Source organism: Martinezella rhizogenes (genome assembly GCF_027460065.1).
GTDB lineage: Bacteria > Pseudomonadota > Alphaproteobacteria > Rhizobiales > Rhizobiaceae > Agrobacterium > Agrobacterium rhizogenes_C.
Genome location: NZ_JAPYZZ010000011.1, coordinates 1 through 114,995, shown reverse-complemented (window position 1 = coordinate 114,995; position 114,995 = coordinate 1). Strand labels below are relative to the sequence as shown.

The window sequence follows — 114,995 nt, the reverse complement described above, 5'->3', positions numbered from 1 at the left end:
GGGCTGAGAGAAGGCAGAGGCAAGGCCGAATGAGGGACACCTGGGCGCGTCCCTCACGATTGGCGGAAATTATCAGGTGATAACGCTCGGTTCGCTGCGGCCGGTATGGGCCTTGATGCCGGCGATCGTGTCGGCAACGGAAATCAGGTCGGCGAGGGCCGTCTGTGTTTCGATGCCGTGACGGGCCGCATCGGGCTCGTAACGTTCGACATAAAGGCGAAGCGTCGCGCCCGCCGTACCGGTGCCGGAAAGGCGCAGCACGATGCGAGAGCCGCCCTCGAACAGGATGCGGATGCCCTGGTTCTTGCTGACGGACTGGTCGACCGGGTCGTTATAGGCAAAATCATCCGCCGCTGCGACCTTCAGATTGCCGTAGCTGGTGCCCGGCAGCGTCGCGAGCTTTTCGCGCAGGGCAGCGACCAGCGTGTTGGCGGCGTCCGAATCCACTTCCTCATAGTCATGACGCGAATAATAGTTGCGGCCATATTCGGCCCAGTGCCTGGTGACGATGTCCTTCACGCTTTCCTTGCGCGCGGCAACAATGTTCAGCCAATAAAGCACGGCCCACAGGCCATCCTTTTCGCGCACATGGTTCGAGCCGGTGCCGAAGCTTTCCTCGCCGCAGATGGTAACCTTGCCGGCGTCCATGAGATTGCCGAAGAATTTCCAGCCGGTCGGCGTCTCATACATGCCAAGGCCGAGCTTTTCGGCGACACGATCCGCTGCCGCACTTGTCGGCATGGAGCGGGCAATACCGGAAATGCCCGCGGCATAACCCGGCGCCAGTTTGGCATTGGCGGCGATGATCGCGAGACTGTCGGACGGGGTGACGAACATGCCCTTGCCGACGACCATGTTGCGGTCGCCGTCACCGTCGGAAGCTGCGCCGAAATCCGGGCCTTCCGGGCTCATGACATCGTCATAAAGCTCCTTGGCATGGACAAGGTTCGGGTCGGGATGGTGGCCGCCGAAATCCGGGAGCGGCGTTGCGTTGCGGACAGAGCCCTTCGGCGCGCCGAGGCGCTTTTCGATGATCTCAACGGCATAGGGGCCGGTGACGGCACTCATGGAATCGACCACGACCTTGAAGCCGCCGGCGATCAGGGCGCGAATGGCGCCAAAATCGAACAGCTCTTCCATCAAGGCAGCGTAATCGGTAACCGGATCGATCACATCGACCGTCAGCTCATCCACCTTGAAGCTGCCGATCTTGTCGAGATCGATATCGGCTGCATCAGAGATTTTGTAGCTGTCGATGACCTTCGAACGGGCATAGATCGCGTCGGTGATCTTTTCCGGTGCGGGGCCGCCATTGCCGATATTGTATTTGATGCCGAAATCTTCGTTCGGGCCGCCGGGATTGTGGCTGGCGGAAAGTACGATGCCGCCGAAGGCCTTGTATTTGCGGATAACATTGGAGGCGGCGGGCGTGGAGAGAATGCCGCCCTGACCGACCAGCACCTTGCCGAAACCGGCAGCGGCGGCCATCTTGATCGCCTTCTGGATGACTTCGCGGTTGTAATAACGGCCGTCGCCGCCGATCACCAGCGTCTGGCCCTGAAAGCCCTCAAGCGCGTCGAAGATCGACTGGATGAAATTCTCGGCGTAATTTTCCTGGGCGAAGACTGGCACCTTCTTGCGCAGGCCTGAAGTGCCCGGCTTCTGGTCCTGATAGGGCGTCGTCTTGATAGTCTTGATCATTGGTTCAATGGCCTTTCGAAATAAGCTGGCTGTAAAGCGCGGCGTAGAGACCGGCGCTTTTTTCCCAGGAAACATCGGATTTCATTCCGAGTTTCTGCATTTGTGTCCACAGTTTCGGGTCGTGATAATAACGGACGGTCCGGCGGATCGCCTGTTTCAAACCGTCGAGTGTGACGGGGGAAAATTGCACGCCGGTCGCCGCCTTGCTGGCGATGGCGGCGTGGTTGGCGTCGATCACGGTGTCGGCAAGGCCGCCGGTGCGGGCAACCACCGGAATGCAGCCGTAACGCAACGCGTAAAGCTGGGTCAGGCCGCAGGGCTCGAAACGCGAGGGAATGATGATCGCGTCGCAACCCGCCTGCATCAGATGCGAGAGCGGTTCGTTGTAACCGATGGCAACACCGACGCGACCATGGTGGCGCGATGCCGCCGCGAGAAGTGCTCCTTCCAGCGCCACTTCGCCCGCACCCAGCACGACGAGACGGCCACCGAGTGCAACAATCTCGTCCACGGCTTCGGCCATGAGGTCGATGCCCTTCTGCCAGGTGAGGCGGGAGATGACGCAGAACAGCGGGCTGTCATCATCATCGATGCGGAAATGTTCGGCGACCGCCTTCTTGTTCAGGCCACGGTTCTTGAGATTGGCGGCGGAATAATTGTCGTGGATCAGATGGTCGGTTGCCGGGTTCCAGACATCGGCGTCGATGCCGTTGACGATGCCGTGCAGCACATGCGCGCGGCTGCCGATCACCCCTTCCAGCCCCATGCCGAATTCCGGGGTCAGGATTTCCTCCGCATAGGAGGGGCTGACGGTGCTGAGCGCGGTCGCCGTCTGCAGGCCGCCCTTGAGGAAGCTGACATCGTTATAATATTCGATGCCTTCCATGCCGAAGGAATGCGGGGGCAGCGCCAGTTTGCTGAAGATATTCGCGCCGAACTGACCCTGAAAGGCGATGTTGTGGATGGTGAGAAGGCTCGGAATTTCAGGCGTTTCGGCATAACGCATATAGACAGGCGTCATGGCTGCCTGCCAGTCATGCGCATGCACCATATCCGGCCGCCAGCCGGGGAGCACACCGGCGCCGATGCGCGCCGCCGCCAGCGACAGCGCCGCAAAACGCTTCCAGTTATCAGGATAATCCTTGCCGGCCTGGTTGAGATAAGGGCCGCCGGACCGCTCGTAATAGACGGGCGCGTCGAGGATCAAAAGGTCGAGCCCCTCATGCCGGACTTCGAGCAACTCGGCTTTCTCGCCGAGCAGATCGGTGAACTCGAAACATTTGACGGGGTCCGTCACGGCGGCTTTCACCGCCGGATAGCCGGGTATCAATGTCCGCGTCCTGACGCCGTGGGCTTCGAGCGCGATGGGGAGCGCGCCGACAACGTCGGCGAGCCCTCCGGTCTTGATCAGGGGATAGATTTCGGATGAAACCGAAAGGACATTCATGGGCTCTACAGGTCCAGCTTGTCGATCATCGATTGGGTGATAAGGCAGATGCCGTTATCCGTGCGGCGGAAACGTTTGGCATCCAGTTCTGGGTCTTCTCCTACAATCAGTCCTTCCGGAATGACCACGCCATGGTCGATGACGACATTGCTGAGCTGGGCATGACGCCCGATCTTCACACTCGGCAGTACTACGGCATTCTCAAGGCGGGAGTATGAATTGGCGCGCACACCGGTGAACAGCAGGCTGCGATTGAGCGCCGCACCGGAAATGATGCAGTCACCGGAGACGACCGACGAGACGGCCGAACCACGGCGATCCTCATCGTCATGCACGAATTTCGCCGGCGGGGTGATTTCGGCATAGGTCCAGATCGGCCAGGATTTGTCGTAGATATCGAGGTCCGGCACCACATCCGTCAGGTCGATATTGGCCTGCCAATAGGCATCGATGGTGCCGACGTCGCGCCAGTAGGGTTCGTGCTCGAAATCCGAACGCACGCAGGAATCGGCGAAGCGGTGTGCAACGGCTTTGCCGTGTTCGACGATATAGGGAATGATGTCCTTGCCGAAGTCGCGGCTGGAGGTCGGGTCGGCGGCATCGCGGCGCAGCGCTTCCATCAGGAACTTCGTATGGAAGACGTAGATACCCATCGAGGCGAGCGCGAAATTCTCATTACCGGGAATTCCGGGCGGATCGGCCGGCTTTTCGATGAAGTCGATGATCTCGTCTTTTTCGTTCACATGCATCACGCCGAAGCCGGTCGCTTCCATGCGCGGCACTTCAAGGCAGCCGATCGTGACGTCGGCACCGGAATCGACATGCTGTTGCAGCATGTATTCGTAGTCCATTTTGTAAATATGGTCGCCGGCCAGAATGACCATATATTCCGGGGCATAGGGCTCGATGATGTCGATGTTCTGGTAAACCGCGTCGGCGGTGCCTTCGTACCATTGCGTTTCGGAAACACGCTGGGAGGCCGGCAGAATATCGAAGCTCTCGTTACGTTCAGGGCGGAAGAAGTCCCAGCCGCGTTGCAGGTGTCGGATGAGGGAATGCGCCTTGTATTGCGTGGCGACGCCGATACGGCGAATGCCGGAATTGAGCGCGTTGGAAAGCGCAAAATCGATGATGCGCGCCTTGCCGCCAAAATAAACCGCGGGTTTTGCCCGGCGGTCCGTCAGTTCCTTCAGGCGGCTTCCTCTTCCGCCTGCGAGGACATAGGCCATTGCATCACGCGCCAAAGGCTGAACTCTTTTTTCCGACATGGTGTCCTCCCTCTCTGTCTGTCAGTTTTCCGGTTCGAGCATAATCGTGGCAAGCGGCGGCAGGACGAGCATCGCCCCAATATCGCCGCCTGCATCGACCGCCTGAACGCGTCCGCCATTTCCCTTGCCGCTGCCGCCATAAATTTCGGCATCGGTGTTGAGAATCTCCCGCCACCGCCCGGCAAGGGGAAGCGGCACATAATAGTTTTCCCGATAGACCGGGGTCAGATTGCAGATGACCGCCACAGGCTTCTCGCCGGGCGCCGTGCGCAGCCAGGCGAAGACGGAATTCTCGTGATCATCGACGACAAGCCAGCGGAAGCCGTCGGGTTCGCAGTCACGGGCGTGCAGGGCGGCTTTCGACCGATAGGTGAGGTTGAGATCGCGCACGAGGCGGCGCATGCCCTCATGCATCGGATATTGGCGCAGGTTCCAGTCGAGCGCTCCCTTTTCGCTCCATTCGCTCCACTGGGCGAACTCCTGCCCCATGAACAGCAGCTTCTTGCCGGGATAACCCCACATGAAGCCGTAATAGGACCGCAGATTGGCGAATTTCTGCCAGTCGTCGCCGGACATCTTGGCGATCAGCGATCCCTTGCCGTGCACCACCTCGTCATGGGAAAGCGGCAGCACGAAATTTTCGGTGAAGGCATAAAGCAGCCCGAAGGTCAGTTCCTGATGGTGGAACTTGCGATGCACCGGCTCACGCGAGAAATAACTCAGCGTGTCGTGCATGAAGCCCATGTTCCATTTGAAGCCGAAACCGAGCCCGCCCTCGTGAACCGGCTGGGAGACTTTCGGCCATGAGGTGGATTCCTCGGCAATCGTCATGACGCCCGGATGGGTGCCGTAAACGAGCGAATTCATCTTCTGCAGGAAACGGACGGTTTCCAGGTTTTCGCGCCCGCCATATTCGTTGGGAATCCACTCGCCTTCCTTGCGGGAATAATCGAGATAGAGCATCGAGGCGACAGCATCCACACGCAGGCCGTCGAGATGGAATTTCTCGGCCCAATAAAGCGCATTGTTGATGAGGTAGGACATCACCTCGATGCGGCCGAAATTATAGATCGCCGTGTTCCAGTCGGGATGGAAACCCTGGCGCGGATCGGCATGTTCGTAAAGCGCCGTGCCGTCGAACCAGCGCAGCCCGTGCTCGTCGGTGGGGAAATGCGCGGGAACCCAGTCCAGCAGAACACCGATGCCAACCTTGTGGGCGCCGTTGACGAAACGGGCGAAACCTTCCGGATCACCGAAACGAGCGGTCGGGGCGTAAAGGCCGGTCGTCTGGTAACCCCAGGAGGGGTCATAGGGATGTTCGGTAATCGGCAGGAACTCGATATGGGTGAAGCCCATATCGGTACAATAGGGAATGAGCTGGGCGGCCAGTTCATCCCAGCTGAGGAAGGTGCCGTCCTCGCGGCGTTGCCAGGAACCGGCATGCACCTCATAGATGCTGATCGGCTGGCGGCGCTGGTCCACCTGTGCCCAATGTTCCCGGTGGGCCTGATCTTCCCATTTCTGCGTCAGTTCCGGCGCAGTGACGGAAGCATTCTTCGGCCGCAATTCACCGCGCCGCGCATAGGGATCGGCCTTCAGCGGCAGAAGCTCGCCGTTCGCACCGAGGATTTCGAATTTGTAGGCGCAGCCGGCATAGACGTCAGGCGCGAAGATTTCCCAGATGCCGGTATCCTTGCGAAACCGCATCACATGCCGGCGTCCATCCCAATTGTTGAAATCGCCGACGACGGAAACGCGCCGTGCATTGGGAGCCCAGACGGCGAAGTGGAAACCTTCGACGCCCTCAAGCTTCAGCGGATGCGCGCCCATCTTGTCGAACAGCCGCAGATGCGAACCCTCGCGGACGAAATAATCGTCCATCGGTCCGAGAACGGGGCCGAAGCTGTAGGGGTCGGTTACCGCCCATTCGGCGTCATCGCGGCAGGCGCGATAACGCACCGGTTGGCGCTTTGAAAGATCGATCCGACCCTCGAAAAAGCCGTCGGGGTCCAGCCGCTTCAACTCGCCCAGGAAATTTCCATCCAGCGTCAGGACGGAAACCTCTTCGGCGCCGGGAATGAAACAGCGGGCGGAAAACCCTTCCGGCGTTTCGTGAACGCCGAGAAGGGCAAAGGGATTGGAATGCAAACCGCTCTTGATCGCCTCGATTTCAGCCTTCGTGATATCGCCAGTCTTTTTCTCTTCGGCCGAATTGAGCGGTTTTTTCATCAGGCTCTCCAGATTTCGGTGGCATATTGGCGGATCGTCCTGTCGGACGAGAACCAGCCCATACGCGCCGTGTTGCGCACTGCTTTCGTGTTCCAGCTGCCCTGATCGCTCCAGATCGCGTCCACCTTGCGCTGTGCATCGGCATAGGCGTCGAAATCGGCAGCCACCATGAACCAGTCACTGTTGTAGATGCCGTCGATGAGGGCGGAAAACCGCGAACGGTCATCCGGTGAAAACACACCCGACGCGATTGATGACAGCGCCTGCGACAATTCCGTGGACTGTTCGATGATCGCACGGGGATTGTGACCTTCGGCACGCGCCTTTGCGACTTCTTCCGCCGTCATGCCGAAGATGACGATGTTGTCAGCGCCGACATGTTCGAGCATTTCGACATTTGCGCCATCGAGCGTGCCGATGGTGAGCGCGCCGTTCAGCGCGAATTTCATGTTGCCGGTACCGGAGGCTTCCATACCGGCGGTCGAAATCTGTTCCGAAAGATCGGCGGCGGGAACCATGATTTCCGCAAGCGAGACATTATAGTTCGGAATAAACACCACTTTCAGAAGCCCGCGCACGGCCGGGTCGTTGTTGATGACCCGGGCAATATCGTTGGCAAGCTTGATGATCAGCTTCGCATTGTGATAACTCGGCGCCGCCTTGCCTGCGAAGAACTTAACGCGCGGCACCCAATCCAGTTCCGGGTGGGAACGGATCTGGTCGTAAAGCGCCACCGTTTCGATAAGGTTCAGAAGCTGGCGTTTGTATTCGTGGATACGCTTGATCTGAATATCGAACATGGCCGAGGGATCGACGCGGATGCCCATGCGCTGCGCCACCGTGTTGGCAAGCCGCACCTTGTTCAGGCGCTTCACTTCGGCGAATTTCTCGCGGAAACCGGCATCGTCGGCGAAGCGGTCGAGCGCGACGAGCTTTTCCGCATCGTCGAGGAAATCGTCGCCGATCGCTTCCCGGATCAACCCCGTCAGGCCGGGGTTGCACTGCATCAGCCAGCGGCGCGGTGTAATGCCGTTGGTCTTGTTGTTGATACGTTCAGGATAGAGGCTGTGCAGGTCGGCAAAGACCGTTTCCTTCATCAACTCGGTATGAAGCGCCGAAACGCCGTTGATGGAATGCGAGCCGATGAAGGCGAGATTGCCCATGCGCACGCGCCGTTCGCCGCCTTCATCGATGAGAGAGATCGAACGGATCTGCTGATCCGCCATCTTCTTTTCCTTGCGGGCATAAACCAGCGTATTGGCGTTGATCGCGTAGACGATCTGCATATGTCTTGGAAGAAGACGCTCGAGCAGCGGCACCGGCCAACTTTCCAGCGCTTCGGGCAGAAGCGTGTGGTTGGTGTAGGAGAAAGTCCCCTGCGTGATCTTCCAGGCTTCGTCGAATTCAAGGCCATGCACATCGCAGAGAAGACGCATCATTTCGCAGATGGAAATGGCCGGATGTGTGTCGTTGAGCTGGATCGAGACCTTGTCCGGCAGCGAGGTGAAGTCAGGATATTGCTGCAGGTGACGGCGCAGAATGTCCTGGAGCGAGGCAGAGGAGAAGAAGAATTCCTGCCGCAGGCGCAGTTCCTGCCCGGCCGGGGTCGCGTCCGCAGGGTAGAGAACCCGCGTCAGGCTTTCCGCCTTGTTGCTCTCGCGCAGTGCGCCGATATGGTCGCCGGCATTGAAGGCGGCGAGCAGAATGGGGTCGATCGGCTGCGCAGACCATAAACGCAACGTGTTGACGCGGGTGCCGCGCCAGCCGACGACCGGTGTGTCATAGGCCATGGCGATGACGCGTTCGGCCGGTTTCCAGACGAAACGCTGCGGGTCTTCATAACCGCCGATCGTCTCCACCGATCCGCCGAAGCCGATTTCATAGGAGCTTTCGCGACGCTCGAATTCCCAGGGGTTGCCATGCGCCAGCCAGGTCTCCGGCAGTTCCACCTGCCAGCCATCCGCCATCTGCTGGCGGAAGAGGCCGTGCACGTAACGGATGCCATAGCCATAGGCGGGAATGTCGACGGTCGCCATGGATTCCATGAAGCAGGCGGCGAGACGGCCGAGGCCGCCATTGCCAAGTGCCGCATCCGGCTCCAGCCCGGCAATGACGTCGAGATCGACGCCGAGCGAGGACAACGCATCGCGGATTTCATGCATCAGGCCGATATTGGAGATGGCGTCGCGCATCAGGCGGCCGATCAGGAATTCCAGCGACAGGTAATAAACGCGCTTGGAATTGTTGGCATAGGCCTTGCGGGTGGATTCCATCCATTTGTCGATGATGCGGTCGCGAACGACGAGAATGGTTGCGGTCAGCCAGTCATGCGGCTTGGCAACCTTGACGTCCTTGCCGATGCGGTAGGTCAGTCGCTCGATGATTTCCGCGGCCATGATTTCCGGGTTGGAACTGCGCGGGGCGGGGCGGGGAAGATCGGCGGCGGTAAGATTATTGATCATTGGTCGGTCAGCACCTTGGTGGGAGGAGAGGGTCTGAGAGGTCGATCCGTGTTGCCTTTGCTGATGCCAGTTTATGCATCGATATGGAGGCGTGGCAACAGCAATTTTTACGGAAAGTTGAACGGCTTAGGATTATGAAAAATAAGACTTTTTCTTCCGCGTTCCAAGGATCGCCGAAGGCATTGCCGGCCCTTTATCCGCCGTTACCGAAAAGGTTTGCGTGGTCGTTGCGATGCCGGGCATCGTTCAAAAAAGGGAAAGAGGCTGCAACACTTTTAAATGGTTCACCGGTCCTGAAATCTGTTTCGCTCAATTATCATGTTTAAACACCGGGCCGAAAACCGCTTGTCGGTTTCGGTCTGATGCTCTGGATCACACACTAGCCTTCGCGGCTGCAAAAATTCAATGAAAATAAATGGGCTTTCGCCGCAGCCGCACCGGTCCTGGGTAGCGGCTGCGTGAAACCGGGCGATATCGCCGTGTTCACCCCAGGCAAAAAGGCCGCGCCACCATTTCACCTGCGCGGATCGTCACGCTGGTGTTCGGTGGAACGGCGCACCAGGGAGTGCAGTCGAAGGAAAAGGGCTCGGAACTCAACGCAATGCCCTCTTCCAACCCGCGCCAGTAGAGGGTCGGCGGTTTGTCGTCGCTTGACCAGCGGAAGGCATGCACGCAATCGCCGTCCATCAGCACCGCGCTGAAGCGCAGAGCCGAGGATACGCCCGCCGCAACCATCTTTTCCTGGCAGAGGCGCAGTGCGGTGGAAATGGCCTGAACCGGATCGGCATCGAGACCAAGCCCGACGGCAATCAGGAAAATGGCTTCGCTGTCGCCGGTACCGCGCCGGGATGCATAGATATCATCAGGAATAAGGGAATCGATGTCGCGCCGGATCTGCTCGTAACCGCCGATCTGGCCGTTATGCATGAACAGATATTGACCATGCGCAAAGGGATGGCAATTGGCGCGGGATACCTCGCCTGACGTGGCGGAGCGGACATGGGCCATGAACATGCCGGAGCGCAATTGCTGGCAAAGCGCGGCCAGATTGGCGTCGGACCAGGCGGGCCTGGTGTCGCGAAAGACGCCGGGCGTTCCCCGTTCGCCATACCAGCCAAGGCCACAGCCATCGCCGTTGACGACGGTTTTTGCTTCCCTTGCGGCCATGGACTGGCTGACCAACGATGCTTCCGGCTCGATCAGCAGGCTGTCGAGCCAGACCGGTTTACCGGAATAGGCAAAGAGGCGGCACATTCATGCGGCTCTGTCGAATGCCTTGTCTCCGAGCGCGAAGCCGACGGCGGCCTTCGCGTGAATGGCGGTCGAATCGTAACCCGGCAGCGGCAGCGCATCGGGATCGATCAGCAGGGAAATCTCGGTGCAGCCGAGAATGACGGAATCGACGCCCAGTGCACGGGCCTTTTCGATGACCACAAGGTAGCGTTCACGCGAGCAGGACTTGATTTCGCCCTGGCACAGTTCGCCGAATATGATGTCATGGATCGCAGCTCTGTCTTCCGCATCAGGCACAACCACGTCGACGCCGTGGTGGCGCATGCGGTCGGTGTAGAAGCCATGTTCCATTGTGTAGCGGGTGGCGAGCAGCAGCGGCTTGCGGCGTCCGTCCGCCTTCAGGGCGGCGGCCGTTTCGTCGATGATGTCGATGAGCGCGACGCCCGACATTTTCTCAACCGTGTCCGCAACGAGATGCATGGTGTTGGTGCAGATCAGCACACAATCGGCGCCGGCATTGGCAAGGCGTGCGCCGGCAGCGCCCAGAAGCGCGCCGGCCTCATCCCAGCGGTCAGCCTTCTGAAGGGCAACAACCTCGGAAAAATCGAGCGAATGCATGACGATATCGGCCGAGACCAGACCGCCACGGCTGTCGCGCACGGCCTCGTTGATCATACGGTAATAGGTTGCGGTGGATTCCCAGCTCATGCCGCCGATCAGGCCGATGCGTTTCATAAGTTTCCCCTTATCAAGTTTGATTGACGACAAGGATGCCATCGCCGCCACGAAAACGGCGTGCGTTTTTTCGGGGATTTCACGGACGGTATGCAAGTATGGAGCGCCGTATATGAATAATACGCAAATTTCTTGCGTCATTGCGTTAACCGGTGCATTCTTTACGGATGATTGATGACCGTGACCGCCGAATCCTTGCGATTCTCCAGGAGAATGCCGAAACACCGCTCGCCGATATTGCGGAGCAGGTTTCCCTGTCGCTATCCGCCTGTTCGCGCCGCATCACGCGGCTGCGCACGGAGGGCTATGTGACGGGCACGATGGCGCTGCTCGACCGGCGGAAGATCAACCTTCCGACCACGGTTTTCCTGCTGGTGAGGACGGGCCTGCATGCGGAAGACTGGCTGGACAGGTTCCATGCCGCCGTCAGCACCATACCTGAGATCGTCGAGGTTCACCGGCTGACCGGCAATTTCGACTATATTCTGAAGCTCGTGCTGCCGAATGTCGAATATTACGACACGGTCTACAAACAGATACTGCGCCGTGTTCAGCTTTACGACATGTCCGCCTATATCTCCATGGAGACGGTGAAGCTGTCATCGTCGCTGCCGACGACGCATATCTGAGGGATCATCGAGCCCTTGTTAGCGCCCGTGTCCGCGGCCCGCCTCAAAACGGACGCCGAAGCGGAAGCTGCGCGTTTCGCCCGGTTGCAAGGTAATTGCAGCTGCGAGTTCCCCGTGGTTGAAGGCATTGGTGGGCGTTTCCACCGGTTCGAGCGCGATGGATCGCCGCCTGTCGCGGGCGAGCGTATCGCCGGTGAAAACATGCATGTGGCCACGCTCCTGCCATATGCTGAGGCTTGATCCGTCATGCGGGTTTTCGAGCCGCGTCTCGTAAAGTCCGTTTTCGGATGCGATCAGGTCGGTGAAGCAGACATCCGCCACATGGCCGGATAGCGGCGCATAAAGAAAGCGGGTGTCGTCGCGTGTGACGATGCTGCCCTGCGGATCCCGCAGGGGAATGAGATTGTCGTCCGTTTCGATCGCGGTTCGCGAGGGCAGCGTGAGAAGAAGCTCGTCGATGGACGTCGTGCCGGGTAGACGGAAATAGGGATGCCAGCCGGCGGCGAAGGGCAAAGGCCGGTCGCCGCGATTGGTGCCGCGTATGTCGATGGTGACGCCGTGGCCGGCAAAGCGATACTCCACCTCGATGGTGAGCCGATAGGGGTAACCCTTGAAATCGCCAGGCGCGATTTCCGTCCGGAAGACGAGAATTTTCGCGCCATTTTCCTCGAAAGACCGGTCGAGAACAAAGGGCAGGGCGCGGGCGAAGCCGTGGAAAACAAGGTCCTCATGGTCAAGCACCGGCTCGATGTGGTGCGTTTCTCCGCCGAAATCATATCGGCCTTGCGCAATGCGGTTGGTGAAGGGCGCAAGAATGCCGTTTCTCACGCCGTTCTGTGACTGCAACTCCGCGGTTGTCCGATATCCGTCAACCAGATCCTCGCCCATTTCGCCATCGGCAGAGAGCGGTCGCCAGCTGAGAAGTGTTGCGCCCTCATAGGCGATCTCGGCGCAAAAGCCGTTTCCGGAAACGGTCAGACCGGCAATCCCCGTGCCTGTTGCGGAAGTGGTCATCGGGAATTGTCCTTTGCATGCACGCAACTGCGACGGCCGGGCCGATTGCCTCGCCGATTCGCCCGATCATCTTCGCTGCAGCGACATTTCGCAATGGCTATGATGCGCCGCACACATCCGTGGCGCTCGCGATGAAAATCAGTCAGGGAAGGTTCGTTTTGCGCCGCTGAAAAATTCCATCAGCGCCGCCTGGTCTTCTCCGCCGAGCCCCGCCGCCGTCAGCATGCGGTGCACCTCGGCGCAAACCGCGGTCAGCGGCATGGCTGTGTTGGTGCGCCGGGCGAGATCCTGCGCGCCATTCAAATCCTTGACCATATTGTCGATGCGGCCGGTGCGGCGGTAATCCTTCGCCACATAGCGCGGCATATATTCCTGCAGGATGGCGCTGTCGGCGCGGCCGCCCTTCAGCGCCTGCGGAATTTTGGCGGCATCGACGCCGGCATCCAGCGCAAGCTGTGTCGCTTCCGCCACCGCAAGGAAGTTCAGCCCGCACAGAACCTGGTTGATGAGCTTGGTCGTCTGCCCGGCGCCACAGGGGCCCATATGGGTGTAGTTGCTGGCCACATGCTGCAGCACGCGGTGGGCATCGGCCACATCCTTCTCGTTGCCGCCGGCCATCAGCGTCAATTGCCCGATGAGAGCCTTGGGCGCGCCGCCTGAAAGCGGGCTGTCCACCCAGCGCAGCCCCTTTTCAGCGGCATCGGCCGCCAGTTCCTTGGTCGCTTCCGGGTCGATGGAGGACATGTCGATGATCAGCGTGCCGGGCTTTGCGCCTGCCGCCACGCCATCTTTGCCGAAGACGGCGATGCGGACGATTTTCGGCGAATTCAGGCTGAGGATGACCACGTCTGAAACGGCGGCCGCCTCCGCCGCGGTTGGGGCGCTCGCGGCGCCGAGGCTGGTCAGCGCCGCCACTTTTTCCGCATCCAGATCGAAAACCGTCAGGTGATTGCCGGTCTCCACCAGCCGCGTGCCAATCGCGCCGCCCATGGCGCCGGCACCGATCAGGGCGACTTTGTTCTTCTCGGTCATGGTATTCACGGCCTCCTCCCAAGGTGTCGTGCTATCGTCAGGTCACATCCGGATGGCGACCGTGGCCCACCATCCGGAAATGGCATTTTCAAAGCGAAGCGGTGATGCCGCCGTCGACGTAGAGAATATGGCCGTTCACGAAGGACGAGGCGTCGGATGACAGGAAAATGCAGGCGCCGACAAGCTCTTCCACCTTGCCCCAGCGGCCGGCCGGCGTACGCTTTTCAAGCCAGGCCGAAAAGGTCTCGTCTGCGACAAGGGCGGCGTTGAGCGGGGTATCGAAATAACCGGGCGCAATGGCATTGCATTGCAGGCCATATTTGGCCCAGTCCGTCGCCATGCCCTTCGTCAGATTGCCGACTGCACCCTTGGTGGCGGTGTAGGGTGCGATGCCGGGGCGGGCAAGTGCTGTCTGAACGCTGGCGATATTGATGATCTTGCCACGCCCGCGCGAGATCATGTGGCGCGCGGCGGCCTGTCCGGCATGGAATACCGAGGCGATGTTGGTCTGCAGCAGGCGCTCGAAGGCATCGGCCGGAAAATCCTCGAGCGGCGTGCGGTGCTGCATGCCGGCATTGTTGACGAGAATGTCGATCGCGCCAACCTCCGCCTCGAAGCGGTCGATGGCCTCGCGCACCGCGCCGTGATCGGTGGCGTCGAAGGCAAGTGTCCTCGCGCCCTTGATACCGGCGGCGGCGGCTTTCAGCTTCGCTTCGTCCCGCCCGTTCAGCACCACTTCCGCCCCGGCTTCCGAAAGCCCTTGCGCCAGCGCGAAACCAATACCCTGGGACGAACCCGTTATCAGGGCGCGGCGGCCGGAAAGATCGAACAAATTAAGGCCCACTGTTTCCTCCAGTCTCTCGACATTGCATTCATGAAGATGTATGTTACCGATAACATTCATCCGTTTGAGGGCGGATGTCAAGGCTGACGCGCGCGTTTTCGGTACGTATCGGGCGGGCGGTGAACTGGCGAGGCGGATGAAGACGCGCCTTGCGGCAGCAATTTGGATGCGGAATTTTTATGCGCCGCAGTGGCGCACGCTTGAACGGGAGTTGTCATGAAAGCGATTGTCGCCCACGGGGCAAAGGATGTGCGCATCGAAGACCGGCCGGAGGAAAAGCCGGGGCGGGGTGAGGTTCGGCTTCGTCTGGCCAGGGGCGGAATCTGCGGCAGCGATCTGCATTATTACAATCATGGCGGTTTCGGCGCCGTGAGGCTTCGTGAACCCATGGTGCTGGGCCATGAGGTCTCCGCCGTCATCGAGGAACTCGGCGAAGGTGTTGAAGGGCTGAAGATCGGCGGTCTGGTGGCGGTTTCGCCCTCCCGCCCTTGCCGGACCTGCCGCTTCTGCCAGGAGGGTCTGCACAATCAGTGCCTCAACATGCGGTTTTACGGTAGCGCCATGCCCTTCCCGCATATTCAGGGCGCGTTCCGCGAAGTTCTGGTGGCGGACGCCCTGCAATGCGTGCCGGCTGATGGTCTCAGTGCCGGTGAAGCCGCCATGGCGGAACCGCTGGCGGTGACGCTGCATGCCACGCGGCGCGCTGGCGATTTGCTGGGAAAACGCGTTCTCGTCACGGGTTGCGGCCCCATTGGCATCCTCTCCATTCTGGCTGCGCGCCGGGCGGGTGCGGCTGAAATCGTTGCCACCGACCTTTCCGATTTCACGCTCGCCAAGGCGCGCGAAGCGGGGGCGGACCGTGTCATCAACAGCAAGGATGAGCCCGATGCGCTCGCCGCTTATGGCGCGAACAAGGGAACCTTCGATGTTCTCTACGAATGCTCCGGTGCGGCCGTGGCGCTTGCCGGCGGTATCACGGCGCTGCGGCCGCGTGGCATCATCGTCCAGCTCGGGCTCAGCGGCGATATGAGCCTGCCGATGATGGCGATTACCGCGAAGGAACTCGACCTGCGCGGTTCCTTCCGCTTCCACGAGGAATTCGCCACCGGCGTCGAGCTGATGCGCAAGGGCCTGATCGACGTCAAACCTTTCATCACCCAGACCGTCGACCTTGCCGACGCCATCTCGGCCTTCGAATTCGCCTCGGATCGCAGCCGCGCCATGAAGGTGCAGATCGCCTTTTCCTAAGCGCATTTGCTGCGGACAGGGATGAGCTATTTTCAATCGGCGGCGGATAATTCCGCCGCCGATTTTTTATGCATCGTTTTGGGTGTGGCGCGATCTAGCGGCGCTGTTACCGATATCATGGACTTGCGATGAGGCCGCGGCCTCAAGCAGCGCAATCCGCTCTGATGCCGAAGATTCCAGTCTCATATTTTGCGGCCCCTAACCGCCCTTTGCCGATCTGCGCCACCGGTTTGCACATTTTGACGCAGGTCAAAAAGGTGATTTGCCGCCTGCGGTTTTTTGCGTTATCGAAATTTCAGAAATTACTGAAAATTCAGGAAGTGAAGAAATGCCAACCAGCCTGTCACCGCTCGTCCAGTCCTTCGTGCTGCATTTTGGCGAGATGGGCAGCCGCTGGGGAATCAACCGTACCGTCGGCCAAGTCTATGCTTTGCTTTACATTTCACCGCAGCCTCTCTGTGCGGACGAGATCGTCGAGGCGCTCGGCATTTCCCGTTCCAACGTGTCGATGAGCCTCAAGGAACTTCAGGCGTGGAACCTTGCAATTCTCAAGCACTTCCCCGGCGACAGGCGCGATTTTTTCACGACGCCTGACGATGTCTGGCAGATTCTGCGCACGCTCGCCGAAGAGCGGAAGAAGCGCGAGATCGATCCCACCCTCAGCGTGCTGCGCGAAATCCTGATGGAGACGCCGGAAAACGAGGATGAGCGGCACGCGCAAAAGCGCATCGACGAGATGAAGACGCTGATCGAGCAGCTGACCGGCTGGTATGACGATGTGAAGCGGCTGGAGACCGAAAGGCTGGCCTCGCTGCTGGCGCTCGGCTCCAAGGTCACGAAGCTTCTGGAGGCGAAAGACAGGATCGTCTCGCTTGCAAGACCCCGCGGCACGAAGAAGAAAGGGTGATCAGTCGTGACCATGTCCGCACAAATCCCCCGGTCGGCCGATGGTGAGGCCAGAGACTGTCCCGTGCCCGGTGCCGGGCAACGGCGATCCTTTGGCAGAACCCGGCGCAATGCTGCCCACGACAAGGCCGCGGTGAAAACGCAACATGCGCCCGCGGTTGGCAGATCCGTCGCCCTGCTGCATGTGCTGCCGGCGCTGCTCTGGCTGCCGCAGGCGGGCCTGCTGGCCTTTTCAGTCGGAAAAATTGCCGATGGCGAGCCGATGATGGCGATCGTGCCGGCGGCCGTTGCGGTCCTTATCCTCGGTCTTCTCAAGGCGTGGCTGGAAAAAGTCGCGGCGCGGCTGTCCTTCCGGGCCGCACGCGCAGCACTTTCGCAGCGGCGGTTCGAGGCGCTGCAGGCGGTGGCCAAGGTTTCCCCGCTCGATCTGTCGCGCACGGCCTCGGGTGAGGCGGCGGGCATTGTGGCGGAGGCGGCGGAAGCGCTGGTGCCCTATCTCTCCCGGTTCCAGCCGGCGCGCATGAAAGCCACCATCGTTCCCCTGGTTTTTGTGCTCGCCATCCTGCCCTTTAGCTGGATTGCGGCGGTGGTGCTCCTGCTCGCCATGCCCACCATCCCGCTTTTCATGGCGCTCATCGGCTGGCAGGCCAAGGCCGCCAGTGAAAAGCAGCTTGCCGAGACGGGCAACATGAATGCCTTCCTGCTCGATCGCCTGCGCGGGCTGGAAACGATCCGCACGCTCAAGGCCGTTGACCTGACGGCGGCGCGCCTCGGGGCCGATGCGCAGAACCTCAAGAAGCGGACGATGGCCGTTCTGAGGATCGCCTTTCTCTCCTCTGCGGTACTGGAGCTTTTTGCGGCGATCGGCGTTGCCATGACCGCCGTCTATATCGGTTTTCACCTGCTCGGTTTTCTCGATTTCGGCGCCTGGGGTGAAAAGCTGACGCTGGCCGAAGGCCTCTTCATCCTGCTGCTCGCACCGGCCTTTTTCGAGCCATTGCGGGAACTCTCCGCCGTCTGGCACGACCGCGCGGCCGGCGAGGCGTCACTTAATGCGCTCGCCACATTGACAGCCGGTGGTGCGGCCATCGTGGGTGAGGGCACGGATGTGGTGCGCGCGCCATCTTCGATGCCCGGTCTGCTGGAGATGGCCAACCTTTCCTTCGCTTACCCGAATGCTCCCCCTGTCATCCGCAATTTCAACCTGACGGTTCAGCAGGGCGAGAGAGTTGCGATTCTCGGGCCTTCCGGTTGTGGCAAATCCACTGTACTCTCCTTGATTGCCGGGTTGGCCGAGGCGGGTGAGGGCGTAATCAGAATCGGCGGTATCACGCTCGATGATGCAACGGCGGATGGGTTGCGCGGAACGATCGGTTGGGTCAGTCAGAAACCGTTCTTTTTTGCCGGGTCCCTGAAGGCGAATATTCGTTTTGGCCGCCCTGATGTCAGCGACGCCATGGTGGAAGAGGCCCTGCACCGCACCGGGCTGGATGGATTGATGCAGGCCCGCCGGCATTTGCAGATCGGTGACGGCGGATATGGCATTTCGGGCGGGGAGGCGGTGCGGCTCGCCATAGCGCGCGCTTTCGCAGACCCGGCAACGCAGCTTGTTCTGGCCGATGAGCCGACCGCGCATCTCGACCGGGAAATGGCGGCTCTTGTCACGGATAACCTGCTGCAACTGGCAAAGGGCAGGACATTGATCGTCGCGACCCATGATCCGGTACTTGCGGCACGCATGGACAGGATCGTGGATATGACGGCGATCCATTCGAGGGGGCAGCCATGATCGCGCGTTTTGCCATATTGAGACCTGTCATCGCCCTGTTCTGGTCGACGCGGCGCGGCATGCTGCTTGCGGGCGCGGTTCTGGCGGTCACGACGGTTCTGGCGGGCATCGGTCTTCTCGGCGTGTCCGGCTGGTTCATTACCGCGACGGCCATTGCCGGCCTGCTGCCGGCGACGGCGTTTGCCTTCGATGTCTTTGCCCCTTCGGCTGCCATTCGGCTTCTTGCGCTAGCGCGCACCGCCGCCCGGTATGGCGAGCGCATGACGACCCACGAAGCCACGCTTTCCGTGCTCGCGGCACTTCGGGAGAGATTGTTTCGCGGTTTTGCCGCACCGCAGGCGGCGAAATCTCTGGAGGCGCGGCCCGCGCGCCTGCTGAACCGGCTGACTGCGGATATCGATGCGCTGGATTCGCTCTATTTGCGCGTCCTCGTTCCCGCTGCCGTCGCCATCCTCGCCGCGCTCGTGACCGGCGTCGGGCTTGCTTTCCTGCACCCGCTTGCCGGTGTGCTGGCGGCAACCTTCCTCATTGCGGCGGGGCTGGGCATTTCCGCGCGCTCTGCCTTGAGAGCGGAAAAATTCTCGCGCCGGCGGGCCATCGGGCTCGAGGCGTTGCGCGCCCGCACGGCCGATCTCGTGGGCGGACAGACGGAGCTGCTGACCACGGGCCGGCTTTCCGCGCAGGTTGCCGCGGTCAAGCGGGCGGATGACTATCTCGCCGCCTGTGATGACAGTCTTAACCGCATCGAGACCAATGCCGGATTTTCCTTTGGCGTTTCAGCGGCCATTCTCCTGAGCTCCGCCCTTCTCGGCATGGCCTGGCTGGCGGAGCACGGGGCGGTGAGCGCACCCGCCGCCGCACTTGGCCTGCTGGTCTGTTTCGCCGCGCTGGAGCCTTTCACGGCGCTTCGTCGTGGGGCGATGGAACTGGGCCGCACGCTGTTTTCCGCAAGGCGCATTGCGCCGCGCCTTTCTGCGACGGCCGAAGCGCACTGTCCTGCATTGCCCGTGAGTGGCATCGCGGCGGAGCTTAGAGGCGTGCGTCTGGAGCGGGAGGGGAACGAGAATCCGGTCCTGACGAATATCAACCTTGCAATCGCCTGCGGGGAGCGGGTCGCGATCGTCGGCGCAAGCGGTGCGGGCAAGACGAGCCTCATCCAGCTGGTGGCGGGCGAGTTGCGGCCGGCTGCGGGTTCGGTCCGTGCTTTGCCGTCCACCCTGATGACGCAGCGCAGCCAGCTTTTCCGTGACAGCATCGCCGACAATCTGCGGCTGGCAAAACCTGCGGCAACGGGGAGTGAGTTATGGGACGCGCTCGAGGCGGCGGGTCTAGCCGAACACGTCAGAACCTTGCCAAAAGGGCTGGAAACGAGGCTCGGCGAGGCCGGGCAGGGTCTTTCCGGTGGTCAGTCGCGCCGGCTGGCGCTTGCCCGTTTCCTTCTTGCTGACCGGCCGCTCTGGCTTCTCGACGAGGTGACGGAAGGGCTGGACGGCGAGACCGCCCGGGACGTGCTCGGCCGGCTCTTCGCGAGGGCAGAAGGAAAGACTGTCTTGATGATCACCCATAATCGCCGCGAGGCGGAATTTGCCGATCGTATCATCGTGCTGAGAGAGGGACGCCAATTTGATGAATGTCAAAGCGGCACCCCGGAATACGGCGTAGTGCTTGAGACACTGCGCCCGGACTGAGATTTTTTGAGAGCCGGCGTCGTCTTGAAAATGGAAGGCCGGCCTTCCGGAAAAGGTGGGTAAGACTATGGAACTCGACATAGTGGCGCTGTCGCGCCTGCAATTTGCAGTGACGGCTTTATATCACTTCTTGTTCGTTCCCCTGACGATCGGGCTGTCGGTGGTGATCGCCATCATGGAAACGGTATATGTTATGACCGGCCGGGCGATCTGGCGGCAGATGACGAAATTCTGGGGCACCCTGTTCGGCATCAATTTCGTGCTGGGTGTTTCCACCGGCATCGTCATGGAATTCCAGTTCGGCATGAACTGGAGTTATTACAGCCACTATGTCGGCGATATCTTCGGCGCGCCGCTGGCGATCGAGGGCATGATGGCCTTCTTTCTGGAAGCCACCTTCGTCGGCCTGTTCTTTTTCGGCTGGGACAAGCTGTCGAAACTCGGTCATCTCGTCGCGACATGGTGCGTGGCGATCGGCTCGAATTTTTCGGCGCTGTGGATATTGATCGCCAATGGCTGGATGCAGAACCCGACGGGTTCCGCCTTCAACCCACAGACCATGCGCATGGAAGTCACTGACTTTTTCGCGGTCCTGTTCAACCCGGTGGCGCAGGCGAAATTCGTGCACACCGTTTCCGCCGGCTACGTGACGGCCTCCATCTTCGTACTCGGCGTTTCCGCCTGGTATGTGTTGAAAGGCCGCCACGTCGATCTCGCCAAGCGGTCGATGACGGTAGCCGCCTCCTTCGGCCTTGCGTCTGCCCTGTCCGTTGTCGTGCTGGGTGATGAAAGCGGATATCTCTCCACCGAACACCAGAAGATGAAGCTCGCCTCCATCGAGGCCATGTGGGAAACCGAGCCGGCGCCCGCCCCCTTCACGGCCATCGGTTTTCCAGACCAGGAAGCGCGCGAGACGCATTTTGCGGTGAAGATTCCGTGGGTGATGGGCCTCATTGGCACCCGTTCGCTCGATACGCAAATCCCAGGCATCAACGATCTTGTCGAGCAGGCCAAGACCCGCATCCGCGACGGCATCAAGGCCTATGATGCGCTGATGCAGATTCGCGCGACCGGCAAGGGCGCACAGCTGCCCGAAGAGGTGAGCGGCACCTTTGCCGAACTCGGCCACGAGCTTGGTTATGCCCTGCTGCTCAAGCGTTATGTCGACGATCCGCGTCAGGCGAGCGAAGAGCAGATCGCGAAAGCTGCTGCCGACACCATCCCGCATGTGCCGACCCTGTTCTGGGCGTTCCGCATCATGGTCGGTCTCGGCATCTTCTTCATCCTTTTGACGGCAACCTTCTTCTATCTCTCGGCCCGCCGTCGGCTGGATCACTATCCGCTGTTGCTGAAAGTGGCGGTCTTTGCCATTCCGCTGCCTTGGATCGCCGCCGAAATGGGCTGGGTGGTCGCCGAATTCGGCCGCCAGCCATGGATCATCGAGGGTGTGTTGCCCACGGCGGCGGCCGTCTCCAGCCTCAGCGCTTCGACGGTGCTGATTACGCTTCTGTGTTTTATCGCCATCTACACGGTGCTGTTCATCGTCGAAATGGGGCTGATGCTGAAGGCGATCCGCAAGGGGCCAGACCCGGACCATGAGCCGGAGGCACCGCTCGTTCCTGAAAAACTCGTCGCTGCGGAGTAAGATATCATGATCCTGCATCAACTCATCGACTATGAAATCCTTCGCGTCATCTGGTGGCTGCTGCTCGGCGTTTTGCTCACCGGCTTTGCCGTGACCGGTGGCTTCGATCTTGGCACGGGTGCGCTGCTGCCCTTCGTGGCGAAGACGGATATCGAGCGCCGTGTCGTCATCAATTCCATCGGCCCGGTCTGGGAAGGCAACCAGGTCTGGCTCATCCTCGGTGCCGGTGCGATTTTTGCCGCCTGGCCACCGCTCTATGCGGTGTCGTTTTCAGGGTTTTATCTGGCGATGGCCGCCATCATGTTCGCGCTGATCCTGCGGCCGGTCGGTTTCAAATATCGCTCCAAGCGGGAGAGCACGGCATGGCGCAGCGCCTGGGACTGGGCCCTGTTCGTCGGCGGCTTCGTGCCGGCGCTGATCTTTGGCGTTGCCATCGGCAATGTGCTGCAGGGTGTTCCCTTCCATTTTAACGACGACCTGAGGATTTTCTACGACGGCACGACGCTGTTCGAGCTTCTGAACCCCTATGCCCTTCTCTGCGGCCTCGTTTCCGTTTCCATGCTTGTAATGCATGGCGCGGCCTGGCTGGTGCTGAAGACCGAAGGTCCGGTGGCTGCGCGTGCGCGCAGCTTTGGCAGCATTGCGGCCCTTGCCTCCACAGTTCTTTTCGCGCTTGGCGGTATCTTTCTCTGGCTCGGGGTTGATGGTTATCGCTTCACCTCGGAAGTCGTGACCGACGGCCCCTCAAATCCGCTGTCCAAGACGGTCGAGGTTGCGGGTGGTGTTTGGTTTGCCAATTATGCGGCACATCCGTGGATGATGCTGGCACCGGCGCTCGGTCTTGTCTTTCCCCTTGTCGCCTTCATCTTGTTCAGGGCCCGCAGGGAAGTCCTGGCTCTGCTGTCCAGCTCGGTCGCGATTTTCGGCATCATCGCCACCGTCGGGCTGACGATGTTTCCCTTCATCCTGCCGTCTTCGGTTGATCCGAAGTCGAGCCTGACGGTGTGGGACGCTTCGTCCAGCCACATGACGCTGTTCAACATGCTGGTCGTCACGCTCATCTTCGTTCCGATGATCGTCGCCTACACATCTTGGGTCTATCGCGTGCTGTGGGGCAAGGTAGATGAAAAAGCGATCCGCGACGATAGCGGCCACGCTTATTGATCAAGAAAGAAGGAGATCGAACATGTGGTATTTCGCCTGGCTGCTCGGCCTGCCTCTCGCCGCCATCTTCGCCGTCATGAATGCCATGTGGTATGAGCTGATGGAAGAAAATGCGAAAAAGGCCGAAGCGAAGCCGGAAAAATGACGCTTGATACAGAAAGGGCGGCATCCCGTCTCGATGCCGCCCTTCGCGTAGAACAACCGCGATTGTCGCGTGTCTTCAGTGGATCGCGATACCGCGCTTGTCCGCTTCTTCCTTGATGATGTCTTCGACGATGGCTCGCTTGAGATTTGGATCTCCCAGCAGATAGTCATCGGCGATTTCGAAAATCGACTTCGGGTTCTCGGTCCTGTGCAGGGTGTCGAGATCCTGGCCGATCTGCTCTCTCAGGCTGGAATAGTCGTCCATCGCGGTTCTCCCGTTTATCGGTTCAATCCAGAAGGTCGGCCGGAACCTTGCCGCCGTTTTCGGAGAGCTTCTTGATGACCGCCTTGTGCAGCCAGATATTCATGGTCGCCGAATCCGAGGTGTCGCCGGTGTAGCCCAGTTCGCTCGCCAGTTCCTTTCGGGCGGTGAGGCTGCTGTCCAGATCGAGCGCCTTCAGAAGATCGACGATCGAGTGTTTCCAGTCGAGCTTCTGTCCATTTTTCTTGACTGCCGCATCCAGAATGGAGGCGACGTCGACGCTGCCGGTGGACGCGGGGGCCGCGGTCGTCGGTGCCGGTGAAGCAGGCTGGGCCGGTGCTGCCGGGCTTGCAGTGGTTGTTGGTGTTCCGGCCGGGGCCGAAGTCTGCGGCGCGGCCTCGGCCTTGCCGAAAATCGCGTCCTTGATCTTGTTGAAAAAGCTCATTCTGTCTTCCCCTTATCTGCGAAATGCACGCCCGACGGCGATGAGAATGCAGGCACCGATGAAACCGGCGATGAGATAGCCAATCCAGCCTCCGAGCGAGACGCCGATGAGCCCCAGAAGGAAATTGGCGACGATGGCGCCGACAATGCCGAGGATGATGTTCATGAAAACACCCATATTGCTTTTCATGAACTGTTCGGCGAGCCAACCGGCTACGCCGCCGATGATGATTGCTGCAATCCAGCCAACTTGTGCGTCTTCCATAACAAGCCTTTCCTTTCTAGAGAGAGGTCATAGGCATATGGACCCGCATTTTTTGCGCACGTCCCCCCGCCTTGAATTGACCCCAGGCGATTATTAACGAAGACGCGGAACTTTTGTTCCGTAAGGCGTGCACGTTAGAGCAAACTCAACCCTGGCTCTCAAAATCCAGCCCGATATCGAGGACCGGCGCGCTATGGGTAATCCAGCCGATGGAGATGAGATCGACGCCGGTGGCGGCGATGGCAGGCGCCGTCTGCGGATTGATGCGGCCGGAGGCTTCGGTGATGGCGCGCCCGGCAACGATCTCCACCGCTTGGCGCAGCTGTTCCGGCGTCATGTTATCGAGAAGAACCGCGTCCACACCCTCTTCCATGGCCTCCTGCAACTGCACGAGCGTATCGACTTCCACCTCGATCTTGACGAGATGTCCGACGCCCTGCCTCGCACGGCGGATGGCCTCACGCACGCTGCCGGCAACGGCGATATGGTTGTCCTTGATCAGAACAGCATCATAAAGCGCAAAACGGTGGTTCATGCCGCCGCCGGCACGCACGGCATATTTTTCCAACGCCCGCAGCCCCGGCGTCGTCTTGCGAGTGCAGGCGACCGACGCTTTGGTGCCGGCAATGGCGGTGACGATTTCTGCGGTGACTGAGGCGATGCCCGAGAGATGGCCGAGGAAATTCAGCGCCGTGCGTTCCCCGGTCAAAAGCCCGCGTGACGGCCCTTCGATGGTTGCGATGATATCGCCGGATGCCACGGCCGCCCCATCCGCAATGTGCCTGCTCATCCTGATCGCCGGGTCCACAAGCTGGAAGGCGAGTTCCGCCGCATCGAGCCCGGCGATGACGCCCGGCTCCCGCGAAGCCATGACCACGACCGAGCGATGATCGGCGGGAATGACGGCGGTGGAGGTGATGTCGCCTGCAAGGCCGAGGTCTTCGAGAAGGGCGTTGCGAACGAGCGGTTCGACGATGAGGCGTGGCAGGGGGGAAAGGATCATGTCAGGCGCTCCGCGCGAAACCGGCTGTTGAAAGGCTGGAAGAAGAAAGCTCATGGGCGACGGTGACGACGTCGTTCAGGCTCAGTCGGCGTCTCATGGCCTTGGCGTCTTTCTGGGGAAAATCGTCACGGAAATGCGCGCCGCGCGATTCCCTCCGCAGGGCCGCGAAGACGGCGATGGAGAGTGCGACCACCGCCGGGTCGGATGCCGGGCCGTTCCGCTCGGCAAGCGGCAGCAAGTCCCTGATGGCTTCGGCCAATCCCGCGGCATGTCTGACAATGCCGAGATGACGGGAAACGATGGGCCTGACAGCGGTGAGATCGGCGGGCGAAAAATCAGCGGTCGCGTTGGGCGAGACGGCAGTCGCCGGTCTTGCCGCGGGTGCGGGCCGGCCGGCAATATCCTGCGCCGCGCGCATGCCCATCGCGGCGGCCTCCAGCAGCGAGTTGCTGGCAAGCCGGTTTGCGCCGTGAAGGCCGGTGCAGGCGGTTTCGCCCGCAACCCAGAGGCCCGGCACCGAGCTTCGGCCTTTATCATCAGTGGCGACGCCGCCCATGTGGTAATGCACGGCCGGACGGACCGGCACGAGTTCGCGGGCGGGGTCTATGCCCGCCTCGCGGCAAAGCAGGTCGATGGACGGGAAACGGCTGGAAAAACCGGAGCCGAGCGCCTGGCGGGCATCAAGAAAGACCCTGCCGCCGCGCAGGATTTCACGGTGAATGGCGCGGGCGACAATATCGCGCGACGCCAGTTCCGCGCCGGGCACTGCCGCCATGAACCTTTCGCCGTTTTCATTGAGAAGCAGTGCGCCTTCACCCCGCACCGCTTCGCTCACCAGCGCCAGTGGTCGCCGGGGAGAGGAAAGTGCTGTCGGGTGAAACTGCACGAATTCCATGTCGGCAAGGATGGCGCCGGCGCGGGCGGCGAGCATGATGCCCTGCCCGAAATTGCCGGAGGGATTGGTCGTGGCGTCATAAAGCCCTCCGAGACCGCCGGTGGCGAGAACGACCCGGCTTGCCGGCAGAAGGAAGCTGCCGTTCGGGCCGGCACAGGCGAGACCGGCGATGACGCCGTCTTCCGTCAACAGGCGGCGCACTTCCGTGCCTTCCAGAACCGTGATCGAAGGCGTACGGCGAACGGCATCCGCAAGAGCCCTGACGATCGCCGCACCCGACCCGTCGCCTTCGGCATGCAGAATGCGCCGCCGGCTATGGGCGGCTTCCAGCCCGAAGACATAGTTGCCGCCGGCGTCCCGGTCGAAGCGAACGCCTGCCCGCTCCAGCGCATCGATGACGGCGGGGGCGGCGGAAACGATACCAACCGCCAGATCTTCATCACAAAGGCCATCGCCCGCGGCGAGTGTATCGGCAAGATGAAGGGCCGCGCGGTCGTCAGGGCCGAGGCTGGCCGCGATGCCACCCTGCGCCCAGGCGCTGGAGGTTTCGCCGCCGAGCGCGCCGCGCGTCACAAGCAGCACCGGCTGCGGCGCCAGCGTCATCGCCGCCATCAGCCCGGCAATGCCGCTGCCGACGATGACCGTCCAGTCCCGCTGCAGCAAAAACTCGCTCATATCTGCAGCATCCTTTCCACGGCGCGACGGGCGGCACCGGCAATGGCTGGATCGACCGTCACTTCATGGCGATTTTCCTCCAGTGCCGTGCGGATATTGCCAAGCGTGATGCGCTTCATATGCGGGCAGAGATTGCAGGGGCGGATGAATTCGACATCGGGGTGATGCACGGCGACATTGTCGCTCATCGAGCATTCCGTCAGAAGCACCACGCGGGCAGGGCGCTCGCGGCCGACATAGTCCGACATGACGGCGGTGGAGCCGGAGAAATCCGCAGCGTCTACGACCTCGGGCGGACATTCGGGATGCGCCAGCACGATAACGCCGGGATGGCTTTCGCGCAGCTCCCTGATGTCATCGGCGGTGAAAAGCTCATGTACCTCGCAATGGCCACGCCAGGCGATCAGTTCGACATTGGTTTCCTTGGCGACGTTTTTCGCCAGATATTCATCCGGCAGCATCAGCACGCGCGGCACGCCGAGCGATTCCACCACCTGGCGGGCATTGCCTGACGTGCAGCAGATATCGGACGCCGCCTTCACCGCCGCTGACGTGTTCACATAGGTGACAACGGGCACGCCGGGATAGGCCTTGCGCAGAAGCGCGATGTCTTCGGGCGTGATGGAATCGGCGAGCGAGCAGCCAGCTGCCATATCCGGAATAAGCACGGTTTTTTCCGGATTGAGCAGCTTTGCCGTCTCGGCCATGAAATGCACGCCGGCCAGAACGATCACATCCGCTTCCACCTCCATTGCCTTGCGGGCAAGGGCGAGACTGTCCCCGACAATATCGGCGACGCCGTGGAAGATTTCCGGTGTCTGGTAATTATGGGCGAGGATGACGGCGTTGCGCTTGCGCTTCAATTCAAGGATTGCCTCCACATCATCCTGAAAGCCCATCCATTCGGCCTTGGGAATGACACGGGCGACGCGGTCATAAAGGCTGGCGGCGGAAATCTGCTCGTTCACGGTGCTCTCCCATTTATACTCTTTTTGAGTATATCTAGTGCGAACACATATTCTCATTGTGAGCATATGTCAATTGCGGGAGAGGGGCAGTTTCGTTCCGGAAAGGGCGCGTTCATCGAGAACGGTCTGGCGGAAGCGGAAAAGCTTTGCCGGGCGGCCGCCGGTTTCGGTCGCCATGTCACCGGTTTCTTCCACCAGCTGCTGCTGTTCGATCAGCCGGCGGAAATTCTGCTTGTGCAGCGTCAGCCCAGCCAGCGCCTCGATGGCGCGCTGCAATTGCAGCAGGGTGAAGCTGTCGGCCATCAACTCGAACACCACCGGCCGGTATTTGATCTTGGCACGCAGACGGGCGATGCCGGTGGCAAGGATGCGGCGGTGGTCGGCAAACATCGGCCTGCCGAAATTGATCCGCGGTTCGCCCTGCGCTTCCTCGACCAGTCCCGCCTCATACAGCAGCTCGTAACGCTGCAGGGTCAGTTCCTCGTTCCAGCCGCCGCCATCCAGCCCGAAGGTGAAATCGGCGCGCAGGTGACGCTGCACCCTGCTGGCGGGATCGGAATCGGCCCAGGCGCGCAGCCTGTCGATGACGCTGTCGAGAACATCAGGACGTCCTTGCCGATGGTCTTCCCACGGGAAATATTCGTACCAGCCGTGCCAGAAGGCGCTTTTGCCGCCATAAGCCTCCTGCTCGCGCACCAGACCGAGATAACCGATGGAGATCGTTCTGCCGCCCAGAATCTCGTTGTTGCGGTCGCGATCGGCGAAAGTATAGAGCTGTTCGAGATAACCGACGGGGTGATGGGTCTGTTCGTGAATCCATTCCCGCAGCCCGCTCTGGAGCGTCCTGTGGCCGAATTCGAACGGGCCCGAGGGAAGGGCCGCCCCTTCGCGAACGGTCATGACGCGTGGTTCATCCGTGGTGATGGCGGTGACGACGGCGATGAGTTCGGCATGGGCAAGCCCGATGGTCACGGCGGCTCCTCTGGTCGCTGGCTGCGGTATCAGCCTTCTTGGCACAGGAAGGTTGCTTCGCCAACATGGCGGCCGAAAAGGCCTGTCGATAAATGGCGGCGCGAAACGGGATTTCATCAGACAAAAGGATGAATTCTTGTGGTTAGCCGTCTGCCGTCATGTATGTTACAGACCCGACACAAGCATTTCAGACTGTAGAAGGCCGATGCTGGAAAACATATCTCTCGAAGAGACACTTGTGGGTTACTACACTTGGAACGTCGGGCAAAATCTGGTCTATCTGGATGCCGTGTCCGCCCGCCTGCGTGAGTTTTCCCCGGAAGAAGCCGCCCGCGGCATTCCGGTCGAGGATTTCATCGCGCAGATCGAGAGCGGCTCGCGGGCCCGCGTTGCCAAGGCGGTTTATAATTCGCTGACGAATGGCGTGTTCTACGATCAGGAATACCGCATTCGGCTCAAATCCGGCGGTTTTCGCTGGTTGCGGACGACGGGAAGAGTGATCCTGGATGGCGACCGTATCCCGATCATGGCCATGGGCACGGTGCGGGATGTCAGCGCGGGCAAGGTTTTATTGATGTGACACGCAGCCGGCCGCGGCTTTATGAGGCGGCCCATCTATTTTATGTCGTTCATTGTTTGATGTTGCGGTGACATGGTCCGGCAGATCGCAATTTTGCTGTTTCAGATCGTCCTGGCCGTTGGCCTTGGCATATCAGGCATCCGCATCGCCTCGCTTGTCAATGGTGAGGCGGCCTCTGCCCCGACGGGTCTGGCCGCCAATACGGAACTGCTGTGGACGACCGCGCCGGTGCGGGTGGATCCTCGCAGCCAGACTTACGAGCGTATTGCGACGCCGCCTGATCTCTATCCGCTGAAAATGCACGCCGATCAGCGCCTGCGGGTGATCTCCAGCAGCCGCTTCACCTTCAAGGGCGAGGAATTCCACCTCGCCGGCGTGGAGGAGATCGAACGCAACCGCGTCTGCACCGGCCCCGACGGCCGCCGTTACGCCTGCGGCCTTAACGCCTTCAAGGCGCTGCAGAACCGTCTGCGCGGCCGATATCTGGAATGTCGCGAGATGGGGGCGGAGGGCAGTACGCCCCGGTCTTTGGAGTGCCGGATCAACGGGCAGGATGTGCGGGCATTGTTGCAATAATAATTGCTTCAAGCCGCGTTGCGCAACGTGATAAACCGGTTGGTCTAATCGGGTATATTTTTGTCTGGGAAGATTTGGTGGAGCTAAGCGGGATCGAACCGCTGACCTCTTGCATGCCATGCAAGCGCTCTCCCAGCTGAGCTATAGCCCCATAAGGGTTCCGGCATTTCTTCCGGTTCCGGGAACCGAAGCGGTTGTTGTTCCGTTCGGTGGCGGCTTACTACTGCGGCTTTCCGGCGAGTGCAAGCATAAAAAACGGCCCGGCGTCATTTTTTTGTCGTCGGGCCGAATTATCAAGTAAAATCAAGCTTCTTCGTCGTCACCCGGTACGCCGATGATGCCGGACATGTCGTCATCATCATCTTCGTCATCGGTTTCGAGGAAGGTGTCGTCGTCGTCGTCGATTTCGACATCATCGTCGTCGTCGCCCAGATCAGGGATATCGTCGCCGCTGTTGTCGCCATCGGCATCTTCCAGCGACACGAGTTCGACTTCCGTGTTTTCGGCGTCGACTTCCGCCACTTCCTCTTCCTCAGCCTGCTCCATCTTGGCCTGAGCCGTGCTTTCCTCGAAGAAGGAGAGCGGCCAGGACTTGCCGGTGTAGGGAGAAACGACCGGATCGCGGTTCAGATCGTAGAACTTCTTGCCGGTATCGGGGTCTGTGCGCTTGGTACCAAGTTCCGCTTTTGCCACTGTCTAAGCCTCAAATTGTCGAATGAGTTTCGGTGTGTACGCCGTAAAACCGGCATAGACGGTAAAATTTATAGCCGGTCCCCTTAATCGTTGCGCTCTTTCGTGTCAAAGACAAACTTCGGGTGCCGCCTCCCCTGGCGCAAGCCCTATGCGTGAATGCTGATATAAAAAGGGGAGGCAGTGCACACTTTATTATATTGATAACGGATGCACGGGCGGAACGCTTCATGACCTTTACCATCGCCATAGACGGGCCGGCTGCGGCGGGCAAAGGAACTCTTTCGCGGAAGATCGCGGAGACCTATGGTTTTCATCATCTCGATACAGGGCTGACCTACAGGGCAACCGCCAAGGCGCTTCTGGATGCCGGCCTGCCGCTCGATAACGAGGCGGTTGCGGAAAAAATGGCGCTGGAACTGGACCTTGCGGGGCTCGACCGCGCCGTTTTATCCCGGCACGAGATTGGCGAGGCGGCCTCGAAAATTGCTGTCATGACGCCGGTGAGGCGCGCGCTCGTCAAGGCCCAGCAGCTTTTTGCCTTGAGGGAGCCGGGCACGGTGCTTGACGGACGTGATATCGGCACGGTGGTCTGCCCTGACGCGCCTGTGAAGCTTTACGTCACGGCCTCCGCCGATGTGCGGGCGCGGCGCCGTTACGATGAAATTTTGGCCAATGGTGGTAATGACGATTATGATGCCATTTTCGCCGAGGTGAAAAAGCGCGACGAGCGCGACATGGGCCGCGCCGACAGCCCGTTGAGGCCGGCGGAAGACGCGCACTTGCTAGATACGTCGGAAATGAGTATAGAGGCGGCGTTTCAGGCCGCGCGCACGATTATCGACGCCGCCCTGAAGAGATAGGTTTTTCGCGGAACGGCTTGCCGCCGCCCGCGTTTAGTCCGGAATTGCCTGAAGACATGTCCTTGCGCCGGAAAGCCTCTTGAAGAGGCGGGCATGGGTTCGGGTATCAACAACACTAGCCCACCGGCGCTTTGTATTCGCCCCCGTGCGGATGCATTCAGGAGATTTCATGTCAGTATCTACCCCCACGCGCGACGATTTCGCAGCTCTTCTCGAAGAATCCTTTGCCTCCAACGATCTTGCCGAAGGCTATGTTGCCAAGGGTATCGTCACGGCAATCGAGAAGGACGTCGCGATCGTTGACGTCGGTCTGAAGGTCGAAGGTCGTGTTCCGCTCAAGGAATTCGGCGCGAAGTCCAAGGACGGCACGCTGAAGGTCGGCGACGAAGTCGAAGTTTACGTCGAGCGCATCGAAAACGCTCTCGGCGAAGCTGTTCTGTCGCGCGAGAAGGCTCGCCGCGAAGAAAGCTGGGTCAAGCTCGAAGCCAAGTTCGAAGCTGGCGAGCGCGTCGAAGGCGTCATCTTCAACCAGGTCAAGGGTGGTTTCACCGTCGATCTGGACGGCGCTGTTGCCTTCCTTCCGCGTTCGCAGGTCGACATCCGTCCGATCCGCGACGTTACCCCGCTGATGCACAACCCGCAGCCCTTCGAAATCCTCAAGATGGACAAGCGCCGCGGCAACATCGTCGTTTCGCGCCGCACGGTTCTCGAAGAGTCCCGCGCCGAGCAGCGTTCTGAAATCGTTCAGAACCTCGAAGAAGGCCAGGTTGTTGACGGCGTCGTCAAGAACATCACTGATTACGGTGCGTTCGTTGACCTCGGCGGCATCGACGGCCTGCTGCACGTTACCGACATGGCATGGCGCCGCGTCAACCATCCTTCGGAAATCCTCAACATTGGCCAGCAGGTCAAGGTTCAGATCATCCGCATCAACCAGGAAACCCACCGTATCTCGCTCGGCATGAAGCAGCTCGAGTCCGATCCGTGGGATGGCATCTCCGCCAAGTACCCGGTTGGCAAGAAGATCTCCGGTACGGTCACGAACATCACCGACTACGGTGCATTCGTTGAGCTGGAGCCGGGCATCGAAGGCCTGATCCACATCTCCGAAATGTCCTGGACCAAGAAGAACGTACATCCCGGCAAGATCCTGTCCACGAGCCAGGAAGTCGACGTTGTCGTTCTCGAAGTCGATCCGTCCAAGCGCCGTATCTCGCTCGGTCTCAAGCAGACGCTTGAAAACCCGTGGCAGGCATTCGCTTACAGCCATCCGGCTGGCACGGAAGTTGAAGGTGAAGTCAAGAACAAGACCGAATTCGGCCTGTTCATTGGCCTCGAAGGCGATGTTGACGGCATGGTTCACCTGTCGGATCTCGACTGGAACCGTCCGGGCGAACAGGTCATCGAAGAGTTCAACAAGGGTGACGTCGTTAAGGCTGTCGTTCTCGATGTTGACGTCGAGAAGGAACGCATCTCGCTCGGCATCAAGCAGCTCGGCAAGGATGCTGTCGGTGAAGCCGCAACCTCCGGCGACCTGCGCAAGAACGCAGTCGTTTCGTGCGAAGTCATCGCCGTTAACGACGGTGGCGTGGAAGTGAAGCTCGTCAACCACGAGGACATCACCTCCTTCATCCGCCGCAACGACCTCGCACGCGATCGTGACGATCAGCGTCCGGAGCGTTTCTCGGTCGGTCAGGTTTTCGACGCCCGCGTCGTCAACTTCTCCAAGAAGGATCGCAAGGTCATGCTTTCGATCAAGGCTCTGGAAATCGCTGAAGAGAAGGAAGCCGTCGCACAGTTCGGTTCGTCCGACTCGGGCGCTTCGCTCGGCGACATCCTCGGCGCGGCTCTGAAGAACCGCGGCGAATAATCGCTTCGATCTTTTGACATGAAGAACCCGCCGGAATTTCCGGCGGGTTTTTTATTGGTCTCACGTTAAGCGGATGGGCGGGCGCAGCGATGCTCTTCTCAGAGCATGCCGCTCATCTTGAGATAATAATTCTCCGCGCTGTCGTCGGAAGCCGCTGCGGGCGTGCTTTCCTGCTCGTCGATCGCGTCATTGGCGGCGATACGTTCTTCCGTTCCTCCCTGATCATCGGAATTTTCAGCGTCAGCCTCGCCTTCCGCTTCCTCTTCGGAAAATGGGCCGCCGCCACGGGGTGGCGTTTCCGATTCATGATCCTCGTCCGCCGGGGGATAAGCGACGAGCGGCAGCGGCGTGCCGTCTTTTATGAGAGCAGCGGCGATCAGGGATTGCGAGGCCGATTGCTCCAGCATGGCCATTCTCGCTTCCGGATCCAATGTGCCACGGGGCAGCGGTTGGGCATCGGAGCGATGGGCCGTAGTCTCAGTTTCGTCGCCTGAAGGGCGGACTGCGGCCGTGGCGAGGGCGGCTTTTTCGGCGGGTTGGTTTTCGAGAGGCTGCGCCGGAACGCCTTCAGGCACCACGGGAAGCTGCTGTGTCGTGTTCTCTCTTGCGGGGAGTTTGCCGGTTGCGGCGGCCAGCAGGAGATTGGCGACGGTTTCGCCGTCGCGCTCCGCTTGGCCGGCGATGGACGGCGAGACTAAGCGGGCTTCCTTCTGCTCGATCTTCATCATCTCGCGATGCGGAAGGGCAGGGCGTGTCTCGCTCGCTTCCGCGCGTCCCAGATTGGCCGGGCGCGGCTCTGCCGGGATTTCTTTGGGCAGCGCGCTGTCCGGCTGTGGTGGAAGCGGACGCAGCGTGTTTTCTGTTCTCGCACCGGGTTTCGTCGCATCGCTGGGCGGTTCGGCTGTGTCGGCAGGCGGGGCGGCAAGAGGGGCGCGCGCATCCGGCTGTGCGGTCAGCGCCGCCACCGTGGCCTTCACTGCTGCGCCGCTGAAGGCGAGCGGGCCGATGAGCAGGGGCAGCAGCCGGCTCGCTATCACGGAACTCGCCGGCTGTGCCGTCGCCGCCGGGTTCTGTCGGCTTTCCGCATTCTGGCTCGGAGCGTTCGGCTGTTTCGGCTGGACGGGCTGTGCAGGAGCGGGATTGTTCTGCTGATAGGAAGACACGACCGCCTTGGTCGCAAGATCCATTCCCCTGTAGCGAGAAAGCTCGATCAGCAATGCCAGCCGGGCGGCATCCGGCCCTGTCGGCTGTTTCAGGATTTCTGCGAGCATCGCAAGCGTCAGGCCCTGCAGGGCTTTTCCGACCTGCTGTTCCAGCGCCTGGCGCTGGGCTGCAGGCAGGGTGCGAAGGGCCTCCGTCAGCCGCGTCACATAGGTCTCTATGGCTTCGCCATCCCGCCTGGGCAGGTTCATCAGCTTGCCCAGCGCTTCCGCCAGAACTGCCGTGCTGCGGGAAAGCTGGAATTCGCTGGTAAGGGAGGCGATTGCGGCGCGGGCGAAAAGGTTGCTGCTATTTTCAGGGGTGGGATCGCTCGTCTGCGGCGGTACGGCTTCCTTCACCTGCGCACGCGGTGTCAGCGGTAAGTGAGTGCCATAGGCGGCATCGGCTGCCGCGATTTTCGGTACAGGCGGTAACATGCTGCGCTCCGTTCCTATCGGTGACCGCGGCTGGCTGCGAAAGAACCAATCCCCATTGGCTCTCTGATCCGCATCTGGCTTGAATATAGAAAAATCGCCGCGCCGGTGATGTACAGGTGTCATCTCGCCCGCTCATGCGGGAGCGCCATATGCGCCACGGCCGTTATGCCGGTTTCTGCGCATACAGAATCATCTGGCTCAATCTTGGCTTGCACATATTAAGATTTGGCTAACCAACGCATTGCGCACGACGGCGCGCTCAGGGTGAGATGCCGATGAACATGCGGTAAAGGCCGTTGTCGTCGGAGTTGACAGAGGAAATATGGTCGGGATCGCTGGTTGCGGCCTCGAAAGCCTCGGGCGGCATGGCGTCGAGCCAGCTCGCTTTGGGAAGGCGTCGTTCCGGTTGCATCTCCACGGGCGCGATGGGCTGGTCCTCGTCGCCGGCTGCGGCAAAGGCCGCGTCATCGGGAACGAGTGGCGGGGCGGCCATGGACAGCAGTGCCTGCGCCGCATCGGGCTCGTTGTCGTAAACGAAGCTGCCGGATAGGCCGGAAATATCGGTCATGTCTGAACTCACATCATGTTTCGCTCAAGTGACGTCGCAAGCGGCAATCATGCCGCCTTTTTCTTCAGCAGTTCGTAAAGGCCATTGTCGTCGATCGAGATCGGCAGAATGGCGGTGCGGGCGTCTTTGACGAGCCCCTGCGCATCGAGCAGTTTTTTGGCGTCATTTTCCGCATCTGCGGGATTGGCAGCCGCTTCTGTGTTTGCGGGGTCATTTTCGTTTTCAGCCGGGGCGGCGTCTTCCTTCGGTGTCGCCGCAAGCACCGAGATCAGTGCGGTTTCCGATGAAATATCGACCGGCTTCTGCGTGTCGGCACCTTCTGTTTCGTCGTCCTTGGACGCATCGATATGCTCCTTCACGACGTCCTGAAGTTCCTGCACGTCTTCAAGCTTGCCCTGCACATCGAGGGCCCTGATATCCTTTTCGCGCTCGGCCTTCACCTCGGCATCGTTGATTTCGCCGATGCGTTCTTCACCACGCTTGGCCTGCAACTCTTCCTTGGTCTTCGGGTCCGCGACATCTTCGAGGCGCTGGATGATCTTCAGGGTTTCCCGCGTCATGAAGCGGGTGCCCTGCGCCTGATCGTTCAGGGCATCTTTTACGGCGCGCGCCTCGTCGCCATAGGGGTTGGTGATGGCGGCGATCATCTGCCGGGCGGAGATGCCGAGTTGTTTGAGGCCGGTGGATTCTTCGAGATCGCTGACATTTTTCGGCAAGGTCGCGCGCATCGCCATGATGGCTTTCGACATCTGCTCGCCAAAATCCTCTTCCTTGCCCGTCAGGCCGGCGCTCTTTGCGATACGGGCGGCGAGGGCGGCCATGGGATCGGTCTTGGCGGTGACGCCGTTGTTCAGCACATCCGTGACCTGCGTTTCCGAAACGCCGAAGGAGGTCAGGGAAATCGTCGTGGCTTTTCCCTGCGCATCGGTCTTTTCGAAATTGTCGGTGAGGGTCAGCGCATCCTGAAGCCGCCGGGCGAAGGAGAAACTCGACTCGTCGGCTTCCTGCGTGACGCCGAGGGCGGAGGAAAAGCGCGAGACGAGGGATGCGAAAGCATCGGCGTTCGGCTTCATGATGCCGAACAGGTAGGAACTTATCTTTTCATTGGCGACGCGATGGCTTTCGTCCGGTTGCGGCTGGGTTTTGACCGCATCGTCCTTTTTGGTGCCGTTCGCCTTTTCACGCTCTTCGCGCTGACGGTCCTCGATGGCTTCCACCATCGATCGCATGAGGTCGCTGACTGCAATGCCCGCCGTCTGCTGTAGCGGAGTGATCATCCTTCAAAGTCCCCGGCCGCCCAAAGTTGCGGCCGAGAATAGGCAATTTCGGTAAATCAGTGCTTAAGCGAAGTGCAGCTGCACTCAGCTATGGGCGAAAATATCCGTTTCGTCCCAGCCGAGAAGATCAAGCTTCGCACGGGTCGGCAGAAAGGCGAAACAGGCGTCGGCATGCTCGATGCGGCCATCACGAATAAGGCGCGCCGTCAGCTTGTCGCGCAGGGCATGCAGATAGAGCACGTCGGAGGCGGCATATTCGAGCTGTGCGGGCGACAGCGTCTCGGCCGCCCAGTCTGAGGATTGCTGCGCCTTGGAAATATCGACTTCCAGCATTTCCTTGAGATTGTCCTTCAGCCCATGCCGATCTGTGTAGGTGCGGCAGAGGCGCGAGGCGATCTTGGTGCAGAAAACCGGCGTGGTCGTCACACCGAAGGTGTGGAAGAGAACGGCGATATCGAAACGGCCATAGTGAAAAATCTTCTGGCGGGCGGGATCGGCCAGCATATGGACGAGGTTTGGGGCCTGCCTCTGGCCGGCGGCGATGCGGATGACATCCGCCGTGCCGTCGCCGGACGAAAGCTGCACGACGCAGAGACGGTCGCGGCGCGGCACCAGCCCCAGCGTTTCCGTATCGATGGCGATGGCGCCCTTGTAGCGCGCGGCATCTTCGGCGGAAATATCGCCTTCGTGATAACGGATGGTGGCTGCCATGTCTTGCTCCGGAAATTTCCTGTCTGTGGCACCGGCTATAAAGGAAAGAGCGTCTGGGCGATACCGCTTTATGGACCGTTTCCGTGCTGCTGCGGCTTGCCTTTGCGAAACACCCCGGGTTAGTTTCGGATCATCCTTTCCTGACAGATCGCATGAATTCCCGATGACAAAGAAAATCTATCTCGCCGGCCCGGAAGTCTTTCTCCCGAATGCGCGTGAAATGCTCGACCTCAAGGCGTCGCTGGCGCGGGAGGCAGGATTTATCCCGCTTTCCCCGGGTGACCTGCAGATTCCGCCGGCGGATACACGGATCGGCCATGGCTGCAATATCAATGAAGTCGACGAGCGGATGATGCTGGAAGCCGATGCGGTGATTGCCAATCTCACCCCGTTCCGCGGCATCGCCGCCGATACCGGGACGAGCTACGAACTGGGCTTCATGTGTGCGCTGGGCAAGCCGGTTTTCGCTTATACCAACGTCGCCGCCAATCATTTCACCCGCATCAAGGCGCATTATAGCGACGTTGTGGCGCTGGATGAAACGGGCCGGTATCGCGGCCCGGACGGGCTGTCGATCGAGAATTTCGACATGGTCGACAATCTCATGCTGCATGGCGGAATTTTGCGGCGCGGCGGCGTGATCATCGTTGGCGATGCGCCGGAAGAGGCGCTTTATACGGATCTCACCGCCTACAGACGCGGTCTCGCGGCGGCGGCTGAAAAATTACTGACACAGACTGACCCTGAAAAAACTGATATAGTGGAGGCATCATCATGAGCGGCACCATCCTCATCACCGGCGCGACGTCCGGTTTCGGGCAGGCCACGGCGCGGCGTTTCGTCAAGGAAGGCTGGAAGGTCATCGGCACGGGTCGGCGGGCGGAACGGCTGGCGGCCCTTTCGGCCGAACTCGGCTCGGCCTTTCATGGTGTCGCTTTCGACATTACCGACGAGGATGCGACCGAAAAGGCGCTGGCGGCTTTGCCTGATGGTTTCAGGGATATCGACATTCTCGTCAACAATGCCGGTCTTGCGTTGGGCACCGCGCCCGCACCGCAGGTGGCGCTGAAGGACTGGCAGACCATGGTGGACACCAACATCACCGGTCTTCTGAACATCACCCATCATCTTCTGCCGACGCTGATCCAACAGAAGGGCATTGTCGTCAATCTCTCGTCGGTGGCCGCGCATTACCCCTATTTGGGTGGCAATGTGTATGGCGGCACCAAAGCCTTCCTGCGGCAGTTCTCGCTCGGTCTTCGCTCCGACCTGCACGGCAAGGGTGTCAGGGTAACCTCGATCGAACCCGGCATGTGCGAAACGGAATTCACGCTGGTGCGCACCGGCGGCAATCAGGAAGCCTCGGATAATCTCTACAAGGGCGTCAATCCGATTACGGCCGACGATGTCGCCAACACGATCTATTGGGTCGCCTCGCAGCCGAAGCATATCAACATCAACAGCCTTGAACTGATGCCCGTCAATCAGTCCTTCGCCGGTTTCCAGGTCTATCGGGAAAGCTGATTTCTCAACGATTTCTGTAGGAGTGCCAAAAAACAAAGCAGGAATTTTCGAGCTATGCAGAAATGCAATGCTGCATTGCGAGACTTGCTCTGGAAAAAATCGCTGAGACCGCTATATTCAAATCATCGAAGCGACGCACTCCTCCTCCCAGTGTCGCTCGATGTGGATCGGTGGTACTCCTCCTCCCAATCACCGATCAAGTTTGAAGCCTGCCGCACCTCCTCCCGCGGCAGGCTTTTTCCTTTTCTGGGCATTTTTTTCTTCTGGTGTTTTTGCGGCGTCCCGGCTCTGTTCGGGACGTGGGGCATATTACCCTTGGATTTCCGGGGGAATTTCATATTTCGGCGTCAAGGCAAGCTGCGCGGGAATCCGGCGTGCGTCGATCACGATTTCGTTATGTCTAGATGAATATGCACAGTTTTGTGGCGCTGCACCCTGCCAGCCCATTGCTTAGGCCCATGCCTGTGTTTAAGCATGTGGAAAAGAACGCTTGGGAGGCTGCCGGCACGCTTGTGTCCGTGAGCCCGAAAGCGGCGGGGAGAGAATGGCAGAGTTTCAAGAGGCGCTGAAGCGATTTCAGCCGATCGCGGTTCCATCGATCGCTGAAGACGAGTTCAGGTTGCGGCTACGCGGCCTTCAGGCGCGGATGATCCAGCAAAATGTGAAGGCGGTCTGGCTCGATGCATCATCGTCGCTGACTTATTATACCGGTCTGTCGCTTGGCCTTTCCGAGCGTATTCACGGTGCCGTCATTCCTGCCGAGGGTGCGCCGCTTTATATCAGCCCGACCTTTGAAGAGCCAAAACTGCAGACACTCATCCGCATTGCGGGTGAAGTTGCCGTCTGGGAAGAGGATGAAAGTCCCTTTGACCTGATGGTAAACCGCATTGGCGCATTTTCCTGTCCCGGTCATTTCGTCGCCATCGATCCCGCAACGCCCTTTGTCTTTGCATCGGCCCTGATGCAGCACCTGGAAGGCCGGATCATTTCCGCCCAGCCGATGATCGTAGCCCAGCGGCAGGTCAAGTCCGCGGCCGAGATCGCCCTCATCCAGACGGCGATGGATGCAAGCTATGGCGTGCAGAAGGCTGTCTTCGACGGGCTGCGTCCGGGTATCTCCACCACCGAAGTCGCCGATTTCGTTAATGCCGCCCATATTGCGCTCGGTCTGAAGCCGCTTTTCGTGGCGGTGCAGTTCGGCGAGGCGACAGCCTATCCGCATGGCGTGCCCTATGCACAGACGCTCGTGGAAGGCGATATGGTGCTGGTCGATCTCGGTGGCATTCTTCACGGCTATCGTTCCGATATCACCCGCACCTATGTCTACGGCAAGCCGACCGAGCGCCAGCGTTTTCTCTGGAACGCCGAACGTGACGCACAGGCTGCGGCCTTTGCGGCTGCCCGCCTCGGTGCTGCCTGCCAGGATGTTGATAGGGCTGCGCGCGAAAGCCTGAGAGCGGCCGGTTTCGGGCCGGATTATCAGGTTCCGGGCCTGCCGCACCGCACCGGTCACGGGCTTGGGCTGGATATTCACGAAGAACCCTATATCGTTGCAGCAAATGCCACGGTTCTCGAACCGGGCATGTGTTTTTCCATCGAGCCGATGCTGTGCGTTTATGGCGAATGCGGGGTCCGTCTCGAGGATATAGCTTATATGACGGAGGCAGGACCGCGTTGGTTCTGCCCACCGGAGAAGAACCTCGATCGGCTGTTTCAGCCGGTCGCCGGGTAATTGGTCGGGGGGCAAAAGACCGAACGGCGAGACGGATATCCGTGTTGCTACTGACCAGAAGAGGTAGGCTCCCGAAGGGAGCCGCAGGAACTTAGAAAAAGAGGGAAAGGACCATCAGATGAAAATGCTGACCCGCAGTTTGCTAATCGCTTCTGCACTTGCGATGACTTCCGCCGTGCCTGCCATGGCGAAGACATTCGTTTATTGCTCCGAAGCATCCCCGGAAGGCTTCGATCCGTCGCCTTACACCGCAGGCGGCACCTTCGATGCCTCCGCGCATCCGGTCTATAACCGTCTGACCGAGTTCAAGAAGGGCACGACCGAAGTAGAGCCCGGCCTTGCGGAAAAATGGGACGTTTCCAAGGATGGTCTCGAATATACTTTCCACCTGCGCAAGGGCGTGAAGTGGCACTCCAACGAGAAGTTCACACCAAGCCGCGACTTCAACGCCGATGACGTGATCTTCAGCTACAACCGCCAGGGTGACGCGAAGAACCCATGGAACCAGTATATCGCAGGCATCACCTACGAATATTACAACTCCATGGAAATGCCGTCGCTGATCAAGGAAATCGTCAAGGTTGACGATTACACCGTCAAGTTCGTGCTGACGCGTCCGGAAGCACCGTTCCTCGCCAACATCGCCATGCCTTTCGCTTCGATCGTGTCGAAGGAATATGCCGATACGCTTGAGAAGGCCGGCACCAAGGAAGACTTTAACAACCTGCCGATCGGCACCGGTCCGTTCAAGTTCGTCGCCTATCAGAAGGACGCGGTCATCCGCTACCAGAAGAACGCCGACTACTGGGGTGAAGCACCGAAGATCGACGACCTGATCTTCGCGATCACGCCTGATGCCGCCGTTCGTCTTCAGAAGCTGAAGGCCGGCGAATGCCACCTGATGCCTTACCCGGCTCCGGCTGACCTTGCTGCCATCCGCGCCGACAAGACCCTCAAGCTCGACGAGCAGCCGGGTCTTAACGTCGCCTATTTCGCCTACAACACCACCGTTGCACCTTTCGACAAGCCGGAAGTGCGCAAGGCGTTGAACATGGCGATGAACAAGCAGGCGATCATCGACGCCGTGTTCCAGGGCGCTGGCCAGGTTGCCAAGAACCCGATCCCGCCGACCATGTGGTCCTATAACGACAGCATCAAGGACGATGCTTACGATCCGGACGCTGCCAAGAAGGCTCTTGAAGCCGCCGGTGTCAAGGATTTGTCGATGAAGATTTGGGCAATGCCGGTGCAGCGTCCCTACATGCCGAATGCGCGCCGTACGGCCGAACTGATCCAGTCGGATTTCGCGAAGGTTGGCGTCAAGGCTGAGATCGTTTCCTTCGAATGGGGCGAATATCTCAAGAAGTCCACGGAAGTGAACCGCGACGGTGCCGTCATCCTCGGCTGGACCGGTGATAACGGTGACCCGGACAACTTCCTCAGCGTTCTCCTGTCCTGCGCCGCAACCGGTGAAGGCGGTGCAAACCGTGCACAGTGGTGCAACAAGGAGTTCTCGGACCTCTTGGCCAAGGCAAAGCAGACCACCGACGTTGCCGAGCGCACCAAGCTCTACGAGCAGGCGCAGGTAATCTTCAAGGAACAGGCTCCGTGGGCGACGCTTGCGCACTCCACCCAGTTCGTTCCGATGTCCGCCAAGGTTTCCGGCTTCACCATGAGCCCGCTTGGCGACTTCACCTTCGAAAACGTCGATATCGCTGAGTAATCCCAAACAACTGGACGCGCGGAAGAACCCTGTTCTTCCGCGCGTCTTTTCAGGAAAAAACCATGATCCGGTTCATTTTCGGCAAACTTCTCTATCTGGTTCCGACATTCCTCGGGATCACCATCGTTGCCTTCGCCTTCGTGCGCGTTCTGCCGGGAGATCCCGTGCTGCTGATGGCAGGTGAGCGCGGCATTTCGCCCGAGCGGCATGCACAACTTGCCGAACAGCTCGGCTTCGCCCAGCCCATCTGGCAGCAATATCTTCATTTTCTCGGACGGCTGCTTCAGGGCGACCTCGGCAATTCGCTGGTCACCAAGAAACCCGTTCTGACCGAGTTCCTGGCGCTCTTCCCCGCGACGGTTGAGCTTGGCCTTGTCGCCATCATCATTGCAACCGTGATCGGCGTGCCGGTCGGCGTCATCGCCGCCATTCGTCGCGGCTCCTGGTTAGACCAGATCGCCATGACGACCGCGCTGGTTGGCTTTTCAATGCCGATCTTCTGGTGGGGCCTACAGCTCATCGTACTTTTTTCCGGTGTTCTGCAGTGGACGCCTGTTACCGGACGGATCGCGATACAGTATTTCTTCCCCTCGGTCACCGGTTTGATGCTGATCGACAGTTTGATTTCCGGGCAGAAGGGTGCGTTTACCTCTGCCTTGTCGCATCTCATCCTACCCTCGGTGGTGCTTGCCACCATTCCATTGGCTGTCATTGCGCGCCAGACACGCTCGGCCATGCTGGAGGTTCTGGGTGAGGACTATGTGCGCACGGCCCGCGCCAAGGGCATGTCGCCTTTGCGCGTCGTTGGCATCCATGCGCTGCGCAATGCTATGATCCCTGTTATCACCACCATCGGTCTGCAAACGGGTGTTTTGATGGCGGGCGCTATTCTGACCGAAACCATCTTTTCCTGGCCGGGCATCGGCAAGTGGATGATCGATTCCATAATGCGCCGCGACTATCCATCGGTTCAGAGCGGTCTGCTCCTGATCACAGGTCTGGTGGTTATCATCAACCTGCTAGTCGATCTGACCTATGGCCTCATCAATCCAAGGATCCGTCACAAATGACCGACGCGACCGTCACCTCTGGCGTCCGCCTTTCGGACGCCGCCATCCGCCGCCGGATGTTCGCTGATTTCTGGTTTTATTTCCGTCAGAACCGCGGCGCTGTCATCGGCCTTGCCGTGTTCATTCTTCTCGTGTTGGTCGCGGTCTTTGCGCCGCTGATCGCACCGCATGATCCGACGCAGCAATATCGCGATGCGCTGCTCGTGCCGCCGGTCTGGCAGGACGGCGGCCGGGCCGGTTTCTTCTTCGGTACGGATGCTGTGGGTCGAGACATATTGTCACGACTGATCTATGGCGCGCAATATTCGCTATTCATTGGCATTGTCGTGGTCTCTATCGCCCTTGTCGGCGGTATCGTTATCGGTCTCGTCGCCGGTTTTTTCGGCGGCTGGGTCGATACCGTCATCATGCGCGTCATGGACGTCGTTCTTGCTGTTCCGTCATTGCTTCTGGCGCTGGTGCTGGTTGCAATCCTCGGGCCTGGCCTCACCAATGCCATGATCGCCATCGCCATCGTCTATCAGCCGCACTTTGCGCGTCTCACACGCGCCGCGGTCATGAGCGAGTTGCGACGCGAATATGTCTCCGCCGCGCGCGTCGCAGGGGCGAGTAATCTCCGGCTGATGTTCAAGACGATTTTGCCGAACTGCCTCGCACCCCTCATCGTGCAGGCGACGCTGTCCTTTTCGTCGGCGGTTCTCGATGCGGCCGCTCTCGGCTTCCTCGGCATGGGGGCTCAGCCGCCTGCCTCCGAATGGGGCACGATGCTCGCGGACGCGCGTGAATTCATGCTGCGCGCCTGGTGGGTGGTCACTCTTCCCGGCCTGACGATCCTGATCTCGGTGCTCGCTATTAATCTTGTGGGCGACGGCCTGCGTGATGCGCTCGATCCCAAATTGAAGCGGAGCTGAGACATGAGCCTGCTGAAAATCAAGAACCTCACCGTCAAATTCGCCACCGCCACCGGTGCCTTCACGGCTGTTGACGGCATCGACGTTTCCGTCGACAAGCATGAGGTGCTGGCCATCGTCGGTGAGTCCGGTTCCGGCAAGTCGGTATCGATGCTCGCCGTCATGGGGCTTCTGCCCGATACGGCGACGATTACCGCCGATGAGATGACCTTCGACGGCAAGAGCCTTTTGAACATGTCGTCGCAGGAGCGCCGCAGGGTGATCGGCCGGGAGATCACCATGATCTTCCAGGAGCCAGTCGCCTCGCTCAACCCGTCCTTTACGGTCGGGTTCCAGATCGAGGAAGTTCTACGCCTCAATCTCGGCATGAGCGGTGCCGCCGCGCGTGCCCGCGCTCTGGAACTGTTCCGGGCTGTCGGGATTCCCGAGCCGGAAACCAAGCTCAAGGCCTACCCGCACCAGATGTCGGGCGGCCAGTGCCAGCGCGTGATGATCGCGATTGCTATTGCCTCCAAGCCGCGGCTTTTGATCGCCGACGAGCCGACGACCGCGCTCGACGTGACGATCCAGAAGCAGATCCTCGATCTGCTGATGAAGCTACAGGAAGAATATGGCATGGCGCTCATCCTCATCACCCATGACATGGGTGTGGTGGCGGAAACCGCCGACCGCGTCGTCGTGCAATATAAGGGCCGCAAGATGGAGGAGGCGGATGTCTTGAGCCTCTTCGAAGCCCCGCAGCATCCCTATACCAAGGCGTTGCTTTCGGCCCTGCCGGAAAATGCCACCGGCGACCGTTTGCCCACGGTTTCCGATTTCTTCGGCAAGGAGGGCGTTCGATGAGTATCGTTGTCGAAGGCAAGGGTATCACCCGCCATTATCACGTTCCCGGCGGCCTGTTTGGCGGCGCGAAGACGGTTCAGGCCCTGAAGGGCATCGATTTTGCCGTCGAGCGTGGCAAGACGCTGGCCATCGTCGGCGAATCCGGTTCAGGCAAGTCGACGCTTGCCCGTATCATCGCGCTGATCGACCCGGCATCGGGCGGCGAGCTCAAGATCGAAGGCAAGCCGGTCGATATCGCCAGGCGTCGCCCGGACACGCAGATGCGCTCCAAGGTGCAGATGGTGTTCCAGAACCCCTATGGCAGCCTCAACCCGCGCCAGAAGGTGGGCGACGTGCTGATGGAACCGCTCGTCATCAACACGAAGATACCGGCTGGCGAGCGCCGCGAGCGGGCTGAGGCCATGCTGGTCAAAGTCGGACTTGGCCCAGAGCATTTCAACCGTTATCCGCACATGTTCTCGGGTGGCCAACGCCAGCGCATCGCCATTGCGCGTGCGCTGATGCTGAACCCGGCGCTGCTGGTTCTGGATGAGCCGGTCTCGGCACTCGATCTTTCGGTGCAGGCGCAGGTCTTGAACCTGCTCCGCGATCTGCAGGAAGAGTTCGAGCTGACCTATGTTTTTGTCAGCCACGATCTTTCCGTGGTGCGCTATATCGCCGACGACGTGCTGGTCATCTCCAAGGGCGAGGCCGTGGAGCAGGGCTCGCGCGAGGAACTTTTCGCCGATCCGAAGCATCCCTATACGCGTCAGCTTTTTGCCGCGACACCGATCACGGATGTCGACGCCATCCGCGCCCGCGTGGAGCGCCGCAAGGCGGCACGGCAGGCCGCGACGGCCTGAGATCGATGGGTCGAACGATAAAGAGTGGAAAGGGCCGGATTTCCGGCCCTTTCTTTTTCTGCTCAGCCCCCGGCCTCTTTCAGCAGACGCACTTGCCGTAACGTGTTCTGCCGGCTGCGCTCCAGATGCCGCCATAGTGCATCGACGATCTGGACCTTGCTGCCGGCGGCGATGGCGTCGGCGATATTCTGGTGTTCTTCGACGGAGCGGGCGTAATCGCCGAGGATCGACACGAACACTGTGTGGGTCTGGTCGAGAATACGCTCATGCGTACCGGAAATGACCGGAATGCGAGCGGCGGAAACGAGCGCGGCGTGGAAGCTGCGATCGAAAAAAAGCGCTTTCGACAATTCATCGAGCGTTGAGCCCTTGGCGAATGCGCGGTGTTGCGCAAGGCTTTCAGCGAGTTGTGCATGCAGGGCGTCGTTTAATTGCCCGGCATCGAAAGCCACTTCCACCGCACCTTTTTCGAGCAGCATTCTGGCGGCGTAAAGCTCCTCCACATCCTCCACGGTAAAATCACGCACCACCATGCCGCGCCTTGAGGAATTGACCACCAGCCCATCGGCCTCGAGCTTCAGGCAGGCTTCCTTGACGGGCGTCGGGCTGATGCCGAGATCGGCGGCAAGGTCATTGGGCAGCAGGCGTTCGCCGCCGCGCAATCTGCCGCTGACGATACGGGCGCGGAGTTCCCGATGCGCCTGATCGGCGAGTGTGACTTTGATCAGCGTGTTCATGAGGACATCATCACCCAGCTTCGCGGGACAGGCAATGGCTGAATATTAAAAATAAAAAATTTTTTATTTTACAAAGATCGTTTTTCCGTTAGCTCTATCTCCATTGGATACCAACCGCCGGAGGAGGGCGGGAGGTCGCTTCCCCAATACCGTCGCCGCGTCCGTGGATCGCGGTTCTGTTTCTCCTCGCAGGCCGTTCAAGCAACGAGGAATGACCGATCATGAAAATAGCTGCTGTCGAACCCTTCATCCTGCATCTGCCGCTGACATCGGAGTCGATTTCCGATTCCACCCACAGCATCACTCATTGGGGCGTTGTCGGTGCGAAGATCACGACGAGCGACGGGATCGAGGGTTATGGTTTCACTGGCACCCACGCGCATCTGCCGTCCGACAGGCTGATCACATCCTGCATCAGTGATTGTTATGCGCCTCTGCTGTTGGGCGAGGATGCATCCGACCATTCAAGGCTGTGGACGAAACTTGCCCGTTATCCATCGCTGCAATGGGTCGGCCGGGCGGGCATCACCCATCTGGCGTTGGCCGCAGTCGATGTAGCGCTCTGGGATATCAAGGCGAAGAAGGCCGGCGTGCCGCTCTGGCAATATCTCGGTGGCGCCCGCACGGCAGGGGTGGAGGCTTATAATACCGATATTGGCTGGCTGTCCTTCACGCTGGAAGACTTGCTGGCGGGCAGCGCCAGGGCGGTGGAGGAAGACGGTTTCACGCGGCTGAAGATCAAGGTCGGACATGACGATCCGAACATCGATATTGCCCGGCTTGCCGCCGTTCGCAAACGTGTCGGTTCCGCTGTTCGTATTGCCATTGATGGCAATGGCAAGTGGGACCTGCCGACATGCCAGCGTTTCTGCGCGGCGGCGAAAGATCTGGATATCTACTGGTTTGAGGAACCGCTCTGGTATGACGATGTCACCAGCCATGCGCGGCTGGCGCGCAATACCTCCATTCCGATTGCGCTTGGTGAGCAGCTTTATACGGTGGATGCGTTCCGTTCCTTCATCGATGCCGGCGCGGTTGCCTATGTGCAGCCTGACGTGACGCGGCTTGGCGGCATCACCGAATATATCCAGGTTGCTGACCTCGCTCTTGCACACCGCTTGCCTGTTGTGCCGCATGCTGGCGAGATGAGCCAGGTGCATGTGCATCTGAGCTACTGGCACCCGGCATCGACCATTCTCGAATACATTCCGTGGATCAAGGACCATTTCGAAGAGCCGATCCATGTGCGTGATGGGGTTTACAAACGGCCCGAGCAGCCGGGGGCGAGCACCACGCCGCTGGCTGCAAGCTTCGCCCGTTATGGCAAGGCGGTGAAATAAAAAAGGCGGCGCAGGGAATGCGCCGCCTTGCTCATTTTCGGGAACAGCCGTTATCGCCAGCCGAGAGCCGGTGCCACCTGCTTCAGGATAGTCTCGATCACATGGGCGTTGTAATCGACGCCCAGCTGGTTCGGCACGGTCAGAAGCAACGTATCGGCTTCGGCGATGGCTTCGTCGGCCTTCAGCTGTTCGATCAGCTTTTCTGGCTCGGCGGCATAGCTGCGCCCGAAGATCGCCCGCGTCTTGTCGTCGATATAGCCGATCTTGTCGTCGCCTTCGTTGCCGTAACCGAAATAAGACCTGTCGCGATCATTAACGAGCGCGAAGATGCTGCGGCTGACCGATACACGCGGCTCACGCGTATGACCGGCTTCCTTCCAGGCTTCCCTGAAGGTGCGGATCTGCTGCGCCTGCTGGACATGGAAAGGCTCACCCGTTTCGTCCGTCTTCAGGGTGGAGCTTTGCAGGTTCATGCCAAGCTTTGCCGCCCATACCGCCGTCGCATTGGAACTCGAGCCCCACCAGATGCGCTCCCGCAGCCCCTCGGAATGCGGCTCCAGGCGCAGAAGACCGGGCGGGTTGGGGAACATCGGCCGCGGGTTCGGCTCAGCGAAACCTTCGCCCTTCAGAAGTTCGAGGAAGACCTCGGTATGCTGCCGTGCCATGTCTTCTTCGCTCTCACCTTCGGCCGGGCGATAACCGAAATAACGCCAACCATCGATCACCTGCTCCGGCGAACCGCGGCTGATGCCGAGCTGCAGGCGCCCACCGGCGATGAGGTCTGCCGAGCCGGCATCCTCCACCATGTAGAACGGATTTTCATAACGCATGTCGATGACACCGGTGCCGATTTCGATGTTTTTCGTGCGGGCGCCGACGGCGGCCAGAAGCGGAAAGGGCGAGGCCAGCTGGCGGGCAAAATGATGCACGCGGAAATAGGCGCCATCGGCCCCCAGTTCTTCCGCAGCCACGGCGAGGTCGATCGATTGCAGCAGCGTGTCGGCCGCCGAGCGGGTCTGGGACTGGGGCGAGGGCGTCCAGTGGCCGAAGGATAAAAATCCGATCTTTTTCATAATGACCTTCCAGATTTTGGAGGATGTCGGCTATTGCAGCGACATCGTTGTTGTCACTCATATAAGCAACGGCCCGCATCCTCCAACCTGCCAGGCATAGACAGGGTGTTGCCGAAATGTGAACGATCGGTATTTCAGACCATCATTCCGCGCTTGAGAATGAAGAGATTTTCATGCGCACGCGCGGTGGTGAGAATGAAATCCATCAGCGAGCGCACACGCGGCACGTTGGCAAAATCTTGATGGCTGGTCAGCCAGTAACCGCGCCGCAGCTCGACATCGCCTGGTAGCACCATCTGCAAATCCGGAAAGCGCGCGGCGATGAAGTTCGGCAGGATGCAGAGGCCACGGCCACTCAGCGTGGCGGTCAGCTGCGCGAAAATGCTTGACGACTGGAAGTTGGGTCTGAGACCCGGCAGCACGTCGCGCATATAATCGAGACCCGGCGAGAAGATCAGGTCCTGCACGTAACCGATGAAGAAATGATCGAGCAAATCCTCGCGCCGGGTGATTTTCGGATGGCCGGCAAGATAAGAACGCGAGGCGTAGATATGCAGCGTGTAGTCGATGATCTGTTCGTTGATATAGGGACCGGCTTTCGGCGGATCGAGCGTTACCGCCACATCTGCCTCTTTCCGCGACAGTGCCATGATCTGCTGGATCGTCACCATCTCCAACATGATGTGAGGATGAGTGATTGCGAAGTCTTTAAGCCTTTCCACGAAGAAAAAATTGGAAAAACCTTCAGGGGCGCTCAAGCGCACCACGCCGCGCAGCAGGCTACCGCTTTCGGAAATATCCGATTGCAGCCGTTCAGCCTCCGCCTCGATGCGCTCGACGGTATCCACCAGCCGCCGCCCGACCGTCGTCAGCTCGTAACCGCGTGGGTTTCGCTCGAACAGCTTGGTTTTAAGGGAAAATTCCAGCCGGTCTATGTGGCGGGAGACCGTGGCGTGGCTGGTGCGCAGGCTGCGGGCGGCCGATGAGAGCTGTCCGGTGCGGGCCACAGCCAGGAAATATTGCAGGTCGTCCCAGGTGAAAGGGGTCGCCATATTTGTCTCCCATCAAGAGTTCTGTTCAAAAATGAACAGTTCCTGTTCGCAATTTGATGATGCCCGGCTCTTGTGTCAACGGTCGAATTCGAGAAGTCTAGGCTCAGGATGCATCGCTTTGAGGAGGGCGGTGCGGCCATTCGGGTGCAACGGTTTCGTTCACCGCTGCCAGACAATCTGAGGCTCGCAATCATCTCTGGGAGGAGAAGTCATGCGCAAGAGTATCGTTTTATCCACGGCCATGGCACTGGCCGCCGGCACCGCCGCTTATGCCGCCGAGATTTCGGACGGCAAGGTCAAGATCGGTATCCTGAACGACCAGTCCGGCGTTTACGCCAACTTTGGCGGTAAGTACTCTTACGAGGCCGCGAAGATGGCGGTTGAGGATTTCGGCGGCAAGGTGCTCAATGCGCCGGTTGAGGTCGTGACCGCCGACCACCAGAACAAGGCGGACGTGGCCTCCAACATTGCCCGGCAATGGTACGACACCGAACAGGTGGATTCGATCATGGAGCTGACATCGTCGTCAGTGGGCCTGGCCGTGCAGGCGCTCTCCAAGGACAAGAAGAAGATCACCGTCAACACCGGTGCGGCAACCACCGAACTGACCGGCAAGCAGTGCAGCCCCTATGGTTTCCACTGGGCTTATGACACCTATTCACTGGCGGTTGGCACCGGCGGCGCGCTCGTCAAGCAGGGCGGCGACAGCTGGTTCTTCCTGACTGCGGACTACGCTTTCGGTTATTCGCTGGAAGAAAACACCAGCAATTTCGTCAAGGCCAATGGCGGCAAGGTTCTGGGCTCCGTGCGCCATCCGCTGGCGACGACGGATTATTCCTCCTTCCTGCTGCAGGCGCAGTCATCAGGCGCGAAGGTCATCGGTCTTGCCAATGCCGGCCTCGACACCTCCAACGCCATCAAACAGGCGGCTGAATTCGGCATCGTTGCCGGCGGCCAGCGGCTTGCCGCTCTTCTCTTCACGCTCGCCGAAGTCCATGGCCTCGGTCTTGAGGCGGCGCAAGGGCTGACGCTGACGGAAGGTTTTTATTGGGACCGCGACGATGAATCGCGCAAATTCGGCGAGCGTTTCAAGGAACGCACCGGCGCCATGCCGAACATGGTGCATGCCGGCACCTATTCCGCCGTGCTGCACTACCTGAAGGCCATCGAGAAGGCCGGCACTGACGATGCCGATGCTGTCGCCAAGGCCATGAAGGAAATGCCCGTCAACGACGTCTTCTCCAAGGACGGCCATGTGGCCGCCAATGGCCGCATGATCCACGACATGTATCTCATGGAAGTGAAAAAGCCTGACGAGAGCAAGCAGCCGTGGGATTATTACAAGGTGCTCGCCACCATCCCCGGCAAGGAAGCCTTCATGGACCCCGCAAAAAGCGGTTGCCCGCTGGTGACGCAATAAAAGACTGACACAATAAAGGGGAAAGTTCCATGACGATCGCTCCCGCCCCCGCCGGGCAGGCCGAACCTCGCGTCGTTCTTTCGGCGCGTGGTCTCAGCAAAACCTTCGGCGCATTCGCAGCCGTGAAAAACGTCGATCTCGACGTCCACCATGCCCGCGTTCATGCGCTGATCGGCCCAAACGGCGCCGGCAAGACTACGGTCTTTAATCTGTTGACCAAGTTTCTCCAGCCGACGGGCGGGGCGATCACCTTCATGGGAACGGATATAACAAGAACGCCACCGGACAAGGTGGCGCGTCTCGGCCTCGTCAGGTCTTTCCAGATATCGGCGGTGTTTCCGCATCTGACGGTTCTGGAAAATGTGCGGGTTGCGTTGCAGCGGCCGAATGGCCTTGCAACGCAGTTCTGGCTGCCACTCTCCTCGCTCGACAGGCTGAATGCCCGCGCCGAGGAGCTGATCGCAACGGTCGGCCTGGTCAGGGAAAAACATGCGCTTGCGGCCGATCTTTCTTATGGCCGCAAGCGGGTTCTCGAAATCGCCACCACGCTGGCGCTCGATCCCAAGGTTCTGCTGCTGGACGAGCCGATGGCCGGCATGGGTGGGGAAGATGTCTCCCACGTCGCCGAACTTATCCGCGAGGTGGCAAAGACACGTGCGGTGCTGATGGTCGAACACAATCTGAAAGTCGTTGCCGATATCTGCCACCACGTCACGGTGCTGCAGCGCGGTGAAATTCTGGCGGAGGGTGATTATGCCGCCGTTTCCGCCGATCCGCGTGTGCGCACGGCCTATATGGGCACGGAGGAGGCTTGATATGGCGGCAATGCTCGAAGTCTCCAACCTGAAATCCTGGTATGGCGAAAGCCAGGCCCTGCACGGCGTCGATCTGACGGTCGGTGAAGGCGAAACCATCACCATTCTCGGCCGCAACGGCGTGGGTAAAACCACGACGCTGCGCACCATCATGGGCATCATCCGCAACCGCAAGGGCGTCATCAAGCTCGGCGGCAAGGATATGATGCCGGTGCCGCTGCATCGCACGGCAAAATACGGCATCGGTTTCGTGCCGGAAGAACGCGGCATCTTCGCGACGCTGAGTGTCGAGGAAAACCTGAAGCTGCCGCCCGTCGTCGCATCCGGCGGCATGACGCTCGATGAAATCTATGAACTGTTTCCCAATCTCCATGAGCGCCGGATGAGCCCCGGCACCAAGCTTTCCGGTGGCGAGCAGCAGATGCTCGCCATGGCGCGCATCCTGCGCACCGGGGTGAAGGTGCTGCTGCTCGATGAGCCGACGGAGGGGCTTGCACCCGTCATCGTCCAACGCATCGGTGAAGTGCTGCAAAAGCTGAAGAGCCGCGGCATGACGGTGGTTCTAGTCGAGCAGAACTTTCGTTTTGCCAGCCGTATCGCTGATCGCTTCTACCTGATGGATCACGGCCAGATGGTCAGCAATTTTCCGGTGGGCGAGCTTTCCGGCCGCATGGGCGAACTCAATAAAGTGCTGGGGGTTTAACGATGACGATGATCTTCGGCATTCCAATTCAGGCCCTGCTCGGGCAATTGCTGATCGGCCTTATCAACGGCTCGTTTTATGCCCTGCTGTCGCTCGGCCTGGCCGTCATTTTCGGCCTGCTGCGCGTCATCAATTTTGCGCATGGGGCGCAATATATGCTCGGCGCTTTCGTCGCCTTTCTCGGCCTGCAATATTTCGGCATCAATTTCTGGGCAGCGCTGGTGGTGACACCGCTCGTTGTTGCGCTTTTCGGTGCGATCATCGAACGCTTCCTGCTGTCGCGGCTTTATGATCTTGATCCGCTTTACGGGCTGCTTTTCACCTTCGGCCTAGCGCTTGTGGTGGAAGGCACGTTCCGCTGGCTTTACGGCGCTGCTGGCCAGCCCTATTCGGTGCCGCGTGAGCTTGCCGGCGGCACCAATCTCGGCTTCATGTTCCTGCCGAATTATCGCGCCTTCGTTGTCGTCATTTCGCTGGTTGCCTGCCTTGCAACCTGGGCGTTGATTGAAAAAACCCGGCTTGGTTCCTATCTGCGGGCGGCGACGGAAAACCCGACGCTGGTGCAGGCTTTCGGCATCAACGTGCCGGTGCTCCTGACGCTGACCTACGCATTGGGTGCCGGCCTTGCAGGCTTCACCGGCGTGCTGGCGGCGCCCATCTATCAGGTCTCGCCGCTGATGGGCACCAACCTCATCATCGTCGTCTTCGCCGTGGTCGTCGTCGGCGGCATGGGGTCGATCATGGGGGCCATCGTCACCGGTTACATGCTCGGCATCGCCGAAGGGCTGACCAAGGTGTTTTACCCGGAGGCCTCCAACATCGTCATCTTCGTCATCATGGCCTTTGTGCTGCTCATCCGCCCCGCCGGACTTTTCGGAAAGGACGCCTGATATGTCCAAAGCCACCCATACCACCGCCGGTACGATGCCGCAGACGGAAGTTTCGACGACTGCCGGCACCATCAAGACCGTGCTCATTCTGGCGGGGCTTGCCGTGCTCATCGCCGCGCCGATGTTCGTTTACCCGATCTTTCTGATGAAGCTTCTGTGCTTTGCGCTGTTTGCCTGCGCCTTTAATCTGCTGATCGGTTACACGGGACTGCTGTCCTTCGGCCATGCGGCGTTTTTCGGCGGTGCGGCCTATTTCACGGCCTATTCGGTGAAGGAATGGGGCGTGACGCCGGAGATCGGTCTTGTGATCGGCATGGCGGGTGCCGCCCTTCTCGGCCTCGTCATCGGCTTTTTCGCCATCCGTCGTCAGGGCATCTATTTCGCCATGATCACGCTGGCGCTATCGCAGATGTTTTATTTCTTCTGCCTTCAGGTGCCGTTTACCCATGGTGAGGACGGGTTGCAGGGCGTGCCGCGCGGCCATCTCTTCGGCCTTCTCGATCTCAACGCGCCACTCAACATCTATTACACGGTGCTGGCGGCCTTTGTGCTTGCGCTTCTGCTCATCTGGCGTTTCGTCAACTCGCCCTTCGGCATGATCCTGAAATCCATTCGTGAAAACGAGCAGCGCGCCATTTCGCTCGGCTACAGCGTGCAGCGCTACAAGCTCGGTGCTTTCGTCATGTCGGCGGCGCTTGCCGGTCTTGCGGGCGGCCTGAAGGCGCTGGTCTTCCAGTTCGCCACGCTGACCGATGTGACCTGGCAGATGTCCGGTGAGGTCATTCTGATGACGCTGCTCGGCGGCATCGGCACCATGATCGGCCCGATTTTTGGCGCGGGCCTGGTGGTCACCTTGCAGAACTATCTCGCGACATCGGATTTCCCGGTCACCATCATTACCGGCCTTGTGTTCATGGCCTGCGTTCTGGTGTTCCGGCGCGGTTTGATCGGTGAATTTTACGCGTCGCGGCTCGGGAGAAAACTCGGCTTCCAGCACCGCGGCTAGATATTTTTTCAAACACTGGAAAGGCCTCCCCCGCGTCCGGGACGACGCGGCAAGGGCGGCGTATGGAGAAGAGCATGGGCGAATATGACTATATCGTCATCGGAGCGGGGAGTGCCGGATGCGTTCTCGCCAACCGCCTTTCGAAAGACCCGAACAACCGCGTGCTGCTTCTGGAAGCGGGAGGCAACGACAATTACCATTGGATCCATATTCCGGTCGGTTATCTCTATTGCATCAACAATCCGCGCACCGACTGGTGTTTCAAGACGGCGGAAGAGCCGGGGCTGAACGGCCGCGCGCTGATCTATCCGCGCGGCAAGGTGCTTGGCGGCTGCTCCTCCATCAACGGCATGATTTATATGCGCGGCCAGGCACGGGACTATGACGTCTGGCGTCAGCTCGGCTGCGAGGGCTGGGGATGGAACGACATCCTGCCCTATTTCCTGAAGTCGGAGGATTTTTATCGCGGCAAGAGCGATCTGCATTCCGCCGGCGGCGAATGGCGGGTGGAAAAAGCCCGGGTGCGCTGGGATGTGCTGGATGCCTTCCAGAAGGCGGCCGGCGAAGCCGGTATTCCCGCGACTGACGACTTCAACCGGGGCGACAATGAGGGTGCGGGTTATTTCGATGTGAATCAGCGCTCTGGCTGGCGCTGGAACACGGCGAAAGCCTTCCTGAAACCGGCGCTTGGCCGCAAGAACCTGACGGTTCTCACCAAGGCTCACGTCAAGCGGCTTGTCATCGAAGAAGGTCGGGTTACGGGTGTCGAGTTCCACCATGACGGCGTTCTGAAAAAGATGCGGGCGCGGCGCGAGACGGTGCTTTCCGCCGGGGCAATCGGCTCGCCGCATGTTCTGGAGCTTTCCGGTATCGGCCGTGGCGATGTGCTTCAGGCCGCCGGTATCGACACCGTGGCCGAGGTTCAGGGCGTGGGAGAAAACCTGCAGGACCATCTGCAACTGCGCATGGTCTATAAGGTTTCCGGTGTTCTGACGCTGAATGAAAGGGCCTCCACCCTGTTCGGCAAGGCGCGGATCGGGCTGGAATATGCGCTGACCCGCTCCGGGCCGATGTCGATGGCGCCGAGCCAGCTCGGCGTCTTCACCCGTTCTTCGCCTGAAAAGGAAACCGCCGATCTGGAATATCATGTCCAGCCGGTTTCACTCGACAAGTTCGGTGATCCGGTTCACACTTTTCCGGCCATTACCGCAAGTGTCTGCAATCTGCGGCCGGAAAGCCGCGGTTCCGTGCATGTGAAAGGACCGGATTTCGCCATGCAGCCGGAAATCCGCCCGAACTATCTTTCCACGGAAGGCGACCGCCAGGTGGCCATCGATTCCATGCGGCTGACGCGCCGCATCGTCGCCCAGCCGGCCTTTGCCCGGTTCAAGCCACAGGAATACCGGCCCGGCCCTTCCTTTGAAAACGATAATGATCTCGCCAAGGCGGCGGGCGATATCGGCACCACCATTTTTCATCCCGTTGGCACGTTACGCATGGGGTCGGATGTCGAAAGCGTTGTCGATAACAGGCTGAAATTCCGCAGGCTTGCGGGGCTGCGCGTCGCGGATGCCTCCATCATGCCGCGGATCACATCCGGAAATACCAATTCGCCAACGATCATGATTGCCGAAAAGGCTGCCGACATGATCCTTGCGGATAATCGTTGAGAGGAACGCTCCCATGAAGACCGTCGCTTTTATCGGACTTGGGCATATGGGCCTGCCGATGGCCGCCAATCTCGTCAAGGCGGGTTATACCGTGAAGGGTTTCGACCTTTCCGAAACCTGCCGTGCGGCGGCGAGGGAAGCCGGCGTTCCCATTGCTGCGGGTTCCGCCGAGGCGACGGCAGCGGCTGATGTGATCATCACCATGCTGCCGAAGGGCGAGCACGTGGTTTCGGTCTATGGTGATCTGGTACAGAAAGTCTCCGCCGGGACGCTCCTTATCGATTGCTCGACGGTGGATATGGAAAGCGCGCTGAAGGCGCATGAATTGGCCGCTTCTGCCGGTTGCCCCTCCGTCGATGCGCCTGTCTCCGGCGGCACGGGTGGGGCTTCCGCCGGCACATTGACCTTCATGTGCGGCGGCGAGGCCGATGCCTTTTCGGCGGCAAAGCCGGTGCTGGAGGCAATGGGCAAAAAGATCGTCCATTGCGGCAAGGGTGGCAATGGCCAGGCGGCGAAGATCTGCAACAACATGATCCTCGGCATTTCCATGATCGCGGTCTCGGAAGCCTTCGTGCTTGGCGAAAAACTCGGCCTTTCGCATCAGGCGCTGTTCGATGTCGCCTCCACCTCTTCGGGGCAGTGCTGGTCGCTCACCACCTATTGCCCGGTGCCGGGGCCGGTGCCGACATCGCCCGCCAACAAGGATTACCAGCCCGGATTTGCGGCGGCCCTGATGCTCAAGGATCTGAAGCTCTCGCAAGAGGCCGCCAATGGAGCCGGGGCCTCCACCCCCCTTGGTGCAGCGGCATCGGCGCTTTACGAGAACTTCGTCGGCGAGGGCGGCGGCGGGCGCGATTTTTCCGCCATCGTCGAGATGCTGCGCGGGAGCGAAGCATGACGGACGCCGCGCCTTCCGATATTTTGTGGGTGCCGACGAGGGAAAGGCTCGAGCGCTCGGCGCTTTTTTCCTTCGCAGAGAAAACGGCAAAACCGCACGGGGTGGCCGCCGATGATTATGCCGGCCTGCTGCGCTGGTCCATTGATGCACCGGACGCCTTTTACGATGCGCTGTGGGATGAACTCGGGATTATCGGTACGCGCGGCGAAACAGCGTTCAAGGCTGGCGCGACGATGCGTGAGGCCGAATTTTATCCGGGTGCGCGGCTCAACTATGCCGAAAACCTGCTGCGCGATGCCGACGAGCGGCTGGCGATCATCGCCCATCGGGATGACGGAACGCGGCGCGAAATAAGCCGAAGAGACCTTTACGACGATGTTTCCCGTCTGGTGCAGGCGCTCGCCCATGCGGGCGTGAGTGAAGGCGATCGCGTCGGAGCGATCGTTACCCATGATATCGAGGCGATCGTCAGCTATCTCGCAGTCAGCGCCATCGGCGCGATCTGGTCGTCCTGCTCGCCGGATTTCGGCCCGGCCGGCGCTTCAGATCGTCTGTCGCAGATCGACCCGAAAATCCTCATCGCCGTGCCGGAATATGGCTATGCCGGCAAACGCATCGATGTTGGCCCGACCATCCGTGCCGTAGCGGAAAGTGCGAGGCCCGAAAAGATCGTGCTGATCGGTGATGCGGTTCCTTCCGGCCTTGCCGATCTCGGCTGCGTGACGCTCTCGGATTTCGTCGCGCCATATAAGGCGGGGGAGATTTCCTTCAACCGTCTGCCGATCAAGGCGCCGCTGGCGATCCTTTATTCCTCCGGCACGACAGGCAAGCCGAAATGCATCACCCATTCCGGCGGCGGGCTGCTTCTTCAGCACATGAAGGAGCAGAAGCTGCAATGCGATATCCAAGAAGGGGAGCGCTTCTTCTATTTCACCACCTGCGGCTGGATGATGTGGAACTGGCAGGTCTCCGGTCTGGCGCTGGGCGCAACGCTCGTCACCTATGACGGCAATCCCGGTTATCCCAAGCCTGCGCGGCTGATCGACCTCATCGACGCGGAGCGGATCGCCACCTTCGGCACCTCGGCCAAGTTCATCGATGCCTGCCTGAAGGCCGGACTGAAACCGCGTGAAAGCCACGACCTGTCCTCGCTGAGAACGATCCTTTCCACCGGCTCGCCGCTCATCCCGCAATCCTTCGATTATATCTATCGCGACTGGAAGGCGGATGTGCATCTCGCCTCCATTTCCGGCGGCACGGACATCTGCGCCTGTTTCCTTGGCGGCAATCCGCTGCAGCCGGTTCATCGCGGTGAATTGCAGGGCGCGATGCTCGGCATGGATATCGATACGCTTGACGATGAAGGCCGTTCCGTTCGCGGCGTTGCCGGTGAGCTGGTCTGCCGCAATGCTCATCTCTCCATGCCGGTCAAATTCTGGGGCGATGAGGATGGTTCGCGGTATCAGGCCGCCTATTTCGACCGTTTCCCCGGCATCTGGGCGCATGGCGATTTCGCCGAACTGCGCCCATCCGGCGGATATGTCATCCATGGCCGTTCGGACACGACGCTTAATCCCGGCGGGGTCCGCATCGGTACGGCCGAAATCTACCGGCAGGTGGAAACCGTGCCTGAAGTCGAGGAAGCCATTGCCGTCGGGCAGGATATAGACGGCGACCAGCGGGTCATCCTCTTCCTGCGCATGAAGGGTGGTGCGGCCTTGACGGAAGAGCTGGAAAAGACCATCCGCAGCCGCATTCGCTCGGGCGCCACGCCTCGTCATGTGCCGGCAAGGATCATTGCCGTCAGCGCCATTCCCCGCACCCGTTCCGGCAAGATTTCCGAAATCGCGGTGCGCGACACCATTCATGGCCGGCCGGTGAAGAATGTCGATGCGCTCGCCAACCCGGAATCGCTCGAGCTTTTTCGCAACCTGCCGCAGCTGAAGGACTAGGCCGATGGAGGACCAACCGAAAACCGTGCTCGTCACCGGTTCCACCAGCGGCATCGGGCTCGCCATCGCCAAACGTTTTGCCGAGGCGGGCTATCTGGTCGCGGTGCATGGCATAGAGACGACGGAAGAGGCGACGCAGGCCCTGGAGATGGTTGCGAAGGTGGCACGGCACAGGCCGGTCTATTTTTCGGCCAACCTCGCAAACTACGACGAAAGCGCCCATCTGCCGGAAACCGTCATCGCCGAATTCGGCCATATCGATGTGCTGGTCAACAATGCCGGCATCCAGAAGGTCGCGCCAATCGACGAGTTCGATTTCGCCGATTTTTCCCGCATCGTCGCCATTTCGCTCGACAGTGCCTTTCACACCATCCACGCAGCCCTGCCGGGCATGAAGGAAAGGGGCTGGGGCCGCATCGTCAACATCGCGTCTGCGCATGGATTACGCGCCTCGCCCTTCAAGGGGCCTTATGTGGCGACCAAACACGCCGTAGTGGGCCTGACGAAAAGCGTCGCGCTGGAAGTGGCCGAACTCGGCATCACCTGTAACGCCATCTGCCCCGGTTATGTCTGGACGCCGCTTGTGGCTGCGCAGGTCGCGGATCAGGCCCGCGTGCATGGCATGAGCGAGGAGGATGTGGTGAAGAAGGTAATGCTTGCCCCGCAGCCGACAAGACGGTTCGTGCAGCCGGAGGAAGTGGCGGAAATGGCGCTTTATCTTGCAGGCGATATGGCGCGCTCCATCACCGGCACGACGATTTCCATCGATGGCGGATGGACGGCGAAATAATTTTTATGCGGCTGCCCTTTGCGAACCGTCTCGCCGCCTTCCGGCATTGTTAGGCGATTTCAATCCTGTATAGTTTTCGTGGACGGCGAGGTCAGCGCCGTGTTCACGGAAAAGCGGTATTGATGAACACAGGGTCTCTTGAAGCGCCGCTGGCGCGATCGCGCTTCGATACGCGCCATGTGCCGAAGCGCGATGCGATGGGGTTGTGGCGGGATTCGATCAACGTACTGTTCGATGCCCGGCTGCGCAGCTCGCAGGATGACGGTTTCTTCGCCAGCGTCGATGCCGCGTTCATCGGCAATGTCGCGCTCGGCCGCACGCAATCCTCCGCGCAGGATTTCGATCGATCGCGCAACAAGCTTGCCCGCGACGGCATGGATGGTTTTCTCCTGCAATTTTATGCCAGCGGCCAGAGCATGTCACGGCGAGGCGCTGGCGAAACGGCAGGCCCGGGAGACCTCTATATCATCGACATGGCGCAACCGCTCGCCACCGCGACGACCGATCACGATCATCTGAGCCTCGTAGTGCCGCGGCGCCTGCTGGAAGGCAGGCTTATCGGCTCCGGCAATCATCATGAACGTGTCCTGCCGGCCGGTCTGCCGTTGGTATCGCTCCTGCGGGAAACGATGACGAGCATCTACCGCCATTTCGATGTCATGAACGCAAATGACGGCGCCGCCACGGTCTCGCCGCTTCTGGAACTCGCCACGGCTGCTATCAATAATCATATCCGGGAAGACAATGCACAGGGTGTGCAGCGGGCACTGCGCGCCTCCATCAGACGTTATATCGACAATCACCTTCTCGATCCCGCCCTGTCGGTGGACAAGGTGATGGGGGAATTCGGTGTATCCAGGCGCACGGTCTACCGGCTCTTCGAGCCTCTTGGCGGTTTTTCGGCCTGCATCACCCATCGGCGCCTCGAGCGCGCCATGGATTTTCTGCGGGCACCGCAATCGGGCCATATGACGATTGCCGATGTGGCGGCGGCTTACGGTTTCACCAATCCGGAAAATTTCAGCCGCGTTTTCAAAAAGACCTTCGGTCTCTCACCGCGCCAGATGCGGCATTTCGCGTCGGAAAACCGTGATGTCACCTCGGATATTCTGAAGCCTGACAGTGCGGAGTGGACGCGCTGGATCGTACAGCTGGGTCGCTGATACAGATCGGTCGCATTTTAGCTGGCACTTTATGACGGTTCACTGGCACAATTTAACCATTCGTCCCGGTTGCGCTGCAACAGGGGTGCAAATGCGCGTCCAACATGTCAAAATCTGCGGGTTATTTTTCATAGAAATATTGCCTGATGATCATGATGTTGCGAATGCCTGCTTTTCTGGACCTGTTGACCCTCTGGCGCGGATGGCGCCGTGCGGCGAGAAAATACCTTTCCTTTGCCCCTTTCGGCTCCGACTTTCGAAGTGTGGCGCCGCCCTTGCCGTTGGCGGATTGCGGCGGTTCCGCAGATTGTCCGTGGGAAGCGGATGAGGACGAAGCCCGGCCGCCGGTATCCTGGCTCGGCCTCGGGCAAAGCTTCAGCGCGGTGGAGGTGGCGGACTGTGACGGTTCAAAGCGTTCCCGTCTGCCGGTCGAGTGCGGTTAAGATCGTTCTTCTGCCGTCTGGAACAAAACCCTATCCCGGGGGATTAGGTCCCAAAGGGTTACAGGGAGTGAAAGACATGGCCAGGGAAACTACCGAATATCTCGACAGTCGGGATGCGCCGAAAAGCGAGACGGCAACGCGCGCACGGCAGGGATCCCGCGGACGTCCCGTTCTCGTCATCCTGATCGTCAGCGTGTTGCTTGCGCTGGTTGTGTGGGCCGTCGTCGAATATTCGGTTTTCGAACCGGATGAGAACCTGCCGCAGAACCCGCAGACCGAGACTGCACCGGTGCCGCAGCAGCCGTCAGGATCAGGCACCTTCGACAACAATCCGGCCAATGGCCGTGCGGTACCGCCGGCATCTACCGAGACCAATCCTGCGCCGCAGGATTCGACTGGAGCGCCGCGGAATCCATGACCACGGCGTGAAATCCTCATGATGATAATTTGTATGGAACCAGATTGCGCCCGATTCCATTTCACACAAAGTGACAGGAATCGGGGGTTTCATTCATGGCAGTCACCGTCACTGCGGTCATTCTTACGCTGATCGGCCTTGCGCTGTTCGGTTTCGGCTCTCAGCTCGTCATGTTGGGCGGGAGCTTCTATTATCTGCTTTCCGGATTGGCTTTCCTTGCCACTGCGGTTCTGCTGTTCAAGCGCAATCGCGCCGCCCTTCACGTCTATGCTGTTTTTATTGTCGCGACGCTTGCCTGGGCGGTCTGGGAAGTTGGCTTTGACTGGTGGCAGCTTGGACCGCGCGGCGGCGTCATTATTCTCATTGGCCTTTGGCTGCTGGTGCCGTGGGTCAGGAAACCGCTCGGCTTTTCAAGCCCGACCGGTCTGAGTTACGGTCCGAACGCCTGGCCGCTGGTGCTTTCCGTTCTCGCCTCCTTCGCAGTTGCCGGCTATTCCATGGCGCAGGACCCGCATGATCAGGCGGGTTCGCTGCCGCAGGAGATTGCATCTGCGGCACCGGTCTATGGCGGCGATGTGCCTGATGGTGAATGGCATCAATATGGCCGCACGCCCTATGGACAGCGTTATTCGCCGCTGACCCAGGTTAACGTTGACAATGTCTCGCAGCTGAAGGAAGCCTGGCGTTATCAGACGGGGGATGTGAAGCTGCCTGACGATGTCGGCGAGACCACCTATCAGGTGACGCCGCTCAAGATCGGCAACACGCTTTACATCTGCACGCCGCATAATTGGGCGATCGCCATCGATGCCGCCACCGGCAAGGAAAAGTGGAAATACGATCCCAATGTCGGTCTCAATCCTGATCGCCAGCACCAGACGTGCCGCGGCGTTTCCTATTATGCCGAACCGAATGCCGCTGCTGCCACGGCCTGTGCCCAGCGCGTTTACCTGCCGACCTCGGATGCGCGGCTGATCGCGCTCGATGCGGCCACCGGTCAGGTCTGCACCTCCTTTGCCGATCAGGGCGTGCTGCATCTGGAACAGGGCATGAAATACAACCCCGCCGGTTATTATTATTCCACCTCGCCGCCGGTCATCGCGGCGGGCAAGATCATCATCGGCGGCGCGGTGAACGACAATTATTCCACGCAGGAACAGTCGGGCGTCATCCGCGCTTTCGACGTGAACAGCGGGGCTCTCATCTGGAACTGGGATTCCGGCAATCCGCAGAAGACCGAACCGATCGCGGCGGGTGAGACATACACGACCAACTCGCCCAACAGCTGGTCGGTGCTGAGTTATGACGAAGGTCTCGGCCTCGTCTACGTACCGCTCGGCAATCAGGTTCCCGACCAGCTCGGCATGGGCCGCAGCGAGAATGTGGAGAAATATTCCTCCTCGATTGTCGCTCTCGACATCAATACAGGCAAGGACCGCTGGGTGCGCCAGACGGTCCATCATGATCTCTGGGACATGGATGTGCCGGCGCAGCCCGTGCTGCTCGACATCACCAAGGATGGCCAGACTGTTCCGGCCCTCGTCGGTCCTACCAAGCAGGGCGACATCTACGTGCTGGACCGGCGCACCGGCGAGCCGCTTTTGCCGATCACGGAAGAACCGGCACCAGGCGGCGCGATCCCAGAGGACTTCAGCTCACCGACGCAGCCGACGACGGCACTGTCTTTCAAGCCGGAACCGCTGCAGGAAAAGAACATGTGGGGCGTCTCCATGTTCGACCAGCTCGCCTGCCGCATCCGTTTCCATCAGCTGAATTACAAGGGCCGCTATACGCCGCCTTCGCTCAACGGCTCGATCATCTATCCCGGAAATTTCGGCACCTTCAACTGGGGCAGCGTGGCCGTCGATCCTGAGCGTCAGGTGATGTTCGGTATGCCGACCTATCTCGCTTTCACCTCGCAGCTCGTACCGCGCGCCGATATTCCGCCGAAGGGACAGGATGAAAAGGGCAGCGAACAGGGTCTTAACCGCAATGATGGTGCACCCTATGGCGTCTTCATGGGACCATTCCTCGGTCCGCTCAAAATCCCCTGCCAGGCGCCGCCATGGGGTTATGTCGCGGGTGCCGATCTGCGGACCGGCGATATCGCCTACAAGCACAAGAACGGCACGGTCTATGACATGACGCCGCTGCCGCTACCCTTCAAGGTGGGTGTGCCGGGCATCGGCGGACCGATGATCACCAAGGGCGGCGTCGCCTTCCTCGGTGCTGCCGTCGACAACTATCTGCGCGCCTATGATCTCACCACGGGCAAGCAGCTCTGGGAAGCGCGTCTGCCGGCCGGCGGTCAGGCAACGCCCATGACCTACTCGCTCGAAAACGGAAAGCAATATGTGGTGATGGTTGCAGGCGGTCACGGTTCGGTTGGAACCAAGCCTGGCGACTACGTCATCGCTTATACGCTGCCGTAGAGGCTAAGGGCTTTCAGGCATAAAAAAAACCGGAATGGGTTGACCATTCCGGTTTTTGTTTTGGCTATGCACCTTACGCCGCCTTTTTCTCAGCGGCAGCGTTAACGGAGGTCTTGGCGAGTGCCGTCAGCGCCTCGTCGGTCTTGGATTCTTCCTTGAGCGTGGCATCCAGCAGGGAGACCGCCTTTGTGTGTCCCAGCTTTTCCGCCCAGGCTTTCAGCGTTCCATAGCGGGCGATCTCATAGTGCTCGACCGCCTGTGCCGAGGAAACGAGACCGGCATCGAGGGCGGGTGTGCCCTTGAAGTCCTCGATGATCTCTTCCCCTTCGGCGATGATGCCCTGAATGGCTTCGCAGGTCTTGCCCTGTGCCCGTTTGCCAATGATCTCGAACACCTCCTGCAGGCGTTCGACGTGGCCCTGGGTTTCTTCCTTGTGCTTTTCAAAAGCCTGTTTCAACTTCGGATCGGTCGCTGCCCGCGCCATTTTTGGCAGGGCTTTCAGGATCTGCCTTTCGGCGTAATAGATATCCTTCAGCGTGTCGTAAAACAGGTCGTCGAGTTTCTTCTCGGCCATTGTTCCTTCTCCCATGAAGTGAAAGCGTGTGACGTGCGCCCATGCGCACGGGAAACAAACCTTTCGCTGCCGCGATGGTTCCGGCTCCGTTGTGTGCAACCTTTATATTGTCGCGCGGACATCAGCCGAAGCGGAAGAGATCAGCATCGGGGTCCTTGCCGCCATTGACGGCGGCTGCCACGATTTCGGCAGCGATCTGGCTGAACGTGATGCCGTTGCCGCCGAAACCCATCACGGCGTACACGTTTTTCATGCCCGGCACGGCGCCGATCAGCGGCAGGCCGGTCGTGGTGGTGCCGAAGGCTGCCGCCCAGCGATAGTCCGGCTCACCCATATCGATGCCGAGAAGCTTTTCGACCTTGCGACGGATCGCCTGCGCCTTGGCGTCCAGTTTGCGCTCCGACTGGTAGGCGGTGGGGTTTTCCTCATCCTCGCCTCCGGCAATCATCCGCCCCTCGCGGTCGGTGCGCAGGTAGAGATAGGGATCGGACGCCTCCCAGACGATATGGCTCTCCAGCCAGTCGGGCAGATCGAGCCCCTTTTTGCTCGCCAGCGCCCAGGTGGAAATGATCTGGTGTTTCGGGCTCTCAAGCATTTTCAGGAATTCATAGCCGGTGCAAAAGATGACATTGCGCGCGGACAGGATTTTGCCGTCGGCTGTGGCGAGAACCACCTCGTCGCCGAGGTTTCTGAGATCGGTAATCTCGAGTTTCGAGACGATTTCGGCGCCTGCGGCCGCCGTATGGCGCAGCAACCCGGCCGTCAGCTGCGCCGGATTGGCCGAGGCAGAGATGTCGCTGAGAATGGCGGCGGTCCGATCCAGCCCATATTGCTCCCGCAATTCCCCGGTGGAGAGGAAGCGGGCTTCGATGCCGGCCTCTTCGCGCGCAGCCGCTTCGGCTTTCAGTGCGCGCGATCCCATTTCGTCTCCGGCAAGATAAAGCGCCTGTTTGCGTTTCATGCTGCAGGAAATTCCGAGCGAAGAAACGATTTCCTCCAGACGCAGGACGGCGCGGGCGGAGCGTTGCCACGCCCTGTCGGCCGCGTCCCTGCCGATCATCTTTCTGAGTTCCGTCAGCGGCGTGTCGATCTCGTGCTGTATCATCGCCGTGCTGGCCACGCTGCTGCCCATAACAGGTTCGCGCCGGTCGATGATGAGCGTCGTCTGTCCCGGCCTGTGCAGGGCATGGGATACCAGCGCACCGCTGATGCCGGCGCCGACGACGATCGTGTCGTAATGGTTGGCAGCCGGTGTGTGTCTGCTGCGGAGGCCGATGCGTGGGCTATCGGCCCAGATCGGCTTTGAATCTCTGAGATCGCGTTCTTTCGTCAGTTCCGATGTCGGCATGAAAATGTCCTGAAAGGTGTCATTACTCGGTCGCCGGCGACATTGAACGGGGCATCGACAGCGCGAACGACAATGCGGGCACGGCGCCGCGCGCGAGACCTGCCAGGAGTTGCCTGATCCCGTCATCATTCCCATATTTTCGATTGACCGCTGCCGCCATGCCGCCCCCTCATGTGGAAGGATAACGCAATGGTGTTTTTCCGGTTCCGTCGCGTTTGTTTCACATGAGCCTGCCCCTGGGCCGTTGGGGTCAGAACGGGTTTAGTCACTGAAGGCCACGAGCCCCCCGCCTCGCTCAACCGCCCCCTCAAGAAGGCCGCACATCATATTGAATGCAGCAAGCACCTGCGGATTTCCTCCCAACTCGCGCAGGTTTGCGGTGAAGGTCTCCAGCAATATCTTTACCTGCTCGGGCTTCAGCATCGAGTCCTCGAAATAGCCGAGATCGGCACCCGCCGCGCGGCCCTTGTCGAACAGAGCGGCAAGCGAACGGTGTGCGTCGAGATCAATGGAGCCGGCGAACTCCAGGGTGTCGGGGCTGAAGGGAATGGCCGAGATAGAACGGTCCGCATAGTAGATATCCAGCATATTCAATCGGCTCCGGTGCCCATACGGCCAAGATCGAAAGCATCATCTCCGATGGCGACTACTGTGGAAGATCGCGGCTCGACCAAGGTGAGAGCCGCTACTTTGTCGGTTATTTCAAGCAGTTGCAAAACCCTTACAACCGGGCCATGAAATAAATTATCTGAAGATCGCCTGTCATTAAACCGTTTCAAGGAATCCTCCATGCCCACTGTCGATAGCCTGCCTCCCTTGTCGCTGGATGGGCCGTTGTGGATTCGCCTGCGGCACCAGGAGGAATTGCGCAAGGCGATGCTTGAGCGGCGTTTCGAAGAGGTCGAGCGTCTTTTCATGAAACTGGAAGAGGCATGGTGGCAAGCTGCTGCCGTTGCGGACGACCGCTACACCTTCCTTGCAACCAGTTCCGCCCTGTTCGACAATGCGGGTGTCGATGCGGCCCTGAGGCTCGAGCTGTTGAATGAGTGGGTTCGATCCCACCCTTCCTCCTACCATGCGCATATGGTTTCCGGTGACTATTACTTCCGCCGGGCCTGCGATATCCGCACGGCGTCCTGGGCATCGCAGGTGGGGGAAGATCAGTGGATCGCCGCCCATATGGCCTGCATCAACGCAGCCGAATATCTGTTGAAGGCAATGGCGCTTTCGCAGAGGCCGGCGGTCGCCTGCGAAACCATGATGCAGATATGCCAGTATCTCGGTCAGCCGGATTTCGTCGATGCGCTGTTTGACGGCGGGCCGGTTGAAAACACCATGCAGCGGGATGAATTCGAGCCGGATATTTACGAGGCGGCTTGCGCCCAGCTTACAAGGCACGGGCTGAAACCGCCCGGCATCGCCACCGCAACGCTTCCCGCTTCCGCCCCGCCCGTACAGGAGGGAGATCTTCAAAATCCCGGCTATTACTGGCTGCGTTATTGCCTGTCGATCAAGCCCGGCTGGGTGGATGTGCTGGCGGATTACGCGCAATATCTGAGCGCGCGATGGGGCGGCTCCGAAGGTGAGGTCGAAAAATTCGCTTCCGGCCCCCTGTGCTCGCAACTGAGCGAAAAGGACCGCAACGCTGTCCGTTGGCCGGGCGTTCACGATACGCTGACAATCCCTGATTATCCCGAGCCGGGTGACGTTCGAGGCGCTGCCGCACGGCAGAAAAAATTCGAACAGTGGCTGTCGCGGGACCTTCCCGAACGGCTGCGGTTCATTGCTCTCGGCAAATATGCCAATTTCACCCATTATTCCCTGCAGGAGACAGAACTGGCGCATCAGCGCCATGTCGAATCTGTCCGTTACCTGAAGGAACCGGGAACATATCCCGGTGTGGACGGGCCGTTCCGGGACTTCACCAATCTGATGTTGATCCACCATGTCGAGGATGTGGAAGCTGCCTATGCGCGGGTGCTGCAAACCGCCGTGCGCCGTTTCGATGAACCGACGATGCTGACCATGGCGGCCTTTGCCTGGCAGTTCGGCATGTGGGGCATAGAGGCAGACCCCGTGATCGCCACACGGTTGATCGACCGGGCGGCGGCACTTGCGCCGCTTTACGAACCGGACGAATTCACGCCGATGCACGCCTGCCGGATGATATGGGACGGTGGCTTCCAGGACGAGTCCGCTTATCTCACGCGCGCCTTTGCGGAGAGACGTGTCTATGGGGCTGCGGCCAGCATGTATGATATCGTCAGGGGCACCCGGGACGATGCCAAACCGCATCTGCTTGACGAGAGCCAAGCGGACCGCTGGCTTCAGCAAGCCGTCGAGGAAGGGGAGCCGGTCGCGTTCTACAACTACGCCTGGCAACTTGAAAATGTTCAAAACACCGATCTGACAATCCGCGAGAACTTCGAACGGGTTCGCAATCTTTATATCGGGGCAATGCATGGCGGTCTGGAGCTATCCGCGATCAAAGTGGCCAGTGTCAGCCGTCGGCATGGAACGCCGGAGGAAAAGCAGCAGGCCGTCGCCGACATGAAATCCCTTGTTGGCCATGATGACGATCATCTCGCCGGCGAAGCCTATGGGCAGGTCGTCCTCGCCTATAAATACGGCGACGGTGTTCCCAAGAGCGAGTTTATCGCCATGCAGTGGTTTGATCGATACAAGGAGCTTTTCCCCGATCATTCATCGCTCGATTGGATGGAAACGCAGGTTTACGGTTCGGGCGGCTGGCAAATGGCCGGGCGGGCGATCCGCGCTTTCTTCGGCAAGAAGCTTTCCAGCGACCATCTGCCGCCGAAGTAACGATTAACGCGATTGTGTTTTTCCGGTTCTGCGGCTTTTATTTTGCAGGGTCGATGAGAGCAATGCCGAATTCCCTGTTATAACTGCGCCGCAGTTCTGCGGGCGTTTCGCGAATGACCACCTCCAGGGTAGGACGCACCACGCCCTTCAAAAAATGTCCGCCTTTTGTGGACCCGTCGGCAAAACCAAGAACCACATGCAGATGCAGATTGGGCACGCCGTTCTCGTCCAGGGTAATGTCCCCCAGCAGGCTCAGAACTTCGCTTTGATCGGTGACCGGAATTTCACTGTAGTCCTGCGTGGACAGATCAAAAAAGGCCAGTGTTGCCGTAGCGAAGGCGCCAATCGCGGTGACCGAGGCGGCGTTGATGTTTTCGGCCTTCGCAAACCGCCTGATGGCCTCGAAGGCTTCTTCCCCGGGATCGATGACGAGGATGAAGGTGCGCTCCGCGCCGCTTGCCAGCAATCTGCTTTTCATATCTTCCTCCCAAATAGAAATGCCGCCGGGAAACCGGCGGCACGGGGATGTGGTGTGTGCCTTAAGCGGCGCGACGTTCGTGACGCCCTTCCTCGACCTCTTCGACGATCTTTGCGACGAAGGCGTCGAGATCGTCAGGACTACGGGAGGTAATGATTCCCTTGTCGGTCACTACCTTTTCATCCTTCCAGTTGGCCCCGGCATTCTTGAGGTCGGTCTTGATCGACCAGTAAGAGGTGGCATCGCGGCCCCGCAGAGCGTCCGCTTCGATGAGCAGCCACGGCGCATGGCAGATGGCCGCAACCACCTTGCCGGATTTGACGAAATCTCGGACCACCCGCATCGCATCTTCGTCATGGCGCAGAATATCCGGGTTTATCTGGCCGCCGGGGAGAACCAGCGCGTCAAAATCTTCCATTTTTACGGCCTTGGCGGAAAGATCGACGGTGATGCTGTCACCCCAGTCCTTTTTGTCCCAGCTCTTGATCTCGCCCTCCTTGATGGAAGCGATCTTGACATCTGCACCCTTGGCCTTCAGCTGATCGTAGGGCACGCGCAATTCGGAACGCTCATAGCCGTCTGTTGCGAGAATGAGGATTTTTGCAGCGTTGATGGCAGTCATGTCTGTCTCCTTTGGGTTCAGTCATCCTTGTCGGAATTGATGGAGGGCAGGAAAAACTCCACGTCCTTGCGGCGCTCCGCATCGAGATTTTCGATATGCGTTTGCCAGAATCGCTCGGCTTCCGCCGGTTCATGCTCCCATTGGCGCACGAAAGTCTTGTTGTCGTCGATCATCACCTGACGCGTGCCGCCAAGCCGCAGATATTCTTCCGCAAGTATGCGCGTTTCGGTCTTTTCCATGTCGCGGCTCCTTATGGAGGAAAAGCGGGACGGAGGGACGCCGGATGGGTGAGAAGCTCGGCTGCCATTTCGTTGGCCACGGGGAGAAAACGGAAAAATCCCGGTGTTCTTCGGCACCATCGCGTCCGTTTGACACGGCGGCCCTCCTGCAGGAACAACGTGAGCTTTCCGGTATGGTTCCGCAGTTTTCCGAACGACTTTATCGGCTCGCGCAAATGAATAGTGCGCAATTTTAACCGGAACAAACCGGCGTCTGCCACTGTTTTACACCCCATGCAGGGAGGCAGCATGTCAGCCAGAAACGACGACAAATATCGCGGCGACACTGAAAACAAAGGTTTCTGGTCGATCGATTTCGGGCAGTCGCCGGTTGTCGGCACGGCCATTCACGACGGTCATTTCATCCGTTCGGATATAGCCGGCCTGATGGCTCTTTCCCCGGAACAAAGGCTGCGCGAGGAAGACCCATTCACTGGTGAGATGATCGCGGGACTGACAAACCGTCTCGTCGTGCACCATTCGCGTTTCGAAATCGATCTCAACCGTGCGGCCGATCAGGCGATCTATCTGAAGCCCGAGCAATCCTGGGGGCTGGAGGTCTGGAGCGAGGAGCCATCGCAAGAGGCGACCCGGCAATCGCTCGATTTCCATGCGGATTATTACGCGATGCTCGAGACCGTTCTCTCCGCCGTCGAACGGCATCATGGCGCTTTCGTGGTGCTGGATGTGCACAGCTATAATCATCGCCGGCAGGGCGCCAGCGAGCCGCCGACTGCCCAGGCGGAAGCGCCCGATATCAATATCGGCACGTTTTCCATGGATCGCAGCCGTTGGAACGATGTCGTCAGTGCGGTGGGGCAGCATTTCGCATCCGCGAGCATCGGCGGTCGACACCTCGATGTTCGCGAGAATGTGGCCTTTCAGGGCAAGGGGGAGCAGACCCGCTTCATTCACGAACACTTTGCGGAAAACGGCTGCGCCATCGCGATCGAATTCAAGAAATTCTTCATGGACGAATGGACGGGAGAGCCGGACCGGCGTGTGGTGTCGGATATCAGAGAGACGATCGCCGCCCTTCAGCCCGTTCTCGAAGAGTGTCTGAGGTCGCGGCGATGAGTGTTTCCTCCGCTCGCCGCGCACCTTCCCCCGTCGCCGATCTGGTGGACGATGTTGTCTCCTGCCTTGAGGCTGGCAAGGCGATCCGCCGTGATGTCGGAAAGGATGGCCGGCTGCATATCGACCGGCCGCTGCCGTTCCTGTGCCTGCACCTGACCGGTGGTACGAAAGATCTCGCTGCGCGCGATATCGCTGCCGCCCATGCATCCTATCTCATCGCTTCCACCATGCAGGAAGCCGCGCCGCTGATCGAGGCTGTGGGCGCCGCCATGCGGCAGCGCTTCGGCGCTTTCATCGTTCTCGATATCGGCGAACTCGAACACGATATCCTGCTCGCCGACGATTCCCCCTTCCTGCCGCATTACGAGGTTTCCGTTTCGGCGACTTCAGAACCGGAAACCCAGAAAGCCCGCCGTGTCTTCATCAAAGCCGTCTGTGATGCCGAAGTGCGTTTTCGCACGCCGCGTATCACCCGGCCGGAGCCGGAGGCCGACCCGGTCCTGCGGTTTCAGAATGCCGGATTGGATTTTCCCTGCATCAGCGTGCGCTTTGCGCCGATCTACCGCCAGCCGGAATCGGGTGCGGACTATCCCGGCCTGCGTGAGACGATGATCGCCGATCTTTTCGACGCGGGTTTACAGGCCTTCTCGTCATTTTCGTCCGGTATGGATGCGTTGAAGGTCACCAGCCACCGGGCGCTTGGCCGCAAGGCCTTTGTCGATGCCGTCCGGCGCGCCGACCGCTCGGTCGACGAGATCGTGTCATCCTTCGATTTTCTTCTGTCCGTCACGCCGATCAATGCCCGCCGGGCATTCGAGGAGTTTCGTGATGGCAGCTTCCAGTTTGCGCCGCGTCTGCTTTACCGCCCGCTGGGCGTCGATGTCGAGGAGCAGAAACGCAAGCTCTATTCCGTTGTTTTCGATCATCTGGAAGACCCGGTCCTCTATCATCTCTACCGGGAGAAACAGCAGGAGATCGACCTCCAGCTGACGATGCTTGCCAGTCTACACCACCGTACCTTCACCGATTTTTCGCGCGCCCTTTACGGCGCGGTCGAGCCTGCACTCCTGACGCTTGCGCTTCGGGTGCTCGAGGATTGCCCGCGCAGGCAGGAGAGCGACGAAATCGCCATGGTGGATTGTTACGCGGTCGCCAAGAAATCACGGGAGATGGTCGAGACCTATCTGGCGGAAGAACCGGAATTCAAGGCCCGCGTCGAAATCCGCGACGACCTGCCGCCCGGTCTGATGGTGACGGGCGAGAAGCTCTTGATTTCGCGCCACACGGTCATGGAGCAGCGTCGTGTAGAGGCGCTGCTCTCGCATGAAATCGGCGTGCATCTGCTCACCTATTTCAATGGCTCATCCCAGGGTCTCAGGCTCTTCCGCACTGGCCTTTCCGGTTACGAGGGCGTGCAGGAGGGGCTGGCGGTGCTGGCGGAACATCTGGCGGGTGGCATGACGCGCGAGCGCCTGCGGCTGATCGCCGGCCGCGTCGTTGGCTGCGCCGCCATGCTGGATGGTGCAACTTTCGTGGAGACCTTCCGCATCATGACCCGCGACCACGGTTTCGATGAGGCCGGCGCCTTCAACATTGTGCTGCGCATCTATCGCGGCGGTGGTCTTTCCAAGGATGCGATTTATCTGCGCGGGCTTTCCGAAGTGATGGAGCACTTACGCAGGGGCGGTGCTCTTGATCCGTTCTGGATGGGCAAGATCGCCGCTGTTCATTTCCCGGTGATGCAGGAACTGGCCCTGCGCGGCCTGCTTCGCCCGCCGGGTGTCCGACCCGCATTTCTTTTGCCCGCCAGAGCCAACGAGCGGCTCGAAAAAATACGGGCGGGATTATCCATTGCCGAACTGGCGACATTATAGGAGGGGCTTCATGCGTATCGCATTTTTCGTCAATTCCATTGAAACCGAGGGGCCGAACTACGCGACCGGCCTGCTTGCCATGGCTGCGCTCAATCGCGGCCACGAGGTGGTCTATCTGACACCCGGCGATTTCACATTGCGCTCGGATGACAGCCTGACCATTCACGCCACCGTACTGCCGAAGGGTAAAATCAAGAAAGGCGAGACGTTCCATTCCACGCTTCAGGACAAGGCGCTTGAGCGGCGGACGATGGATGTCGAGGAAATCGATGCGTTGATGCTGCGCAACGACCCCTCGCTCGACCAGACGACGCGGCCATGGGCGGTGCATGCCGGCATTCTGTTCGGGCGGCTTGCCGAACAGCGCGGCGTCGTGGTGCTGAACGATCCGGAAGGTCTGGCGCTCGCGCAGAACAAGCTCTATTTCCAGAACTTCCCCGAAATCGTCCGCCCGACCACGATCATTTCCCGCAATGTCGAGGAAATCCGTGCCTTTGCCGATGCGCATCCCAAGGGCGTCATCGTCAAGCCGCTGCAGGGCTCCGGCGGCAAGAATGTCTTCAAGATCGGCTCCAGCAAGGAGGCCAATCTTAACCAGATTTTCGAGGCGGTCAGTCTTGAGGGCTATCTGATCGCGCAGGCCTATCTGCCGGCCGCCAAAGACGGCGATATCCGCTTCTTCATGATGAATGGCCGGCCACTGACGCGTGACGGCAAATATGCCGCCCTTCGCCGCGTGCCCGCCAAGGGCGACCTGCGCTCCAATATCCATGCCCATGGCACGGCGGAAGCCGTGAAGGTGACGGATGAGATCGTGGCGCTTGCCGAAATGGTGCGGCCGAAGCTGGTGGAGGACGGCATGTTCCTCGTCGGGCTCGACATCGTTGGCGACAAGATACTGGAGGTGAACGTGTTTTCGCCGGGTGGCCTTTCCAATATCCGCGATCTCACGGAGGTGGATTTCAGCGATACGATCATCGAGGCCGTGGAAACCAAGATCGCCATGCAGAGCGCTTCCGCTGGCACGATCTCCAATCGCCTGCTGGCGACACTGTAATTATTCCCGCAGCTCGGCCGATTGCATCCCGCGATACCAGGCGACGAGGGCCTTGATGCCCTCTTCGACCGGGGTTTGCGGCACGTAACCGGTCAATGCCCTCAAAAGATCGGGCGAGGCGAAAGTGCGGGGAACATCGCCCTGCTGCATCGGCAACATGTTGCGGATCGCAAGTTTCCCGACCGCCTTTTCGATCGTTTCGACGAAGTGCATCAGCTCCACCGGCTGGCCGCCGCCGATATTGACGACACGGAACGGCGCATGGTGTGAGAGCGTGTCGGTCACGCCTTCTTGCGTCACGCGGTTTTCCTCGGAGGGGACGATGGCGCTCAGGCGAACGATGCCTTCGACCAGATCGTCGATATAGGTGAAGTCCCGGCTCATATTGCCTTGCCCGTAAATATCGATCGGCTGGCCGTTGGAGACGGCATCGACGAATTTGATCGGCGCCATGTCCGGCCGTCCCCAGGGGCCATAGACCGTGAAGAACCGGAAAGCGGTGGTGGGCAATTTGTGCAAATGCGCATAGCTGTGCGCCATCAGCTCCATCGATTTTTTGGTGGCGGCATAAAGCGTCATCGGCTCGTCGGCCTTGTCGCTTTCCGCAAAGGGGATTTTTTCATTGGCGCCGTAGATGGAGGAGGTCGATGCCAGCATCAGGTGTTTGGCGCGCAGGTTTTTCGCGAGCTCTAGCATGTTGAACGAGCCGATGAGATTGGAATCGATATAGGCCCGCGGATTTTCAAGGCTGTAACGGACGCCTGCCTGTGCCGCGAGGTGGATGATGATCTCAGGCTCGGCGGCCTCTGCCGCGCGCTTTAGCGCATCCGTATCTTCCAGCATGCCGATTTCGGCACGGAAGCCGTTGGAGCGGGAAAGAATGGCGTGGCGTTTTTCCTTGAGGCTGACATCGTAATATTTCGTCATGCCGTCGAAACCGGTCACGAAGTGGCCGGCGTCCAACAGCCGCTTGGCAACATAAAAGCCGATGAAGCCAGCCGTGCCGGTAACCAGATAACGCATGATGATTGTATCCCGAATTCGTTGGTGCGTTTGCGGCCTGACCGAAGCGCAGAAAACCTTTTAATGGAAATGGCGAAAACGAAACCTCTATGAGCCCTTGTCGGAACCGCCTTCATGCGGACGACCGACGGCGGCATAGATGAAACCATGCGCGGCGACCTCATCCGTGCGGTAGATATTGCGCAGATCCACCAGCACCGGATGTTTCATGATCGCCTTCAGCCGCGGCAGGTCGAGCGCGCGGAACTGGTTCCATTCCGTCACGATCACCACGGCGTCGGCATCTTCCGCCGCCTCGTAGGGGCCGGCCGCGTATTCGATGTCTTCCATCAGATGGCGGGCATTCACCATGCCTTCCGGGTCGTAACCGACCACTTTCGCGCCGCCGTCCTGCAGGGTCTGGATGATGGCGATGGCCGGGCTGTCGCGCATGTCGTCGGTGTTCGGCTTGAAGGTGAGGCCCAGCACGGCGATCTTCTTGCCACGCACGTCACCGCCCACCGCATTGATGACCTTGCGGCCCATGGCGCGCTTGCGGTTATCGTTGATGGCGATGGTGGTTTCGATCAGCCGCACCGGCGCGTCATAATCCTGCGCGGTCTTGGCGAGCGCCAGCGTATCCTTGGGAAAACAGGAGCCGCCATAACCGGGGCCGGCATGCAGGAATTTCGGGCCGATACGGCCATCCAGCCCGATGCCGCGCGAGACGTCCTGCACATTGGCGCCGACCTTTTCGCAGAGGTCAGCCATCTCGTTGATGAAGGTGATCTTCATCGCCAGAAAGGCGTTGGCGGCATATTTGATGAGTTCGGAAGCGCGCCTTGTGGTAAAAAGCAGCGGCGACTGGTTGAGGTAAAGCGGGCGGTAAACCTCGGTCATGACGGGGCGGGCACGCTCATCCGAAAGGCCGACGACGATGCGGTCCGGCCGCTTGAAATCCTCGATGGCAGCCCCTTCGCGCAGGAATTCCGGGTTGGACACCACGGCGAAATCGGCGGAAGGATTTTCCTCGCGGATAATGCGCTCCACCTCGTCGCCGGTGCCGACCGGAACGGTTGATTTGGTAACGATGACGGTGAATCCATCCAGCGCATGGGCGATCTCTTTCGCCGCGGCATAGACATAACCAAGATCGGCATGGCCATCGCCGCGCCGCGAGGGCGTGCCAACCGCGATGAAGACGACATCGGCATTGGCGACGGCGGCGGAAAGATCCGTCGTGAAACTCAGCCGGCCAGCCTTGGCGTTGTTGGCGACGATGGTCTCCAGCCCCGGCTCGAAGATCGGAATATGGCCGCTTTTCAAAGCCTCGATCTTCTCCGGCATCTTGTCGACACAGACCACATCGTGACCGAAATCTGCAAAACACGCGCCGGACACGAGGCCGACATAACCCGAACCGATCATCACAATCCGCATTCTTTTTCCTTTCGGTTAGCGAGGCCATGTTAACGCGGCAGCACCGGCCGGGGAAATCGGCGGGTGAAAAATCGCATGATATATTTAGCCGCCTTCATGCCCGTCGCCAAGCGCCACGATCAACACCGGCTAACCTCTTTCCATGACGGGGATGTGATGGCTGTGCGGGACAAATTTGCCGCACCTTGCAGCCATTTGCACCGGCGGCGTCCAATCCGGCAATTTTGCTTCTTTTGCGGCTTGCACTCATAGGTAGCCGGGTCTAGCCATAGGGGTGAGGATCAAATCTGCCAGACTGTCTGTCCCCTTGAGGGGCGTCCGGGTCGCGTTCCACGCGGCCGGGGGATGCTTTGCATTGCGGTCGATGTTCGGGGAAGTCAAATGCAAAAGGGTTTTCTGCTCGGTCTGTTCGCTTATGCGACCTTTTCCATGGGCGATGCCACGATCAAATCGCTTGGGTCACAGATCAGCGTTTTCGAGATCGGCTTTTTCAGCATTCTTTTCTCCGGCATCTTCATCTTCTTCAGCAAACCGCGCGAGGAGAGGTGGCGCGAATTCTGGCGCATGAGCCGGCCCTTTGCGGTGCATGGGCGTGCGATCTCCGGGCTTTTCGCCGGCATTTTCGGCATCTATGCCTTCACCACCATTCCGCTGGCGGAAGCCTATGCGCTGATCTTCCTGTCGCCGCTCTTCGTAACAGTTCTGTCCGCCGTGGTCCTGAAGGAGAGTATCGGCCCATGGCGCTGGGCGGCGGTTCTGGCCGGCATCGTCGGTGTCATCCTCGTCGTGCGGCCGGGCTTCAAGACACTGGAACTAGGGCATATCGCCGCCATCGGTGTAGCCTTCCTGGCGGCCATGACTATTGTGTTGTTGCGCTCCCTTGCGGGCAAGGAAAAGCGTACCTCCATCATGGGCGTGCTGTTGATTTACGGCCTGACTTTCAACGGCATCGCTTCCATTCCAGATTTTGTCATGCCCAACCTGCATCAGCTTCTGGCCTTCGCCTTCATCGGCCTCTGCACGGCGACGGGACAGATCACTCTTCTGGTCGCGACCCGCATCGCACCGGCGAGCCAGATCGCGCCCTCGCATTACTCGCAAATCCTCTGGGCAGTGGCGATCGGAATGACTTTCTTCCACGAGTACCCCGATGCCATCGCGGTGCTGGGTCTGGCTGTCATCGCCGGATCGGGGCTTTTGACGATGATCCGCGAAAAGGTCAGGCTCGGCACCGTGCGCTGGAACCCGTTTTTCCGCAATCGCCTTTGAATGCATCCGCCGATCGAAAACAGTGCGTCAACCGAAGCGCGGCTTGCCGCCCGGCGGTCAACTGGCCCATAAGGCGTTCATCGACAGATGAACGGAGAGCACAATGCTCGTTGATGGAAAATGGACCGCCGAATGGCATCCAGTGCAGGCAACCGACAAGAAGGGCGGCTTCGTTCGCCAGACCTCCGGTTTTCGCAACTGGGTGACGCCCGACGGTTCGGCGGGACCTGCGGGCGAGGGCGGTTTTGCGGCCGAGGCCGGTCGCTATCATCTCTATGTCGCGCTGATCTGCCCCTGGGCATCGCGCACGTTGATCGGCCGGAAGCTGAAGCGGCTTGAAGACGTGATTTCCGTTTCCGTAGTAGAGCCGGCGCTTTCCGACGAGGGCTGGAAATTCGGCGACTATCCGGGTTCGGATCGCGACGGGCTGAATGGCTTTACCTATATGCATGAGGCCTATACCAGCGCCGATCCGCATTATACCGGCCGCGCCACCGTGCCGGTTCTGTGGGACAGGAAGACAAAAACCATCGTCAATAACGAATCTGCCGATATTCTGCGCATGCTGAATTCCGGTTTCGGTGATCTCGCCGATAACGCGATTGACCTTTATCCCGAGGCGCTGCGCGACGAGATCGACGCCCTCAACGATCATATCTATCCCCGCCTCAATAACGGCGTCTACAGAACCGGTTTTGCCACCACACAAGTAGCCTATGAGGAGGCCTTCGCCGAAGTCTTCGCGACGCTCGATGAGCTTGAGACGCGGCTGGCGACCGACGGGCCTTTCCTGTTCGGCGATCATCTGACCGAGACGGATGTCCGGCTTTTCGTAACGCTGGTGCGTTTCGATGCTGCCTATTACGGCTTGTTCAAATGTAATCTTCGCCGCATCGTCGATTATCCCGCGTTGCAGGCCTATATGATGCGGGTGCTGACTGTTCCGGGTGTGCGGGACACGGTCAATATCGATCACATCAAGCGCGGTTATTATTCGATCAAGGCGCTCAATCCGACCCGGATCGTACCCGTTGGTCCCGACCTTCCGGGACTGGATGACGTCTCCATCCGCTCTGCGAACTGAGCCGGTGACGGCCTAGACCGGCTTGCCGACCTGATCGAGCAGCCATGCCTGAAAGGCGCGGGCAAGCGCGTTGTCCTGACGTCCTTCCGGCAGGGCGACATAATAGCTCTTGTCGGTTTGCAGGGGGATGTCGAACACGATTTCGAGGCGGCCGGAGGCAAGCTCCGCCTCGATGAGATATCTGGGCAGGAGGGCGAAACCGATGCCGCTTGCCGCAGCCTCGATGATCATCGAAAACTGGTCGAAACGGCTGCCCTGATAGGCATTTTCGGCCGTCACGCCGTTCATTTCCAGCCATTCCGTCCAGAGTTTCGGCCGCGTCGTGACATGCAGCAACGGTTGCCCGGCCAGATCCTGCGTCCGGTTCACGCCAGCGCGGCGGAGCAGGGTAGGGCTCGCGACAGGCACGATCACCTCGTTGCATAAGAACGTGCAGGTGCCGTGTGCCCAGATTGGCTGGCCATAATGGATGGCGAGATCGAAGCCTTCCTCGTCAAAATCGAAGGGATGCGAGCGCGAGCCGATCGTGATCGTCATATCAGGGTTGGCATCGATGAAGCGGGAGAGGCGCGGCATCAGCCAGCGGCTGCCAAAGGTTGGCAGTGTCGCAACGGAAAGGGATGCATGGGAGGTCCCGGCAGAAACCGCCCGCACCATCAACTGTTCGGATTGCTGCAACAGGCGCCGCACATCGGGCAGGAACTTGCGCCCCGCTTCCGAAAGCACGACCCGCCGGCGGATGCGCTCGAAGAGCTGCATTCCCGTCTGCGCCTCCAGCTCACCGATCTGCCGGCTGACAGCGCTCTGTGTGAGGTTGAGTTCTTCCGCCGCGCGGGTAAAATTGCCGTGCCTTGCCGCGCATTCAAACGCCTGCAGGGTGACGATATCGGGAACCAGTCTTCTGCGCGGATCCATTCCATTCTCGCATCAACTTACCCGCTTTCCTCATTGGAAAAGGGTTGTTATGCCCATATATGATTACGGGAAAGAATGGAACGGTGTTTTCGGCGTTGCCGGGCCCAGTTTCAAAGAACGAATGAAAAATTCGGGGAAAGATGAGTGACGGGAGTTGAAAGCGCCGTATCCAAACGGCCTTTCCTCCCCTTTCAACCAAAAGGACGATGGATATGGATGCGATGACGAAGCTTGATGTGAAACAGGAAGCCGCGGCTCTGCTCGACAAGATGGGTGTTGCCCGCGATCTTTATATCGGCGGCGACATGGCATCCTTCAGCCCTGTCACGGGTGAGCAGATCGCCAGCCTCAAGACCGTGTCGGTAGAGGGTGTCGCAGCCGTGGTCGACAAGGCTGATGCGGCCTTCAGGACCTGGCGTAACGTGCCGGCGCCCCGTCGTGGTGAGTTGATCCGCCTGCTGGGCGAAGAACTGCGCGCCTTCAAGACCGATCTCGGCCGTCTCGTGTCGCTGGAGGCGGGCAAGATCCCGTCCGAAGGCCTCGGTGAAGTGCAGGAGATGATCGATATTTGCGATTTCGCCGTCGGTCTGTCCCGCCAGCTTTACGGCCTCACCATCGCCACCGAACGTCCCGGCCACCGCATGATGGAAACCTGGCATCCGCTTGGCGTCGTCGGTGTCATCTCGGCCTTCAATTTCCCCGTCGCCGTCTGGTCGTGGAATGCCGCACTTGCCCTCGTCTGCGGTAATTCGGTGGTCTGGAAGCCTTCGGAGAAGACCCCACTTACCGCCCTTGCCGTGCAGGGCATCTTCGAGCGCGCCGCCGCCCGCTTCGGCGATGCGCCGGAAGGTCTGTCGCAACTGCTGATCGGTGATCGCGCCGTGGGTGAAGCCATGGTGGACAATGCCAAGGTGCCGCTCGTCTCCGCCACCGGTTCCACCCGCATGGGCCGTGATGTCGGCCCGCGCCTGGCCAAGCGTTTCGCCCGCGCCATTCTGGAACTCGGGGGCAACAATGCCGGCATCGTCTGCCCGTCTGCCGATCTCGACATGGCGCTGCGCGCCATCGCCTTCGGCGCCATGGGCACCGCCGGCCAGCGCTGCACCACGCTTCGCCGCCTTTTCGTGCATGACAGCGTTTATGAAGAACTCGTGCCACGCCTGAAAAAGGCTTACGCCTCCGTTTCCGTCGGCAATCCGCTGGAGAGCTCCGCACTCGTCGGCCCGCTGGTCGACAAGGCGGCCTTTGACGGCATGCAAAAGGCGCTCGAAGCTGCCAAGGCGGCAGGTGGCGTGGTGAACGGCGGCGGTCGTGTTGATACGGGTGCGGCAGATGCCTATTATGTGAAGCCGGCACTGGTCGAAATGCCGAAGCAGGTCGGCCCTGTTCTGGAAGAAACCTTCGCGCCGATCCTCTATGTCATGAAATATAGCGATCTCGATCAGGCGATCGACGCCCATAACGCCGTTGCCGCTGGTCTTTCCTCATCGATTTTCACCCGCGACATGCAGGAATCGGAACGGTTCCTGTCGTCGGAGGGCTCGGATTGCGGCATCGCCAACGTCAATATCGGCACATCGGGTGCTGAAATCGGCGGCGCCTTCGGCGGTGAAAAGGAAACCGGTGGTGGCCGTGAATCCGGTTCGGATTCCTGGAAGGCCTATATGCGCCGGGCGACCAACACCATCAACTATTCCAAGGCGCTGCCGCTGGCGCAGGGCGTTTCCTTCGATATCGAATAAGCCGATCATATCCCGATTGATGCATATGCTGGCGCCTTGTGCGCCGGCGTTTTCGTTGGGGGCTGAAAATAAGCCGCCGCCAATATTTGCGGAAAAGCCCGATGGCGGCGGAATTTTATTCCCGCGATATCAGTCATATTGAATTATTGTCTCTCTATCGTTTTTATTGAAAACCCTAGCATTGCTCCATATCGCAGACCGGCCAGTGGGGCTGGTGATAGGAGATGAAATGCCAGCCATGACCCGACGCGCCCTTTCCGCCGGTCTTCTCGCCGCCGCCGCCTTTTCAACTCTGGCCTTCGCCGCACAGGCTGCGGAAGAACTAAAGATCGGTTACCAGAAAACCGGCCTGCCTGTTATCGCAAGGCAGCAGGGCGTCATCGAAAAGGCGCTCGAGGCCAAGGGCGTGAAGGTGTCCTGGGTGGAGTTCACGGCAGGCCCGCCACTGGTCGAGGCCCTGAATGTCGGTTCCATCAATGTCGGCTGGACAGGTGACGCGCCGCCGATTTTCGGACAGGCGGCGGGTTCGGCCATTGTCTATGTCGCGGCGCTTCCTTCGAACGGCAAGGGCGAGGCGATCTTCACCAAGCCTGAAAGCGGCATCAAGTCGGTTGCCGATCTCAAGGGCAAGAAGGTCGGTGTCGGCAAGGGCACCAGTGCCCATAATCTGCTGGTTGCGGCGCTGGAGAAAAACGGCCTGAAACTCAGTGATATCGAGGTGACCTATCTCAGCCCGGCCGATGCCGCGGCCGCTTTCGCCAGCGACAAGATCGATGCCTGGGCCGTCTGGGATCCGTTCTACGCGATTGCCGAAACCCGCTACAAGCCGGTGACGCTTGCTCGCACCAGCGATGTTCTCGATGTCAGCACCTATTTCCTCGCCAATCGCGACTATGCCAAATCCCACGCGGATACGATCAACACCACCGTCGGTGCGCTGGGCGAAGCGGCAAAATGGTCTGCCGCAAACCGCGACAAGGTTGCCGCCGCGCTGCATGAGGTGACGGGCGTTCCGCTGGAGGCACAGACGCTCGCCGCCAACCGCTCGGAATTCGGCATCACCAGGATCGACGACAAGATCGTCGCCAGCCAGCAGGAAACCGCCGACCGCTTCTATCGCCTTGGCCTCATCCCGAAACAGATCAGCATCAAGGATGCCGTCTGGTCGGGCGCGACCAACTGAACCGGACCGGAGGGGATCCCGTGAGCACTGGAAAGCGTATCGAGATAGGTGGTGCTGTCACCGGCTGGCTGCTTCCCGCCCTCATCCTTGCAGGATGGGAAGTGGCGGCGCGTGTCGGCCTGATTTCCGCCAATGTGTTGCCGGCCCCCTCTGCTGTCGCGGAAGCCTTCTGGCGGCTTCTGCTCTCGGGTGAGCTTATCGCCAATATCGGCGTCAGTTCCGCCCGTGCACTGGCCGGCTTTGCCATCGGCGGCTCCATCGGCTTCATCTTCGGGCTCGCCAATGGCCTGTCGAGATTTTCCCGCAGTTTCACCGATACGACGCTGCAGATGATCCGCAATATCCCACATCTGGCACTCATTCCGCTCGTCATCCTGTGGTTCGGTATAGACGAGGAAGCGAAGCTCTTCCTCGTCGCGCTCGGCGTATTCTTCCCGATTTACATCAATACGCTGCTCGGCATTCAGGGCGTCGATCCGCAACTGGTGGAGATGGGCCGCACCTACGGCATGTCGCCCTTCACGCTGTTTCGCCGGGTGATCCTGCCCGGCGCGCTGCCGGCCATCTTCACCGGCCTGCGTTATGCGCTCGGTATCATGTGGTTGACCTTGATCGTGGCGGAAACCATCTCCTCGTCCTCCGGCCTCGGTTATATGGCCATGCAGGCGCGCGAATTCCTGCTGATCGATGTCGTTGTGCTGTCGATCCTCATCTATGCGCTTCTCGGCAAGCTCGCCGACAGTTTCGCCCGCTTCCTCGAAAGCATCTTCCTGCAATGGCATCCAGCCTTCAAGAAAGTCTGAGGTAACCCATGTCGACCGGTAATGTGACGACGCTGAGACGCCCCGAAGCCCTGCCATCCCTTCCGGCCGGAACCGAGGCGAAGATCGAACACCGTGCCAAACCGGCTGAAGGCAAGGTCGCCTTCAGCTTTCGCAACGTCACGAAAAGCTTTGGCGACAAGCCGGTCCTGCGCGGCATCGATCTCGATGTGCGGGAAGGCGAGTTTCTGGCTGTTATCGGCAAGAGCGGCTGTGGCAAAAGCACGCTTTTGCGCATTCTGGCCGGTCTCGACACGCCGACGACCGGAACCGTCTCGAAAGACCCATCGAACCGCACCCGCATGATGTTTCAGGAGCCGCGCCTTCTGCCGTGGGAGCGGATCGCAAACAACGTTTCGGTGGGACTGACCGGCATCGCCAAAGGCGAAGCGGCAAGGGAACAGGCGCTCGGCATTCTCGAAGAGGTCGGTCTCAAGGACCGGGCGGGTGAATGGCCCTATGTGCTCTCCGGTGGCCAGAAGCAGCGTGTGGCGCTGGCCCGCGCTCTTGTCGCCCATCCGCAGATCCTGGCACTGGACGAGCCGCTCGGCGCGCTCGATGCGCTGACCCGCATCGAAATGCAGCTTTTGCTGGAGCGTATCTGGCGCAAGCAGAAATTCACCGCCGTGCTCGTCACCCATGATGTGTCGGAAGCCGTGGCGCTTGCCGATCGCATCGTCGTCATCGATGAGGGGCGCATCGCGCTCGATCTCGATGTGAAGCTGCCACGCCCGCGCCGCCATGGCACGCCGGAATTCGCAAGGCTGGAAGAACAGGTTCTGAACCAGCTCTTCGGCCGTGGCGAGATTACCGGACAATAGGTGGTGCGGCAGGGCCGAGACCCTGCCGGGACCATGTTTTAGCCAATGCTCATCAGGCTGGCATTGCCGCCGGCGGCGGTGGTGTTGACGCTGACGGAGACCTCTTCCACCAGCCAGTCGAGAATGTAAGGCTGGCTTTCGCCGGAAAGTGCGTCCGTCGTGGCTGCCTGAACCAGAACCAGCGGTCCGGGCAGGGCGGCGATCTTCCTGTTGATCGCAATCACGCGATCGGCATCGCCCTCGACCAGCGCGCCGGCGAAGGGTGCCGATTTTTCCCAGTCATCCGCCCAGACGATGCGCGAGGTGACGCTTGCCGGCAGTCCGTAGATCGCCTTTTCCAGTCCCGAAGCATTGTCGATGACAACCGAGTTTCCGGTGGAAAGCGCTGCCGCAAGCTGACGGTAAAGCCCTTGCTCGGTTGCCGGCACCAGCAGGACCTTGCCGCGCGGATGCAGCGCATAGACATTGCGCTCGCCAACCGGGCCTGCCAGCTCGGTCTCGAAGCCGAGGCCGGAAAGCGCAGCCGCCTGGCGCGCGGCTTCTGCCGCGACGGTCTGACCATTTTCATCCAGCCAGCGCGCAAGATCGACCGCGGCCTGATCCTGCTGGCTGGCGATGCGGTCGATCTTCGGCGCTTTCTCCGTCATGCGTCCGAGATAAAGCGGGCCGCCGGCCTTGGGGCCGGTGCCGGAAAGGCCGCGCCCGCCAAAGGGCTGCACACCGACCACCGCGCCGATGATGTTGCGGTTCACATAAAGATTGCCGGCCGCGACGCGGGAGAGGACATGCTGGATCGTATCGTCGAGACGCGTATGCAGGCCGAAGGTCAGGCCGTAGCCCGTGGCGTTGATCTCATCGATCAGCCGGTCGAGATTGTCGCGCTTGAAGCGGATGACATGCAGCACCGGCCCGAAGACCTCGCGCTTCAGATCGGCGAGCGATTTCATCTCGATGATGGTTGGCGGCACGAATGTGCCCTTGCCGGTTTCCCCGGTAAGCACGATCTGCTCGATGCGGTGGCCGAGCGACCGCATGCCGTCAATGTGCTTTTCGATGATGCCCTTGGCCTCGGCGGTGATGACGGGGCCGACATCGACCGAAAGTCGATCCGTGCGGCCGATGCGCAATTCGTGCAGCGCGCCTTTCAGCATGGTCAGCGTGCGGTCCGCCACATCTTCCTGCAGGCAGAGGATGCGCAGTGCCGAGCAGCGCTGTCCGGCACTGTCGAACGCAGACGCGATGACATCGGCGACAACCTGTTCGGCAAGCGCGGAGGAATCGACGATCATGGCGTTCTGGCCACCGGTTTCGGCAATCAACGGCACCGGCTGGCCATTGGCCAGAACCCGGCCGGCAAGCTGGCCCTGAATGAGCCGCGCTACCTCCGTCGAGCCGGTGAACATCACGCCCGCCGTCAGTGGTGAGCCGACCAGCGCCGCACCCGTCTTACCGTCGCCCGGCAGAAGCTGCACGGCGTCTTGCGGAACGCCCGCCTCATGCAGCAGGCGCACGCCCTGCGCGGCGATCAGCGGAGTCTCCTCGGCGGGTTTTGCCAGAACCGGGTTGCCGGCAACAAGCGCTGCCGTCACCTGCCCTATGAAGATGGCAAGCGGGAAGTTCCAAGGGCTGATGCAAACGACCGGGCCAAGCGGCGTTTCGCCGGCCTTGAAATTCGTGCGGGCTTCCGCCGCATAATAACGCAGGAAGTCGATCGCCTCGCGGACTTCGGCAATGGCGTTGGGCATGGATTTTCCCGCCTCGCGCATGATGAGCCCGAGCAGCGCAGGCATTTCGGCCTGCATGGCGTCAGCCGCACGTTCCAGGCAAGCGGCGCGCTCTTCCACGGGGGTGGAAGGCCAGTTTGAGGCCGCCGCCCGCTGCATGGCCGCTTCGACATCTGCCTGCGTCGGCTCGGTCACATGACCGACGATATCGCTGTGGTCGCCGGGGTTCAGGACCGGGCGCGTCTGGCCGCCCGCCTGCGGTGCGGCAGCCTTCCATTCCGTTGCTGCACCCGCCTTCAGGGTTTTATTGAGGGCGGAGAGCGTTGTTTCACTGGAGAGGTCGAGGCCGGCGGAGTTTTTCCGTTCCGGGCCGAAGAGACCGGCGGGTGCGGCAATGCGGTCGTGTCGAGCGCCGGGAACGGGATAAGCCTTCACCACCGCGACCGGGTCTTCCAGCAGGGAATCCACCGGAACGGCCGGATCGGCAATACGGTTGACGAAGGAGGAATTCGCGCCGTTTTCCAGCAGGCGGCGGACGAGATAGGCAAGCAGCGTCTCATGGGTGCCGACCGGGGCGTAGAAGCGGCAGGGGCGGTCGAGTTTCTTTTTGCCGACGACTTCGCTGTAAAGCGGTTCGCCCATGCCGTGCAGGCACTGGAACTCGTAGTCGCCGAGTTTGAAATCGGGGCCGGCGAGATGGTAGATCGTCGCCATGGACTGCGCATTGTGGGTCGCAAATTGCGGGAAAATCACGTCGCGCGCGTCGAGCAGCTTGCGGGCGCAGGCGATGTAGGAGACATCGGTGTGCACTTTCCGGGTGAAGACCGGGAAGTCTTCCAGCCCCTCCACCTGCGCGCGCTTGATTTCCGCATCCCAATAAGCACCCTTGACGAGGCGCACCATGATGCGGCGGCCCGAACGGCGGGCGAGATCGATGATATAGTCCAGAACGAACGGGCAGCGGCGGCCATAGGCCTGCACCACGAAACCGAGGCCGTTCCAGCCGGCAAGGTCCTTGTCCAGCGCCAGTTCTTCGAGAAGATCGAGCGATAGTTCCAGCCGGTCGGCTTCTTCCGCATCGATATTGAGGCCGATATCGTATGTCTTGCTGAGCAGCATCAGCGATTTCACGCGCGGCAGAAGCTCCGCCATCACCCGCTCGGCCTGCGCGCGGGCGTAGCGTGGATGCAGCGCCGAAAGCTTGATGGAAATGCCCGGCCCGCCATAGATGCCGCGTCCTGCGGAAGCCTTGCCGATGGCGTGGATGGCGTTTTCATAATCCTTGTAATAACGCTCGGCGTCCTTTGCGGTGGTCGCGGCTTCGCCCAGCATGTCGTAAGAATACTGGAAGCCCTGCTCCTCCAGTGGCTTCGAGCGCTTGATCGCTTCGCCGATGGTCTCGCCGGTGACGAATTGCTCGCCCATCATGCGCATTGCCATGTCGACGCCACGACGGATGACGGGTTCGCCGGCCCGGGCGATGAGCTTGGTCAGCGCCGCCGAAAGGCCGCTGTCATTGACCGTCGAGGTCAGCTTGCCGGTGATGACAAGGCCCCAGGTGGCGGCATTGACGAAAAGCGAGCGTCCGCCGCCAATATGCGACTTCCAGTCTCCGCGCGCGATCTTGTCGCGGATCAGCGCATCACGGGTAGCGGTGTCGGGAATGCGCAGCAGCGCTTCGGCCAGGCACATCAGTGCCACGCCTTCATGGCTGGAGAGCGAATATTCCTGCACCAGCCCCTCGACGCCGGTGCCCTTGGTCTTGGCGCGCAGCGCCTCGATCAGCTTGCGTGCCGTGGCGCTAATGGCGGTCGTCTGTTCTGACGTCACGGTTGCCGCCTTAAGGAGCGGCACCAGGCACTCGTCCTCCGGGCGGCGATAAGCGGCGGTGATCGCCTTGCGCAGCAGGCTCTGTTCGCGCACCGGCGGCGCAAAATTCTGGAAGATACCGTTCGCCACTACACCGGCGTTGCTTGCACCATCGGCCATTCTGAAAATCCTGAAAACGCTGTTGAAGACAGACCGTCGGCGGCAGCGTGTCCTCCGCCCGCCGCTTGTCATCCTGATGCCTACAATATCATTGCCGCAAAAATTGCTATGGCCTTATTTTCAGGATAAAACAGGCGATATGAACTTTTATAAATCTAAAATGGCGTAAAATCGCATGGCAAATAGTAAAAAAACAGACGGTCTGGATCACTTCGATCTCAAAATTCTTGAGGCGCTTAGCGAAGACGGGCGCATGTCCGTATTGCAACTCTCAAAAACGGTCGGCCTTTCCAAGACGCCCTGCCAGACACGGCTGAAGCGGCTGGTGGATGAGGGCTATATTCTCGGCTTCCGGGCCATGCTCAATCCTCAGAAGCTCGGCGTCGATCACATCGCCTTCGCCGAAGTGAAGCTCTCCGACACGCGGGAAAAGGCGCTGGAGGAATTCAACACGGCGGTGCGCAAGATCAAGGAAGTGGAGGAGTGCCACATGATCGCCGGCGCCTTTGATTACCTCCTGAAGGTGCGCACCAGCGACATCCGCAAGTACCGAAGGGTGCTTGGCGAAAAAATCTCGAGCCTGCCATCCGTCGCCAATACCTCGACCTTCGTGGTCATGCAGTCGGTCAAGGAAACGGGTATTTGAAAAGCGGATATGAAAAAACGGGCAGACGCGAGCCTGCCCGTTCATTGTCATTCCAATTTCGTTCCTTTAGCGCACCGTGGCGGCGGCGGTAACCGCGCTCATCTGCGCATCCGGACCGAATTCGTTTTCGTTCTCGATTCCAAGAAGTTCCTGCAGGCGCAGCCTTGCGCGGCTCACACGGCTCTTGATTGTGCCCACCGGGCAACCGCAAATCTCGGCGGCTTCCTCATAGGCAAAACCCGAGGCGCCGATCAGCAGGATGGCTTCGCGCTGGTCGTCGGGCAGTTTGGCGAGTGCTGCGCGGAAATCCTGAAGGTCGACGGAGCCATGCTGTTCCGGCGGCACCGAGAGACGCGAGGTGTAAACCCCGTCCGTATCCTGCACTTCACGGCCGGATTTGCGAATCTGGCTGTAGAACTCGTTGCGCAGGATCGTCACCAGCCATGCCCGCATATTGGTGCCGGGCTGAAAACTGTCCTGTTTCGCCCAGGCCTTCATGATCGTGTCCTGCACGAGGTCGTCTGCACGGTCCCTCGAACGGATGAGCGAAATAGCGAAGGCGCGCAGGTTCGGCAGCGCCGTCAGCATTTCCCGCTTGAAATTGTATTCTGTCTGCTCCGGCTCTTTCGCCATCATTCCTCCGAAGCCTTCATTTTGGCTCTGCTTTCGGCTTCATCGAGTTTTTCGAGAAGGTCGAGGAATTTGTCAGGGATGCCTTCGTCCTGAACGGCATCATAAAGCTCTCTGAGCTTACGGGAAATCACCGCCCGCCCGGAATGTGGAACCTGGGGGGGCGCCGAATTGTCCGGCTGATCTTGGTCCGATTGAAACATGCTCATAACGTCCGGTATTCCTTTTTCGTCGTGACAAAGAATGCGCGGTGAAAAAAATAGTTCCGGCGGTCCGGAACTTTTTTTGCGATGCGCACGTTGCTATCTCGGGTTTGCGCTGCAGACCGCATGAAAGGGGAGAATTCCATGTCAGTTTCTACACGCATCGCACCGCACCTGCCATATCTGCGCAGGTTCGCGCGTGCCGTTTGCGGCTCACAATCGACGGGCGATGCCTATGTTGCGGCAACACTCGAAGCCCTGATCGCCGATATCAGCATTTTTCCGCAGACAAGCGGCGATCGCGTTTCGCTCTATCAATTGTTCGTATCGATCTTTAGTTCCGTCACGATCAATATTAAGACCGACGAAAACCTGTCGGGATGGGAAAAACGCGCCTCCGCTAACCTCTCCGCGGTGCCGGCACTGGCCCGTCAGGCTTTCCTTTTGACGACGGTGGAAGAGTTCACGCCATCGGAAACCGCAGAGGTTCTGAAGGTGTCCGAAGACCAGGTCGGCAAACTGATCGACGAGGCGGCTTCTGAAATCGCCCGGCAGGTGGCGACCGATATCATGATCATCGAGGACGAACCTCTGATTGCCATGGATATCGAGCAGATGGTTACCGATCTCGGCCATCGTGTCACGGGCATCGCCCGCACCCATACGGAAGCGCTCGATCTCTTCCATCGCACCCAGCCCAAGATGATCCTTGCCGATATCCAGCTCGCCGATGGCAGCTCCGGTCTCGACGCGATGAAGGATATCCTGCAGATGACCACCCTGCCGGTGATCTTTATCACGGCCTTTCCCGAGCGTCTTTTGACAGGCGAGCGACCGGAGCCGACCTTCCTCGTGACGAAGCCGTTCAATCCGGACATGGTAAAAGCGCTTATCAGCCAGGCCCTGTTTTTCAACGAAAGCTCACGCGTCGCGGCGTGAATTTTGCCGAAACCGTGGAATGACTGGGAACCAGTGTGGTGCCCGGGCGTTGGCGGTTACGGTCGTGGGGCTTTCCCGCGGCTTTCTGCAAGGAGATGAATTTGCATCGGCTGGCATGGCATAACGCGGAGAGGGACGAAAGCGAACTTCACGATTCGCTTGTCCTTGCCTTGCTCGATTCGGGCGAGACGGTCATGCTGCAGGACTGGAACCGCGACTATATATTCGTGGCCAATCTGCCGGATGTCTGGAAACTTCCGGTGGATTCGCACCCGACCGATGAAAATCTGTTCGGCAACGACCTCTCCCTCCGGCTGGCTGAGCTCAAGAAGGACATGAACACGGCAGGCAGCCGCGGCATGCTGGAAGTCAATGCCGGCAATGACCGCGTCTTCCAGTTTCAGGTCCACTCCACTTTCAACCAGTCGAACCAGATGGTGATGAAGACCACCATCCGGGAGGTAACGGCGGAGAGGCGGCGGGAGCAGCTTCTGCGCTCGCTGCTGCGCGAGGTCAGCCACCGCTCCAAGAATCTTCTGGCGATCATCCAGAGCCTTGCCGGTCAGACTGCCCGTTTCAGCCTCACCAAGGATGATTTCCTGCGCAAGTTTCGCGGCCGGCTGCATGCCCTTGCCCAGAGCCAGGATCTGATCACGGATTCGGACTGGCGCGGTGCACGCATATTCGAGCTTTTGCGGCAGCAATTCGATCTTTATGTGCCTGAGTATCCGAACCTCATGCATATGGAAGGCGAAAACCTGCTGCTCAACCCGAATGGCGCGCTTTATATCGGGCTCGCCTTCCATGAGCTGGTCGTCAACACCGTCAGCCACAGTGGCAATCTCGCCTATCACCCGCCGATCTCTCTTCAGTGTCGACAGGATGGTGATTTTTATATCGTCGAGTGGAACGAGCCGATGATGCCATCGAAGGAACCGGCGGAGGCCAGGCGCGGCAGTTTCGGCAGCGTTGTGCTGGAAAAGGTAGTGCCTTCCGCTCTCGGCGGCAGTGCCGAATACCAGCTGACACCGGAGCGGATCGTCTACCGCCTGAAATTCCCTTCGGGTGACGGTGCCGCCTCCTGAGAAGGGTGCAGGGCGTGGATGAGGCAGAGCGGCCGTTTCCGTGCTAGCGGCCGCAACAAAAAAGCACGGCCCATAAGAGAGCCGTGCTATTTTTATGACGGGTTTTCAGGGGTGAAACCCGTTTATATCAAGCCAAGCTTCAGGCGGGGACGGGGGAATTGCTTGGCCTGCAGTAAAAATGCACGCCGCCGCATTCGGTTCCGACAAAATGTATTTTTTTTGACAATGGCCAAATTTTCGCTGCTCGGACGACGTCTCAGTGTGTCTGCTCGGGTCGCTTGGGGATGAAATAGCGCAGCGGCGCTTCCAGCGACCATTCGAAGCCGGTCTCGCGATAGTCCGTTGTGACGTTCCCGCCGAAGGCGCCTTCCGCATGGCGTTTGATGACGGTGGTGCCGAAGCCCTTCCGGCTCGGCTCGGTTGCGGGCGGCCCGCCGGTCTCCGTCCAGATCAGATGGAGCATCTCCCGACCGTCTTTTTCGAGCGCTTTCCAGCTTACTGTTATTTTTCCTGGCGGTACCGAAAGTGCGCCATATTTGATGGAGTTCGTCGTCAACTCATGCACCACGAGCCCGAAGTTCTGCGCCGCTTCCGGTGACAGCATGAAATCGTCACCCTCCAGCCTGAAGCGCTCCACGACCGTGCCGAAAACATCGAGATGGGTCTCGATCAGCTTGCGGATCGGGAGACCCTGCCATTGAACTTCCGCAAGAGCCCGGATCGACATTCCAAGGCCGCGCAGGCGGTGGTCCACCTCCTTCTGGAATTCCGGAATGCTTTTATTTTCCCGACCCAGCTGCCGTATCATTGCCTGAACCAGGGTCAGAATGTTCTTCGAGCGGTGTACCAGTTCGTGCAGCAGCAGCTGCAACCGCTCTTCCGACTGGCTTCTGTCGAAGGAGGCGTTGGAGAGGGCGATGGCGACCTGGTTGGCCTCCTTTATCTTGGTATCGACGGGGGCCACGATCTCGCCTTCGCCGATGCGTTCGGCCATGTGGGTCAGATCGCGGATGGAGCTGCGCAATTGCCGGCCGACCAGATAGGCGCCGCCGATGGCAATCAGCACCAGCACGAAGCTGCCGATCATCATCTGCCGCCATGTGTCGATCAGCGCCGCCTGGCTCGCGGCAAGCGGTCCCCACATCACGGTTTTCCATTGCCAGCCCGGCAGCTGCGCATAGGCGTAGAGATTGCCCTTGCCGTCGAAAAAATTGCCGCTGAAGGCCTGCATTTCCGAAAGTATGTCGGGGTTGATAAAGGGCTTGCCCACCTCCGCCTCATCCTGCGCACTGGAAACGACCACGCGGTTGGTGCCGTCGATGATTGCGACCGCCCAGTGGCGCGGCAGGTTTTCCGTGGGAATAAGCCGGCTGAGATCACTGGCATTCTGCGTCAGGATCAACGCGTCTCCGGCTGATCCGAGGTCCGGATCGAGTGGCATGGTGACGTTGAATACCCATTCCTTGCTGGTGGAACCAAAAAACAGGTCAGAGACGGTGATGCGGCGGGATTCAATCGCCTTGGCGAGATTTGCTTCGGCCGGGATCTTGCCCAGCGGCTGGCCGTAGGGAACACGCGTGTTAAGTCGCTGCTGACCATCTTTGGTGGCGAGAAGGGCGTAGAGCCCCTCCCGTTTCAGGCTTTCGGCAACACGCCCCTGAAACGCCGCGAGATTGCCATTCTCAAGCTCGGGGAATTGCGACAGCAGATTGAGTGACGTGGCGATTTCCTGCAGGCGCCGGTCGATGTTGCGGGAGACCACCCGCACATCCTCGATTGTTTCCCGCTGCAGGTCGTCGCGTTTTTCCGCCTCAAGGCGCAGCATCAGATAACCGACGAAAAGGATAAGCGGCAGCGTAATGACGGTTGCCATCACCACCAGATAGGTGCCGATGGAGGCCGTCGGGAAAAAATTGGCGCTGCGCCGACGCAAAGCCGAGATCATGTCTTTCAGTCTGTTGCCGGGTCGAGGCATATAAAAAACTCCGGCAGTTATGGCATTGTTACGGTAGAAATAATAGCGCGCTGTCCTCCGTTAGCAATGGCTGATTTCTCACCTTTGGTTGCTGCGGTTCACGGTATCTCCCAAAGCCGTGATCGAAAAAATCGGAACTATTTCCACAACCGTGCCGTTTGCCAATCGAACCGGTCGAGGAGCGGGAGGAAATATCACCGCCGGCCAGTTGAGAACGATGAAAGGAAGGTACGAAAATGACCAAGAAATTCGCGACTATCTTTACCGCAGCACTGATGGGTACGACTGCTTTCGCGCCGCTCGCCATCGCTCAGGGAACCACACAGCCTGCACCGGCAAACCCGAGCGCTCAGACCGAGCCGGCAAGCCCTTCTGCAACGCCGATGACACCGGCTGCCCCGACTGCGGCCGATAGCGCCGCAGCGACCACTGGTGGTGCTTATATCACCGAGCAGGGAGAAAATCAGGTCAGCGCCAATGATTACATCGGCAAATCCGTTTATACCGGCGCCGATGAGAGCATCGGTAATGTCACCAACCTCATCATGGAACAAGACGGCGGTCTTGTCGCAGCCGTGATCGGCGTCGGCGGCTTCCTCGGCATCGGCGCCAAGGATGTGGCCGTTCCCATGGACAAGGTCACGATGACGCGCAACACGCAGGACGGCACCATCCGCCTGACCACGACCGAAACGGCGGAAACGCTGAAGGCAGCGCCGGAATTCAAGACGCTGGAACAGAAGGCCGGCGAAAAGAATGCTGCAATGCCGGCCGCCCCCGACAGCACGACCACATCGGCAACCAAGCCTTAATTTCCATACCTGGGAGGCAGGAGCGGGACAGACTTCGACAAGCCGTCCCGCGAAAGGCACCGGCCAACTGGCCGGTGCTTTTTTGTGTTGCTTAAGTCTGTTCAGTCCCCGGCATTGCGGGAGGAATGCCACGCCCAGGCGGATTTGATGATATCCGCGAGGGAATAACGCGGTTCCCAGCCGAGAACCTCTCTGGCCTTGTCGTTATTGGCAACGAGGGTGGTGGAATCGCCATCGCGCCGCCCGGTATATTCAACGGGGAAGGGGCGGCCGGAGACTTCGGAAATTGCCGCCAGCAGCTCCTTTACCGTGGTGCCGGTGCCGGTGCCGAGGTTAAGCTCGACAGTCTCGCCACCATCCAGCAGATAATCCACGGCCCGCACATGCGCATCGGCAAGGTCGAGAATGTGGATATAGTCGCGCACGCAGGTGCCGTCGCGTGTGTCGTAATCCGTGCCGAACACCTTGAAACCCTGACGCCGGCCGAGTGCCGCCTCGATGGCGAGCGGGATCGCGTGGGTTTCCGGCTTGTGCCATTCGCCGATGCGGCCTTCGAAATCCGCACCCGCAGCGTTGAAATAACGCAGCATCACCGAGCGCAGCCCCTTATAGGTGCTGTAATCCTTCAGCGCCTGTTCCACCACCCATTTGGTGCGGCCATAGGGATTGATGGGCGACTGCCGATGTGTTTCGTCGATCGGCACCTGTTCCGGCAATCCGTAGGTCGCGCAGGTGGAGGAGAAAACGAATGAGGTGACGCCGGCATCGATGGCGGCGGAAAGCAGGTTGAGCGAACCGATGACGTTATTGTCGTAAAAGGCGACCGGCTGCTTGACCGATTCGCCGACTTCGATCAGCGCGGCGAAGTGGAGGACGGCTTCCGGCTGGTGTTTGGCGAAGACCTCGTCCAGCCGCGCCCGGTCGCGAATATCGCCCTGTTCGAAAGGCCCCCAGCGGACGAATTCCTCATGCCCGTTCGATAGATTGTCGAAAACAACCGGTTCATATCCTCGTTCTGACAGGAGAAGGCAGGTGTGTGAACCGATATAGCCGGCACCGCCGACGACAAGGACTTTCTTCTTCATCAATTGCCTTTCAGAAAATTACGGACGCGCCGAGACTGTATGTCACTTTGTTCAAATAAGGGCGGCGTGGCGCAGGATGCCATTAGCCAATCTATCCTTCGCCGGTAACATAAAAAAAACCGCGCATCCATGGTTTGGATGCGCGGTTTGCCTTTGTGTGTCGCCAAGAAATTACTTGGTCTTTTTGGTGCCGACCCTCGTGGCCAGAAAACCGGCTGCGACAGCCACGGCGAGCGTCGCATAGGGACGCGCCTGAATGGCCAGCGTCAGGAGCGATTGCAGGGCGAGGGGGGCAGCGGCAAGCGGTGCCGCCGTCAACGGCGCTACGGTCGGCCTTGCCGCATATACTCTTGGTCGTTTGACGATGGTGAGCGCCACCAGCATGATGACGCCGAGCAGGAAGGCAGAGCCGGCAACGACAAGCGCCGCAGGGCCTGCGCCCACATGTTTGGCGAGATAGGTCGACCCCGCCACCACGGCGGCGATGAAGGCGATCAGGAAGAAGATCGCGGTCAGGACCGACAGGATTATGGTCGAGCGCAATCGCCGTGTGACGACACGCCCTTCACGCTGGGTCTCCCCCAGATAGACCAGCAATGCTTCAAGCATGAGCGCTGCCTTATCGACGCGTCAGAAGGGCGAGCACGAAACCAACGCCGACGGCGATGCCGAGCGACTGCAGCGGGTTCTTCTGAACCTGGTCGGTCAGGTTGTCGTTCAGCGTGGAAATTTCATTGCGAACGCTGTCAGCCATCTCACCGGACGCGGTGAGCGCGTCATCGGCGACGCGGGCAGCCTGTGCCTTCAACTCGTGCGACGCTCCGACACCGAGCGCCTTCACGCTCTTGGCAAGATTTGCCAGATCTTCGCGAAGCTGGGCGAGCTGTGCCGCCACATCGGCTGCATCACCGTTTTCGAGGGATTGCTGGATCTTGTCGTTAACGCTGCTACGCACGCTTGCCATAAGGGAAGTCCTTCCTGAACATCGTTGATGGAACGAGGGCATGTCAATCGATCGCCGCCGTTCGTGAACCTTCGTTTCGGCGGACGAAACACCCGCCTGTCCGCCATTCAAACGCGCCCATGCCGGCTTGGTTCCGCGCTACCATGTGTTTTCTTCACCGGCATTTCCGGTCGGGGGCGATTTTCGAGGAATTCGACCCCGGACATTTGTTTTCCTGTCACAAGCATCATATAAGGCCCATCATCCAAGACCGACCTTGACTTCAATCAATATGTGAAACGACATGCTGCAGACGCCCTATTACCTCATCGACAAGACAGAACTTCTTCGCAACATGGAGAAGATTGCCTATGTGCGGGAAAAATCCGGCGCCAAGGCGCTCCTGGCGTTGAAGTGCTTCGCCACGTGGTCGGTGTTCGATTTCATGTCGCAATATATGGACGGCACCACCTCGTCTTCACTCTACGAAGTGCGTCTCGGCCGCGAGAAATTCGGTGGTGAAACGCACGCCTATTCCGTCGCCTATGCCGATTACGAAATCGACGAGGTGATTGCGAATGCCGACAAGATCATCTTCAATTCGATCGGTCAGTTGGAGCGTTTTGCAGAGAAAGCATCGGGCATCACCCGTGGTCTGCGTCTCAATCCGCAGGTCAGCTCCTCAAGCTTCGATCTTGCCGACCCCGCGCGCCCGTTCAGCCGTCTTGGTGAATGGGACGTCGCCAAGGTCGACAAAGTCATGGACCGTATTTCCGGTTTCATGATCCACAACAATTGCGAAAACGGTGATTTCTCGCTGTTTGACCGCATGCTGACGCAGATCGAAGAGAAATTCGGATCGCTGCTGTCGCGTGCCGAATGGGTGAGCCTCGGTGGCGGCATTCATTTCACTGGTGACAATTACCCGCTCGACCAGTTCTGCGACCGTCTGCGCGCTTTCTCCGAGAAATATGGCGTGCAGGTCTATCTGGAGCCGGGCGAAGCCTCGATCACCAGGAGCACGACGCTGGAAGTGACGGTTCTCGACACGCTGTTCAACGGCAAGAACCTCGCCATCGTCGACAGCTCCATCGAAGCGCATATGCTCGATCTCTTGATCTACCGCGAAACCGCCAAGGTTTCGCCGAATGAGGGCGAACATCCATACATGGTCTGCGGCAAATCCTGCCTCGCCGGCGATATTTTCGGCGATTTCCGCTTCGACAAGGAGCTGAAGGTAGGAGACCGCATCTCCTTTCAGGATGCGGCCGGTTACACCATGGTCAAGAAAAACTGGTTCAACGGCGTGAAGATGCCGGCGATCGCCATCAAGGAACTGGACGGCTCCGTGCGTGCCGTTCGTGAATTCGACTTTGCCGATTTCGAGCAAAGCCTGTCTTAAACCCTGTTTCAACATCCAACGAAGCTTATCCCTGCGGGGAAAAGGAGGCATCACCTGAAATGAAGAAGAACGTTCTGATCATCGGCGCCGGTGGCGTAGCACAGGTCGTGGCGCATAAATGCGCCCAGAACAGCGATGTATTGGGAGACATTCATATTGCGTCACGGACTTTGGAAAAGTGCCGCAAGATTGTCGAGTCCGTACGCGAAAAGAAGAGCCTCAAGACAGATGTGAAACTTGAGGCCCATGCGCTTGACGCTATGGATATCGAGGCGACGAAAGCCTTGATCAAACAGACCGGCGTGGAAATCGTCATCAATGTCGGTTCGTCTTTCGTTAACATGTCCGTTCTTCGTGCCTGCATGGACGCAGGTGTTGCCTATATGGACACGGCGATCCATGAGGATCCGACCAAGATTTGCGAGGCGCCGCCGTGGTATGGAAACTACGAGTGGAAGCGCGCCGCTGAGTGCAAGGAAAAGGGCGTCACCGCCATTCTCGGCGTCGGTTTCGACCCGGGCGTGGTCAATGCCTATGCCCGCCTTGCTAAGGACGACTATTTCGACAAGGTCACCTCGGTTGATATCGTCGATATCAATGCTGGCAGCCATGGCCGCTGGTTCTCGACCAATTTCGATCCGGAAATCAACTTCCGCGAATTCACCGGCGTTGTCTATTCCTGGCAGAAGGGTGAGTGGCAGACGAACCAGATGTTTGAAGTCGGTCAGGAGTTCGATCTGCCTGTCGTCGGCAAGCAGAAGGCCTATATGACCGGCCATGACGAAGTGCATTCGCTCTCCAAAAACATGGACGGCGCCGATGTGCGCTTCTGGATGGGTTTTGGCGATCACTACATCAACGTCTTCACCGTGCTGAAGAACCTTGGCCTGCTTTCGGAAAAGCCGGTCAAGACGGCCGAGGGTCTGGAAGTCGTGCCGCTGAAGGTCGTCAAGGCCGTGCTGCCCGATCCGTCTTCGCTGGCGCCCGATTATGTCGGCAAGACCTGCATCGGCGATATCGTCAAGGGCATCAAGGACGGCAAGGAGCGCGAAGTCTTCATCTACAACGTGGCCGACCACAAGGACGCCTATGAAGAAGTCGGTTCGCAGGGCATTTCCTACACCGCCGGCGTTCCCCCGGTCGCCGCTGCCATGCTCATCGCCACCGGCGAATGGGACGTGAAGCAGATGGCCAATGTGGAAGAACTGCCGCCGAAGCCGTTCCTGAACATTCTGAACAAGATTGGTCTGCCGAACCGCATCAAGGATGAAAACGGCGATCGCGCGCTGGAATTCTGAGCGCAGCATTCTCGACGGATAGAGACAAAAAAGCCCCGCGAATGCGGGGCTTTTTCTTTGCTATGCAGATTATCTATCGCGCGCTGGACGCAAAACGGGTGTAGTGCCCTTTCGATGGAAAGAGGTCTAACCAGTTACGCGACGTCATCCTCGGCCCTGTGCCGAGGATCTAATCACGTTGAATAAAATCAATAGGTTGCAGATCCTCGGGACAAGCCCGAGGATGACGTTGAGAGCGGGTATGCCCGCCGTCGCCGTCAGTCGCAGAGTGACCTCAGCTCTTCGTTGGCTTCGGTCCACGCTTCTCGAACGGCTTGTCCTTTTTGCCTTCGTATTTCGGCTTGTCGCCGAAGGGCTTTTTCTTCTTCCAGGGCTTGTCTTCGCCCTTGCGGTCATCGCGCGGCGCGCTTGCATTGTCCGATTTGGTGAACTTCCGCTGTGCCTTTGCCGGCCTTGTATCTTCACGGGCACTGCCGGTCATTTCCGGCTTGCCTTCCAGCGCCTTCAGGCGAATGCCCTTCTCCAGCATCATGTCCTTGCCGATGGCGGAGGTGAAACGGTCGACGGCATCGGCGGCCAGTTCCACGAAGGTCTCGGTTTGCTGCATGCGGATCGCGCCGATATCCTGACGGGTGATCTTGCCGAAACGGCACAGCATCGGGATGAGCCAGCGCGGCTCGGCGCTCTGCTTGCGGCCAACGGACAGCGAGAACCACGCGCTGTCGGAGAAATCGGAGCGCTCGCGGCGCGGTGCGTTGTTTTCGACCGTCTCAAAGCTGTCGCGGCGCGGTTTGCGGGTGTTATCCAGCGCGACTTCGAAGATGTCTTCCGGTGCCGAGCGTCCAGAGTGATAAAGGCGCACGAAAGCGGCGGCGACTTTTTCCGCGCCATGCTGTTCCAGCAGCTTCGTCACGAAATCGCGTTCGTCCTCAGCCACGGCTTCGCTGAGCGTCGGATCGGCCAGAAGCCTTGCGCCGTCGCGCTCGACGATCTCTTCGACGGAGGGCGGGCGAACCCATGCGGGGCTAACCTTGGCGCCTTCCAGCAGGCGTTCGGCCTTGCGGCGCTGGCTCACGGGCACGATGATGGCGCTGACGCCCTTTTGACCGGCGCGGCCGGTACGGCCCGAACGGTGCAGAAGCGTTTCGGAATTGGTCGGCAGGTCGGCATGGATGACGAGTTCCAGACCCGGCAGGTCGATGCCGCGGGCGGCGACGTCGGTCGCCACGCAAACACGGGCGCGGCCGTCACGCATGGCCTGCAGCGCGTGCGTGCGCTCGTTCTGCGTCAGTTCGCCGGAGAGGGCCACGACCGAGAAGCCGCGATTGTTCAACCGGGCCGTCAGATGGTTGACGGCGGCGCGAGTGGAGCAGAAGACGATCGCGTTGCGGGCTTCGTAAAAGCGCAGCGCGTTGATGATGGCGTTCTCGCGATCAGACGGCGACACCAGAAGCGCGCGATATTCGATATCCACATGCTGCTTCTGTTCGGAAGCGGTGGCGATGCGGACTGCGTTCTTCTGGTAGCTTTCGGCCAGCTTGGCGATGCTGCGCGGCACCGTGGCCGAGAACATCAGCGTGCGGCGGTCCTCTGGCGATTCTTCCAGAATGAATTCCAGATCCTCACGGAAGCCGAGGTCGAGCATCTCGTCGGCTTCATCCAGCACCACGGCGCGGATGGACGACAGATCGAGTGCGCCACGCTTGATATGGTCACAGAGACGGCCGGGTGTGCCAACGACGATATGGGCGCCGCGTTCCAGCGCCCGGCGCTCATTGCGGATATCCATGCCGCCGACGCAGGATGCGATCGACACGCCGGCGAATTCATAAAGCCATTCAAGCTCGCGCTTGACCTGCATGGCCAGTTCGCGGGTTGGGGCAATGGCAAGAGCGAGCGGCGCGGAAGCCTGACCGAAGCGGGTATTTTCCGACAGCAGCGTGGTCGCAAGCGCGATGCCGAAGGCAACCGTCTTGCCGGAACCGGTCTGCGCGGAAACCAGCGCGTCCTTGTCGGCGAGTTCGGGCGCAAGCATGGCCTGCTGCACGGGGGTCAAGTCTTTATAGCCGCGTTTTTCCAACGCCTGCGCGATCGCCGGGGCGATACCCTGGGTGTCTGTCATCTACCGTCTTTCGGATATGAAGCTGCCCGCATCCGCCCGAAACCAATAGATCCTAAAGTCTCCGGGGCAGCCGATACAAGCCATTTCGGCCATGTGGCCGGTTGCATTGCCGCGCTCCATACTGCGAATAGGCCGGTTTGTACAGTGCACTGCGGTACGCTCTTTTACGGGTGTTTTATCCGGCAAACGGTTCTGCGGCGTCTTCCTCCGTTTTGATGGCTGCCCACAAGGCGTACCGCATGGTTCATAAACGGCATTGCGTGCCCCCCACCTTTTCGCTAAGAGACCCGCAACTTGAGGCTCTTTTTAGAAAGGGCCGACTGGGTTTGTTCTTGTCCGTCCGTTTTCCTTAAAGGAGCCGGCGGGAAAATGGGATGGTACTGGTCAAGGCTATGGCTCGCATTGTCATGAAATTCGGCGGCACGTCCGTCGCGAACCTCGAACGCATTCACAATGTCGCACGGCATGTGAAACGCGAAGTAGATGCCGGCCATGAAGTGGCCGTGGTCGTTTCCGCCATGTCCGGTAAAACCAATGAGCTGGTGGACTGGGTGCAGAATGCTGCGAAGGTGGCCGGCACCAATGCCGCCTCCTTTTATGATGCGCGCGAATATGACGCGGTTGTCGCATCCGGCGAGCAGGTGACGTCGGGTCTTCTGGCAATCACGCTGCAATCCATGGGCATCAATGCGCGGTCCTGGCAGGGCTGGCAGATCCCGATCCGCACCGATAATGCGCATGGCGCCGCCCGCATCCTCGAGATTGACGGGTCCGATATCGTCAAGCGCATGGGCGAAGGCCAGGTTGCCGTTGTCGCTGGTTTCCAGGGTATCGGTCCTGACAACCGCATCGCGACGCTCGGCCGCGGCGGCTCGGACACATCAGCCGTTGCCATCGCCGCTGCCGTCAAGGCGGATCGTTGCGACATCTATACCGATGTCGACGGCGTTTACACGACCGATCCACGCATCGAGCCCAAGGCTCGCCGCATGAAGAAGATCGCCTTCGAGGAAATGCTCGAAATGGCGTCTCTCGGCGCGAAGGTTCTGCAGGTTCGCTCCGTCGAGCTTGCCATGGTACACAAGGTGCGTACCTTCGTTCGCTCCAGTTTCGAGGATCCCGATGCGCCGGGCATGGGCGACCTCATCAACCCGCCCGGTACTTTGATTTGTGACGAGGATGAAATCGTGGAACAGGAAGTCGTAACCGGCATCGCCTATGCCAAGGATGAAGCACAGATTTCGCTGCGTCGCGTGGCCGACCGTCCGGGCGTTTCCGCCGCGATCTTCGGACCGCTGGCCGAAGCGCATATCAATGTCGACATGATCGTGCAGAACATCTCTGAAGATGGCTCCCGCACCGACATGACCTTCACCGTTCCCTCGGGCGATGTTGCCAAGGCTCTCAAGGTCCTCGACGACAATAAGGCCCAGATCGGCTTCGACGTTGCCCAGAACGAGACGGGTCTCGCCAAGGTGTCCGTCATCGGTATCGGCATGCGCAGCCACGCCGGCGTTGCCGCCAGCGCGTTCAAGGCGCTTGCCGAGAAGAACATCAACATCAAGGCCATCACCACGTCAGAGATCAAGATTTCGATCCTGATCGACGGCGCCTATGCCGAACTTGCCGTTCGCACTTTGCATTCCGCCTACGGTCTCGATAAGAGCTAAATCCGAGACATCGGTTCCCGATGCTCCGATTCTTCGGAGTTGCGTTCTTCCGATGTGGCGTTTCTTGAAAGCGTGTCCCTTGCGGGACGCGCTTCTGGCGCTATAAATTTTTTAAATGACGTTTTGATTCTCGAATATTATGAAGTTCGGATCGGAAGCGTCGGGGAGCAAACGCGATGAGAGACCTTTCCGCAGGTCCGCGCGTCCTGCTCAAGCGGCTGCGCGAAATGATGGCGGAGCACCTTGAACCGCAGGATCGTCTGGACCAGATCGTCCGTCAGATTGCCAGCAACATGGTGGCGGAGGTTTGCTCGGTCTACGTGCTGCGTTCCGACAGCGTGCTGGAGCTTTACGCCACCGAAGGTCTTAATAAGGATGCCGTGCATCTTGCCCAGCTGAAAATGGGGCAAGGTCTTGTCGGCACCATCGCCGCTTCCGCTCAACCGCTCAATCTTTCCGATGCGCAGGCGCATCCCGCTTTCCGCTATCTTCCTGAAACCGGTGAGGAAATTTATCATTCCTTCCTCGGCGTGCCGATTTTGCGCTCCGGTCGCACTCTTGGCGTTCTTGTGGTCCAGAACAAGGCCAGCCGAACATACCGGGAGGATGAAGTTGAAGCGCTCGAGACAACCGCGATGCTCATCGCTGAAATAGTGGCGAGCGGTGAGTTGAAAAAGATCACCCGCCCCGGCGTGGAGCTGGACCTGACGCGCGCCGTCACCATCGATGGCGATGGTTATGGCGAAGGCATCGGTCTTGGCCACGTCGTGCTGCACGATCCCCGCATTGTCGTCACCAACCTGCTGAACGAGGACGCGGATACGGAAATCCGCCGTCTTGCCGACGCTATCGGTTCGTTGCGCCTGTCGATCGATGACATGTTGCAGCGCCGCGACGTGCCGACCGAAGGTGAGCACCGCGAGGTTCTGGAAACCTATCGCATGTTCGCCCACGATCAGGGCTGGGTGCGGCGCATGGAAGAGGCGATCCGCAACGGTCTGACGGCGGAAGCCGCGGTCGAGAAGGTGCAGAGCGACACCAAGGCGCGCATGATGCGCCTGACCGATCCTTATCTGCGCGAGCGCATGCATGATTTCGATGATCTCGCCAACCGGCTGCTGCGTCAGCTGATCGGTTTTGGCGGTCGCGGACCGGAGCAGGATTTCCCGCTCGATGCCATCGTGCTTGCACGCGCCATGGGCGCTGCCGAATTGCTGGATTACCCGCGCGAAAAACTGCGCGGTCTGGTGCTCGAAGACGGCGCGGTGACGAGCCACGTCGTTATCGTGGCGCGCGCCATGGGCATCCCGATCATCGGTCAGGCGGCCGGCATCGTCGCGCTGGCGGAAAACAACGATCCTATCATCATCGATGGTGATGACGGTCAGGTGCATCTGCGCCCGATGTCGGACCTGCAGCGTGCCTATGAAGAAAAAGTTCGCCTGCGTGCCAAGCGACAGGAGCAGTTCCGTGCGCTGCGCAATGTCGAGCCGATCACCAAGGATGGCCAGAAGGTCAATCTGAAGATGAATGCGGGCCTGCTGGTGGACCTGCCGCAGCTGGAGGAATCCGGCGCCGACGGCATCGGCCTGTTCCGCACCGAGCTGCAATTCATGATCGCTTCCAACATGCCGAAGGGCGAGGAGCAGGAGGCTTTCTATCGCTCCGTTTTGCGGCAGGCCAAGGGCAAGAGCGTCACCTTCCGCACGCTGGATATCGGCGGCGACAAGGTCGTTTCTTATATGCGCGGCCAGGAAGAGGAAAATCCGGCGCTGGGCTGGCGCGCGATCCGCCTGTCGCTCGACCGTCCGGGCCTGATGCGCACGCAGATGCGCGCACTGCTGCGCGCCGCGTCCGGTGCGGAGCTGCGCATGATGTTGCCGATGGTGACGGAAGTGTCCGAAATCCGGGCGGCACGCGATCTTCTGCAGAAGGAAGTGCAGCATCTTTCGAAGTTCAGCCATGCGCTGCCGAAAAAGCTGCAATTCGGCGCGATGCTGGAAGTGCCGTCTTTGATGTGGCAGCTCGACGAGCTGATGCAGGAGGTGGATTTCGTTTCCGTCGGTTCAAACGACCTGTTCCAGTTCTCCATGGCGGTCGATCGTGGCAATGCCCGGGTTTCGGATCGTTTCGACAATCTTGGCAAGCCGTTCCTGCGCATTCTGCGTGATATCGTGCGCGCCGGTGAGAGGCACCATACATCGGTTACGCTTTGCGGCGAGATGGCAGGCAAGCCGCTGACCGCGATGGCGCTGATCGGTCTCGGTTTCCGGTCGATTTCCATGTCGCCGACGGCAATCGGCCCGGTCAAGGCCATGTTGCTCGGTCTCGACGCTGCGCGTCTGGCCGATGAGCTGAATGCCGCGCTCGACGATCATAATTCGCTGGAAAGCGGGCGCGAGGTGTTGTTACGCTTTGCCGCAACGCATTCCATTCCCATTTAAAAAGACCTGTTTCATTATTGGAGTGACTGGTGGCGAAGCTTCCCGTCGAAAAAATGCGCGAGTTGGAAAGACGTTTCGGCGAGATCGAAGCGCGCATGTCGGCTGGCCCGGCAGCGGATGTCTATGTGAAGCTGGCTTCGGAATATTCCGAACTCGAGCCGGTGGTCAAAAAGATCCGCGAATACGAAAAGGCGGTTTCCGAAGCCGCTGATCTGGAAGCTTTGTTGGCCGACAAGACAACCGACAAGGACATGCGCGATCTGGCGGAAATGGAACTGCCGGAAATCGAAAGCCACATCGGCGAGCTTGAAAAGGACATGCAGGTCCTGCTGCTGCCAAAGGATGCGGCGGACGAAAAAAGCGCGATTCTTGAAATCCGCGCCGGCACCGGTGGTTCCGAGGCGGCGCTGTTCGCCGGCGATCTGTTCCGCATGTATGAGCGTTTCGCTTCGACGAAGGGCTGGAAGGTGGAAGTGCTTTCCGCCAGCGAAGGCGAAGCGGGTGGCTACAAGGAAATCATCGCCACGATCACCGGGCGAGGGGTGTTCTCCAAGCTGAAATTCGAATCCGGCGTTCACCGGGTGCAGCGCGTGCCGGAAACGGAAGCGAGCGGCCGCATTCACACCTCCGCCGCCACCGTCGCGGTGCTGCCGGAAGCGGAAGATATCGACGTCGAAATCCGCCCGGAAGACATCCGCATCGATACGATGCGCGCTTCGGGTGCAGGCGGCCAGCACGTCAACACCACCGACTCTGCCGTTCGCATCACCCATCTTCCAACGGGCCTTATTGTCACCAGCTCGGAAAAATCGCAGCATCAGAACCGCGCCAAGGCCATGCAGGTCCTGCGTTCGCGTCTTTATGACATCGAGCGGCAGAAGGTGGAGAGCGAACGCTCGGCCGACCGCAAGAGCCAGGTCGGTTCCGGCGACCGCTCCGAGCGTATCCGCACCTATAATTTTCCGCAGGGCCGTGTCACCGATCACCGCATCAATCTCACGCTCTATAAGCTGGATCGCATGATCGAAGGCGAGATCGATGAGCTCGTGGATGCGCTGATCGCCGATTATCAGGCCGGTCAGCTGGCACAACTCGGCGAGCAGCTTTGAGCACGGGGGCCGATGCAAGTGTTGCGAACGCGCTTGCCGCCGCCCGCAAAAGGCTGCTGGCAGCCGGGATCGAGGATCCGCTTCTCGATGCGCGGCTGCTGATTGCGGAAGTCCTCGATTTTTCATTGACCGATTTCGTGATGAAGTCTGAGCGGCCGGTCACCTTGGACGAAAACGCCCGTATCGTCGCCATGATCGAGCGTCGGGCCAGCGGCGAACCCGTGCATCGCATTCTCGGCCACCGCGAGTTTCATGGTCTCGATCTTCTTTTGTCGAAGGAAACGCTCGAACCCCGCCCGGATACAGAGGTTCTCGTCGATACGCTGTTGCCTGCGTTAAAAGAGACGGCTTCCCGAAAGGGTAGCGCCCGCATTCTGGATCTGGGCACCGGAACGGGCGCGATCTGTCTGGCGCTTTTAAAGGAATGTGCGCTGGCGTTCGGTATCGGCAGTGATATTTCGGCCGATGCGCTGGAAACGGCTGCTAAAAATGCTGCCAGGAATGGGCTCGATTCACGCTTCGAAACCATTCGCAGTGACTGGTTTGAAAAAATCTCTGGTCGTTTTGACATAATTGTGTCGAATCCGCCCTATATAAGAACCGATATCGTCGCAATGCTCGACCAAGAGGTTCGTAACCACGATCCAATGGCGGCGCTGGACGGAGGTCAGGACGGCCTTGCACCGTACCGCCTCATTGCTGCCGACGCAGGCCGCTTTCTTGTGGAAAACGGGATTGTCGGTGTGGAGATCGGTTTCGATCAAAGGCTTGATGTTTCCGCTATATTTGCTTCCCACGGCTTCTCTCTTCTGGATGCCGTGAAGGATTATGGCGGTAACGACAGAGTTTTGACCTTCCGGAGATAGTTGTTCGCGATATGTCTGCGGATTTTTTGCAAGGATATTTTGCACAGCAAAAGAAAAGGCTTGGATTTCCGCAGGAAGCGGGATAGTTTGCGGCCACATGCCGGGTGGCTGAGGACGAATTTAGATTCGTCAGGGTATGGGTCTCAGTCCCGAAGCGGGTTCTTTTAGAACTCTGAAGGCTGGGCGTTTCCGGCATGTGAATCAGTAAACTTTGTTCGCAGGTGGCTCGTTGCAGCATTTTGCGCGACCGGTCGTCATACGCGAGGTCTTGTCTGGGGTTATCTTCAGCAGGGCGCGTAGTGCAGCAATTTCAGGAAAAATTTCCAGCGGTTTTCCGCCCGGAATTGCATGAAAATAATCAGATTGTCAGCAAAACAGAATTCAGGTGAGCAATTGATGAGGCCAGGACAGCAAAACAAGCGCGGCCGGGGGCGTGGAAGCAACAACAATAACAATGGTGGCGGTAACAACAACAACTTCAACCGCAAGGGCGGTAACCCGCTCACCAGGACTTATGACAGCTCCGGCCCCGATGTTAAAATCCGTGGCACAGCCCAGCACATCGCGGAAAAATACACGGCTCTGGCGCGCGACGCGCAGAGTTCCGGCGACCGCGTGATCGCTGAGAACTATCTGCAGCACGCTGAACATTATAACCGCATCATCGCGTCGGCTCAGGCCCAGATGCAGGAACGCTTCCAGCGCGACGACCGTGGCGAGTTCAATGCTGCCGATGGCGACGAGATGGATATGAACGACGGCGACGATAACTTCGTTGCACCGCAGCAGCAGGCCGAACAGGCCGAGCGCGCGCAGCAGCAGGAACGTACCGAGCGGAACGAGCCACGCCAGGAGCGTCGTGAGCGTCCCGAACGCCGCGAACGGCAGGAGCGTCAGCCGCGCCAGCCGCAGGTGGCCACTGACCAGCAGCCGCCGGTCTACGATGCCAGCCAGGCGCCGCAGCCCGTCATCGAAGGCACGCCCATGGAAGTGGCCGTCGAGGAAGAGCAGCAGCAGTCGGAAGCTCCGGCCGCAGCACCCAAGACGCGCCGGGCAACCGGTCCGCGCCCGCGTCGTCCGCGTCGCACCGCCGCTGCGGAAGGTGCCGAAGGCGAAGATGCGCCGGCTGGTGAAGATGCAGCAGCGACGACGCTTGAGAATGCCGCTGAATAGGCAGCGTCTGCAAATTAGCTCTGCGATTGAAAAACTCCGGCTTGCCGGAGTTTTTTGTTTTTGGCGATGGGTGCGAGGCGGGCCGTCGCCCCGGTCTGATCGCAGGTCGGAATTGATGCCGGTCAAGTCAGGCGAAAATTTCCCGGGTAGCGGATTTTCGCCCCTTTAAACCCATGAAAATGCCTCCCATATTCGTGCAGGATGGATGGAAACCGCATTCGCCGGCGACCGACCATCGAGAGGCGACGATCGTGAAATCCTTTGAACACGGCTGTCGTAGCGGGGCTTGCCTTTGAGGGAGCCTCAACCCTAACACCCGGGTCCGTGCCGAAAGCGGGCGGGCCGGTCTATGGAGGTTCGATTATGAATATTGAAAAATACTCCGAGCGCGTTCGCGGTTTTCTGCAATCGGCGCAAACCTTTGCGCTTGCCGAAAACCATCAGCAGTTCTCGCCCGAACATGTTCTGAAAGTTTTGCTTGATGATGAGCAGGGCATGGCCGCATCGCTGATCGAGCGTGCGGGCGGCGACGCCAAGGAAGCGCGTCTTGCCAATGACGCGGCGCTTGCAAAATTGCCCAAGGTTTCCGGCGGCAATGGTGGCCTTTCGCTGACGGCTCCGCTCGCCAAGGTATTTTCGACCGCAGAAGACCTTGCCAAGAAGGCCGGCGACAGTTTCGTGACCGTCGAGCGTCTTTTGCAGGCGCTTGCGATTGAAAGCTCCGCTTCCACCTCGGCCTCCCTGAAAAAGGCGGGTGCGACCGCGCAGGCACTCAATCAGGTCATCAACGACATTCGCAAGGGCCGCACGGCCGATAGCGCCAATGCCGAACAGGGCTTTGACGCGCTGAAGAAATATGCGCGCGACCTGACGGAGGAAGCCCGCGAGGGTAGACTCGACCCTGTAATCGGCCGTGACGACGAAATTCGTCGCACGATCCAGGTTCTTTCGCGCCGCACCAAGAACAATCCCGTGCTGATCGGTGAACCCGGCGTCGGTAAAACGGCGATTGCCGAAGGTCTTGCGCTGCGCATCGTCAATGGCGACGTGCCGGAAAGCCTGAAGGACAAGAAACTGATGGCGCTCGATATGGGCGCGCTGATCGCCGGCGCGAAATATCGCGGTGAATTCGAAGAACGCCTCAAGGCTGTGCTGAACGAGGTGCAGGCCGAAAATGGCGGCATCATCCTGTTCATCGATGAGATGCACACGCTGGTCGGCGCCGGCAAGGCCGACGGCGCGATGGATGCGTCCAATCTGCTGAAGCCTGCGCTTGCCCGCGGTGAACTGCACTGCGTTGGTGCCACCACGCTTGATGAATATCGCAAGCATGTGGAGAAGGATCCGGCCCTTGCCCGCCGTTTCCAGCCCGTTCTGGTGGATGAGCCGAACGTTGAGGATACGATCTCGATCCTGCGCGGTCTGAAGGAGAAATACGAACAGCACCACAAGGTCCGCATCTCGGATTCGGCCCTGGTTGCGGCTGCGACGCTTTCCAACCGCTACATCACCGACCGTTTTCTGCCGGACAAGGCAATCGACCTGATGGACGAGGCCGCCTCGCGTCTTCGCATGCAGGTGGATTCCAAGCCGGAAGAGCTGGATGAACTGGATCGCCGCATCATTCAGCTGAAGATCGAACGCGAAGCCCTGAAGCAGGAAACGGATCAATCGTCGGTTGATCGCCTGAAGAAGCTTGAGGACGAACTGGCCGATACGGAAGAAAAGGCAGATGCGCTGACGGCCCGCTGGCAGGCGGAAAAGCAGAAGCTCGGCCATGCCGCCGACCTGAAAAAGCGGCTGGATGAGGCCCGCAACGAACTGGCGATCGCGCAGCGCAATGGTCAGTTCCAGCGCGCCGGCGAGTTGACCTATGGCATCATTCCCGGCCTCGAAAAGGAACTGGCGGCGGCGGAAGCCCGCGACAGCAGCGGTGCCGGTTCGATGGTTCAGGAAGTGGTGACGCCTGATAATATCGCCCATGTCGTCTCCCGCTGGACCGGCATTCCGGTCGACAAGATGCTGGAAGGCCAGCGTGAAAAGCTTTTGCGCATGGAAGACGAGCTTGCCAAGTCCGTTGTCGGGCAGGGTGAGGCCGTTCAGGCTGTGTCCAAGGCGGTTCGCCGTTCGCGCGCCGGCCTTCAGGATCCCAACCGGCCGATCGGTTCGTTCATCTTTCTCGGCCCAACGGGCGTGGGCAAGACCGAGCTGACCAAGTCGCTCGCCCGCTTCCTGTTCGACGACGAAACCGCGATGGTTCGCCTCGATATGTCGGAATATATGGAGAAACACTCCGTTGCCCGGCTGATCGGTGCACCTCCCGGTTATGTCGGCTACGAAGAAGGCGGCGCCCTGACGGAAGCGGTTCGACGCCGGCCCTATCAGGTCGTGTTGTTCGACGAGATCGAAAAAGCGCATCCGGATGTCTTCAACGTCCTGCTGCAGGTGCTGGACGATGGCCGCCTGACGGATGGCCAGGGCCGCACCGTCGATTTCAAGAACACCATCATCATTATGACCTCGAACCTCGGTTCGGAATTCATGACGCAGATGGGTGACAATGACGATGTGGATTCAGTTCGCGAACTGGTCATGGAGCGGGTTCGGTCGCATTTCCGGCCGGAATTCCTCAACCGTATCGACGATATCATCCTGTTCCACCGCCTGCGGCGCGACGAAATGGGTGCGATCGTGGAAATCCAGCTGAAGCGCCTCGTCTCTCTTCTGGCCGATCGCAAGATCACGCTCGAGCTGGATGAGGATGCCCGCAACTGGCTTGCCAATAAGGGTTACGATCCGGCCTATGGTGCGCGCCCGCTGAAGCGGGTGATCCAGAAATCGGTTCAGGACCGGCTTGCGGAAATGATCCTCGGCGGTGAAATCCCCGATGGTTCGCGGGTCAAGGTAACCTCGGGCACCGACCGGTTGCTGTTCAAGGTCAAGCCCGCCAAGGGTGAGGCCGAGACTGAAACGGCCGATGCGGCATAAAACGAAAGGGCTCCGGAAACGGAGCCCTTTTCATATGGTCGGCATTGTCGATCGAGAATTCGCTGCGGATCAGCGGCTCGCGACCTGATTGGGCTTTTCATCGATGTTGAGCAGGTTGTCGATGCGTTTTCTCTCGTCGGAGAAACGTGCGAGCGCCACACCGGAAAGCGACTTGCCGCCCGGCAGGCGCACCTTCATCGCATCCACTTTCGTGCCGTTGACGATCAGCTCGTAATGCAGGTGCGCACCGGTCGAAAGGCCGGTCGAGCCGACATAACCGATCACCTGACCCTGCCGGACCTTGGAGCCTTCGGTGACGCCCTTGGCGATCGCACTCTGGTGATTATAGGACGATACATAGCCATTGGCATGGCGGATCAGGGTCTGGTTGCCGTAACCGGAGGCCCAGCCGGCTTTTTCCACGGTGCCGTTGCCGGTCGCGATGATCGGCGTGCCACGGGCTGCCGCCCAGTCTGTACCGGTATGCATGCGGCTGAATTTCAGGACTGGATGGCGACGCATGCCGAAACCGGAGGTCATGCGGCCGTTCGGAACGGGGTTGCGCAACAGGAATTGCCGGATGCTCTTGCCGTTCTCGTCGAAATAATCGACGCTGTTATCTTCCGGGCTCTGGAACCGGTAAAAACGTGTCTCGTTGTCACCGAACTTGGCGTTGACGTAAAGCAGTTCGGATTTGTCCGTTGCCTTGCCGTCCGCATCTTCCACCGAAAAGAAGGCTTCCAGCGTATCGGTCGGTTTCAGCTGTGCCTGGAAATCGACGCTGCTGGCGAGAAGCTTGATGAGCTGGGAGACCATGCTCTGGTTCATGCCATAAGCGAGAGCAGCCCGGTAAACCCCGTCATAGACGCTGGGCAGATCGCGGCCGGCGGCCGGTGCAGGGGTGCTGTCGAAGGCGGTTGCCACCGCGTCGAGCTTCGGCGGTTCGCTGGCCTTGATGAAGTTCTTGCGGTCGTCGATGGCCATGGTGACCATGTGGCGGCCCTTGCGGTAAAGGCTCACGCGCACGATGTCGCTTTTCTCGTCTTCCTGGATAATGCCGACGCGCAGCACATCGCCGCTCTCGACATTCTCCGACTGGATTTGCGGCGACAGAAGCTTCGCAATCTCGGACGACTGCGCCTTCGAATAACCGGCGCCGAACAGGGCGGCCTCGATCGTCTCGGTCTGGCGGGAAGGGATCACGTCGTCGGCATATTCCTTGACGGGCACCGAGGCCGATTGCGGCGTGGAAACCGACATGTTCTGTTCAACGACGCGAGCAGCGAGGCCGGCTGTAATGTCGACGTCACCCTCATCATTATCGAAACGGCGCGGGTCGATGTAATAAAGGGCTGCAACCTGCTCGTTACCGTCAGTCAGGATCGAGCCGTTGGAACGTACCGCCTCCTCGACCTCATCGAAGCTCAGGGAGCCGGCAAAGGCATATTTGGAATGCTGGACGGGAAAGGCAACGGTTTTCAGGCTGACCTCGGACTCCACTTCGGAGCCGTAGATCGTGCCAGTGCGGCTCGCCGCCGGGGCGGGAGCATCCTTGTCGTCATTGCTTGCAAAGATATTCAGAGGGTCGAAAGCGGGGTAATCGTCCTGCTTGGCGTAATTGGATGCCAGCGGAATCTTGACGTGAGAGAAGGGGACCTTGCGAACGACTTCCTTGTCGCCTTCATTGATGACGGTGGAAACTTCCATGATCGACCGGTCGGATGGCCGGGCGGCTATATTCGGTGCGACAAGGCGCGTGCCACGCCGGGCGGCTTCCGTGGCATTGTTGCCCATATCCGTCTTGGCGAAGGCCTCGGCGGGAATGGCAAGCTGCTGGCGACCGTCGAGAGCGGCAAACAGCGCAACACCCATCAATATGGACGAGGTAATACCGGTCAGGAACGTGCCGGAGAGCCATCGGAGCGAAATTTCACGACGATCGGGTGCACGTCGGCCTTCCGCCAGAATTGGCGGTTCCGTACCTAGCGACCGGATCACGTTGCGATCCGCAGTCATACTAGCTGTGCCCCGTCGGTCATACGCTCTCCAGAAAATTCAGGCGAAGATGTGCAACTTTCAAAGCCATGAGTCAAATCCATCGACGTCAAGGCAAATACATTGCAGCGCGCTCTATATGGACATGCGCGAACATGCCTGATTTTAACGCTTCGTTAGCAAAGCAATTAGCGAGGAAGCGGGCTAAAAGAAGGCGCGCGCCCTGTCGCATTGTTCCACGCGTGCTTCTTCTGTGCAAAACCCGGTGTGTCCGCAGGGTATTTGCTGTTCACAATGGCTGAATATCGAAATTTCCTTTTAAATTCAGTCACTTGTATAATTTCTTTAGTTTTTCGAATTTGGGCTGTTGACTTGTTTGAGGGTGATCTCTTATAAGTCCGCTCACTGAACGAGGGCGGCGGCGCTGCTGGCGACGAAGTCTTTCGTTCTAAATAAATCAAGTTGATGAGCTGAATGCTTGTTGGTTTCGGGGTCTTGTGGCTTCGGGGATTGATTGATTGACTGCTTTGAGTGGTCTGTTTTTTGACGTGGCTTCGGGGATTGATTGATTGACTGCTTTGAGTGGTCTGTTTTTTGACAATTGAATA

102 protein-coding genes and 1 tRNA gene are annotated in these 114,995 nt (G+C 59.8%); 57 read left to right on the top strand and 46 right to left on the bottom strand.

The window, feature by feature from the left end; all coding sequences use genetic code 11:
• Positions 1–72 precede the first annotated feature (72 nt).
• From O8B93_RS17590 to O8B93_RS17560, 7 genes are all read right to left on the bottom strand, one after another.
• Positions 73–1,701: an alpha-D-glucose phosphate-specific phosphoglucomutase gene (locus tag O8B93_RS17590; RefSeq protein WP_269711206.1), complete on the bottom strand. Its 1,629-nt coding sequence runs from the start codon at positions 1,699–1,701 to the stop codon at positions 73–75.
• Positions 1,702–1,705: 4 nt separating this feature from the next.
• Entirely contained in the window at positions 1,706–3,148 is a 1,443-nt protein-coding gene (gene glgA / locus O8B93_RS17585; RefSeq protein ID WP_269711204.1) for a glycogen synthase GlgA, read from the bottom strand.
• A gap of 5 nt (positions 3,149–3,153) precedes the next feature.
• Positions 3,154–4,416: a glucose-1-phosphate adenylyltransferase gene (gene glgC, locus O8B93_RS17580; protein WP_269711203.1), complete on the bottom strand. Its 1,263-nt coding sequence runs from the start codon at positions 4,414–4,416 to the stop codon at positions 3,154–3,156.
• A gap of 21 nt (positions 4,417–4,437) precedes the next feature.
• Positions 4,438–6,645, bottom strand: coding sequence for a 1,4-alpha-glucan branching protein GlgB (glgB, locus tag O8B93_RS17575; protein WP_269711201.1), 2,208 nt, complete (start codon positions 6,643–6,645; stop codon positions 4,438–4,440).
• Complete coding sequence (locus O8B93_RS17570) at positions 6,645–9,107, bottom strand: glycogen/starch/alpha-glucan phosphorylase (protein WP_269711200.1); 2,463 nt, start codon at positions 9,105–9,107, stop codon at positions 6,645–6,647. The genes glgB and O8B93_RS17570 overlap by 1 nt, the downstream gene beginning before the upstream one ends.
• A 483-nt stretch (positions 9,108–9,590) precedes the next feature.
• On the bottom strand, positions 9,591–10,361 hold the full coding sequence (locus O8B93_RS17565; protein WP_269711199.1) for a class II glutamine amidotransferase: 771 nt from the start codon (positions 10,359–10,361) through the stop codon (positions 9,591–9,593).
• The gene (locus O8B93_RS17560; RefSeq protein ID WP_269711198.1) at positions 10,362–11,075 is read right to left on the bottom strand and encodes an aspartate/glutamate racemase family protein; all 714 of its coding nucleotides are present in this window, start codon (positions 11,073–11,075) and stop codon (positions 10,362–10,364) included.
• Positions 11,076–11,242: 167 nt separating this feature from the next.
• On the opposite strand from O8B93_RS17560, the gene O8B93_RS17555 reads away from it, so the two are divergent.
• Positions 11,243–11,704, top strand: coding sequence for an Lrp/AsnC family transcriptional regulator (locus tag O8B93_RS17555; protein ID WP_006313784.1), 462 nt, complete (start codon positions 11,243–11,245; stop codon positions 11,702–11,704).
• Between the two features lie 18 nt (positions 11,705–11,722).
• Here O8B93_RS17555 and O8B93_RS17550 read toward each other — a convergent pair whose 3' ends face one another.
• From O8B93_RS17550 to O8B93_RS17540, 3 genes are all read right to left on the bottom strand, one after another.
• Positions 11,723–12,718, bottom strand: coding sequence for an aldose 1-epimerase (locus O8B93_RS17550; protein ID WP_269711197.1), 996 nt, complete (start codon positions 12,716–12,718; stop codon positions 11,723–11,725).
• 138 nt (positions 12,719–12,856) lie between these two features.
• The gene (locus tag O8B93_RS17545) at positions 12,857–13,750 is read right to left on the bottom strand and encodes an NAD(P)-dependent oxidoreductase (protein WP_269711266.1); all 894 of its coding nucleotides are present in this window, start codon (positions 13,748–13,750) and stop codon (positions 12,857–12,859) included.
• An 88-nt stretch (positions 13,751–13,838) separates the two neighbouring features.
• Complete coding sequence (locus tag O8B93_RS17540; protein ID WP_230060296.1) at positions 13,839–14,594, bottom strand: SDR family oxidoreductase; 756 nt, start codon at positions 14,592–14,594, stop codon at positions 13,839–13,841.
• Between the two features lie 216 nt (positions 14,595–14,810).
• On the opposite strand from O8B93_RS17540, the gene O8B93_RS17535 reads away from it, so the two are divergent.
• From O8B93_RS17535 to cydX, 7 genes are all read left to right on the top strand, one after another.
• Positions 14,811–15,842, top strand: a complete 1,032-nt coding sequence (locus tag O8B93_RS17535) for an L-idonate 5-dehydrogenase (RefSeq protein WP_269711195.1) — start codon at positions 14,811–14,813, stop codon at positions 15,840–15,842.
• Positions 15,843–16,170: 328 nt separating this feature from the next.
• Positions 16,171–16,749 carry a GbsR/MarR family transcriptional regulator gene (locus O8B93_RS17530; protein WP_269711194.1) on the top strand — a complete coding sequence of 193 codons (579 nt, stop codon included), beginning with the start codon at positions 16,171–16,173 and terminating at the stop codon, positions 16,747–16,749.
• Between the two features lie 12 nt (positions 16,750–16,761).
• A complete protein-coding gene (cydD, locus tag O8B93_RS17525; protein WP_269711264.1) occupies positions 16,762–18,537 on the top strand; it encodes a thiol reductant ABC exporter subunit CydD in 1,776 nt (591 codons plus the stop codon).
• Positions 18,534–20,225 carry a thiol reductant ABC exporter subunit CydC gene (gene cydC / locus O8B93_RS17520; RefSeq protein ID WP_269711193.1) on the top strand — a complete coding sequence of 564 codons (1,692 nt, stop codon included), beginning with the start codon at positions 18,534–18,536 and terminating at the stop codon, positions 20,223–20,225. Before cydD ends, cydC begins: the two co-directional genes overlap by 4 nt.
• 67 nt (positions 20,226–20,292) lie before the next feature.
• Positions 20,293–21,870 carry a cytochrome ubiquinol oxidase subunit I gene (locus tag O8B93_RS17515; protein WP_269711192.1) on the top strand — a complete coding sequence of 526 codons (1,578 nt, stop codon included), beginning with the start codon at positions 20,293–20,295 and terminating at the stop codon, positions 21,868–21,870.
• A gap of 6 nt (positions 21,871–21,876) precedes the next feature.
• Positions 21,877–23,034 carry a cytochrome d ubiquinol oxidase subunit II gene (gene cydB / locus O8B93_RS17510; RefSeq protein WP_269711190.1) on the top strand — a complete coding sequence of 386 codons (1,158 nt, stop codon included), beginning with the start codon at positions 21,877–21,879 and terminating at the stop codon, positions 23,032–23,034.
• A gap of 22 nt (positions 23,035–23,056) precedes the next feature.
• Positions 23,057–23,179, top strand: coding sequence for a cytochrome bd-I oxidase subunit CydX (gene cydX / locus O8B93_RS17505; RefSeq protein WP_006313811.1), 123 nt, complete (start codon positions 23,057–23,059; stop codon positions 23,177–23,179).
• A gap of 75 nt (positions 23,180–23,254) precedes the next feature.
• Here the strand turns inward: cydX and O8B93_RS17500 are convergent, their stop codons facing one another.
• From O8B93_RS17500 to O8B93_RS17470, 7 genes are all read right to left on the bottom strand, one after another.
• Positions 23,255–23,443, bottom strand: coding sequence for a hypothetical protein (locus O8B93_RS17500; protein ID WP_006313812.1), 189 nt, complete (start codon positions 23,441–23,443; stop codon positions 23,255–23,257).
• 22 nt (positions 23,444–23,465) lie between these two features.
• Positions 23,466–23,885, bottom strand: coding sequence for a DUF3597 domain-containing protein (locus tag O8B93_RS17495; protein WP_269711188.1), 420 nt, complete (start codon positions 23,883–23,885; stop codon positions 23,466–23,468).
• 12 nt (positions 23,886–23,897) lie between these two features.
• Positions 23,898–24,149, bottom strand: a complete 252-nt coding sequence (locus O8B93_RS17490) for a GlsB/YeaQ/YmgE family stress response membrane protein (protein WP_046801707.1) — start codon at positions 24,147–24,149, stop codon at positions 23,898–23,900.
• A 145-nt stretch (positions 24,150–24,294) separates the two neighbouring features.
• On the bottom strand, positions 24,295–25,152 hold the full coding sequence (gene nadC / locus O8B93_RS17485) for a carboxylating nicotinate-nucleotide diphosphorylase (RefSeq protein ID WP_269711187.1): 858 nt from the start codon (positions 25,150–25,152) through the stop codon (positions 24,295–24,297).
• Between the two features lies 1 nt (position 25,153).
• Positions 25,154–26,722: an L-aspartate oxidase gene (locus tag O8B93_RS17480; RefSeq protein ID WP_269711186.1), complete on the bottom strand. Its 1,569-nt coding sequence runs from the start codon at positions 26,720–26,722 to the stop codon at positions 25,154–25,156.
• Positions 26,719–27,690, bottom strand: coding sequence for a quinolinate synthase NadA (nadA, locus tag O8B93_RS17475; protein WP_006313817.1), 972 nt, complete (start codon positions 27,688–27,690; stop codon positions 26,719–26,721). The genes O8B93_RS17480 and nadA overlap by 4 nt, the downstream gene beginning before the upstream one ends.
• Positions 27,691–27,759: 69 nt before the next feature.
• The gene (locus O8B93_RS17470; RefSeq protein ID WP_269711185.1) at positions 27,760–28,662 is read right to left on the bottom strand and encodes an NUDIX hydrolase; all 903 of its coding nucleotides are present in this window, start codon (positions 28,660–28,662) and stop codon (positions 27,760–27,762) included.
• Positions 28,663–28,867: 205 nt separating this feature from the next.
• Between O8B93_RS17470 and O8B93_RS17465 the strand changes: the two genes are divergently transcribed.
• Both O8B93_RS17465 and O8B93_RS17460 read left to right on the top strand, forming a co-directional pair.
• Positions 28,868–29,242, top strand: coding sequence for a PAS domain-containing protein (locus tag O8B93_RS17465; RefSeq protein ID WP_309568509.1), 375 nt, complete (start codon positions 28,868–28,870; stop codon positions 29,240–29,242).
• 72 nt (positions 29,243–29,314) lie between these two features.
• Positions 29,315–29,818, top strand: a complete 504-nt coding sequence (locus O8B93_RS17460; protein WP_269711183.1) for a thermonuclease family protein — start codon at positions 29,315–29,317, stop codon at positions 29,816–29,818.
• 75 nt (positions 29,819–29,893) lie between these two features.
• On the opposite strand, the gene O8B93_RS17455 is transcribed toward O8B93_RS17460, so the two are convergent.
• Together O8B93_RS17455 and O8B93_RS17450 are read right to left on the bottom strand one after the other, a co-directional pair.
• Positions 29,894–29,969, bottom strand: a tRNA-Ala gene (locus tag O8B93_RS17455).
• Between the two features lie 152 nt (positions 29,970–30,121).
• Complete coding sequence (locus O8B93_RS17450; protein WP_269711182.1) at positions 30,122–30,511, bottom strand: TIGR02300 family protein; 390 nt, start codon at positions 30,509–30,511, stop codon at positions 30,122–30,124.
• Positions 30,512–30,738: 227 nt separating this feature from the next.
• On the opposite strand from O8B93_RS17450, the gene cmk reads away from it, so the two are divergent.
• Together cmk and rpsA are read left to right on the top strand one after the other, a co-directional pair.
• A complete protein-coding gene (gene cmk / locus O8B93_RS17445) occupies positions 30,739–31,371 on the top strand; it encodes a (d)CMP kinase (RefSeq protein WP_269711181.1) in 633 nt (210 codons plus the stop codon).
• Between the two features lie 169 nt (positions 31,372–31,540).
• Entirely contained in the window at positions 31,541–33,241 is a 1,701-nt protein-coding gene (gene rpsA, locus O8B93_RS17440) for a 30S ribosomal protein S1 (protein ID WP_269711180.1), read from the top strand.
• Positions 33,242–33,339: 98 nt separating this feature from the next.
• On the opposite strand, the gene O8B93_RS17435 is transcribed toward rpsA, so the two are convergent.
• The 4 genes from O8B93_RS17435 to O8B93_RS17420 form a co-directional block, all read right to left on the bottom strand.
• Complete coding sequence (locus O8B93_RS17435; RefSeq protein ID WP_269711179.1) at positions 33,340–34,878, bottom strand: hypothetical protein; 1,539 nt, start codon at positions 34,876–34,878, stop codon at positions 33,340–33,342.
• 259 nt (positions 34,879–35,137) lie between these two features.
• Positions 35,138–35,446, bottom strand: coding sequence for a hypothetical protein (locus tag O8B93_RS17430; protein WP_269711178.1), 309 nt, complete (start codon positions 35,444–35,446; stop codon positions 35,138–35,140).
• A 47-nt stretch (positions 35,447–35,493) separates the two neighbouring features.
• A complete protein-coding gene (locus O8B93_RS17425) occupies positions 35,494–36,723 on the bottom strand; it encodes an Ig-like domain-containing protein (protein ID WP_269711177.1) in 1,230 nt (409 codons plus the stop codon).
• A gap of 84 nt (positions 36,724–36,807) precedes the next feature.
• The gene (locus O8B93_RS17420; protein WP_269711176.1) at positions 36,808–37,434 is read right to left on the bottom strand and encodes a ribonuclease D; all 627 of its coding nucleotides are present in this window, start codon (positions 37,432–37,434) and stop codon (positions 36,808–36,810) included.
• A gap of 163 nt (positions 37,435–37,597) precedes the next feature.
• Here O8B93_RS17420 and O8B93_RS17415 point away from each other — a divergent pair, with 163 nt between their 5' ends.
• The 8 genes from O8B93_RS17415 to O8B93_RS17380 all read left to right on the top strand — a co-directional run bounded on the left by O8B93_RS17415 (position 37,598) and on the right by O8B93_RS17380 (position 46,079).
• Positions 37,598–38,212 (top strand): nucleoside 2-deoxyribosyltransferase, encoded by a 615-nt coding sequence (locus O8B93_RS17415; protein ID WP_269711175.1) that lies wholly within the window; start codon positions 37,598–37,600, stop codon positions 38,210–38,212.
• On the top strand, positions 38,209–38,958 hold the full coding sequence (locus O8B93_RS17410; RefSeq protein ID WP_269711174.1) for an SDR family oxidoreductase: 750 nt from the start codon (positions 38,209–38,211) through the stop codon (positions 38,956–38,958). Before O8B93_RS17415 ends, O8B93_RS17410 begins: the two co-directional genes overlap by 4 nt.
• A gap of 544 nt (positions 38,959–39,502) precedes the next feature.
• Positions 39,503–40,690, top strand: coding sequence for a M24 family metallopeptidase (locus O8B93_RS17405; RefSeq protein WP_269711173.1), 1,188 nt, complete (start codon positions 39,503–39,505; stop codon positions 40,688–40,690).
• A 118-nt stretch (positions 40,691–40,808) separates the two neighbouring features.
• Positions 40,809–42,413 (top strand): ABC transporter substrate-binding protein, encoded by a 1,605-nt coding sequence (locus O8B93_RS17400; RefSeq protein ID WP_269711172.1) that lies wholly within the window; start codon positions 40,809–40,811, stop codon positions 42,411–42,413.
• Between the two features lie 62 nt (positions 42,414–42,475).
• Entirely contained in the window at positions 42,476–43,483 is a 1,008-nt protein-coding gene (locus O8B93_RS17395) for an ABC transporter permease subunit (protein ID WP_269711171.1), read from the top strand.
• On the top strand, positions 43,480–44,394 hold the full coding sequence (locus O8B93_RS17390) for an ABC transporter permease subunit (protein ID WP_269711170.1): 915 nt from the start codon (positions 43,480–43,482) through the stop codon (positions 44,392–44,394). The genes O8B93_RS17395 and O8B93_RS17390 overlap by 4 nt, the downstream gene beginning before the upstream one ends.
• A 3-nt stretch (positions 44,395–44,397) precedes the next feature.
• Complete coding sequence (locus O8B93_RS17385) at positions 44,398–45,237, top strand: ABC transporter ATP-binding protein (protein ID WP_269711169.1); 840 nt, start codon at positions 44,398–44,400, stop codon at positions 45,235–45,237.
• Positions 45,234–46,079, top strand: a complete 846-nt coding sequence (locus tag O8B93_RS17380; protein ID WP_269711168.1) for an ATP-binding cassette domain-containing protein — start codon at positions 45,234–45,236, stop codon at positions 46,077–46,079. Before O8B93_RS17385 ends, O8B93_RS17380 begins: the two co-directional genes overlap by 4 nt.
• A 62-nt stretch (positions 46,080–46,141) precedes the next feature.
• Here the strand turns inward: O8B93_RS17380 and O8B93_RS17375 are convergent, their stop codons facing one another.
• Positions 46,142–46,816: a GntR family transcriptional regulator gene (locus tag O8B93_RS17375; RefSeq protein WP_269711167.1), complete on the bottom strand. Its 675-nt coding sequence runs from the start codon at positions 46,814–46,816 to the stop codon at positions 46,142–46,144.
• A 221-nt stretch (positions 46,817–47,037) separates the two neighbouring features.
• On the opposite strand from O8B93_RS17375, the gene O8B93_RS17370 reads away from it, so the two are divergent.
• Complete coding sequence (locus O8B93_RS17370) at positions 47,038–48,156, top strand: mandelate racemase/muconate lactonizing enzyme family protein (RefSeq protein WP_269711166.1); 1,119 nt, start codon at positions 47,038–47,040, stop codon at positions 48,154–48,156.
• 50 nt (positions 48,157–48,206) lie between these two features.
• Here the strand turns inward: O8B93_RS17370 and O8B93_RS17365 are convergent, their stop codons facing one another.
• The gene (locus O8B93_RS17365; RefSeq protein ID WP_269711165.1) at positions 48,207–49,229 is read right to left on the bottom strand and encodes an LLM class flavin-dependent oxidoreductase; all 1,023 of its coding nucleotides are present in this window, start codon (positions 49,227–49,229) and stop codon (positions 48,207–48,209) included.
• Positions 49,230–49,363: 134 nt separating this feature from the next.
• On the bottom strand, positions 49,364–50,281 hold the full coding sequence (locus O8B93_RS17360) for a LysR family transcriptional regulator (protein WP_269711164.1): 918 nt from the start codon (positions 50,279–50,281) through the stop codon (positions 49,364–49,366).
• A 211-nt stretch (positions 50,282–50,492) separates the two neighbouring features.
• Between O8B93_RS17360 and O8B93_RS17355 the strand changes: the two genes are divergently transcribed.
• The 13 genes from O8B93_RS17355 (at position 50,493) to O8B93_RS17295 (ending at position 64,881) form a co-directional block, all read left to right on the top strand.
• The gene (locus O8B93_RS17355) at positions 50,493–51,701 is read left to right on the top strand and encodes an ABC transporter substrate-binding protein (RefSeq protein WP_269711163.1); all 1,209 of its coding nucleotides are present in this window, start codon (positions 50,493–50,495) and stop codon (positions 51,699–51,701) included.
• Between the two features lie 29 nt (positions 51,702–51,730).
• A complete protein-coding gene (locus O8B93_RS17350) occupies positions 51,731–52,516 on the top strand; it encodes an ABC transporter ATP-binding protein (protein WP_269711162.1) in 786 nt (261 codons plus the stop codon).
• A 1-nt stretch (position 52,517) separates the two neighbouring features.
• Positions 52,518–53,219: an ABC transporter ATP-binding protein gene (locus O8B93_RS17345; protein ID WP_142842431.1), complete on the top strand. Its 702-nt coding sequence runs from the start codon at positions 52,518–52,520 to the stop codon at positions 53,217–53,219.
• Positions 53,220–53,221: 2 nt separating this feature from the next.
• Positions 53,222–54,109, top strand: coding sequence for a branched-chain amino acid ABC transporter permease (locus O8B93_RS17340; RefSeq protein ID WP_269711161.1), 888 nt, complete (start codon positions 53,222–53,224; stop codon positions 54,107–54,109).
• 1 nt (position 54,110) lies between these two features.
• The gene (locus tag O8B93_RS17335; RefSeq protein WP_269711160.1) at positions 54,111–55,115 is read left to right on the top strand and encodes a branched-chain amino acid ABC transporter permease; all 1,005 of its coding nucleotides are present in this window, start codon (positions 54,111–54,113) and stop codon (positions 55,113–55,115) included.
• A gap of 74 nt (positions 55,116–55,189) precedes the next feature.
• Entirely contained in the window at positions 55,190–56,785 is a 1,596-nt protein-coding gene (locus tag O8B93_RS17330; RefSeq protein WP_269711159.1) for a GMC family oxidoreductase, read from the top strand.
• 13 nt (positions 56,786–56,798) lie between these two features.
• Positions 56,799–57,683 carry a 3-hydroxyisobutyrate dehydrogenase gene (mmsB, locus tag O8B93_RS17325; RefSeq protein ID WP_269711158.1) on the top strand — a complete coding sequence of 295 codons (885 nt, stop codon included), beginning with the start codon at positions 56,799–56,801 and terminating at the stop codon, positions 57,681–57,683.
• A complete protein-coding gene (locus O8B93_RS17320) occupies positions 57,680–59,635 on the top strand; it encodes an acetoacetate--CoA ligase (protein WP_269711157.1) in 1,956 nt (651 codons plus the stop codon). Before mmsB ends, O8B93_RS17320 begins: the two co-directional genes overlap by 4 nt.
• 4 nt (positions 59,636–59,639) lie before the next feature.
• Entirely contained in the window at positions 59,640–60,425 is a 786-nt protein-coding gene (locus tag O8B93_RS17315) for a 3-hydroxybutyrate dehydrogenase (protein ID WP_269711156.1), read from the top strand.
• A 119-nt stretch (positions 60,426–60,544) separates the two neighbouring features.
• Positions 60,545–61,588: a helix-turn-helix domain-containing protein gene (locus tag O8B93_RS17310; RefSeq protein WP_309568508.1), complete on the top strand. Its 1,044-nt coding sequence runs from the start codon at positions 60,545–60,547 to the stop codon at positions 61,586–61,588.
• A 146-nt stretch (positions 61,589–61,734) separates the two neighbouring features.
• Positions 61,735–62,031: a hypothetical protein gene (locus O8B93_RS17305; RefSeq protein WP_269711154.1), complete on the top strand. Its 297-nt coding sequence runs from the start codon at positions 61,735–61,737 to the stop codon at positions 62,029–62,031.
• A gap of 76 nt (positions 62,032–62,107) precedes the next feature.
• Positions 62,108–62,449 carry a flagellar basal body-associated FliL family protein gene (locus tag O8B93_RS17300; RefSeq protein ID WP_269711153.1) on the top strand — a complete coding sequence of 114 codons (342 nt, stop codon included), beginning with the start codon at positions 62,108–62,110 and terminating at the stop codon, positions 62,447–62,449.
• Between the two features lie 95 nt (positions 62,450–62,544).
• Positions 62,545–64,881, top strand: coding sequence for a glucose/quinate/shikimate family membrane-bound PQQ-dependent dehydrogenase (locus O8B93_RS17295; protein WP_269711152.1), 2,337 nt, complete (start codon positions 62,545–62,547; stop codon positions 64,879–64,881).
• A gap of 73 nt (positions 64,882–64,954) precedes the next feature.
• Here the strand turns inward: O8B93_RS17295 and O8B93_RS17290 are convergent, their stop codons facing one another.
• From O8B93_RS17290 to O8B93_RS17275, 4 genes are all read right to left on the bottom strand, one after another.
• On the bottom strand, positions 64,955–65,455 hold the full coding sequence (locus O8B93_RS17290) for a YciE/YciF ferroxidase family protein (protein WP_269711151.1): 501 nt from the start codon (positions 65,453–65,455) through the stop codon (positions 64,955–64,957).
• A gap of 121 nt (positions 65,456–65,576) precedes the next feature.
• On the bottom strand, positions 65,577–66,803 hold the full coding sequence (locus tag O8B93_RS17285; protein WP_269711150.1) for an NAD(P)/FAD-dependent oxidoreductase: 1,227 nt from the start codon (positions 66,801–66,803) through the stop codon (positions 65,577–65,579).
• 261 nt (positions 66,804–67,064) lie between these two features.
• On the bottom strand, positions 67,065–67,391 hold the full coding sequence (locus O8B93_RS17280) for a hypothetical protein (protein WP_269711149.1): 327 nt from the start codon (positions 67,389–67,391) through the stop codon (positions 67,065–67,067).
• Between the two features lie 2 nt (positions 67,392–67,393).
• Positions 67,394–67,582 (bottom strand): hypothetical protein, encoded by a 189-nt coding sequence (locus O8B93_RS17275; protein WP_269711148.1) that lies wholly within the window; start codon positions 67,580–67,582, stop codon positions 67,394–67,396.
• Between the two features lie 10 nt (positions 67,583–67,592).
• Here O8B93_RS17275 and O8B93_RS17270 point away from each other — a divergent pair, with 10 nt between their 5' ends.
• Positions 67,593–69,626 carry a DUF4034 domain-containing protein gene (locus O8B93_RS17270; protein WP_269711147.1) on the top strand — a complete coding sequence of 678 codons (2,034 nt, stop codon included), beginning with the start codon at positions 67,593–67,595 and terminating at the stop codon, positions 69,624–69,626.
• 37 nt (positions 69,627–69,663) lie between these two features.
• On the opposite strand, the gene O8B93_RS17265 is transcribed toward O8B93_RS17270, so the two are convergent.
• The 3 genes from O8B93_RS17265 to O8B93_RS17255 form a co-directional block, all read right to left on the bottom strand.
• Entirely contained in the window at positions 69,664–70,104 is a 441-nt protein-coding gene (locus O8B93_RS17265) for a PPC domain-containing DNA-binding protein (protein WP_269711146.1), read from the bottom strand.
• A 61-nt stretch (positions 70,105–70,165) separates the two neighbouring features.
• A complete protein-coding gene (locus tag O8B93_RS17260; protein WP_269711145.1) occupies positions 70,166–70,726 on the bottom strand; it encodes a type 1 glutamine amidotransferase domain-containing protein in 561 nt (186 codons plus the stop codon).
• Positions 70,727–70,743: 17 nt separating this feature from the next.
• Positions 70,744–70,965: a hypothetical protein gene (locus tag O8B93_RS17255; RefSeq protein WP_269711144.1), complete on the bottom strand. Its 222-nt coding sequence runs from the start codon at positions 70,963–70,965 to the stop codon at positions 70,744–70,746.
• Positions 70,966–71,009: 44 nt separating this feature from the next.
• Between O8B93_RS17255 and O8B93_RS17250 the strand changes: the two genes are divergently transcribed.
• The 4 genes from O8B93_RS17250 to O8B93_RS17235 are packed head-to-tail and all read left to right on the top strand — an operon-like array spanning position 71,010 to position 75,012.
• Positions 71,010–71,201 (top strand): hypothetical protein, encoded by a 192-nt coding sequence (locus O8B93_RS17250; protein WP_269711143.1) that lies wholly within the window; start codon positions 71,010–71,012, stop codon positions 71,199–71,201.
• Between the two features lie 52 nt (positions 71,202–71,253).
• Positions 71,254–72,081, top strand: a complete 828-nt coding sequence (locus tag O8B93_RS17245) for an N-formylglutamate amidohydrolase (protein ID WP_269711142.1) — start codon at positions 71,254–71,256, stop codon at positions 72,079–72,081.
• Entirely contained in the window at positions 72,078–73,955 is a 1,878-nt protein-coding gene (locus tag O8B93_RS17240; RefSeq protein WP_269711141.1) for a flavohemoglobin expression-modulating QEGLA motif protein, read from the top strand. The genes O8B93_RS17245 and O8B93_RS17240 overlap by 4 nt, the downstream gene beginning before the upstream one ends.
• Positions 73,956–73,965: 10 nt before the next feature.
• Positions 73,966–75,012, top strand: a complete 1,047-nt coding sequence (locus O8B93_RS17235) for a glutathione synthase (RefSeq protein WP_269711140.1) — start codon at positions 73,966–73,968, stop codon at positions 75,010–75,012.
• Here O8B93_RS17235 and O8B93_RS17230 read toward each other — a convergent pair whose 3' ends face one another.
• Together O8B93_RS17230 and O8B93_RS17225 are read right to left on the bottom strand one after the other, a co-directional pair.
• Entirely contained in the window at positions 75,013–76,035 is a 1,023-nt protein-coding gene (locus O8B93_RS17230) for an NAD-dependent epimerase (protein ID WP_269711139.1), read from the bottom strand.
• 87 nt (positions 76,036–76,122) lie between these two features.
• The gene (locus O8B93_RS17225) at positions 76,123–77,454 is read right to left on the bottom strand and encodes a UDP-glucose dehydrogenase family protein (RefSeq protein WP_269711138.1); all 1,332 of its coding nucleotides are present in this window, start codon (positions 77,452–77,454) and stop codon (positions 76,123–76,125) included.
• A gap of 381 nt (positions 77,455–77,835) precedes the next feature.
• Between O8B93_RS17225 and O8B93_RS17220 the strand changes: the two genes are divergently transcribed.
• Both O8B93_RS17220 and O8B93_RS17215 read left to right on the top strand, forming a co-directional pair.
• Positions 77,836–78,723 carry a DMT family transporter gene (locus O8B93_RS17220; protein WP_269711137.1) on the top strand — a complete coding sequence of 296 codons (888 nt, stop codon included), beginning with the start codon at positions 77,836–77,838 and terminating at the stop codon, positions 78,721–78,723.
• A gap of 103 nt (positions 78,724–78,826) precedes the next feature.
• On the top strand, positions 78,827–79,807 hold the full coding sequence (locus O8B93_RS17215) for a glutathione S-transferase family protein (RefSeq protein ID WP_269711136.1): 981 nt from the start codon (positions 78,827–78,829) through the stop codon (positions 79,805–79,807).
• Between the two features lie 12 nt (positions 79,808–79,819).
• Here the strand turns inward: O8B93_RS17215 and O8B93_RS17210 are convergent, their stop codons facing one another.
• Positions 79,820–80,722 (bottom strand): LysR family transcriptional regulator, encoded by a 903-nt coding sequence (locus O8B93_RS17210; RefSeq protein ID WP_269711135.1) that lies wholly within the window; start codon positions 80,720–80,722, stop codon positions 79,820–79,822.
• A 212-nt stretch (positions 80,723–80,934) separates the two neighbouring features.
• On the opposite strand from O8B93_RS17210, the gene amaB reads away from it, so the two are divergent.
• From amaB to O8B93_RS17190, 4 genes are all read left to right on the top strand, one after another.
• On the top strand, positions 80,935–82,464 hold the full coding sequence (gene amaB, locus O8B93_RS17205; RefSeq protein ID WP_269711134.1) for an L-piperidine-6-carboxylate dehydrogenase: 1,530 nt from the start codon (positions 80,935–80,937) through the stop codon (positions 82,462–82,464).
• A gap of 229 nt (positions 82,465–82,693) precedes the next feature.
• Positions 82,694–83,647, top strand: a complete 954-nt coding sequence (locus O8B93_RS17200; RefSeq protein WP_269711133.1) for an aliphatic sulfonate ABC transporter substrate-binding protein — start codon at positions 82,694–82,696, stop codon at positions 83,645–83,647.
• 20 nt (positions 83,648–83,667) lie between these two features.
• Positions 83,668–84,450 carry an ABC transporter permease subunit gene (locus O8B93_RS17195; RefSeq protein WP_405049069.1) on the top strand — a complete coding sequence of 261 codons (783 nt, stop codon included), beginning with the start codon at positions 83,668–83,670 and terminating at the stop codon, positions 84,448–84,450.
• A gap of 8 nt (positions 84,451–84,458) precedes the next feature.
• On the top strand, positions 84,459–85,289 hold the full coding sequence (locus O8B93_RS17190) for an ABC transporter ATP-binding protein (RefSeq protein ID WP_092773063.1): 831 nt from the start codon (positions 84,459–84,461) through the stop codon (positions 85,287–85,289).
• 38 nt (positions 85,290–85,327) lie between these two features.
• Here the strand turns inward: O8B93_RS17190 and putA are convergent, their stop codons facing one another.
• Positions 85,328–89,002 carry a trifunctional transcriptional regulator/proline dehydrogenase/L-glutamate gamma-semialdehyde dehydrogenase gene (putA, locus tag O8B93_RS17185; RefSeq protein WP_269711132.1) on the bottom strand — a complete coding sequence of 1,225 codons (3,675 nt, stop codon included), beginning with the start codon at positions 89,000–89,002 and terminating at the stop codon, positions 85,328–85,330.
• A gap of 175 nt (positions 89,003–89,177) precedes the next feature.
• On the opposite strand from putA, the gene O8B93_RS17180 reads away from it, so the two are divergent.
• Positions 89,178–89,648, top strand: coding sequence for an Lrp/AsnC family transcriptional regulator (locus O8B93_RS17180; protein WP_269711131.1), 471 nt, complete (start codon positions 89,178–89,180; stop codon positions 89,646–89,648).
• A gap of 66 nt (positions 89,649–89,714) precedes the next feature.
• Here the strand turns inward: O8B93_RS17180 and O8B93_RS17175 are convergent, their stop codons facing one another.
• Positions 89,715–90,281: an RNA polymerase sigma factor gene (locus tag O8B93_RS17175; RefSeq protein ID WP_269711130.1), complete on the bottom strand. Its 567-nt coding sequence runs from the start codon at positions 90,279–90,281 to the stop codon at positions 89,715–89,717.
• The gene (locus tag O8B93_RS17170) at positions 90,281–90,487 is read right to left on the bottom strand and encodes a NepR family anti-sigma factor (RefSeq protein ID WP_269711129.1); all 207 of its coding nucleotides are present in this window, start codon (positions 90,485–90,487) and stop codon (positions 90,281–90,283) included. The genes O8B93_RS17175 and O8B93_RS17170 overlap by 1 nt, the downstream gene beginning before the upstream one ends.
• 138 nt (positions 90,488–90,625) lie before the next feature.
• Here O8B93_RS17170 and O8B93_RS17165 point away from each other — a divergent pair, with 138 nt between their 5' ends.
• Together O8B93_RS17165 and O8B93_RS17160 are read left to right on the top strand one after the other, a co-directional pair.
• Positions 90,626–91,420, top strand: a complete 795-nt coding sequence (locus tag O8B93_RS17165; protein WP_065657312.1) for a response regulator — start codon at positions 90,626–90,628, stop codon at positions 91,418–91,420.
• Positions 91,421–91,515: 95 nt separating this feature from the next.
• Positions 91,516–92,505 carry a sensor histidine kinase gene (locus O8B93_RS17160; protein WP_269711128.1) on the top strand — a complete coding sequence of 330 codons (990 nt, stop codon included), beginning with the start codon at positions 91,516–91,518 and terminating at the stop codon, positions 92,503–92,505.
• A 256-nt stretch (positions 92,506–92,761) separates the two neighbouring features.
• Here O8B93_RS17160 and O8B93_RS17155 read toward each other — a convergent pair whose 3' ends face one another.
• On the bottom strand, positions 92,762–94,480 hold the full coding sequence (locus O8B93_RS17155) for a sensor histidine kinase (protein WP_269711127.1): 1,719 nt from the start codon (positions 94,478–94,480) through the stop codon (positions 92,762–92,764).
• Positions 94,481–94,716: 236 nt separating this feature from the next.
• Between O8B93_RS17155 and O8B93_RS17150 the strand changes: the two genes are divergently transcribed.
• On the top strand, positions 94,717–95,292 hold the full coding sequence (locus tag O8B93_RS17150; protein WP_269711126.1) for a PRC-barrel domain-containing protein: 576 nt from the start codon (positions 94,717–94,719) through the stop codon (positions 95,290–95,292).
• 101 nt (positions 95,293–95,393) lie between these two features.
• Here O8B93_RS17150 and galE read toward each other — a convergent pair whose 3' ends face one another.
• From galE to O8B93_RS17135, 3 genes are all read right to left on the bottom strand, one after another.
• Positions 95,394–96,377, bottom strand: coding sequence for a UDP-glucose 4-epimerase GalE (gene galE, locus O8B93_RS17145; protein WP_269711125.1), 984 nt, complete (start codon positions 96,375–96,377; stop codon positions 95,394–95,396).
• Between the two features lie 171 nt (positions 96,378–96,548).
• A complete protein-coding gene (locus tag O8B93_RS17140; RefSeq protein WP_269711124.1) occupies positions 96,549–96,986 on the bottom strand; it encodes a hypothetical protein in 438 nt (145 codons plus the stop codon).
• 10 nt (positions 96,987–96,996) lie between these two features.
• On the bottom strand, positions 96,997–97,341 hold the full coding sequence (locus tag O8B93_RS17135; RefSeq protein WP_269711123.1) for an ElaB/YgaM/YqjD family protein: 345 nt from the start codon (positions 97,339–97,341) through the stop codon (positions 96,997–96,999).
• 283 nt (positions 97,342–97,624) lie between these two features.
• Between O8B93_RS17135 and nspC the strand changes: the two genes are divergently transcribed.
• On the top strand, positions 97,625–98,722 hold the full coding sequence (gene nspC / locus O8B93_RS17130) for a carboxynorspermidine decarboxylase (RefSeq protein WP_269711122.1): 1,098 nt from the start codon (positions 97,625–97,627) through the stop codon (positions 98,720–98,722).
• 59 nt (positions 98,723–98,781) lie between these two features.
• The gene (locus O8B93_RS17125; RefSeq protein ID WP_269711121.1) at positions 98,782–100,020 is read left to right on the top strand and encodes a saccharopine dehydrogenase family protein; all 1,239 of its coding nucleotides are present in this window, start codon (positions 98,782–98,784) and stop codon (positions 100,018–100,020) included.
• 274 nt (positions 100,021–100,294) lie between these two features.
• On the opposite strand, the gene O8B93_RS17120 is transcribed toward O8B93_RS17125, so the two are convergent.
• Positions 100,295–102,142 carry a DEAD/DEAH box helicase gene (locus O8B93_RS17120; protein WP_269711120.1) on the bottom strand — a complete coding sequence of 616 codons (1,848 nt, stop codon included), beginning with the start codon at positions 102,140–102,142 and terminating at the stop codon, positions 100,295–100,297.
• Between the two features lie 392 nt (positions 102,143–102,534).
• Here O8B93_RS17120 and O8B93_RS17115 point away from each other — a divergent pair, with 392 nt between their 5' ends.
• The 6 genes from O8B93_RS17115 (at position 102,535) to clpB (ending at position 112,392) form a co-directional block, all read left to right on the top strand.
• Positions 102,535–103,812 (top strand): aspartate kinase, encoded by a 1,278-nt coding sequence (locus O8B93_RS17115; RefSeq protein ID WP_174032935.1) that lies wholly within the window; start codon positions 102,535–102,537, stop codon positions 103,810–103,812.
• Between the two features lie 176 nt (positions 103,813–103,988).
• A complete protein-coding gene (ptsP, locus tag O8B93_RS17110; RefSeq protein WP_269711119.1) occupies positions 103,989–106,256 on the top strand; it encodes a phosphoenolpyruvate--protein phosphotransferase in 2,268 nt (755 codons plus the stop codon).
• Positions 106,257–106,285: 29 nt separating this feature from the next.
• Positions 106,286–107,365, top strand: coding sequence for a peptide chain release factor 1 (prfA, locus tag O8B93_RS17105; RefSeq protein WP_269711118.1), 1,080 nt, complete (start codon positions 106,286–106,288; stop codon positions 107,363–107,365).
• Complete coding sequence (gene prmC, locus O8B93_RS17100; protein ID WP_269711117.1) at positions 107,362–108,231, top strand: peptide chain release factor N(5)-glutamine methyltransferase; 870 nt, start codon at positions 107,362–107,364, stop codon at positions 108,229–108,231. The genes prfA and prmC overlap by 4 nt, the downstream gene beginning before the upstream one ends.
• A 396-nt stretch (positions 108,232–108,627) precedes the next feature.
• On the top strand, positions 108,628–109,404 hold the full coding sequence (locus O8B93_RS17095) for a DUF4167 domain-containing protein (RefSeq protein WP_269711116.1): 777 nt from the start codon (positions 108,628–108,630) through the stop codon (positions 109,402–109,404).
• Between the two features lie 363 nt (positions 109,405–109,767).
• Positions 109,768–112,392 carry an ATP-dependent chaperone ClpB gene (clpB, locus tag O8B93_RS17090; RefSeq protein ID WP_269711115.1) on the top strand — a complete coding sequence of 875 codons (2,625 nt, stop codon included), beginning with the start codon at positions 109,768–109,770 and terminating at the stop codon, positions 112,390–112,392.
• 69 nt (positions 112,393–112,461) lie between these two features.
• Here the strand turns inward: clpB and O8B93_RS17085 are convergent, their stop codons facing one another.
• Positions 112,462–114,408, bottom strand: coding sequence for a M23 family metallopeptidase (locus tag O8B93_RS17085; protein WP_269711114.1), 1,947 nt, complete (start codon positions 114,406–114,408; stop codon positions 112,462–112,464).
• Positions 114,409–114,789: 381 nt separating this feature from the next.
• Positions 114,790–114,995 (bottom strand): hypothetical protein (locus O8B93_RS17080; RefSeq protein ID WP_269711113.1); only part of this gene is annotated, 206 nt, incomplete at its 5' end.

What these genes read in the sequence shown, in the direction of transcription:
- O8B93_RS17590 (WP_269711206.1), bottom strand. Translation starts at nt 1,701, where the DNA reads ATGATCAAGACTATCAAGACGACGCCCTATCAGGACCAGAAGCCGGGC.
- glgA (WP_269711204.1), bottom strand. Translation starts at nt 3,148, where the DNA reads ATGAATGTCCTTTCGGTTTCATCCGAAATCTATCCCCTGATCAAGACC.
- glgC (WP_269711203.1), bottom strand. Translation starts at nt 4,416, where the DNA reads ATGTCGGAAAAAAGAGTTCAGCCTTTGGCGCGTGATGCAATGGCCTAT.
- glgB (WP_269711201.1), bottom strand. Translation starts at nt 6,645, where the DNA reads ATGAAAAAACCGCTCAATTCGGCCGAAGAGAAAAAGACTGGCGATATC.
- O8B93_RS17570 (WP_269711200.1), bottom strand. Translation starts at nt 9,107, where the DNA reads ATGATCAATAATCTTACCGCCGCCGATCTTCCCCGCCCCGCCCCGCGC.
- O8B93_RS17565 (WP_269711199.1), bottom strand. Translation starts at nt 10,361, where the DNA reads ATGTGCCGCCTCTTTGCCTATTCCGGTAAACCGGTCTGGCTCGACAGC.
- O8B93_RS17560 (WP_269711198.1), bottom strand. Translation starts at nt 11,075, where the DNA reads ATGAAACGCATCGGCCTGATCGGCGGCATGAGCTGGGAATCCACCGCA.
- O8B93_RS17555 (WP_006313784.1), top strand. Translation starts at nt 11,243, where the DNA reads ATGATTGATGACCGTGACCGCCGAATCCTTGCGATTCTCCAGGAGAAT.
- O8B93_RS17550 (WP_269711197.1), bottom strand. Translation starts at nt 12,718, where the DNA reads ATGACCACTTCCGCAACAGGCACGGGGATTGCCGGTCTGACCGTTTCC.
- O8B93_RS17545 (WP_269711266.1), bottom strand. Translation starts at nt 13,750, where the DNA reads ATGACCGAGAAGAACAAAGTCGCCCTGATCGGTGCCGGCGCCATGGGC.
- O8B93_RS17535 (WP_269711195.1), top strand. Translation starts at nt 14,811, where the DNA reads ATGAAAGCGATTGTCGCCCACGGGGCAAAGGATGTGCGCATCGAAGAC.
- O8B93_RS17530 (WP_269711194.1), top strand. Translation starts at nt 16,171, where the DNA reads ATGCCAACCAGCCTGTCACCGCTCGTCCAGTCCTTCGTGCTGCATTTT.
- cydD (WP_269711264.1), top strand. Translation starts at nt 16,762, where the DNA reads ATGTCCGCACAAATCCCCCGGTCGGCCGATGGTGAGGCCAGAGACTGT.
- cydC (WP_269711193.1), top strand. Translation starts at nt 18,534, where the DNA reads ATGATCGCGCGTTTTGCCATATTGAGACCTGTCATCGCCCTGTTCTGG.
- O8B93_RS17515 (WP_269711192.1), top strand. Translation starts at nt 20,293, where the DNA reads ATGGAACTCGACATAGTGGCGCTGTCGCGCCTGCAATTTGCAGTGACG.
- cydB (WP_269711190.1), top strand. Translation starts at nt 21,877, where the DNA reads ATGATCCTGCATCAACTCATCGACTATGAAATCCTTCGCGTCATCTGG.
- cydX (WP_006313811.1), top strand. Translation starts at nt 23,057, where the DNA reads ATGTGGTATTTCGCCTGGCTGCTCGGCCTGCCTCTCGCCGCCATCTTC.
- O8B93_RS17500 (WP_006313812.1), bottom strand. Translation starts at nt 23,443, where the DNA reads ATGGACGACTATTCCAGCCTGAGAGAGCAGATCGGCCAGGATCTCGAC.
- O8B93_RS17495 (WP_269711188.1), bottom strand. Translation starts at nt 23,885, where the DNA reads ATGAGCTTTTTCAACAAGATCAAGGACGCGATTTTCGGCAAGGCCGAG.
- O8B93_RS17490 (WP_046801707.1), bottom strand. Translation starts at nt 24,149, where the DNA reads ATGGAAGACGCACAAGTTGGCTGGATTGCAGCAATCATCATCGGCGGC.
- nadC (WP_269711187.1), bottom strand. Translation starts at nt 25,152, where the DNA reads ATGATCCTTTCCCCCCTGCCACGCCTCATCGTCGAACCGCTCGTTCGC.
- O8B93_RS17480 (WP_269711186.1), bottom strand. Translation starts at nt 26,722, where the DNA reads ATGAGCGAGTTTTTGCTGCAGCGGGACTGGACGGTCATCGTCGGCAGC.
- O8B93_RS17465 (WP_309568509.1), top strand. Translation starts at nt 28,868, where the DNA reads ATGCTGGAAAACATATCTCTCGAAGAGACACTTGTGGGTTACTACACT.
- O8B93_RS17460 (WP_269711183.1), top strand. Translation starts at nt 29,315, where the DNA reads ATGGTCCGGCAGATCGCAATTTTGCTGTTTCAGATCGTCCTGGCCGTT.
- cmk (WP_269711181.1), top strand. Translation starts at nt 30,739, where the DNA reads ATGACCTTTACCATCGCCATAGACGGGCCGGCTGCGGCGGGCAAAGGA.
- rpsA (WP_269711180.1), top strand. Translation starts at nt 31,541, where the DNA reads ATGTCAGTATCTACCCCCACGCGCGACGATTTCGCAGCTCTTCTCGAA.
- O8B93_RS17435 (WP_269711179.1), bottom strand. Translation starts at nt 34,878, where the DNA reads ATGTTACCGCCTGTACCGAAAATCGCGGCAGCCGATGCCGCCTATGGC.
- O8B93_RS17430 (WP_269711178.1), bottom strand. Translation starts at nt 35,446, where the DNA reads ATGACCGATATTTCCGGCCTATCCGGCAGCTTCGTTTACGACAACGAG.
- O8B93_RS17425 (WP_269711177.1), bottom strand. Translation starts at nt 36,723, where the DNA reads ATGATCACTCCGCTACAGCAGACGGCGGGCATTGCAGTCAGCGACCTC.
- O8B93_RS17420 (WP_269711176.1), bottom strand. Translation starts at nt 37,434, where the DNA reads ATGGCAGCCACCATCCGTTATCACGAAGGCGATATTTCCGCCGAAGAT.
- O8B93_RS17415 (WP_269711175.1), top strand. Translation starts at nt 37,598, where the DNA reads ATGACAAAGAAAATCTATCTCGCCGGCCCGGAAGTCTTTCTCCCGAAT.
- O8B93_RS17410 (WP_269711174.1), top strand. Translation starts at nt 38,209, where the DNA reads ATGAGCGGCACCATCCTCATCACCGGCGCGACGTCCGGTTTCGGGCAG.
- O8B93_RS17405 (WP_269711173.1), top strand. Translation starts at nt 39,503, where the DNA reads ATGGCAGAGTTTCAAGAGGCGCTGAAGCGATTTCAGCCGATCGCGGTT.
- O8B93_RS17400 (WP_269711172.1), top strand. Translation starts at nt 40,809, where the DNA reads ATGAAAATGCTGACCCGCAGTTTGCTAATCGCTTCTGCACTTGCGATG.
- O8B93_RS17395 (WP_269711171.1), top strand. Translation starts at nt 42,476, where the DNA reads ATGATCCGGTTCATTTTCGGCAAACTTCTCTATCTGGTTCCGACATTC.
- O8B93_RS17390 (WP_269711170.1), top strand. Translation starts at nt 43,480, where the DNA reads ATGACCGACGCGACCGTCACCTCTGGCGTCCGCCTTTCGGACGCCGCC.
- O8B93_RS17385 (WP_269711169.1), top strand. Translation starts at nt 44,398, where the DNA reads ATGAGCCTGCTGAAAATCAAGAACCTCACCGTCAAATTCGCCACCGCC.
- O8B93_RS17380 (WP_269711168.1), top strand. Translation starts at nt 45,234, where the DNA reads ATGAGTATCGTTGTCGAAGGCAAGGGTATCACCCGCCATTATCACGTT.
- O8B93_RS17375 (WP_269711167.1), bottom strand. Translation starts at nt 46,816, where the DNA reads ATGAACACGCTGATCAAAGTCACACTCGCCGATCAGGCGCATCGGGAA.
- O8B93_RS17370 (WP_269711166.1), top strand. Translation starts at nt 47,038, where the DNA reads ATGAAAATAGCTGCTGTCGAACCCTTCATCCTGCATCTGCCGCTGACA.
- O8B93_RS17365 (WP_269711165.1), bottom strand. Translation starts at nt 49,229, where the DNA reads ATGAAAAAGATCGGATTTTTATCCTTCGGCCACTGGACGCCCTCGCCC.
- O8B93_RS17360 (WP_269711164.1), bottom strand. Translation starts at nt 50,281, where the DNA reads ATGGCGACCCCTTTCACCTGGGACGACCTGCAATATTTCCTGGCTGTG.
- O8B93_RS17355 (WP_269711163.1), top strand. Translation starts at nt 50,493, where the DNA reads ATGCGCAAGAGTATCGTTTTATCCACGGCCATGGCACTGGCCGCCGGC.
- O8B93_RS17350 (WP_269711162.1), top strand. Translation starts at nt 51,731, where the DNA reads ATGACGATCGCTCCCGCCCCCGCCGGGCAGGCCGAACCTCGCGTCGTT.
- O8B93_RS17345 (WP_142842431.1), top strand. Translation starts at nt 52,518, where the DNA reads ATGGCGGCAATGCTCGAAGTCTCCAACCTGAAATCCTGGTATGGCGAA.
- O8B93_RS17340 (WP_269711161.1), top strand. Translation starts at nt 53,222, where the DNA reads ATGACGATGATCTTCGGCATTCCAATTCAGGCCCTGCTCGGGCAATTG.
- O8B93_RS17335 (WP_269711160.1), top strand. Translation starts at nt 54,111, where the DNA reads ATGTCCAAAGCCACCCATACCACCGCCGGTACGATGCCGCAGACGGAA.
- O8B93_RS17330 (WP_269711159.1), top strand. Translation starts at nt 55,190, where the DNA reads ATGGGCGAATATGACTATATCGTCATCGGAGCGGGGAGTGCCGGATGC.
- mmsB (WP_269711158.1), top strand. Translation starts at nt 56,799, where the DNA reads ATGAAGACCGTCGCTTTTATCGGACTTGGGCATATGGGCCTGCCGATG.
- O8B93_RS17320 (WP_269711157.1), top strand. Translation starts at nt 57,680, where the DNA reads ATGACGGACGCCGCGCCTTCCGATATTTTGTGGGTGCCGACGAGGGAA.
- O8B93_RS17315 (WP_269711156.1), top strand. Translation starts at nt 59,640, where the DNA reads ATGGAGGACCAACCGAAAACCGTGCTCGTCACCGGTTCCACCAGCGGC.
- O8B93_RS17305 (WP_269711154.1), top strand. Translation starts at nt 61,735, where the DNA reads ATGATCATGATGTTGCGAATGCCTGCTTTTCTGGACCTGTTGACCCTC.
- O8B93_RS17300 (WP_269711153.1), top strand. Translation starts at nt 62,108, where the DNA reads ATGGCCAGGGAAACTACCGAATATCTCGACAGTCGGGATGCGCCGAAA.
- O8B93_RS17295 (WP_269711152.1), top strand. Translation starts at nt 62,545, where the DNA reads ATGGCAGTCACCGTCACTGCGGTCATTCTTACGCTGATCGGCCTTGCG.
- O8B93_RS17290 (WP_269711151.1), bottom strand. Translation starts at nt 65,455, where the DNA reads ATGGCCGAGAAGAAACTCGACGACCTGTTTTACGACACGCTGAAGGAT.
- O8B93_RS17285 (WP_269711150.1), bottom strand. Translation starts at nt 66,803, where the DNA reads ATGCCGACATCGGAACTGACGAAAGAACGCGATCTCAGAGATTCAAAG.
- O8B93_RS17280 (WP_269711149.1), bottom strand. Translation starts at nt 67,391, where the DNA reads ATGCTGGATATCTACTATGCGGACCGTTCTATCTCGGCCATTCCCTTC.
- O8B93_RS17270 (WP_269711147.1), top strand. Translation starts at nt 67,593, where the DNA reads ATGCCCACTGTCGATAGCCTGCCTCCCTTGTCGCTGGATGGGCCGTTG.
- O8B93_RS17265 (WP_269711146.1), bottom strand. Translation starts at nt 70,104, where the DNA reads ATGAAAAGCAGATTGCTGGCAAGCGGCGCGGAGCGCACCTTCATCCTC.
- O8B93_RS17260 (WP_269711145.1), bottom strand. Translation starts at nt 70,726, where the DNA reads ATGACTGCCATCAACGCTGCAAAAATCCTCATTCTCGCAACAGACGGC.
- O8B93_RS17255 (WP_269711144.1), bottom strand. Translation starts at nt 70,965, where the DNA reads ATGGAAAAGACCGAAACGCGCATACTTGCGGAAGAATATCTGCGGCTT.
- O8B93_RS17250 (WP_269711143.1), top strand. Translation starts at nt 71,010, where the DNA reads ATGGGTGAGAAGCTCGGCTGCCATTTCGTTGGCCACGGGGAGAAAACG.
- O8B93_RS17245 (WP_269711142.1), top strand. Translation starts at nt 71,254, where the DNA reads ATGTCAGCCAGAAACGACGACAAATATCGCGGCGACACTGAAAACAAA.
- O8B93_RS17240 (WP_269711141.1), top strand. Translation starts at nt 72,078, where the DNA reads ATGAGTGTTTCCTCCGCTCGCCGCGCACCTTCCCCCGTCGCCGATCTG.
- O8B93_RS17235 (WP_269711140.1), top strand. Translation starts at nt 73,966, where the DNA reads ATGCGTATCGCATTTTTCGTCAATTCCATTGAAACCGAGGGGCCGAAC.
- O8B93_RS17230 (WP_269711139.1), bottom strand. Translation starts at nt 76,035, where the DNA reads ATGCGTTATCTGGTTACCGGCACGGCTGGCTTCATCGGCTTTTATGTT.
- O8B93_RS17225 (WP_269711138.1), bottom strand. Translation starts at nt 77,454, where the DNA reads ATGCGGATTGTGATGATCGGTTCGGGTTATGTCGGCCTCGTGTCCGGC.
- O8B93_RS17220 (WP_269711137.1), top strand. Translation starts at nt 77,836, where the DNA reads ATGCAAAAGGGTTTTCTGCTCGGTCTGTTCGCTTATGCGACCTTTTCC.
- O8B93_RS17215 (WP_269711136.1), top strand. Translation starts at nt 78,827, where the DNA reads ATGCTCGTTGATGGAAAATGGACCGCCGAATGGCATCCAGTGCAGGCA.
- O8B93_RS17210 (WP_269711135.1), bottom strand. Translation starts at nt 80,722, where the DNA reads ATGGATCCGCGCAGAAGACTGGTTCCCGATATCGTCACCCTGCAGGCG.
- amaB (WP_269711134.1), top strand. Translation starts at nt 80,935, where the DNA reads ATGGATGCGATGACGAAGCTTGATGTGAAACAGGAAGCCGCGGCTCTG.
- O8B93_RS17200 (WP_269711133.1), top strand. Translation starts at nt 82,694, where the DNA reads ATGCCAGCCATGACCCGACGCGCCCTTTCCGCCGGTCTTCTCGCCGCC.
- O8B93_RS17190 (WP_092773063.1), top strand. Translation starts at nt 84,459, where the DNA reads ATGTCGACCGGTAATGTGACGACGCTGAGACGCCCCGAAGCCCTGCCA.
- putA (WP_269711132.1), bottom strand. Translation starts at nt 89,002, where the DNA reads ATGGCCGATGGTGCAAGCAACGCCGGTGTAGTGGCGAACGGTATCTTC.
- O8B93_RS17180 (WP_269711131.1), top strand. Translation starts at nt 89,178, where the DNA reads ATGGCAAATAGTAAAAAAACAGACGGTCTGGATCACTTCGATCTCAAA.
- O8B93_RS17175 (WP_269711130.1), bottom strand. Translation starts at nt 90,281, where the DNA reads ATGGCGAAAGAGCCGGAGCAGACAGAATACAATTTCAAGCGGGAAATG.
- O8B93_RS17170 (WP_269711129.1), bottom strand. Translation starts at nt 90,487, where the DNA reads ATGAGCATGTTTCAATCGGACCAAGATCAGCCGGACAATTCGGCGCCC.
- O8B93_RS17165 (WP_065657312.1), top strand. Translation starts at nt 90,626, where the DNA reads ATGTCAGTTTCTACACGCATCGCACCGCACCTGCCATATCTGCGCAGG.
- O8B93_RS17160 (WP_269711128.1), top strand. Translation starts at nt 91,516, where the DNA reads ATGAATTTGCATCGGCTGGCATGGCATAACGCGGAGAGGGACGAAAGC.
- O8B93_RS17155 (WP_269711127.1), bottom strand. Translation starts at nt 94,480, where the DNA reads ATGCCTCGACCCGGCAACAGACTGAAAGACATGATCTCGGCTTTGCGT.
- O8B93_RS17150 (WP_269711126.1), top strand. Translation starts at nt 94,717, where the DNA reads ATGACCAAGAAATTCGCGACTATCTTTACCGCAGCACTGATGGGTACG.
- galE (WP_269711125.1), bottom strand. Translation starts at nt 96,377, where the DNA reads ATGAAGAAGAAAGTCCTTGTCGTCGGCGGTGCCGGCTATATCGGTTCA.
- O8B93_RS17140 (WP_269711124.1), bottom strand. Translation starts at nt 96,986, where the DNA reads ATGCTTGAAGCATTGCTGGTCTATCTGGGGGAGACCCAGCGTGAAGGG.
- O8B93_RS17135 (WP_269711123.1), bottom strand. Translation starts at nt 97,341, where the DNA reads ATGGCAAGCGTGCGTAGCAGCGTTAACGACAAGATCCAGCAATCCCTC.
- nspC (WP_269711122.1), top strand. Translation starts at nt 97,625, where the DNA reads ATGCTGCAGACGCCCTATTACCTCATCGACAAGACAGAACTTCTTCGC.
- O8B93_RS17125 (WP_269711121.1), top strand. Translation starts at nt 98,782, where the DNA reads ATGAAGAAGAACGTTCTGATCATCGGCGCCGGTGGCGTAGCACAGGTC.
- O8B93_RS17120 (WP_269711120.1), bottom strand. Translation starts at nt 102,142, where the DNA reads ATGACAGACACCCAGGGTATCGCCCCGGCGATCGCGCAGGCGTTGGAA.
- O8B93_RS17115 (WP_174032935.1), top strand. Translation starts at nt 102,535, where the DNA reads ATGGCTCGCATTGTCATGAAATTCGGCGGCACGTCCGTCGCGAACCTC.
- ptsP (WP_269711119.1), top strand. Translation starts at nt 103,989, where the DNA reads ATGAGAGACCTTTCCGCAGGTCCGCGCGTCCTGCTCAAGCGGCTGCGC.
- O8B93_RS17095 (WP_269711116.1), top strand. Translation starts at nt 108,628, where the DNA reads ATGAGGCCAGGACAGCAAAACAAGCGCGGCCGGGGGCGTGGAAGCAAC.
- clpB (WP_269711115.1), top strand. Translation starts at nt 109,768, where the DNA reads ATGAATATTGAAAAATACTCCGAGCGCGTTCGCGGTTTTCTGCAATCG.
- O8B93_RS17085 (WP_269711114.1), bottom strand. Translation starts at nt 114,408, where the DNA reads ATGACTGCGGATCGCAACGTGATCCGGTCGCTAGGTACGGAACCGCCA.